Here is a 115343-nt window from a genome sequence, read left to right as displayed (position 1 = left end):
CTAAATGAAATCTTTGATACTCAAGCGCATCATAGCTTTCGTTTCCGGTCTCCAGCATATAACCATCGTTCATTTTGCGGATTTCCATACCGAAGTCCTTTTCCTTCAGCATTTTCTTCAAGAGGTATATCGTATTATACAGATTGGATGCCCCTCTCTCATCCTGCATATCCGGCCACAATAAATCCATTATCTTCCACTTACTGATATAACGACCAGCATTACATAGGAAATAGGCGAATAATTCCTCTGCTCTACGTGTTCGAAAATGAATAGGCTTCCCTTCTGAATCACATACTTCGAATCCACCGAAACAGCGGATCATTGGCTCCGTTTTCTTAGGCTCTTGTATCACCGCCGGTCTCATTCGTTTAACAAGTCGTTCAGTGACCCTATGGATTGCTTCGGGTGTGATCGGCTTAAGAATATAATCCAGTGCACTTACTTCGAACGCTTCCAGTGCATAATTTTTGTAGGCGGTAGTAAATACAATTTCCGGTTGATGCATCAGCTTCTGAATTCTGCTTGCCAGCTCAATCCCGTTCATCCTTGGCATTTCAACATCTATAAACACAACGTCCGGTTGTAAATCAGGTATACACTCCAGTGCCTCCAATGGATTAGAAAAGGCCCCGCTAATGGTATAATCTGAATTACGACCGATCAGTACCTTCATCAAATTCAAAATCGGCTTCTCATCTTCAACAATCACTACACGAATCATCGTGCTTCTCCCTCCATGCTCCCAAGGCTTGCTGGTAAATACATCGTAACTTTGGTTCCGAACCCAAGGTCGGAATGAATGGTAAGGGTGGCTCCGGGGATAGCGCCTATACGCTTTCGAATGTTATGGATACCGATGCTGCCATCTAGCTGCCCGTCTCCGGTTAATTGATATAGCAGATCATCTGGAATACCTATACCATCATCTTCGATGATAACTTTCATATAGTTACCGCCTGCTTGAACCGTGAGCGAAACTCTGCCCTGACCCTCTTTTTCAAACAACCCATGTCTGATCGCATTTTCGACAAACGGCTGAATACATAAGGAAGGAATCTCAACAGAACGTAGACCCTCATCCATTTTAAAAATAAAATCGAACCGCTCTCCAAACCGAGCTTTTTCGATCTCCACATAAGCTTGAATCAATTCTAACTCCCGGTGTAACGGAACAACTAAAGTGGACCGATCCATATCGAGAATATAACGAATGTATTGACTTAGCATGGATAACAAATAAGCGGCTTTCTCTCCATCTGTATAACAGAAAGAGATTACACTACTCAGTGCGTTATACAGAAAATGAGGCTTAATTTGTGCTTGATGAAAAGCATACTCATTTCGTATCGCTTCCTGTATCGATGTTTTCATAGCAATCAGCGTCTGAATTCTCGCCATCAGTGTCTCGCCATCAAATGGCTTAGTGATATAATCATTCGCCCCAGCCCTGAAGCCAAGCGCTATATCCGTTGGTGCGTCCTTAACTGTAGCAAACAGAATAGGTAAATCCAGAATGGAGTAACGTACCCGTAATGTTCTACATAGCTCAATTCCTGAAATACCCGGCATCATGACATCTAATATGACTAGATCCACATTCGGGTATTGCTCCATTTTGTCTATTGCTTCATTCGCTGAAAACGCAGTAATTACATTATAATGATGCCGTCTTAAAATGTTCAGCAGAATATGGATATTAGATGCTTCATCATCCACAATTAGGATTGTATATCCGCTTTGATCTACAATATCAAGCGAGGTCTGCTCAAAATGCGCGTGCTGTCCCGCCCCTGTAGCTGCTGCTTCGAGGTAGCCTGGAATCCGCTCTATTTTGGGCAATGTGAAGATCATTCGAGTGCCTTGGCCAATCTCAGACCAATCTACCCTAATCTCACCACCCATCCGTTCGATGAGCTTCCGGCTAATGTACAAACCAACGCCCATTCCTGTGTAGCCATCTTGCGGAAGAGGTTTATCGACCTGTTCAAAATATTCGAATATGGCCGTATGCATATCGGGGGATATCCCAGTTCCTGTATCTTCCACCGCGACAGTCACCGTATTTCCCTCTACATAAGCTTTTATCTGAATTAATCCTTCATCCGTATGCTTGATCGCATTGTGAACTAAATTGTACATTACCTGTCTTAGTCGGCTATCATCTGCAAGCACCCAAACATCGGGTTCCACCTGATTATCTAATCTCACCGATTTTCCCGCAAGTTCAAACTGCAACACATCAAATACAATTTGGGAAGCCACTCTTAGATCAACCACTGTCTGCTGTAATCGTAATTCTCCATGCTTCAAAAGACTAACATCAATCAAATCCTGAATAAGCATAGACAGCTTCGTAGAAGTGTCCTTAATCAACCAAAGATTCTGTTTCTGTATCGGATACAGATTATCTTCGCCATCTTCTAATAAAAAGGATGTCATATTCATAATGCCATGCAATGGGGTTTTGATCTCATGAGATGTGTTCATCAGAAATTCATCTTTAAGCTGATTCGAGACTAGCAGCTGACGGGACAGCGTTTCCGTCTTGTCGTAAGCGTTGGAGAATCGTACAGCTAACATAATATTGAAGAAAACAATAAAACCAATCACTCCGCACTTACCCAACAAATCGGTCTGCAGAGCATTTTCAGAATAGAGACTTACATCAATGAAAAAAATCAGGAGTGAAATCGCACCGCCAATGAACAAAAACAATTCTTTTCGATCCGTCGTTTGGCTCTGACTGCGAACATATAAATAGATCATTCTCACAATAATTGTGATCATAACGACTCCAAGATAAGTAACAAATACATATTTCATACGAATGTGCACATCATACGGCAGTACCAAAACCGAAAACAAGTAAAAGACAAATGGAGATAACACGATCCTCATCCTCTTACTTGACATCAACCTAGACTCCACCGAGCAGTAAAACATAATAATGATGATTGACCCAACAAACTGGCTTATTTCCAACATCTTATAGGTTGATTCAAAAGGGAAATGGGGTAATAACTGTTGAAATATCTTCTCTCCATATAGAGAATTATTCATAGAAAGAATAAGCAAATATAAACCGCTGAGCAAATAGGCTTTTTCTCTACGCCCGACAAAATAGAAGCTGAGATGGTAAGCACCAAACATCCCCAGAATCAGAATAATTCCAATGTCAGTGCCGATCTGAATACTGTTCACTTTTGTAATATCGGCTTGTGCGCCCAGTGGGATTGAATTCACGATCCCCCCAGTGATAAAGTTGAAATTAGAGACTTGAATTAATATTTCTATCTCTCGGTTATTAGATTGAAAAAATACCGTATACGGAGTATTCCCAGGCTTAAATGACTCACTTTGTGTTGAAGGAACCCCGTTCTCTCCCTCTTGCTTCCCATTGATAAATAACTTTTGAGACATGCGTATACTTCGTATTTTTAGACCAAGGATCTCATCCGAATCTTGGACTAACACTTTAAGTCGATAGGTGCCAGCACCCTTTCTGTCCATCCCATCTTCTAAGCCCTTACCTTTCCATGTGCCTGGGACAGAAAGATATGTAGATTTCTTATTACTGCTTTGCTGAATCTCAGAGGGACTCAGTAATTCATTCTCATAAAACTCCCATTCTCCGTCTAGATCAACTAGTCCTTGTTCCTCAAAATCCCACTTCGACAAATCCAATACGCCCTGCTTGGCCACCGGGGTTACTTGACCCTGAATTGTTGGGGAAATAATACTTACTAATAGGGAAATCGCGAGGATAAAAAACAGCCCCATCCCGACTATTCCCCGATATTTCATCGTCCTCAACCTTCAGGCTCCTCTCTATGCGAGTAATTCTACTATCCTACCCCACTGCTCTCACAAAAATCTCTCAAGTTCCTGATTGTTAGTCGCTTCCAATCACTCTCATAAATTGTTACCATTACTCAGTATAATCGGCACTCAGGTAAGCGTCTATCTAAGACTATTTGTACCGGATGGATAGAAGCTGACAAAATAGAAAATTGCAATCGCCATTCTTCGATTTGAGCGAGCATCCGTCCGGGCACAACGGCTTCCCAAACCTCTCCTTCCAGATCCTTAGTCAATTCCTTAATCGTTCCTTGATGTAGTAACTCCCCTCGTCCCATCATAAGCACCTACTTGGCGATATGATCAACGTCGGATATGATATGAGCAGATAAAATTACGATACGCTTATTTATATTAGAATCCATAATTTCCATATAAAAAAGCCACCCAGAACACGGTTCTGATTAGCCAAAAATAAGATACGATACAAATACGCCTTACCTATCCACCCCAAGCATCTCCAGCCCAAGCCGTACACGAATATCTTCGGTATTCTCTGTTAAATAAAGCGCGTAGGCCTTTGTGATCGGCATGTCTAACTCACATTGAAGTTGAAATAGCCTCTGTTGATCGAGATACGGCTGTGCAATAGATCGGGGTAGAAATCCAAAGCCTTCTCCTAGTAGCAGCATGTCCAGCATAATCATCGAGTGATCGGTCTGAAGTGCAGGCACATAGCCTGGTCCAACTATACTGGAAAACCATTCTGGAAATGGGCCTCCCCACTCTAAATGACAATACTCACGCTGAAAAAAATCCTCCTTGCGTATAGATGTCTCTCTTAATTGCGTGGAAACCAGAACAATCTCATCGTCAAACAAGAAGTGTTTGGTTACCTTGGGGTGTTCCGGCGGGTCATATTTAATCGCAATTTGTACAATTCCATCCAACAAAAGATCACGAATCATATAACTGGAATCAATATAACTTAGGAATTTGATAGCCACCTTCGGATGATCACGTCTAAATGAAAGAATATGCTCCAGGTAATAATAATGCCATACGGACCCAGGCCCACTTAAAATGATATAGTTCTCCAACTCTTCGGATAGAGTCACCTTGCTCTCTTCAAACAAACGAAGCATCCGCTCAGCATATGGAACAAAGGAAATCCCTGCTTGCGTTAAGCTAACATTCCGATTATCACGTGTAAGGAGCACTTTGCCCACGGCGTTTTCTAATGCTTTTATTCTTGCGGTAACGGCGGACTGGGAGATATGTAGATGTTCTGCGGCCTTGGTGAAATTTCGGATTCTGCATACTGCCAAAAAAGCTTCTAATTGAGATAAGTCCATGGATTGCACCCTCTATGATTCAAAATATTAATGATTGCGATCTATAAAATTCGTTATACAAATTATATGTATTCAGTTATGATTTCGCTATATTTTTAAACTTAAAAGTGCTGGAGGAAAAAACATGAATAATATTGTAAGCATTGAACAACTATTTTCGATTGAAGAATCTATAGATGAGCTTTCAGAGCTACTTATACAGGTCGTGGAGGATGGAGCCTCCATTGGTTTTTTACCACCCTTAGATGCGTCAGACTCTGTCTTATACTGGCACAATGTTTTGGCTCCCGATGTGATCCTTTTTGTCGCAACAATGAATGAGATTATCGTAGGAAGTGTACAACTACATTTAAGTACAAAAGCAAACGGAACACATCGAGGCGAAATCGCAAAGCTGATGACACACCCTAATTATCGCCGGAATGGTATTGCTCGTTCACTAATGCAAAAAGCTGAGGAAAGAGCTACGCAGGAAGACAGGTCTTTAATCGTGCTGGATACAAGAGAAGGTGACCCTTCCAACCTCCTTTATACTTCAATGGGCTACATACAAGCTGGACGTATACCATACTATGCAATATCAGCTAACGGTGAATTACATGCGACGATCTACTATTATAAAATCATTGGCTAGACACTTTGAACTTAGCAACATTCAATAAGGAAGCGTGGACTGTCACCAGATTTCAACCGTGAAAAACGGTATATAATCAAGAAATCTGGGGACAATAGCGGCCGGAAGTCCAAGCGTTCACCGCAGTCACACAATTACCTTAATAGAAAAATTTAAAGTTCAACTAATATAGACATTTATAAAACACCAAGTTATAGTATTGATAACACTTTTAATAACCTTTTTCAAAAGTCTAGAGGTGAATAAAATAAACCAAATCGCAAACAATTCTATTCGTGTTAAAAAGATAAATCAGGAGCTTATCAAGCAAGCCTTAAAGTCGATGAAAGAAGGAACCAAATCAACGATTGCTAGCGCCACCGGATTAAGTATTGCCACTTGCGGAAATATATTGAATGAACTTATGGAGACAGGTGAAGTCATTGAGACGGAGCTGGAGGCTTCCAATGGAGGTCGGCCGGCTCGAAGATTCATCTATAATGTTGATTTCTCCTACATCGCATGCATCTATGCCAAAATTGAAGATGGGCTACAATCCTTAACCTATACAGTAACGAATTCCGTTGGTCAACGTGTCGATGGCGGATATATCAAAGCTGAGAGTATTGATGCTACGACCATAGATCGTTTAGTAGGCACACTAATTCAAGCCTATAACAACATCAAAGCCGTTGGTATCGGAATCCCGGGACTGGTTCACCAAGGTGTCATTAATATTTGTGATATCAAGACTTTAATTCATGCTCCCTTAGAATCACTCCTCAGAGAGAAATACGAGGTTGAAGTCACGGTCGAAAATGACATGAATCTAACCGTTTACGGATTCTATAAGCAGCAGGATTACGAAGAGGACAAAACCATAGTCGTGCTGACCTTTATCAAAGGTGCCTTTCCGGGTGCAGGGATGATGATCGACGGGCATATCCACAAAGGAAATACTAGATTCGCGGGCGAAGTCTCATTTTTACCTTTTGGAATCTCGCGTGACGAGCAATTCATTCGTTTAGGGCAGACAGAAACATTTATCCCCTTAGCAGCTCACACCATTGCCTCATTGACGGCAGTTATTAACCCTGAGACGATAGCGCTCACAGGCGAACAAGTTAGACAAGAGGATATACCACATATCTATCAAAATTGTCTGGCATTCATTCCAGACGAGCATATGCCTCATCTAATTGTGCTGGATCACTCTGATGATTATTACATGAACGGATTAATTGCGATCACGCTGGAAAGCTTGACCTATTCGTTGCAACTGGTTGAAAAGCGCCGCTAAAACTAACAAGAACTTCAGGAGGAATTACGAATGGCAACAAACAAAGAGAATATGATTGCAGGAAAGCTTTACATGGCGGGCGGAGAAGAATTAGCTAAAGATAGCAAAAGATCCAGAATGCTCACCCGTCTATTTAACAATACGACGGAAGAACAAGGCGAATATAGAGTAGAGTTACTTAAGCAATTATTTGAGTCTACGGGCAAATCATTGCATATTGAGCCGCCTTTCCGCTGTGATTATGGCAGCAATATTACAGTTGGCAATAACTTTTATGCTAATTTCGACTGCATTATCCTGGACGTAGCAAAAGTAACGATTGGTGAAAATGTTCTCTTTGGACCCAGAGTAAGCGTGTATACCGCCGGCCATCCCATTGATGCGGACGTTCGTATTAGTATGCTCGAATTCGGTACACCGATTACCATTGGAAACAATGTGTGGGTTGGCGGAAATGCCGTAATCAATCCTGGAGTAAATATCGGCAACAATGTAATCATCGGCGCAGGTTCAGTCGTGACTAAAGATATCCCTGACAATGTAATTGCCGTGGGGAATCCTTGCAGAGTGCTAAGAGAAATTACGGAGGACGATAAACAACACTGGGAAAAACTTAAAGAAGAGTACTATAGAGACACCGAGCAATAAAGATACCCGATTCTGGAGGTTCTCACGTTGAAAAAGCGCTTTGGCGGATTTAATAAGGTTTATGCCATGCAATTGGCAACGATCTTTTTAGGGTTTATTGTGTTTGGGATATCCGAAAATATTAAAGGGCCAGCCATTCCAAGAATTCAGTTTGACTTTAATTTGGATGAAAAGCAGCTAGGTACCCTGCTATCCCTAAACGCACTAGGTTATTTGATCGCCTGTTCTTTTACAGCTGTATTGGTTCGCAAGTGGGGGATCAAGGCTGTCAGTATTATTGCTTTCGCATCCATGATATTCTCTGGCGTTCTAATTTACATCTCACATAGCTACCCCCTCTTCTCGGCTTCCTACTTCCTGATGTATATCGGAAACGGAATGCTTGAGATTGGACTTGCCATTCTGGGAGCACGTATCTTCGTTAAAAATACCGGGACCATGATGAACTTATCCCATTTCTTTTACGGGTTTAGTTCCACGTTAGCTCCACTTCTGGCTACAGGGCTAATGACGGTAAGTATATTCGGTCATACACTTGATTGGCGTGGAATGTATCTAATAATGCTTAGCTTGTCTTTACTCCCTATTCTATTTGCCTTACGGAGTACGTTTCCGGGTGACGATCTTTCGCATGAGGACCGAATTCCACTAAAATCACTGGTCCGTGATCCGGCTTTATGGCTAATGGTTCTAATCCTGTCCTTCGGTGTAGTATCGGAGCTTGCCGTAGGCGGATGGCTCGTAAATTTTCTTGAAAAAGCATACAAGTGGGATACGGTTACAGCTTCTGGAATGCTGTCCACCTTCTTTCTCTGCTTCTCGTTAGCAAGACTCCTATTGGGGCCGGTTACAGATAAGATTGGATTTAATCTATCGCTCATTATATTTTCAGCCTTCTCTGCCCTGTGTACCTTTGCCGCAATTTTGGGTGGAGAAAAATTCGCCTTTCTATTCGCCGCAGCAGGGATCGGTATTGCGATGATTTATCCTACCGTTATGGCTTTTATCGCGAAAAGGTACCCTCACGGCAGTGACACCGCCATCACATTTACAGTTACGTTAATGGGAGTGGGTAGCGTAATCGGCAACTATGCTATAGGTGCTGTGATCGAAGGTGTGAAGCGGCTGTACGGTGCGGAGACGCAAACAGGCTTGCTGCGCGGACTTCAAGCTGGCTATGGATTTATCGGATTATGTGCGGCGATATGCGCCATATCCGGCTGTGTGCTCTATCGTTATTTACATCGCCGCCAAGAACTTATATAACCTAATAGTTGTTGCACTTATTTCAGCTTATACATGCCAAAACCTGCCGATTTAATGGCAGGTTTTTTTATTGAACTATGTTCTCGCTACCCTTGCTAGGTCAGCTGATGGACTCCGAGCTATTGAGCTGTAGAGTTAATTGTCACGTAGATCGCAGCCCTTCCGCCAGCTTCATTATTTTTCTAACAATCTGCTCTTCTCCGTTACCCACCCGTTCCGTTGCTACTTCTCCCAAGGCTATATGTTCGGCAACACAAACCGAGTGTGCGGATTGTCTAAACATTTCTATGTCATTAGCATCGTTGCCAAAAGCAATAAATTGCTGCGGTTCTACGCCCAATCTTTGTAGTCCTGTCCATTTGTTTACGCCTTTAGGGCTTATATCAATAATGTCCTCTTGTCCATGTTTATAGATCACAACAGGCATTCTATGTAGCTGCTCTATTAACTGTTCCCCGTTCAGACTACTCAAAAAAACTACTTTCACAAGCTCATCCAGCTCAGACGGACTAACATTTTTGGCGCGTTGCTCTGGATCTACATTTCTACGAATGGGATGGTCATGGGAACCCGAATACGCATAGTCCCAGTGACTGTCAATCAAACAAGTCGCTTCAAATTCTTCAATTAACTTCAATATCCTATCCGAAGTCTGCGAGTCAAAATGTATGGTCGAAATCACCTCTCCATCCTTTGCAATAAACGCGCCATTCCCCCCTACCATAGGACAATGATGCATATGGGCAGCCCCATAGTTGCACTTTATACAATTAAAATATCTCTATCTGACGTCAACACCCATTTAGTTGCACATTGTACACTTATTTAATAGAAAATGAAGAAAATTGTGTGTGATCGGGATTTTTAGTTGTACGAATTACACTTATTAATCGAAAATAGTAGCCGTCCCCTCATATAGTTGTACTTTTTACAATTAAAATTGCCCTACTGTGCCAGTGAAACTTTAGGGTTCAGACAAAATGCTAGGCACATTGGGAAAATTGACATGATGGGAATAGGCCATCTGATCATCTCTCTTACTTATTTAGTGGATTTATAATCTCATTTAGAGCGGAGAAAGGCGAGTTTGGCTATTGAAGCTGAGCTTCTCTCATTTCGTAATTGCTCCACCGTCCCGGCGAAACTGCTTCGGGGTCAAGCCCGTGTATTTTTTAAATAACTGTGTATAGTAACTTTGGCTGCAAAATTTAAACATCAAAGCGATTTCGGAAATAGACTGATTCGTGTGAATAAGAATCGACTGCGACTCCTCAATTCTACGCCGGTTGATAAATTCCGTGAGCGGCATGCCCGTTTCACGCTTGAAGCGGTCGGACAAATAACTGGGATGCACACCGACATGCCGAGAGATCAGGCTAAGGTTCAAATCTTGAAACAAATGCTCGCGTATAAAATATACGGATAGATTGACAATATGTGAATAGTGAAGATTCTCCTTTTGCTGGCGCATCACTGTAATGAATTGCAGGACCATTTCATATTCGTATCGATGAAGTGCCTCAAGCTCCGTCGTAGCCTCCACCGCACGAATGAACGTATCACTCAGCTGAAAAGCTGTCTCAGGGTCAACACCACCCCGGATAATAGCACGTGTAAACAAGGTGCAGGATGCAATCATAGCGTTTTTCTTGGAGCGCAGCGGATATCGGGCTAGCGTAGCAGCTTCCATTGCGTTAATTCTATGCAGTGCTTCTAGTGCTCGGTTCTCGTCACCGAGTCGGATTGCTTCCAAAAGCTCATGTTCATAATCCAGCGGAGGATGGACAAATCCCTCTGAAAGATCCACAGAACGTGTGGACCAATATTCCGGCAGTTTATGTTGTCCTTTAAGTTGATCCATACGTGCTAACCTCACCTAAAAATTTTGATAATATCCTAAATAATTTAGTATAATTCTAGCCCTTTCAGACTTAAAATTCAATTCATAACCATCAAGGGAGGAAACATAAGCATGAGCTGGAGCATTGCCAATCAGGGATTGTCGGCAGATACCCTGCTGAATTTAGAAAGTATTTTTGCGCTGGGGAATGGATATTTGGGCGTGCGTGGCAATTTTGAAGAAGGGTATTCCGATAAAGAAATCCGCAGTATCCGCGGAACATATTTGAACGCCTTTCACGATGTGATTGACATTCCCTATGGGGAGAAGCTATTCGCCTTTCCAGGTACCCAGCAAAAACTGGTTAATATTATAGATTCCCAAGGGTTAAATATTTATATAGGCGAAGATATGGAGCCATTTGCACTTACAGCAGAGAGTGTCCTCGCCTATGAGCGTAACCTCCATCTGGACAAGGGATACTCGGAGCGTAAAATCCACTGGAAATCCCCCTCCGGTAAAGAACTCAAGCTGCATTTCCGTAGACTCGTTTCTTTCACTACCCGTGAACTTTTTGCCATTCATCTGACTGTTGAGCCTGTCAATTTCAATGGCCCAATCCAAGTTGTATCTCGTGTAAATGGCGATGTTAGCAACTATACGAACCCGAATGACCCGCGTGTAGCTGCAGGACATTCCAAACGACTGAGCGTAGTAGCGTGCGAAGCTCGGGGTGAATATGTATGCTTGGAGAATGAGACGATGGCTTCGGATCTGCGAACCTCCTGTGTCACCCGTCATGAATGGGTAGGTGACTGGCAAGTTGAAACTCAGGCAGGAGAAACCGATGCTACAGTGACTGCAACCTCCTCCTTGTCTGGGCCACTATCGCTGACCAAATGGAATGTCTATACCGATACACTACGACATGAACAAATGCTTGTGGATACCGGTATTCAGGTACAGGAATCATTGAAGCACCTCTCCTTTGAAGACATGCTGGAACAGCAGGCGCATTATTTGGCTGACTTCTGGAAGCGTTCCGATATAGTCATTGAGAACGACTTGTCGCTTCAGGAGGGTATACGTTTCAACCTTTATCAACTGCTGCAATCAGCCGGACGCGACGCGCATAGCAACATCTCTGCCAAAGGTTTATCCGGAGAAGGATACGAAGGCCATTATTTCTGGGATACGGAAATTTATATGTTCCCCGTGTTCCTAATGACTTCTCCTGATTTGGCCCGGCAGCTCCTATTATACCGGTACTCCAAGCTGGGGGAAGCACGGGAACGTGCTAAAGAAATGGGCCATGCCCAAGGGGCATTGTTCCCATGGCGGACGATCTCAGGTACGGAATGTTCCTCCTTCTTCCCTTCCGGCACAGCCCAATATCATATCAGTGCCGATGTAGCCTATAGCTATATCCAATATCATCTGGCGGAAGAAGATGACGCCTTTTTGCTCCAATACGGCGCAGAGGTGCTATTTGAGACCGCGCGGTTGTGGATGGAAATCGGTCATTTTTACGAAGGTAAATTCCACATTGACGAAGTAACCGGTCCAGATGAGTACACTTGTCTGGTGAACAATAACTATTACACCAATGTAATGGCCAAACATAATCTAAAATGGGCCGCACGCAGTTTCGCTCGGCTTCAGGAGTATGATAAGGTTGCCTTCCAAGCGCTGTGTATCCGACTGCATGTTACTGAACAGGAAGCGGATAGCTGGCTGAAAGCGGCGAATGCCATGTTCCTCCCTTACGATGAGAAGCTAGGCATTAACCCGCAGGATGATACTTTTTTACGCAAAGCAGTCTGGGATTTCGAGAATACACCACCGGAGAAACATCCGCTGCTGCTGCATTACCACCCGCTTACCCTGTACCGTTATCAGGTCTGCAAGCAAGCGGATACCGTACTGGCTCATTACTTGCTGGAAGACGAGCAGTCGCAAGAAACGATTCGCAAATCGTATGATTATTATGAGCAAATCACTACCCATGACTCTTCTCTGTCCTCTTGCATATTTAGCATCATGGCCTCGAAAATCGGGTACAAGGACAAGGCGTATAACTACTTTATCGAGACTGCACGACTGGATCTCGATAATACACACGGCAACACCAAAGACGGATTACATCTCGCTAATATGGGTGGAACGTGGATGGCCATTGTGTACGGTTTTGCCGGAACACGTCTTAAGGAAAACGGCCTATCGCTCGCTCCGTCCCTACCAACTGGCTGGCAGAAATACAACTTCCGGCTCACCTTCCGCGGGCGTCTCATTGCTGTAACCATTCGCGAGGAAGGCGTGGAGCTGGAATTGTTAGAGGGTGAAGCACTTGATCTAATTCTCTACGGCCAATCAGTGACTCTGGGCAACAATAAAACGTTAACTCAGGCACTACAAGCCTAATTCATAAGGAGCACAACACAATGAATGCAGCCTCTCAAATTCAAGCCGTAATCTTTGATCTAGACGGCGTTATTACGGATACCGCAGAATATCATTATCAGGCTTGGGGTATGATCGCGAAAGAACTGGGACTTCCGTTCACCCGAGAGTTCAATGAGAACCTAAAAGGTGTATCACGCATAGCTTCACTGGAATTGCTGCTTGGACAAGCAGCAATTCCGCACACTTACTCCCCCGAAGAGATGGAGAAAATGGCGACCCGCAAAAATGAGTTCTATCAGCAGCTCATTCAGCAGGTAACCCCGGCCGATGTGCTGCCTGGCATCTCTGAATTGCTCACCGAGCTGAAGGCCCACGGAGTGAAGACCGGCATTGCCTCCGCAAGCAAAAATGCCTTTACAGTTATCCGTCTTCTAGGTATGGAGAAAGACTTCGGAGTTATTGTAGATGCAGCCAAGCTTGCCCGCAACAAACCAGACCCGGAAGTATTCTTGACCGCCGCGGACGCGCTTGGGGTAGATCCGCAATTCTGCGTCGGGGTAGAAGATGCAGTCGCCGGGGTAGAAGCGATCAAAGCCGCCGGTATGTTCGCTGTATATATCTCCTTACAGGAGAACTTGTCCATCGCTGATATGAACTTGAACCATACTGCTGAACTTAATTACTCCGAGCTAAACCAGCAATTCGTTGCTACAAAGAATAGAGTAAGCTAAATAATTGGGCATCCCAGCCTCAATATATGTAAATCACGAACTAAGCCGGCAAGCTTCTAAGGGAAGCTTGCCGGCTTTTGTTTGAAATATGATTTTAGCTTGAATGTAGGCTGTTGTAATAGGATAGGAAAGCGCAACATCCCTCAGAACATCTGCTTCCGATCGTTTATTATAAACTTTTTCAGACCATCCCAGCGTTATCAGATCTATCTTTAAATAGTTTCTTTATCGTTAGTCCAAATAAAACACAGCAAGTCAGTGCCGCACAAAAATCAGCAATAGGTTCAGCAATAATCACTGCATCTGTTTTCGGGCTAATAAATGTCGGGAGCAAAAGTACTAATGGAATAAGCAAGATAATCTTACGCAAGATCGCGATAAAAATAGAAACTCGTGCTTGTCCCAAAGCAATAAATACTTGTTGAAAAGCTAATTGAATACCAAAAATACAGGTGCCAAGGAAGAATATTTTCATTAATCTAGCAGTCAGAGCCACAAGCTCAGTATTATTAGTAAAAATGATAATGGGCAACTGCGGGACAAAAATGGCTATGCTCCACATCGACAATCCAAAAGCAGCACAAAAAACACTGCAATATAAAATGGTGGATTTTACACGTGCAAAATCGCGAGCTCCATAATTATAGCTAATAATAGGTTGTGCCCCTTGCGCAAACCCAGATAACAACGTCCCAAAGATTTGCATTAGTGTTCCCATAATCCCCATGGCAGCAACGTACATATCGCCTCCAAATTTAGCTAAGGACGTGTTAAACACGATTTGAATTAAACTTTCGGTCGACGTCATAATAAATGGAGATAGTCCCAATGCAAGTACCTTAGCGGCTTCTTTAGGTTTAATACGCATGTTCGATAGACGCAAGCGCAGATGAGCTCGTTTAGAGACTAAGAACCCCAATACCCAAGTAGCTGAAATAAATTGTGCAATGACAGTAGCCAATGCTGCTCCCTTAATTCCCATATTCATCTCAAAAATAAAAATGGCGTCAAGGACGATATTCACAACTGCACCAATGCATACCGTGAGCATGGCTGTTTTGGCATATCCTTGTGCTGCAATAAATGGATTCAACCCTAAAGAAATAAGCACTGCCACAGTTCCAATAAGATATATGCTTAAAAAATCGTCGGCTAGCGGCAATGTATCGTGGCTCGCTCCGAACAACGTTAAGAATGGGGACTTAAAGATAAGAAACAAAGCTGTCAGGATTACGGATGCCATTAGTAGCATAGTACAACAACTTCCTAGTAATTCTTCAGCTTTTTTATGTTCACCTTCGCCCATCTTTATGGACGCTAGGGGAGCCCCTCCAGCTCCGATTAGAGCGGCAAATGCTGAAATCAACATAATAATCGGAAAAGAAATTCCTATAGCGGATAAGGCTAGCGTTCCCCCCTCCTCCATCCTTCCGAGGAACATCCGATCAACTACACTGTACATGGCATTGATTAGCTGAGCTATAACGGCAGGAATAGCCAATAAGAAAATAAGCTTGGGTATACTTTGGTTGGCAAAACGATCCTTCATTTGATTATTCATTAATTCATTTCCACTATAGCTTCTCGGAGGCTTTTAGGAAGCTTTTTGACAACCATATCGTAGGAATGGTCAATCATGTCAAAGACATCCGACGTCGGCAGGGATCCATCGATCATGATTGAATTCCAGTGCTTTTTGTTCATATGAAAGCCTGGTCGTACGCAATCATGCTGCTCTCTTAAGTTCTCCGCAATAATCGGGTCACATTTTAAGTTTAAGCGAACAACCTTCCCTGTTTCCTCAAAAATAAGTGCGAACATTTTATCAGCAACTTTGATGACCAATGGAGTGGGTCCAAACGGATGCTCCTGAGTCGCCCCTTTCTTTTTCAAACAGTATTCGATAATAGTATTCTTCAAATCAGTCTCTCTCCTTCGCTGATCAACAATCTGATCATTTTTGCCATTAACCACGTTTCTTAATTATATCATTTTGTTCACCCTCACAAAGAGAAGAAGATCATTTTAACAGAGAAAAGACCGTCTCCATCGAGAGCGGTCATAAAGTTCATTGATATATAAATAATAGTAATGCGACAACTTCCCTCAAAATACCCGCTTCTGATTCCGATCATCAATAATAATCTGTACCGCTTCCTTAAACCGAATCGCATGGATAATCTCCCGCTCCCTCAGGAACTTAAGGCTATCCTGCAGATCCACATCATCTGTCATGTCAATCAGCCACTGGTATGTAGCCCGGGCCTTTTCTTCCGCTGCAATGTCCTCATAAAGATCAGCCAGCGGGTCACCCTTAGCTTGAATGTAGGCTGCTGTAAAAGGTACGCCGGCAGAGTTCGAATAGAACAACGCGTGATCATGCTGCGCAAAATGTGGACCTAGCCCAGCTTCCTCTAGCTCACATACCGAAGCGTCCTTTGTCAGCTTATAAATCATAGTGGCTATCATTTCCAAATGGGCGAATTCCTCAGTAGAAATATCGTTCAAAACGCCAATCACTTTATCTGGGATCGTGTATCTTTGATTCATATAGCGCAGGGCTGCGGCGAGCTCGCCATCCGCTCCTCCATATTGCTCACTTAAATAACGCGCCATCCGGATATCACATTTACCGACCCGTACCGGATATTGCAGTTTTTTTTCGTAGATCCACATTCGGAAACTTCCCCTCCTCTAGAAATTTAGTTCCTTACAGTTGCACTCTTCTTACACCTGCCAAGGCCAAGGCGTCTGATTCCATTCCCACGGACATTTCGAATAGGCTCTGCCAAAATTCTGCAGCGGACCGTATAATTCCTGAAATTGATTCGCGAGCTTGGTACGTTCCTGAGTCAGCTGATTAAATTGTTCAATACTTCTCAAATCATCAGGATGAGTATTTAGATATAAGTTCAACTCCACTAAGGCAAAGTCAAGTGTCTGCAGTTGCTCAAGCAATTCATAATAACGTTGATCGCAAGGATTTGCCTCCATAATCTATTTCCCTCCTCCTTTGCACTTGGACTCATATGGGCTGTAAAATGCTGGCCATAACGTGCCAACCCTTAGCGCCTCCTGCAAACTAAACTGAGGTAAATCTGGCGGCTGAAAATTAACGAACTGATTGGGTGGAACTACATAAGTCTTGAACGGCACCGGCGGGCAAGGATCAAACGGGCCCCTAAAGGGGGTGTACCTCCGTACCTGTGATTCCATCTTTTCGTACCTCCTTTGTTCCTGTTCCTTCTTTGAAGAATCTGAACATTGCTTCCTTAGCTAACTTATGACAGCAGAACACAATATAAAACGTTATTTACAAAAAAAGCCCCTAGGCTTGAACTTTTCGTGTAATTTACACGAAAAATAAGCTGTCCCCGGAAATATACCGGAAACAGCTTTTCAATTGGACCTTTTTTTAGTATTACGCTTAGGGGTTAGCTCCTTTGAAAGAATCCTCGTGCTTAATCTCAAGGATATCCAACATAAATACAAAGATGGGAATGCCAAGAATAAGTCCCCAGACACCTATATAATGCTCAGAGAACAATAACACGCTGAAGGTGTAGAACATCGGCAAATTCATTTTTGTGGACATCAACTTGGGATTCAAGAAATAGCCTTCGATAAAATGCAACACCGCAATGATCGCCAGCACATAAGTGACTGTTGTCAGACCGCCGATGTTGTAGCCGATGATTAAGAGCGGAATGAGCGAAATCAAAAAACCAACCACCGGAATGAGACTGAGCAGAAAAATCAAGATCGATAGGGCAAATAAATATGGGAAGTTAAGCAACCATAAGCCAATAACAGTAAGGCAGGTATTGAACAAGGCAATAAGAATTTGCGCTTCAATTACTTTCCCAAAGGAAACGATGAATTGTCGGCTGAAATACTCCAGCTCTATATAAAACCAGGCAATCCGGCTCTCTCTCATCCTAGAAGTAAAACTGACGATCCGGTTCTTCTCAAGAATAAACACAAAGCTTAGAATGGTTGATACAACGAAAGTCGCGCCCCAGTTGCTAACCTTCAGTACATAATCGATGCCTCTTTTGATGTAGATCTGATAGTTTAGGTCCTTGAACATATCATACAAATACAATGTAATCTTGTTCTGCGGGAGGTCGTCTGATTTGAGATTGGTAAGGAAGATGGTTAATTGCTTAATCTGCTCCAATACTTTTGGAAGATATTTAGCAAGGGCCAGTACAATCACAGCGATTAAAGCGAGGTATAAAATGACAATAATCACCTTACTGTTAACCTTCACAAATTTACCAATTCCTTTACTAAGCAAGGTCTGAAAGCTGTTCATGACAAAAGCAATCAAAAACGTCAGCAACACCAGATTAAGCATCCCTCGAACACTGTACAGCAGCAGCCCGATAAGTGCGAGAATTAAAAAGCGTCTGGTGGTTATGTTCGCGTAGAATCGCTTGAATACATTCATTGATCTTGCTCCATTCGATTGCGATTAATGATGCTATCATCCAATGACTATAAAAAGGAAAACCTAGCCCCCACAAAAAAGCCGATGGAAACAAAAAGAAGTGACCAGGTTAGCGCTCCTGCAGTCGTTATGAGTATATATTTTTTGAAAGACATAGCACTGATACCAGAAATATAGCTTGATACATGCCTCAGACCGGGAATAAAATAGGCAATAAAAATGGTCCAGTTACCGAACCGCAAAAACCATCTTTTCATACTGGCAAAACGCTTGGGTGTAAGCCCCACCCACTTGCCGAATTTTTCTACCACAGGTTGCCCTAGTCTTAAACCAATAGTATAGCTGATAAGCATCCCTGTGATAGATCCCATGAAACAAACCAATACCGAAAGTGAAAAATCCAAAACCATAACGGAGGATAAATAACCTACAAACAGCATTAATACCTCATCGGGTACAGGAAGTCCGATAATCCCAAGTGCCATAAGAGCAAATATGGCTAAATATCCGTACTGCGAAATGATCTCAATAATCCAAGGCATGGGTGTTTCACTTCCTGTTGAAGGATTTTTTAAGGGACGGAAAAGGGATACGACTGACCATCATTACGGATAGTAATGCCATTAACACGATGACCAGACCCGGTTTCATACGTTCATCTAGTAAAGAAATCATCGACAGAATGACTCCGGCAGCAGTGATCGGCATTCCCACGAACCCCTTGGAAGGCGCCGACAGATTAAATCTGGCCAAACGAAGTGCACCACAGATCAAAAAGAAAACCGAAACTGCAGGTCCAATCCAGTGAGCATCTTCTAACTTATACAACAAGATAAGGAAGGTTGGCGCTAAACCAAAGGATATAATATCCGCCAATGAGTCCAATTGTTTACCGAATTCGCTGGTACAATGCAGTATTCTTGCCAGTAATCCATCCAATACATCACATATTGCCGCGAGTAATATCATCAATAAAGCCAGACTATATCGTTCTTGAATCGTGAAATACAAGGATAGGGATCCGAGTCCTAAGTTTGCAAGTGTGCACATTGAAGGCAACCAATTCAATTTCATACGATTTCACCCCTTTCAATATAGTATTTTTAGTGATTCGCTTAACCTTCAAAAGTCACAGTAAAGCTGACACCTTTCTCCGTATTTTTCACTGTATAAATACAAGCGTGCATATCTAGTATTCGCTTCGCAATAGAAAGCCCCAGACCCGTACCGCCCGTCATTCGACTGCGAGAGGGCTCAGACCGATAGAACCGTTCCCAGATCTGCTCCAGCTGATCTTCAGGGATTGATTCTCCTATATTTTGAATCGTGAATACAATAGTCTGGGCATGACTCTCAATATTAACGGTGATGGAGCTTCTCTCTTCCGCATGTCTGATAGCATTGGTCATAAAATTTAGTACCACTTGTTCGATCCAGTTCACATCAGCATAGACCGGTAATTCATTTGCAGGAATAATAATGACCTCCAAATGCTTTTCACTCAGCAAGTGAACCAGCTTGTCCGTCACCTTTTCCGTCAGTTCACTTAACATAAAGGAAGTTTTCCGAAGTTTAATCGTGCCCGACTCCAACCGCGCTAGATCTAGCATGTTTTTAACAAGAAACTCCATTTTATCTGCTTCCTCAATAATCACCTTAATATAGTGATCCTGTTTGCCTGCACTAACGCCGTCTTCCAATCCCTCGGCAAAACCTTTGATAATACTGAGCGGTGTCTTCAATTCATGCGAGGCGTTGGCAAAAAAGTCCTGCTGCATGATCTCCATTCTTTGTTTCTGCTCCATATCCTCAACTAGCTGCTGATTGGCCTCTCTTAACTCTCGTAAAGCAGAATCCAGACTTAGCGATAAGGTGAACATGCTGTTAGACAGGCTGCCTAACTCATCCTTTTGCCGAATCGATGTGTCCCCTGTAAAGTCCAGAGAAACCATCCGTTTGGCTATGTTGTTTAACTTAATAAGCGGACGTGTTACCATTTTTGAAAAGAAGAGAGAAAGAACCAGAATTAGAACAATGCCGCCTATTCCCAGATATAAAAAGAACCAACGCAACGCCTCGTTCGAATCCTTGACTTCCTGTAATGAGGTGACTGTGAATAGTAATTCGATTTCTCCGGTACTTTGCTTCAGGGGCAAAATAATCACAGAATTGCGACTACCACTCCAGGGAGCAATCCAGTCTTGCTTCTGCATTTTCAAATTTTTGAAGTCGTCTATCTGCGCCGGTGTCAAAGGAAACCATTCCTCTAGCGCCTCAAACAATATTCCCTGGCGTGGATTCCATATTTTCAGATCAGGCAGAACAATTTCTGCAACTGTACCAGATGCATGAATCACCCCACTCTCTTCCGCATCCCCTATTGTTCCGCCCCCTTTTTTCGTAATACTTATGGGGTAGAGAATAACGGGTGAAGAATTGTCTTCATCCAGTAGTTCGCCTTCAACACTCAACTGATCATCTACTTTAATGTTCGCTGCTCTAAGCGCATCTCCGTACTGATTCATGAACAGGGATAAAGAGACAAGCATACTCTTTCCGTCATCATCGATTAACTTTATATGAAATGGATCTTCCGAATTCATCTTTCCATCCAGCTTCAAAATAACCATTTGTGTTTTATTCCGCAGCATAAACCGAACGAGTTCCTGGGAGGTCCGAGTGCTTCCCCACGGCTCGCTTATATACCTTGCAGCAAAGCTCTTAAGGTGTTTCTCTACACGGTGCTCTTTTTGCTTCTGATAGAAATTGTCAAATAACAGCAATTGGCTTAGAATCACCATGCCATAGAAGCAAAGGAAAAAGATAACGGTCATCACAAACAGTTTAAAAGTAATCCCCCGTCTTCTCATACCTCTTCCTCGAACATGTACCCTGTGCCAATCACCGTACGAATAAAACGTGATTCATAACCCAATTTACTTCGCAGCTTTTTGATATGACTATCCACAACTCTGGAATCTCCTTCAAATTCAATTCCCCAGATCCGACTAAGGATCGTATCCCTTGAAATGACAATCCCTTTATTTCGTATTAAAAGCCATAAAAGATCGTATTCCTTAGGGGTAAGCTCCACTTCCGCATCTTCTACCTCTAAACGATGAGCCAAGGTATTAAACATCGCGGAACCAAATTTTATTATGCTAGATTCAGGCTGATGGGTGCCTTCAACTCGCTTCATAAGCGCATTTGCCCGGGCTACCAGCACCTTTGGACTAAATGGCTTTGTAACATAATCATCCGCTCCTAATTCAAATCCGTAAATTTTGTCGTCATCTGTGGATTTGGCGGTTAACAAAATGATAGGTACCGCTGATTTTCCACGAACTTCACGGCATACTTCGAAGCCATTCTTAGCAGGCATCATGATATCCAAAATCAGCAGATCCGGCAGCAGTGAGTCAAACCAAACCAATGCATCTCTTCCATTATCCGCTTCAAGTACTTCCCAATCATTCTGTATGAAATAATCAGACACCAGTTCACGAATACGAATTTCATCCTCAACGAGAAGAAGTTTCTTTTTCAATCTAGACCCCGCTTTCAAACCATATATAATCATTAGCATAGTCGAGCGTTATGTCCTTTATGTGTCCACAAAAAACTCCCCCTGTCATGAGCTATACAGCTCTAGCAGGAGGAGTTCATTTTATCCTTGATCACCCGGAACAATACGTTACAAATTTCAATAGGTTATTCTTTATCCTCATCTTGTTCTGAAGAGTTTTCTTCATCCTCGGCGCGCGGTTCATGATGAATATTAATTCTGGTAATCCGCAGTCTCGTCGATTCCTCAACTTCAAAAACAACATCCTCAACCTTCACTCGTTTTCCCTTGCTTGGATTCCCTTCCAGCTCCTTAAACAACCAGCCTCCGATAGAATCCACTTCATCATCCTCGATCACTACACCTGTAAGATCGTTGACATCTTCAATCAACATCCGGCCCTCAACAGAAATATACTCTCCGTTGCGTTCCACACTAGGACGCTCATCTTCGAATTCGTCATGCAGATCGCCTACGATTTCTTCCAGAATTTCTTCTGCTGTCAGTAGACCAGCTGTACCTCCGTATTCATCGACAACCAGCGTTAGCTGAGCTTTGTTCTTCTGCATAAATCGCAGAGTATGGCTAATCTCCATCGACTCCGGTACGTTAAGGATCGGTCGTACCAGCGTCGTAAGATCATTCTGCTGCTCAGGTGGAGCAAACAGCAGGTCGGTAATATGAATAAAACCAATAATACGGTCCTTATCTTCAAAAGCAACCGGATATCGTGAATGTCTCGTTTCGGTAATAATCTTCATATTTTCTTCGAGCGAAAGATTGCTGTACAGCACATCCATATCCGTACGAGGCAACATGACTTCACGAGCGAGTAGATCAGAGAACTCAAAGATGTTATCCATCAGCTTCATCTCATCTTTATCAATGACACCACTCTTAGCACTCTGATTCATCAGGATGCGAATTTCCTCTTCAGAGTGGGCGGCCTCACTCTCATTTGCAGGCTCAACACCCACTAAACGAAGCAATGCGTTCGCCGATGCATTCAGTACCCAGATAAATGGCATGAACAAATTATAGAAGAACATCAGAGGAGCCGAGAGCAATAAAGCGGACCCTTCTGTTCTTTGAATGGCAAGTGATTTCGGTGCAAGCTCACCAAGTACAATATGTAAAAATGTAATAATCGAAAATCCGATAACGACAGAGACGGTAGAAATCAGAGTACCATCGGTAATTCCCATCTTATACATTAACGGCTCGACGAGCAGCTCCGAAATGGCCGGCTCACCGACCCAACCTAACCCCAGCGACGCAAGTGTAATCCCAAACTGGGTGGCAGATAAGTACGAATCCAGCTTCTTATTTACCTTGAGCGCATATCCTGCCATTTTATTGCCTTCACTGACAAGTTGGGTCAGACGAGACTGCCTGACCTTAACTAATGAGAACTCCGCTGCTACAAAAATACCGTTCAATAATACGAGCACCAGAACAAGCAAAAGATTAAGCATTAATCTCCCTACTTCAAATTCCGTATGCACCACTTTAACAACGCCTCGTTTCTACAGATTAATCGCTTTTCTAGTTTTGAAATCAACTTCCGGATAATACATATCCGCTACTAACAGATTAGGTCCGCAACAACCTGCTGCATCGCAGTAACAGTTCACCTTCTGGTTCAGCGGATGCTTGGTCTGCCAATCGATAAATATATCATCCAGTTTTTGGTTGTCTATGTTGCCAAAGGCTGCGATATCAGCGAAATCTGTAACAAAAACATCTCCAGTAAACATATTTACGTTCACACGATTCCGGCCATCCGGATCATTACGAAGTGTAACATTCTTCTCTGCACGCATTCTTCTTAATAACTTCTGATCTTCCTCTACGAAGCTGCAAGCAAAAAACGGAAGCGTGCCGAATAGCATCCATACCTCTGGATCACGCTGGTCCAGTAACGAATGGATCGCTGTCCGCATTTCATTCAAAGATAACACTGGCAGAGCGGAAGCAAAGCTCGAATTGTACATCGGATGAACCTCATGCCGTTTTGCTCCCATGTCGAGAATCAGCTTATGAATTTCAGGCAACTTAGTGTGGGTACGGTAATTAATCATAGTTTCCGCAGAAATTAACATACCATCCTCACTTAGTTGGCGAGAGTTCTCAATCATTGTATTATATAGCCGGTAAGCGGCTTCCTTGGCAACCGCATGACCACTGTTCGCAAAACCGACTTCATGAAAATCGTCACCGTTCACATAATTAAATGAAATATGCATAACATCCAGATACGGAAGCAGCTTCTCATAACGGGAATACGGCATCGTCAGATTTGAATTAATTTGTGATCTGATTCCCCGCTCCTTGGCGTATTTTAACAATGGTACAATGACATTATCCACCGTTCCGGCGCGGAACATGGGCTCACCGCCCGTAATACTAATGGTCTCGAGATGCTCAACTTCCTCTAAACGGTCCAGCATATTCTTAAGCGGTAGCATATCTCCTTCTTTGGAGGTTAAACTATCACCTACAGCACAGTGCTCACAACGCATGTTGCATAAATTGGTTACAGTGAATTCCACACTCGTTAGCACATGGCGGCCATGCTTACGTAGAGAAGTGATTGGATCCCATGGATCGTAACTTGGCGACAGCTCCCTCGGTGAAGATGTTAATGGTCTAAAAACATTCATTTGTACTAGCTCCTTTAAATCTTATTCCTATTATTAACCCAAAATCATGAAGAAAGAACGATGACTTACCCTATATCATACCACGATAGTCAAAAAAACTGCACTTTTGATGTCTTTCTGGCTCTCTTTACTTACTTCACATTTCAAAAAAATAAAAGCAGCGAGACGAAAAATAGGCGTCCGACATATCTTCGGACAAGCCTAATCTTCTCTCCACGCTGCTATAAATTATCAATTTGGCGTTCCTAGAGAATCACCTTGTTCTGCGACGTCAACTATAACAACGGAGAGGGCTTTACTCAGATCTCGTTCAAACGGTACGACTTTCTCTCCTTCAGGACCCGTAATCACACGTACGGTGGGTCTATGAGGCGTACTTGGATCTATTTTGACCACAACCCCGCTCTCCCCCGTGCTGAGCTTCACCGTAAGACCCAGCGGATAGATAGCTACGCGATCTCTAAACAACTCTAAATGCTTCTGCTCATACAAAGTACCGGAACCAACATAAAGTGCCTCCACGGCTTGATGTGGCAGCATAGCCTTTTTGTAGACTCTATTGGAAGTCATGGCATCGTAGGAGTCCGCTACACCCAGCCACTTGGCATATTCATGGATTTGGGGTCCAGTTAATCCGCGAGGATATCCTGAACCGTCAATGCGTTCATGATGCTGCAAGGCACAATGTGCTGCGAGCAGAGGGATATTCGGCTCCTCCTTTAGAATCTGAAACCCGATCTCAGTATGAGCCTGCATATGGCGGAATTCTTCATCACTGAGCCTGCCGGGTTTCTGTACGATTTTTATCGGGATTTGTGTCTTTCCAATATCATGCAGCAGTGCACCTAGCCCAATTACTCGAAGTTCTTCTTTACTATACCCGTGAGCAATGCCTAGCACCAAAGTGTACAAGCAGACATTCAGGGAATGGACATATAAGTAGTTATCAGCAGTGTGCATATCCATCAGCATGATCATCGGATCTTCTTGTAAAGACATATCGTCTAAAATGTTGTCCATGATCCTAGAAAATTTTTTGTCCAAATGATATAGACCCTTAGTAATTCCTGAATTCCCGGACATTTGCTGAAATTGATTACGAATCACCTTTAGGGCTTGATTGCGCGTCTCATCCTGGAGTATACCAGTAATCACAATATCGTCCGTGACAGAATCCTCTATGTAGATATAGCCGATATCAATTCTAGCGAGACGCTTGATCAATGCATCCGTAAGCTCCACCCCGTCCGCGAGTAGAGTTAGACCTTCATCATTATATATTTTTTTACCTAATTTCATGCCTGCTTGAAGTTGATTCACGGATACTAAACGCACTAAACTCACTCCTGCCTTTAACGGTAAAATGCTATTCTGTATTGAAATCCTTGGGTCACACGCTTTGTCTATACCGTTTCTTTGGAAATTCAGACAGGTGTACCTTAAAGAAAATCAGATGTGTCCAGGTCTATGCCACGGGCATTAACGCATAATAAACAACCAGAATACAGCAGCAAGAATAAATCGATAAATCGCGAAATGCGTTAATCGAATCTTTTGAATCCATTTCATAAACAAAATGACTACTAAATATGCCACTACAAAGGAAATCAGAAATCCAATTACAAAATAACCAATCGTCTCACTTGTGAAGTTTTTATACGAATCGAGCAGTTCATACCCGGAAGCCGCACACATAATAGGAATCGCTATGAGGAAGGAAAAATCCGCAGAAGCCTTATAGCTGACTCCGCTTAACATCCCCCCAGAAATTGTAGACCCGGAACGGGAGAAGCCCGGCCAAAGTACCGAGATAATCTGATACAATCCAATCGCCAGCGCCTGTCCATAAGACAAATCATCCAGTTCGTGGGCAGTAATACGTATTTTGCGTCTGTTCACCCATTCTGCAACAATCATTAGAATCCCTCCGGCGACAAGCGCCCAGAGTACAGTCGAAGCTCCAAAGAGGCTTTTGATAAAGTCGCGGGCAAAAAATGCCACAGCAAGTGCTGGGGCAATTCCAAGAATCACATGAATTAAGTTCAGACGGGCTGCCGGCATAACGCCTCCCCTGCCTGAACTACTACGTCCAATCCCTAGCAAATTGAGCACTCGCTTGCGGTAAACAAGTGCAATCGCCAAAATCGCCCCTAGTTGAATTACAATTTCATAAGTCTTCATAATCGAATCTTGCTCAGCGAAACCTAATAGCTTCGTAGTCAAGATCATGTGTCCGGTCGAAGATACAGGAATAAATTCTGTGATCCCTTCGACAATTGCTAAAATAATAGCTGTAATCGTGTCCATAACGTCCTCCTATTTTTGGGAATCTAGCACTGTTAAATGGAGTCTATAAGTGTAGATTATGAGCTGTCGGCCTTATTCAGACTTAGCCTCCCAGCGAGTGAGCATGCATTCATCGAGACTGTTTGGACGCTGTAACTCCATCCTTAAGAGATCGCGCAAAAAATGAGGCAATAGAAACAACGCATCCTTCCCATTCGCGATCGTCTCATAGCCGGCTCTGAAAGTAAACATGTCTAGCGTACCAACATTATACTCTCTTTCATCCTCCAGCGGGTTTCCTTCGACAAAAACTGCAACACTCTTATCATACGGTATCATCCGTGGGTCGTACAAGATTTTTAATCCATCTACTGCCAAACTGCCCAGATGATTCCCTCGGAATCCGTACCCGTAAATGACCTTATTATAAAACTCCTCTGTAAGACTCTGTTCCAAAGCTGTGCGAATATCTATACCCTTCAGCTTAATGATGCAAGTATTGATGGGAGAAGGACATAGTGCGTGCAGCATCCCAGTCGTAACCTCGCCTTCCGGCAATGGTCCTAGTAACTGACCCGTGTTGACTAATGACAGACTAGTTCCTGTAAATCTACGTACAGCTTGTGCCAAAAGATTGCCAAAGGGAGACTCTCCCCGCAAGCTCAAAGGAAGCTCACGGTCAGTAATCGCAGCGGTCGTCTGAAGAGATTCTTGGCCATGCTTCAAATGAATAGCCACTGCAGGACCTATAACCTCCTCCTTCAGAAGGGGGTCAATAGGAATACATTCACCCAGCACTAATCTGAAATCAGACTGAGGATCTAGTCGCTCAAATTGAAGACGCCCGAGATACCGACCGAATTTCCCGGCACCGCATACAGCAGTCCCATTAATCATAATAGGCTCCTCTAACAGATGATGCGTATGTCCACCAAGAATGGCATGAATGCCCTCTAGCCGCTCTGCCAACATTTTATCCGTAGGAAGTCCAAGATGAGATAGAACGATTAATATATCCACCTGTGGTGCTAAAAGTAGGCATTGTTCCCGGAGCGCTGTCTCAGGATCTAAAGCATCCCAGCCCAAAAGGGAATAGAACGAAGTAAATGCCGCTGTTGCTCCGGTCACACCTATTCTAATTCCATCCTTCTCCAAGATCGCATGACGCTGCATCCAGCTTGGTGGCTCCCCAGTCGAAGACTCCACAAAATTACAGCATACTACCGGACACTGTAACCCGGAAAAAATGGATGACAACATCTCCTGAGAGAACGTAAGTCCCTCATTATTGCCAATGGTTACAGCATCATATCCTGTTAAGTTTAATACGTCGATGTTAGCCTGACCCATAGTGCCTTCTGTCTCGACAGCTGCACGATCCATATGATCACCAATATCCAGCAGCAGTACAGGCTCTTCTCCCGCTGCAGCCCTTTGTGCGGCGATTTCCGCTGCCACCGGACTTACCATCTCAAAATGGCTATGTATATCATTGGTATGAAGTATGGTCAGTCTTTGCGGCACATGCCCCATAAGCTACATTCCCCCTACCCTAGAGCTGCTCTTTAATGAAGCAGTCGGTGCGTGATCTTACAGAGCCTAGCATAACATTTTCAGACACATTATGGTATATTGAAGACATCAGAACATACATCAGAGGAGAATAAAAATGCATATTACTATCCGACTATTCGCGGGTCTGGCTGAGACCATCGGCTCTTCTTCTCTGTCCTTCCAAACGACTGAGATTCCCTTAACAGCCGGCAAGCTAAAGGAGCTTCTATCCGTCTCTTATCCGGCTGCAGCATCCCAAATTGAGGCTTCTTTAATTGCCATTGACCGGGAATATGCTCCTGATGATTCTATCATCACAGCGTCTTCCGAAGTCGCACTTATTCCTCCAGTTTCCGGGGGTGAGAACGGCACTATATATGAAACTACTACTGATGGTCTCTATATCATAACGGACCAGCCTTTAAATGCGGAGAAGCTTCTAGATGCCGTTCTTGACGTCAATCACGGTGCATCCTTATTATTTATCGGTACGACACGTGAAATGACCGGAGAACAACGGACAACTGCACTTCATTATGATGCCTATATCCCTATGGCCTTAAGTAAGCTGGAGGAGATTGGCATAGAGGTCAAGAACCGCTGGAACGCAAACTGCGCCATATCTCACCGCATTGGGCTTGTAGGTTTAAAGGAAGCAAGTGTTATCATTGCCGTCTCCACCCCCCATCGCGATACCTGCTACGAAGCCAGTCGCTTTGCCATTGAACGATTGAAACAGACGGTTCCCGTTTGGAAAAAAGACATTAATGAATCGGGCCAACATTGGGTGGACTCTGATCAAAAAGCTAACGATACAATCCACAAATAATCTTTTCTCCTTTTTGATTGAAAAATCTGAACTTTGTTGATATTCTGGATAAAATCGGATAAAAGGTGGCATAGGCATTGAGAGTACACGTCTCGGATCTAAAACCTGGTAATCACCTTAACGCGGACGCGTATAGTTCTAGGGGTTTACATGTATTACCAAAGGGATCACTGCTCCAAATAAATGATATCGCCAAGCTGATGCAGCTTGGAGTTGATTATGTTGATATCGAGACGTTAGAAGAAGAGGTATCCCCCCTCAGCAGACCTTCAATCATTCAGACGGTGACCACTAGTTTTGATACTATGATTGACGGCTTCGAGTCTCTTTATATGGAAGCGTTATTAAAAGGAAGCTTCAACCAATCCGTGGTAAACGACATTCTTCAGCCTTCGCTTCAAACTTTGGACAAGCATAAAGATGTAGTGTCCCTCCTGCTTTTGCTAGATCGTGAAGATAACTATACCTACAATCACTCCCTTCAGGTAGGCATGCTCTCTTATTATATTGCGATATGGCTTGGTTATTCCAAACAAGAATGTTATGAAATTGGTCGTGCAGGTTATTTGATTGATATTGGAAAATGCCGAATTTCACCCTCCCTGTTGAATAAACCAGGCAAGCTAACACCAGATGAGTTCGAGGAAATCAAACTACATACTAAGTACGGCTACGAAATCATACGTAATTCCATGGACGATTCTTACACAGCTTTGGCTGCTCTCCAGCATCATGAGCGTGAGGACGGCTCTGGCTACCCGAGCAGTCTAACCAAAACCGATATTCATCCTTATGCACAAATTGCAGCTGTAGCTGATATCTATAGTGCGATGACTTCTAAACGAGTCTATCAGTCGAAGCAAGAGCTGATTTCCGTCCTGCGTGAAATAAACAATCTAAGTTTCGGTAAACTGAACGCTAAAACCGTTCAAGCCTTTATCCAGCATCTAATGCCTAACTTCATCGGCAAGCGTGTGTTGCTGAACACAGGTGATATTGGCGTAATTATTATGAACAATCTGGTCGATATTTTCCGTCCACTGGTACAGGTTGACGGAATGTTCGTGGATTTATCCCGTGAGCGTAACGTTGCGATTGTAGAGATTTACATGGACTAGGGTGCTTCATTCTTCCTCAAAGCTATCTTTTAATCCATGATCCCCCATTTTTTCGGGGGATTTTTTCTGTTGTATTTTTTGCAATTAAAAATAAGAAATTCTTTAGAAACACATTTTTCTGATACTGTTGCACAAAGTGCAGCAGATATTATTTGGTGAGCGGGAGAAATGTTTTCTACTGTAGATACTGCAATGGATGATTGAATTACAATTTACTTGGCTAGACTAATATGTGGCTTAACTATTTCCAGGAGGTAAAAGAGTATGCTTCCAGTCCATGAACGTCTTGCCGAGCTCTTCACTCTAAGTCGTCTACGCCAGCTTACAGCCTCCGAAGAAACGGAACAACAGCAATGCCTTCAGGTGAATGCCACTTACTGTTGGGAGATGGCCCGACTACAGAATGAAATACTGTTAGCAGAACAAACAACGGATACACATTGGCATCAGGATATTTGTGCCCAAATGTTTGAGCTACGTGTAACGGGTAGGTTGCCCAATCGCCCGAAATAATTGAATCTACGATATATAAAACAGCCCATTCCTCATTTGCTTTCGCAAAGGGAATGGGCTGTTGTTCTGAGCTATAGGAAGCGGAATTGCGCTTCTATCAAGCCGTTATACACACCATCACGTGACGTCAGTTCTCGGTGGGTTCCTTCTTCTTTGATTTCACCGTGATCCAGAACGACGATTTTATCCGCATGGCGGATGGTAGATAGTCTATGGGCTACGATAAAGGAGGTCCGGCCCTGAAGTAAGATTTTGAGTGCCTCCTGAATCTTAAGCTCCGTCTCTGTATCGATACTGGCTGTAGCTTCATCAAGGATCAGAATCCTTGGATTCGCCAATAGTGCGCGGGCAAAGGAGAGCAGCTGACGCTGTCCCATGGACAAGGCGCTGCCGCGTTCTTCTACCTCAGTCTCATATCCTCCTGGAAGCTTCATAATAAAGTCATGGGCATCTACTGCTTTTGCAGCATTTTCCACTTCTTCATCGGTAGCATCCAGTCGACCAAACCGGATATTATCGCGAATCGTTCCTGAGAAAATAAAGGTATCCTGCAGCACGATTCCGATCTGCCTTCTCAGACTGTCCAGTGTGACTTCACGGATATCTTCACCGTCAATCGTAATTCGTCCGCTCTTAATATCATAGAACCGGCCAATCAGGTTAATAATCGTACTTTTCCCTGAGCCAGTATGACCCACAAGCGCGATCGATTGCCCCGCTTTTACATCCAGATCGATGCCTTTTAAAGCCGCACGACCTTTTTCATATTCAAAGACAACCTTATTAAAGTTAATATCTCCACGAATCGTGTTTAATGGCTTAGCCCCTGGATTATCTTGAACCGAAGGCTGCTCATCCAAGTATTCAAAGATCCGTTCCGAGGAAGCCATCGCTACAAGCAACTGATTATACATCTGCCCCAAACGGTTAATCGGGTCCCAGAAGTTGCTGACATAAGAGCTGAATGCGACCAGCATACCGACTGTTAGTTCACCGGATTGGATCAGATAAGCTCCTAACCAAAAGAGGATCATCGTTCCAAAACCACCAGTGATCTCGATCATCGGCCCGAAAGCTTGGTTCATCGCAGATGCTTTATTCCAGGACTTTTTGCTGTCTGTATTCATAAAATCGAAATAATTCATATTTTCACGTTCTTGCGTATAAGCCTGTGTGACTCTGATCCCCTGAATCGATTCATTCAAGTGAGAATTAATTCTGGAGTTCTTCATCCGCACATCCTGCCAAGCGATCCGAATCTTCTGACGCAGCTTAGTAGAAATAAAGAACATGATCGGAACCGTAACCATTACTGCAAGACCAAGTTTCCAGTTGATCAATAACAGAATTATGGTAATTCCAAGAAGCTGCACACAGTCAATCATTAGATTGACTACCCCGTTCGTGAACAAATCCTGCAGTGAGTTGATATCATTCGTCACACGGACTAATACCGAGCCAGCTGGACGTTTATCGAAGAAGTTAAAAGAGAGCTTCTGGATATGCTTGAACAAATCAGAACGCAAGTCATAAATGACTCTTTGTCCAATGATGTTCGTGTACTTAATTCGGTATACACCTGCAATCCATTGAATGAGATATAAGACAATCACACCTGCCGTAAGCGAATAAAGAAGTGTTAAGCTGGGATTCCCAACCTTAGGTGCTATGGCACGGTCGATAGCTAAACTTGTCAAGAAAGGAACGGTCAGCTTCGTAATGGTTCCCAGAATCATCATGATAGAAACCAGTGGAAGCATCTGTTTGGCGTAAGGCTTCATATAGCTGAATAGTCTGGTGAACTGCTTCCAGTCAAACGCTTTGTCGATAACATCATCATCTTTATACACGAAACGTTCATCAAGTGTCTGCTGCTCGGCTGCTTTACGCTTTGCTCCCGTAGCGGTGTTCTGTTTGGCTTCAAGTTTCATATGCCTCACTCCTCCCCTCTTCCGGTAGCTCTGGCCAGATAGTCAGCATATTGTATCCGGTATACATCTTGGTATGGACCCGGAACTTCAATTAGCTCTTGATGGGTACCACGCTGCTGAACACGACCTTCATTCATGACAATGATTTGGTCAGCATGTCGCAAGGAGGATATCCGATGGGCGATAATAAGTGTTGTACGCCCATTCATGACCTCTTGGAAACCAGCTTGAATCTCATGCTCTGTTTCCATATCGACGGCACTAGTTGCATCATCGAGAATAAGAATACGCGGATTCTTAAGCAATGCTCTTGCGATGGCAATCCGCTGCTTCTGTCCACCAGAGAGCCCCATTCCGCGTTCGCCCACTACAGTGTCATAACCGTCTTCCATCTCCATAATGAAATCATGCGCCTTAGCCAACTGCGCAGCACGGATAATCTCTTCCATGCTTACATTTTTCAAGCCATAAGAAATATTGTTGCGGATGGACGAGGAGAACAGGAACGTTTCCTGGAATACAGTGGCAATCTGTGACCGCAGGCTGCGCACATTGTATTCTCTAATATCAATGCCATCCAGCGTAATACTACCTTCATTAACATCATAAGCACGCATCATCAGTTGAGTAATTGTAGATTTACCTGAACCTGTGCCTCCAAGAAATCCAATAATTTCACCTGATTTAGCTTCAAAATGAATATCAGTAACCGCAGGCAATTTGTTCCCATATGCAAATGTCACGTGATTAAAGGCAACATCCCCCTTAACCTCTGAAGATACCAGTTCACGAGCATTCTCTTTATCCTTCACATCAATATTCTGGTTAAGTACTTCTAATACACGTTCTCCCGATGCCTTGGACTGTGTATAGTTATTAATATGGAATCCAAGACCCCACATCGGTCCAATGATATACCAAATCAAGCTGAAAAAGGCAACCAGTTCTCCTAGTGACATTTTCCCCTTGATAACTAACGTCCCGCCAACTCCAAGCAGAATAGCTGCACTGATTGAAGCTAAAAACTCCATCGCCGGGAAAAACTTACTCCAGAGCTCTGCCGCAAAAATCTGATTATTCTTATAACGTTCATTACGGTGTGAGAATTTCTCTACCTCGTGAGCCTCTCTGGCAAACGATTTAACCGTACGCACACCGGTAATATTCTCTTGTACAGCCGTTGTCAGAGAACTGAGCGCAAGACGCATCTCTTGAAAGGCTGGGTGAATCTTCGATTCAAATTTTAATGCTATAAACGCCAGAATTGGCATCGTAATCAGAGTTACTAAGGTTAGCTGCCAATTGAGCGAAAACATCATAATTGAACCAAAAAACACCATAAAAAACACATTGAGCAGCTGAGCAAAACCAAAACCGATAAAGTTCCGGATCGCTTCCAAATCCCCGGTCAGCCGGGACATCAGATCTCCTGTTTTCGCGGTATCATAATAACGGAAAGATAGAAATTGCAATTTCTCATAACAAGCGTTACGTAGCCGGTATGCTAGAAAATTACCTAACCGTCCTCCAAAAAAACCATGTGCAAATTGCAGACATGCTTTTACAATTACTACCGCTAACACACTAAGGGCTAACACGGGTACCTCATCAAACTTTAGGGGTACAATTACATCATCGATCAGTCTTCTTAACAAATTGGGGGTAATTAGCCCCACTGCAGTTGCGGCGGCCAAGCATACAATCGAAAGAATTAAATAGTGCAGCTTCTCTCGGTAATAGCCTCGCAGTTGCCTGAGAACATCCATATCTCTCCTCCTTAGAGCTTTACGTAGTAAAGCTGTTTTTTTAGCGCTTACAATTTTAGTGACTTTAAGCAGTGTATCATCCCTAATTTAAAGCGGCAAAGGGTAGATTTGATCGTTTATCCTGTTATTTCGGAAAAAAGCCCCATATATAGGTGATAAACGACCATCATTGTCTTAAAATACTCGAGTTTCCTCCTTAATGCTGTTGAATTAAGAAAGATCATGATCCTTGTCAAGATCAGGTCCCTCAAAGAAAGCCTTTATCAGGTTTTTTACATAAAATTCGGATTAAATCCTATCGATAGAAAAATTCCCTCCGATTCCCAAATGAACCAGTCTTGTTGGATTAAATACAAATGACCTACAAGAAGGACACTCTTTTTCAAAGTGTTTAACTTGTAGGTCACATTTGGGCGCCCCTGCAGTAACTATTCTATTGGAAAATAAAGATCCATGTATTCCGAACCGTTGATCTCCAGTTTCTCTTCCAGCCAGAAGCGTTCCTGATCACAAGAGGTTTTGTAGCCTCTGCTGTTTACCCATCCGGCAAGCTTTTTCCATCCTAGCGGAATACGCTCAAAAGGGTCAATCATCGGCTCGGTAATCCGCAGGATTGCATATTTACAGTCCTCAACATCTTTAAATTTAAGCCCCGATTCAAGGTGATAAGGCTTTTCTTCTACAACCACCCAATATTCGTAGCCCCGTAGCCCTTCCTCTTGATCCTCATCACTAACAGGAATATCAAAACCAAATTGTCTTGCATCTGTCTTAATTCCAGACTTCTTAGCCCATTCAGTGACAAAGTTAATGACCTCATCTTCAGGATTATCACTGACCCTTACCCCACTCACTACCTTCATTGCGCCCAAGCTGCCTATCGTAACGTCACTTAAATAGTCCACTTTAATTCCTCCGCGTAATTGGTTTATTTGTTCATTTAGCAGCGGTTTTGGTGGCAAGGCATATCTTACATTTCTGCAACTACTGGGTACTTGACCGAACTCCTGCTGAAAGGCTCTACTAAATGATCTCTCTGAGCTATAGCCGTAGTCCAGCGCAATGTCCAGAATTCTTCTGCCATTAATGACATCAACCATCGCATAACCCAACCGTCTCCTGCGAACATATTCCATTAGAGTGACATCAAGGTGGATACCAAAGATCCGATGAAAATGAAATTTGGAGAACCCTGACCGCTGCGCACATTCCTCAATGGAAATCGGACCTTTTAGATTTTCTTCGATGTAATCAATAGTTTCCTGCAAACATTCTAGATAACCCAGCTTCTTCACTTCCTCGTTGCAACGATTGATTTTATTATAATGTTAACCTCCGTCCAGGACAGGACATTTCTTGCTGCTTCCATAAGCTTACTGTTCATTGACTAAATTTTGACACAAAAAAAATACGTATCCGAGTGACTTGAGCATAAAAGACTCAAGACCACTGCGAATACGTATTTGATATTAACTATTAGAGTGAAGCCGATACCCCTTGATAAATAAGGTTAACCGATACTTCCTTCCATTTCGAATTTGATTAAGCGGTTCATTTCGACCGCATATTCCATCGGCAGTTCTTTCGTGAACGGCTCGATGAAGCCCATAACGATCATTTGAGTTGCTTCAGCTTCTGTGAGGCCGCGACTCATCAAGTAGAACAGCTGCTCCTCAGAAACTTTAGACACGGTCGCTTCGTGCTCAAGCACGATGTTATCGTTCATAATTTCATTGTAAGGAATAGTATCCGAAGTGGATTCGTTATCCAAAATGAGCGTATCACATTTGATGTTCGATTTCGCACCTTCTGCCTGACGGCCGAAGGAAGCAAGACCACGATAAGTTACTTTACCGCCGTGCTTACTGATCGATTTCGAGACAATAGTGGATGTTGTGTCTGGAGCCAGATGGATCATCTTGGCACCTGCATCCTGATGCTGGTTTTTACCCGCTACCGCAATGGACAGTACTGAACCTTTAGCGCCACGGCCTTTAAGAACCACCGCAGGGTATTTCATAGTCAGCTTGGAACCGATGTTGCCATCGACCCATTCCATCGTAGCATTCTCTTCTGCAACCGCACGTTTAGTAACGAGGTTGTAGATATTTGGAGCCCAGTTCTGGATTGTAGTATAACGAACGCGAGCGTTCTTCATACACAGGATTTCAACAACTGCACTATGCAGGGAGTTCGTGCTGTAGATTGGAGCTGTACATCCTTCTACATAATGCACAAAGCTGTCTTCGTCCGCTAAGATCAAAGTACGCTCAAATTGTCCCATGTTCTCGGAGTTAATACGGAAGTAAGCCTGCAAAGGAACCTCGCATTTCACACCCTTAGGAACATAGATGAAGCTTCCGCCTGACCAAACGGCACTGTTAAGTGCAGCAAACTTGTTGTCAGCAGGTGGAATGATCGTTCCGAAGAACTTCTTGAACAATTCCGGATGTTCACGAAGTGCAGTGTCGGTATCTGTAAAAATTACCCCTTGATCTTCAAGGCTCTTCTGCATGCTGTGGTATACAACCTCAGATTCATATTGTGCCGAGACACCAGCGAGGAATTTTTGTTCCGCTTCTGGGATACCCAGTTTATCAAAGGTTTCTTTAATTTCAGAAGGTACTTCTTCCCAAGTCTTTCCTTGCTTCTCGGAAGGTCTTACATAATACTGGATATCATCGAAATCGAGATCATCCAAGTTGCCGCCCCATTTTGGCATCGGCATTTTGTAAAATTGCTCTAGAGATTTTAAGCGGAAGTCAAGCATCCACTGTGGTTCATTTTTGATTGCTGAAATTTCTTTAACAATTTCGGCCGTCAAACCTTTACCAGACTGGAATATCGACTTATGCTCATCACGGAACCCGTACTGGTATTCTTCCATATCAGGCGCTTTCTTAGCCATGGTGTCAGCCTCCTTGTTCTACTGTTATTTATGATGCTCTTCTTCGTCAATTCCTTTACGAAGCGCGTTCCAAGCCAGTGTAGCGCATTTGATCCGCGCAGGGAATTTATTCACACCCGATAGGGCTTCAATATCTTCATAATCTCCAAAATCCACGTCTTCACCCTTCATCAGTAAGGAGAAGTTATCGGCTAGTTCAAGTGCACGTTCAACCGTCTGTCCTTTGATCGCTTCAGTCATCATCGAAGCCGACGACATACTGATCGAACAACCTTCACCGTTATAACGGGCATCTTTTACAATTCCATCTTCTACCTTAAGCTGAAGTGTAATACGGTCACCACAAGTTGGGTTATTCAGTTCAATTTTCAGAGCATCATCTTCAAATGAACCACGATTCCGAGGACTTTTATAATGATCCATAATTACGCGTCTGTACAAGTCATCCAAGTTCATAGCCGAAGTACTCCTTTGTCTTGATTAAAGCGTCCACCAGTCGATCTACATCCTGCTCTGTATTATACAGGTAAAAGCTCGCCCGTGCTGTAGAGCTAGCTTCCAGCCAGCGCATCAGCGGCTGACAGCAGTGATGGCCAGCACGGATGGCAATGCCCTCCGCATCTAACACTGTAGCGACATCATGCGGGTGAACGTCACCCAGATTAAAAGTGACAACGCCAACTTCACGACTCATGGGACCATAAATGGTCAAGCCATCAATTTCAGATAGACGCTGCTCTGCGTATGCTGCAAGCTTCTTCTCATGGCTGTGAATCTCATCCATACCGATTTCCTGTAAGAAATCTACGGCTGCACCTAATCCAACAGCACCAGCAATGATCGGTGTACCTCCCTCAAACTTCCAAGGGAGTTCTTTCCATGTCGATTCATAGAGACCTACATCATCAATCATTTCGCCACCAAACTCAACAGGCTCCATGGCTTCGAGTAGTGCTCTTTTGCCGTACAAAGCTCCAATTCCAGTCGGTGCTAGCATTTTATGTCCGGAAAGTGCATAGAAATCACAATCCAGATCTTGCATATCGACCTTCATATGAGGCGTGCTCTGTGCACCGTCTACGACAATGACCGCACCGTGACGATGAGCAATAGCCGCAAGCTCTTTAATCGGATGTGTAACTCCCATAACGTTAGATACATAAGCGATAGCAACGATCTTGGTTTTATCCGTAATCGTCTTCTCAGCATCTTCAAGTGTAATCGTTCCGTCGGGCTGCAACGGTATATATTTTAATGTAGCACCTGTCTTCTTAGCTAGCTGCTGCCAAGGAATCAAATTACTGTGATGTTCCATCAGAGTGATGACAATTTCGTCGCCTTCACCCACTGCAGATGGCCCGTAAGAAGAGGCTACAAGATTTAGAGCAGTGGTCGTACCGCGCGTAAAGATAATTTCTTTAGTGCTGCGGGCGTTAATAAACTTAGCTAGCTTCTCCCGGGCTCCCTCGTAGGCATCTGTTGCACGGCTGCCTAGAGTATGAACGCCACGGTGAACGTTGGCGTTATCCCACTCATAATACGACTTGACCGCCTCAATCACTTGGCGAGGCTTCTGTGAAGTAGCGGCACTGTCTAGATAGACTAGTGGATGCCCGTTCACATTTTGGTTCAGTATGGGAAATTGCTCCCGGATGGCGTTGCTAATCATTGACCTAACTTCCTTTCCACAAGAGATTGGAGCTGATTGCGCAGTCCCTCTAGTGGAATTTGCGACACAACAGGAGCCAAGAAGCCATAGATGATCAGAGTTTCTGCATCATGCCGTGTAATTCCGCGGGACATCAGGTAAAAGACTTGCTCGTGATTGACCTGTCCTACGGAAGCGGCATGGCCTGCTGTAACATCATCTTCATCAATCAGCAGGATCGGATTGGCGTCACCACGGGCTTTTGGACTCAGCATCAATACTTTCTCCGTTTGCTGACCGTCGGCTCTTGTAGCACCTTTCTCGATCTTGGTAATTCCGTTAATGATAGAAGTAGCATTATCACGCATAACCGCACGAGTGATCATGTCACTTGGGGTATTTTTGCCGAAATGCTGAGCTTGAGTAGTGTAATTCAGTTTCTGTGATCCCGTACCTACAGCAATTACTTTAGCATCCGAGCTAGAGCCATTGCCTTTGAGAACAGACTTGGTATCACTTGCTGTATCACCATAGTTCATCTCACCAACAATCCATTCGATGGTTCCGTCATTCTCAACAACAGCTCGGCGGTAAGTTACATCTGTTGTATCTACGCCCAACTGGTGTACTGTAGCATAACGAACTTTAGCACCTGCACCCACGAATACTTCTACAGCACCATTGTGCAATCCAGCTTCCTCTTTATCCGACACGTAGTTGTCTACGTATGTCAGGGAACTGTTAGTATCCGCTACAATCAGAATGTGAGGAACAAATGAAGCTTCCGCATCATCTGTTAAGAGCACCGCCTGAAGTGGAGTTTCAACCACTACATTCTTAGGAACATAGAGGAATACTCCACCGTTCCACAATGCTGCATGAAGCGCAGCGATAGAATGCTCGTCAGGCTGAATTGCCTTATGCAAGTAACGTTGTACCAAATCTCCGTGCTCTTTTACAGCCGTTTGCAAATCGGTAAAAATAACACCTTGTGCTGCAAGCTCAGGAGCCAGTCGTGTATATACTGCACCAGAGTTACGTTGAATAATCAGACTGCCTTCTTCCTGATCCTTAATCAAGGAAGAAATGGAAGCAGGTGCATCCTTCAGTGAAACAATAGGTTCGCTTGCTTTGTAGCTACCATAATTGTTCACGTTCCAACGATCAATCCGTGTCTTCTCTAATTTAGGCAGTGTCAGAGTAGCTGCCAGTTCAAGTGCTTTCAAGCGGCTTTCTTTCAGCCAACCCGGTTCGCCGCTACTATGCGATAATTCGCTCAAGCGCTCGGCATCCACCGGAAGAATGGTCTGTGTCGTCATAAGTGTTCTCCTCCTTCCTGGCGTTTCTTACGCTTCTTGCCCTACTGTTTCGTCTTCAATTCCAAGTTCTTCTTTAATCCACTCATAGCCTTCAGCTTCCAGACGTTGTGCAAGCTCAGGACCTCCGGATTTCACAATTCTGCCCTGCATCATAACATGTACAAAATCAGGTTTGATGTAGTTCAAGAGACGTTGATAGTGGGTAATAACCAGGAAGCCACGATCTTCACTCCGCATGGAGTTTACGCCTTCAGCTACAATTTTCAAAGCATCAATATCAAGACCAGAGTCAATTTCGTCCAGAATCACGATTTTTGGATCTAGCATCATCATTTGAAGAATTTCGTTACGTTTCTTCTCACCACCGGAGAAGCCTTCGTTCAGGTAACGGTGTAGAAACTCAGGATTCATGTCCAGTTCCTTCATCTTCGCTTCCATAAGACGGATAAAACGAATCAAAGAGATTTCGCTTCCCTCTTCACGACGGGCATTAATGGCAGAGCGCAAGAAATCGGAGTTCGTTACCCCGGAAATTTCACTCGGATACTGCATAGCAAGGAATAGACCTGCACGTGCGCGTTCATCAACCGCCATCTCCAGAAGGTCTTCACCTTCAAGTGTTGCCGTTCCTTCAGTTACTTCATATTTAGGGTGACCCATAAGAGCAGACGCCAAGGTACTTTTACCTGTACCGTTTGGTCCCATGATGGCGTGAATTTCGCCACCTTTCATTTGAAGGTTAATCCCCTTCAAAATCTCTTTTCCCTCAATCGTCGCTTTAAGTCCCTCAATGACAAAATCTGCTGCCATAATATTATTCCCTCCATTGATCGATTTGCGAAATCAAAAGTTGTATTGAAACAGGATGATCCTGATTCCCAGCACAATTAGATTCTATATCACATTATAATTATTATAAATTGAATCACAATGATTATCAATGATTCTCAACAATTTTATAACAAACCCTGTTTTTTTACAAATATCTCTTTTTATTTCCCCTATGATATACCGCATAATTCCGCTATTTTCAGCGCTAATCACCCATACAGATTTTTGAGCGGCCTAACGCAAAAAATAAGACCTCCCGCAGGAAGCCTTATTTCATCCGCTTTATCGTTTAGCTAAGGTAAGAACGCAGCATCCATTGATGTTTCTCAAGATCACCACGAATTTTTATAAACATGTCAGATGTTGGCTGATCCTTAATTTCCTCGGCAAGCTCAATACCTTCTGTCAATTCTTCGGAAATGGTTGCGAAGTCTTCAATCAGTGACTGGACCATTCCCCGTGTATCCTCTTTACCAGTAGCTTCTTGTATCGTTGCCAATTCTAGATATTCTTTCATCGTCGCAGCGGGACTTCCTTTGATGCTCAGCAAACGTTCTGCAACTTCATCCATTTGGAGGGTCACCTCATTATATAGATCCTCAAATTTCACGTGAAGTGAGAAGAATTGTTCTCCTTTTACGTACCAATGAAAATTGTGAATTTTAACGTACAATACATTTAAGTTAGCAACCTGACGGTTCAAAATTTGTTCCAGTGAAGTTGTGTTTATTTTATTAGATGCTTTAGCCATGATATGATCCCATCCTTATCCTTTATATTTACCGGTCCACTTCATCTTTCGTCCGGCAGTAACTTGTCTATTCTTAATTTACCCCTTAGCATGTATGACGAAACAAGGAGAAGCCTTCCATAAACCTTCGATTGAAATTATTAACACTAAAGACACTTCCGATTACGTTAAAATTCTAATCCTTACAAAAAAAACACAAGAGGCCCAAGGCCTCTTGTGTTTTGGATTTCGTAAGATTATTCAGTCAGACCATAAGAAGCAATGCATCCGCACCTGTCATGCCTGGTACGATACCTAAACGCTCCGCTTCTAAAGTTACAGACTCCAATGGGGCAGCTAGCAGCTGTGACAGTGTACGTACACCAACCGCCCGGGCTGCGATAATTTGCCGATCACTGAGCTTCTCATTGAGCAGGCCAACATCCAGCGCTCCACACATTATATAACCTCGGCTTGTGCTGATTGAGAGCAGCGTTGTTTTCGGAAGCTTAACCTCTACTCCGATCAGCGTATGTTCACCTACGGTAATAGGCTCCATGGTAACCAATAGCAGCACCTCCTTTATTAACGATCCACGTTGTATATGTATGCTCCACGCCCTGCTGATGTGCGGTTGGTAGTCCTAGGCTTTTCGTAAAAAAACACAGTACCTTGGTCCCATTTTCTCTAGTGTCAGGTATATGATTATTACTTGTTTAATGTTATAGTTTATTTACATTCATATAATTGTAAAGGAATGTTTAAACGAAAAGCTGGGGGATCTATGGACGAGAAACTACAACACACAGACGGCAACTATTTATTCAATGTCGACATCCTGATTAATGCCCGTACCAACCCGCTTGCATTGCAATATCTGCTTGAAATGTTGAACAATAATGACAAAATCACAGATTTCAACATTAACTCCGGTCTTGAATTGGGGAGAACCATTGACAGCTTGCTTCGTTCTGCCAAAATAGCCTTGAATCAAAGCTCTGCTCCTCCCACTTCATTAAAGCTGCCACCAAAGACCTCTAAGAAGCAGCTCGATAAACCGATAGATAAACAGGCAGATTTGCCTGCACAGCAGTCAGCTATTGAGACGCCAGCTGATGCATACGGGAAGATTCGACAGTACATTCAGAACAACCAATTAGTACGTTTACGAGCGAATCGGTACGGGAAACAAGTGTCCATGCCCTGTCGGATTTTAAATTTTGATGAAGCAGCCAACTCTATTAGTGTCTATCACGTGGATGAGAAACAGGTATACCGCTTTAATCTAAATGAGATTGACGAATTTCTGTAAGCGCATGCCTTTTATGTAAATAAGCACCCATTCTCTTAGAGAGAATGGGTGCTTATTTGCTGTTATCAAAGTGGCAATAGCCCTAAAACGGAGCTACTACCTCTTTGCACTTACTACGATCCCTTCATTTTCACGCAATACCCAAATCCTGCTAGTCATTCTTAACGTCTAGAGCGTAGTTTTACGGGAGAATGCCTCTAGGGCTAGGAATAACCAACCGATAATGAAGCATACACCACCAAGAGGTGTAATCGCTCCAAGCACTTTAATCCCCGAAATACTCAGAACATACAAGCTACCTGAGAACAAAATAGTACCTGCTATTAACAGCCGTCCTGCCCAGCGTAACCGGGTGCTTTCTCCCCATTGCCCTACAATCAGTGCAATTAGAATCACACCAAGTGCATGTATCATGTGGTATTGCACACCGGTCTCATATACCTTCATATAATCTTCAGTGATCCTTGACTTTAGTAAATGAGCTCCGAAAGCACCTATTCCTACTGCCAGCATAGCTAGCAAAGCCCCCCAGGCCATCAATTTCCGTTGCATACCAATACAACTCCTTACTATTAGACTTCTTCTATCATAAACGATTGCCGGTTGCTTTTTCCAGCAGCCATTTACGAATTAGCCACAATCGGGGGTTGCTTTTTTAGCATCAATATGAAAAAGTGGATATTAACAACATTTCATTCTTATCTCTCAAGGAGTGCAACCCATGGACCTTAATTCTCTCTCAAAATCTAATGTACCTACAGCAGAGGTAGGAAATCACCAACCTTATCAGAGTCAGCCAGAAGTGGATTCTCAGTCTTCGTATCAAAAAGTAGATCGTGACTTACAACACTCTGGACCGGGTATTGCTTCTTTCATCATCAGCCTAGTGACCATTTTAGGTTATGCAGCCCTCTTTCTCTTCATTATTATGAAGGCTTCTTCAATGGTTAACGAGAACTCGAATCTACTAGCCGAATCATCGCAGTCCATCATGCTTCTCGGAATGACTGTTATTATTCTTTCAGCTCTAAATGTAATTGGTGTTGTCATCGGCATTATAGGACTCTCTATCCGGAAACGGCGTAAGGTGTTTGGCGTTATAGGCACCCTCATCAACGGTATTATTATCCTACTCTTTATGCTTCTTATTACTATTTTCTTAGTCAATGCTGGGACGCTATAACGTTCATTGCAAAATCAAAGATAAAAAGGCTGTTCCTGAAATCAATCAGGAACAGCCTTTTTGTTATTCATAAATGAGTTCTTTTACTTTGCAAGTGACAGCTTTGAAAGCACACGTTGTTTAACTGTTGCATCGCCTTCGACTGCTTTTTCTACATATTCAAAAACTACGGAATCATCCGTATTCAGCTTCTCAAGTATGCTCTCCATTCCAGCTGTAATCTCAAAGGCCGTAGGACCTTCTTTGGTCTCAATCTCAACAGAATGACTATCTATTTGTCCGACGTAAATGCCTGTTCCTTTAAGCACTTTAGCTTCTGGATTTGCAGTTGGTTTTGGTGCTGGTGTGCTTGGATTCTCTGTTGGTGCAGTTGTACTCGTACTTTCTGTAGGTACAGGTGTGCTTGTGCTCTCCTCTGTTGGTACTGGAGAAGCTGTTGCAGTTGGTTCTGCAGATGGCTGTGCTGAATTATTAGTAGCACCGCAAGCGGTTAAGGCTAGTGTTAATGCTGCGATTGCAGCTATGGCGGGTAAGGTACGTTGTTTTTTCATGTTGACTGCCTCCTCTATGTTTAGCTGTTGTTTTCAAAGTCATTTTCCACAAGCCTACTCCTTTAAACGTTATCAACTCTGCTTAGGTTTCATAATACGTTAATTATTAATAACTTCCATTGTTTAATAGGCATCCGCCGGATGCAGGCTGAAGCGGGGTTAATACAATAGTGTTGAGCCTGATTTATCCCTAAGGAGTGGTCGCCTTGAGAATCGATATCGGCTGCGGATCCAGTAAAGAAACAGGTTATCTCGGGATCGATCGTATCGCGGGTCCCGATGTGGATATTGTCTGTGACATTAGCCAAGGCATCCCTTTGCCGGACAATACCGCCGAGTTTGTAATGGCTAGTCGTGTATTACCCTATATGGAGGATTTATACGCGGTTATGTCGGAAATTCACAGAATTAGCATCCACAAAGCCATTGTTTGTATTCTGGCTCCTTATGCCCACAGCTATGCCCATATGTCCAACCCTGCCTTCAAGCAGAAGTTTGATGAATATACTCCGCGTTATTTTACAGGGTCTTTTTTTCAGCCCTCATCCGGTCCAGTATGCCCAGCAATTCCAGACTATCCCATACCCGTGCCACCGTTCGATTACCGGTTGCTACGGATGGAGCTATTCTATCAATATCCATATGAAAGCCCTCTTTACGAAACAGAAGAACTAGAAATATTAAAGACGCTTCAAGCCAATGTTGTGCATGAAATCATGTACCATTTCACCGTAATCAAAGAAGATATTTCCATTCATGAGCTGGAATTGATGAGTAGAGGGCATTTCGCTGAACCCCGTGTTCTTATGAAACGCAGGCTAAAATCACACGATAGACAAACTTTCCTATAATTTATTGATGGGACATACAATTATACCCGATTTGCGTCATAGGCTAACATACAGGTATTAAATGTGCCGTCCTGAATATGGGGCGGTTCACTTTTTTTAAAGCAAATTAACCTCGAAGGAGGTGAGAATCATTCCACTAGTCGTACGGGCAACGATCAATGCGACCGGTGCTATCACATTTACAGGCAACACACTTGGACTTAGTCGCTCTGATACAGTCGGAGTGCCAGGGACACTGGACAGCATCGGCGGTTTTACCACTGTTAACACTTCATCCGTATTTGGCACCTATCCTAATGGAACTACTAGTCTTTATACAAGCAACAGTTCATCAGCCATACTGGTCCTACCCTCAGGTAGCACTGTACTATATGCAGAGCTGATTTGGGGCGGTACCTATATTAATGGAACCGTGAATCTCAGTGCGGCCATAAACAACCCAGTCTCCTTCATAACCCCTGCCGGGACTACCTTTAGCGTTACTCCTGACTCTGCAACAAGTAACGTAGTCGATTTGGGAGGTGGTGCTTCCGCATATGTACGTTCTGCCAATGTTACCAGTATTATTTCGCAAGGCGGCGCCGGAACCTACACCACTGGCGGTGTAGTTGGCACGATCGTTATTCCTAGTGATTCCACAGCTAACCATGCGGGCTGGACACTCGGTGTAATCTATCAAAATACATCATTGCCCTTCCGTAATATGTCCTTACGGGCAGGTGCAATACTTGTACAGGCAACATCTGCCCCGGTTTCAACTACGATCACTGGATTCGCAACACCAATAACTGGTGCGCTTGGAGGCAGAGCATTATTCAGCGCACAGGAGGGAGATGCAAACCGTTCAGGCGATCAGGCCCTATTTGGTCCAACTGCAGCTACACTCGTAGCGTTATCTGGACCCAATAACTTTGCTAACAATTTTTTCGCATCACAAATCAACAATGATTCAGGTAATCTCAATACAACCGGAACATTCGGAACGCGCAATCAGACGAATGGGAATCCAGGAACTAACATCATCGGTGGTCGACAAGGTTGGGATATTACCAATGTTGACGTGTCGGCCAGATTAGTAAATAACCAGTCTTCAGCGATCTTACAATTAACTACCTCTGGCGATGCTTATGTACTCAATGGAAATGCTATACAAGTCGATATCAATGCACCCAAAATAAACGTTACTAAAAGTGCCAATGTGTCCGGACCTATAGTTGGTGATACAGTAACTTATACAGTAACTGTCAGTAACACTGGTACAGCGAGTGCAGCTAGCGTCGTCTTATCAGATGCGCTGCCTACAGGATCAGCCTTTGTCACCGGAAGTGTTGTAGTGGCCGGCGTATCGAAGCCCACCTTTGATATTACAGCAGGGATCTCTTTGGGGTCATTAGCCTTGAGCACTTCAATAACGGTTACATATCAAGCCAAAGTCACTTCATTACCAAGTCCACAAAATATAGCTAATACCGCCAATGCTGCTTTTACGTTTCAAAGCGTAGCTGGCGGTCCTATCATGACGGGGGTCATTCCATCTAATACAGTAACTTTACCGGTATATTCCCCCGTTCTTAACATTGTAAAAACTGCCAATACTGCAAATGCGACGGTCGGCGATCAGATCACCTACACTCTTCAAATCACCAACACTGGAAATATCGGTGCTGTAACAACCCTTACCGACAATATTCCTTCAGGAAGCTCATATATTGCGGGTAGCTTTACCGTCAATGGAGCACCTGTCGCTGGAAATCCTGCTACAGGTATTGCTATTGGAACGATAGCTGCTGGAGGAAGCTCTACCGTCCAATTCCGCGTAGTGGTGAACAGTCTTCCTTCTCCACCGCAGCTGGTCGATCAAGCGAGCGCCGCTTATACCTTTCAAGTTCCAGATGGGCGAACCGTAGCTGGATCAGCCTCATCCAATTCACTATCTATTCCAGTTACAACACCCAATGTTACGGTTGTCAAAAGCGCTGGATTTGCTGACGTCGCTGTAGGAGATACATTACTCTACACCTCAGTAATCAGCAATAATGGAATTGCAGCAGTTTCCAACGTATCGCTTTCGGACAGTATCCCTGTTGGGACTTCACTAGTCTCGGGAAGTGTAACGGTTGGTGGAACGGCACAGCCTTCCGCTAATCCTGGGACCGGGATTTCTATTGGGTCCATCACTCCTGGAGGTTCGGTTACAGTCACCTTTCAGGTCAACGTGATTTCATTGCCAAGTCCTGCACAACTATTAAATAGATCTTCTGCGTCCTTCAGCTCGGGATCGTTTACTGGCATTTCACTTTCCAACACGACTACAACTCCCGTGTACCAACCTGTTATCCAGGTTGTCAAAAGTTCGAATGTTTCTAGTGCCACTGTAGGGGGCAATATTCTCTACACGTTGAATGTTCAGAATTCTGGAAATATCGGGGCATCTGTTCTCATCAGTGACAATATCCCTTCGGGAAGTACCTTTGTGTCGGGAAGTGTCACAGTTAACGGTGTTGCTAGGCCTTCTGACTCTCCACTTACAGGGATTAACTTAGGAACTATAGCTTCCGGGGCTAGTGTTCCTGTAACCTTTCTGGTCTCTGTACAATCTTTGCCTTCACCACCAGTTCTGAACAATCAAGGCAGCAGCAGCTACACCTACCAACTACCAAGCGGAAGATCATTATCCGGGGCCAGCCTCTCTAACATCTTAAGCATTCCAGTCTCCGCTCCAAATATTACGCTAACCAAATCCGCTAACCTTGCTTCTGTAGCTGTCGGTGAAAATCTGACTTACACAATCACAGTGTCCAACACAAGTAGCGTAGCTGTGAATAACGTTGTAGTCTCTGACCCTATACCTACTGGAGGCACTTTTGTAGCAGGTAGCGTTATTGTGGGCGGTTCATCTGTACCAACCGCTAATCCAGGTACAGGAATATCTATCGGTAGTATTACGGCAGGCAGCTCAACAACCGTCTCTTTTAAAGTGAATGCATCTTCTTTACCAAATCCTGCGCAGTTTTCAAATAGAGCTAGTGCCTCTTTCTCATCCGGTGCCTTCACCGGTTCTTCACTTTCGAATACGGTATTAACACCTGTGTATCAACCTATTATCAGTATGATCAAAAGCGCGAATACAGCTCAGGCATCCGTTGGGGGATCCTTATCTTATTCAATTCTCATCAGCAATACCGGGAATATTGCAGCCACATTACTATTAACTGATACACTTCCACCCCAAGCTGTATTCGAAACGAACAGTGTAATTATTGGTGGAACCCCTCTTCCCGGATATAATCCAGCAACGGGCATTCCAGTTGGACCACTGGCACCAGGTGACAGCGTATCGGTGAGCTTTTTGGTCACGATAACAGCATTACCTCCTTCACAGATGTTGTTGAACTCCGCTTCGGCAACTTATAGCTTCACCCTCCCAGACGGGCGGCAACTCGGAGGAAATGTAGCATCCAACACGCTCTCTGTTCCTGTTTCTGCGCCTAACGTCAAAGTTGTAAAAAGCGTGAACGCTTCTACTGCCGTTACAGGTGATGTTTTGACATTCACCTCTGTATTGACGAACAACAGTATTGCTTCAGTAAGTAACATCATTCTCAGTGATCCTTTACCTGAGAATGTAACCTTTATTTCCGGAACCGTAATTGTAGGCGGCATTGCTCAGCCGTTTGCAGTTCCGTCCGCCGGCATTCCAATCGGTAGTCTGAGCCCAGGCGCGACAGCTACCGTAACATTCGAGGTGAGGATAACAATGCCGATACCATCACAGATTAATAATCAGTCATCCGTCAGTTTTACATCCGGTGTATTCTCCGGTTCTTCTTCATCTAATATTACTAGCACTCCAGTCATTCAACCCCAAATCTCCTTAGTCAAAAGTGCCGTAGATGGAGACGGTGATTTCGATGCGCTAGTTGTAGGCGATACAGTCATCTACACAGTGGTAGTAAGTAATACAGGTAATCTTGCTGCAAATGTAACCTTAACTGATAACATTCCAGCTGGGACTGTTTTTAACCCTAACAGTGTAATTGTAGGGGGTATGCCGCAACCAGGTGCAGCACCCGATACCGGCATCGCTGTAGGAAGTGTCGCACCGGGAACCAGTGTCCCTGTTAGCTTCTCAGTTAACATTGTTTCCCTGCCTTCACCACAACAAATCAGTAATCAAGCTTCTGCGAGCTTTACCTTTACCCCTCCTGACGGTAGACCTTTAAGCGGAACTGCTGTATCTAATACAGTCACACTGCAAGTCTCAGCTCCTAATATCGTCGTTGTCAAAAGCTCAAGCTCAACTTCCGTAGCGATCGGAGATACGGTCACTTATAACGTAAATATTACAAATAACGGTTTAGAAGCTGTTAATAGCGTATTACTTAATGATCCAACACCAGCAGGTGCTGCTTTTGTAACGGGTAGCGTATCCGTGAACGGAGTGCCTTTTCCAAACCTGAGCCCTTCTTCCGGAATTTCTATTGGTACCTTGGGACCTGGAGCGTCAGCGCTGGTTGCATACAGTGTTACTGTAACTTCTATTCCTCCCACAGCTACACTCATCAATAAAGCATCCGTAACCTTTACATCAGGTGTTTTTTCCGGCTCCACTTTTTCCAATACCGTTACCATCCCTGTGTACCAGCCGAACATCTCTGTTGTCAAAACAGCTAGTACAAATAACGCTACAACAGGTGACGCTGTCAGTTACACCCTGACCGTTAGTAACACGGGAAATTACCCGGCAAGTTTGATTGTTACTGACAACATACCAGCTGGCACTACCTTCGTTACGAACAGTGTGCTTATTAATGGACTCCCCTTAGCACAAGCAGATCCATCTACGGGGATTCCTGCCGGAGTTATTCCTCCAGGTGGTACAACAGCAGTAGTGTTCACAGTAAATATCACCTCATTGCCAAACCCACAACAACTGGTCAATCAGGGTACGGTAGCGTATAGCTTCACGCTTCCGGATGGGCGTACACTTGGCGGTTCTGTCCTATCTAATACGATTACTATCCCCGTCTCTTCTCCTAATTTGGCAGTAGTGAAATCCACACCAACTACATCAACTACAGTGGGAGACACGATTACCTATACGGTTACGATTACCAATAACGGAATTGAAGCGGTGAATAATGCCGTTTTCACGGATGCCCTTCCTGCAGGTACTACATTTGTATCAGGAAGCGTGCTAGTAGATGGAGTGCCTCGTACGGGGGTTAGTCCTTCCACAGGGGTAACCTTAGGCAGTATAGCACCCGGTGTAACCGTAACTGTAGCCTTCACAGTGAACACAGTCTCATTGCCACCTTCAGGCTTACTAAATAACCAATCAACAGTTAGCTTCACCTCAGGGGTACTCTCTAATGTAGCTTTTTCAAATATTGTATCAACACCTATTTATTTACCTATTCTAGCCGCAGCAAAAAGCTCAAATTCAGTTCATGCGACCGTCGGTGATACCATTACCTACACAATTAACGTAACCAATACAGGTAATTACGGGGCTTTGGCTACGCTGAGTGATACTATTCCTTCTGGGACGACATTTGTGCCTAACAGCGTACTTATTCAAGGCGCCCCGGCTCCGGGAGCGGATCCTGCAGCTGGCATACCACTCGGCGTGATATCCGCAGGTGCAACACTTTCTGTCATGTTCTCAGTACTCATTACAACACTGCCGGCAAGCCAGCAGCTAATTAACCAAGCATCCGTTGCCTTTGCTTACACCTTACCTGATGGCCGGACATTTAACAGCTCGATCAATTCCAACACGTCGACTATTTCAGTATCCTCACCGAATGTTATTGTAACTAAGTCATCACCAGCTACAGATGCCGTTGTAGGCGATACTATTATCTACAACCTGACAGTTACCAATAGTGGAATAGCCAATATCAGCAATGTAAACATCAGTGATCCCATACCGGCGGGCTCTTCGTTTATCGCTGGCAGTGTGCTCGTTGATGGTATCCCACACCTTAATGCCAACCCTGCGAATGGTATCTCATTGGGCACAATTGCACCGGGCGTTACGGTCAATATCTCGTTTAGCACTATCGTCAATGTACTGCCTAATCCAGCAACGCTAACCGACCAAGCTTCCGTCAGCTTCACTTCTGGAGCCTTCTCGGGATCCTCCTTCTCTAATACACTTGTTATTCCGGTATATCAGCCTATCATCGTTGTTGTCAAAGGTGCGGATAGAACTGCAGCAACTGTCGGAGATACGATTACTTATTCTCTAAATGTAACGAACACTGGTAATCTTATAGCAAATGTAGTTATTACTGACACGATTCCTAACGGAGCTATCTTTGTTCCAAACAGCGTGCTCGTTAACGGAGTGCCACAACCAGGTGCCGACCCGTCTACCGGATTAAATATTGGAGCAGTTGCTCCGGGAAGTACGGTAACAGTGACCATAACCCTTCAGGTTACTATAGCCTCTCTCCCGTCACCGCAGCAATTAGTCAATCAAGCTTCATCAACTTTCTCATTCACGCCACCAGATGGTCGTCTGCTCACCGGAACTTCACTTTCAAACGTCCTTATTATCCCTGTCTCTTCTCCGGATGTGAGTGTCGTTAAGAGCACCACCTCTATCGATGCGGTTGTCGGCGATATCATCACCTATACGATTGTTGTCACCAACTTGGGGATTTCACCAGTTAATAACGTCATCATGGTTGACCCTATCCCAGCAGGCAGCCAGTTTGTAACCGGCAGTATCACTGTAGACGGAACCCCACGACCTAATGGCAGCCCGGCTTCCGGTATTGCCATCGGAACGATTGCTGCTGGTGCTTCTTCAACCATCACCTTCCAGGTTCAGGTAGTAGCGTTATGATTCCCGGCTCACAAACCCAGCCTGTCGTAACCAATCAATCCATGGTACTCTTCAACTCGGCAGCGGGTGTTGACGGCATTGTCTATTCCAATACCGTTAACACCCCGGTCGTGGGCCCGGTACTTTCATTGCTGAAGAGTACAGATAAACTCCATGCCTCATTAGGTGACACCCTCGTTTATACCATTACAGCTTCTAATAATGGAAATACAGAAGCTGTGCTAACGGTGTATGACATTCTTCCAGAAGGTGTTTCCTTTATTTCCAACAGTGTGCTAAGAGACGGTGTGCCTCTTCCAGGGGCTACACCGTCTTCAGGCATAACGCTAGGTTCTATTGCTCCGCAGAGTCAAGTGAGCATCGCCTTTCAAGTCGTCATCATTTCATTGCCCTCTTCGTTAATGCTGCAAAATAAAGCGCTAGGCCGTTTTTCTTTTACTACACCGGAGGGAAGAATCATTAATGGAGATTTATATTCTAATTCCGTACTAGTTTCTTTACGTTCGTACCAGCTCTCTACTTCGTTGTCTGCAAGCACTCCAACTTCTTTTATAGGAGATGTTGTTACCTATACATTGCGGCTAACGAACGAAGGCAACAGCCTATTAAACCAAATCACCGCTACGATTTCTATCCCAAACGGAGCCGTATTCATTCCAGGGAGTGTCATTGCAGGTGGAATCTATTATCCAGAATCAGATCCAACACAAGGAATAGTAATCGGTCAACTGGATAAAGACTTAAGCATTGACATTACCTTTCGCGTCCGAGTTACAGAGATCCCTCCATCCTTGGACCTGACAAATCGTGCATTGGTCACTTATTCTGTCGATGAGGATCCAAATACGACCGAGAGTAACTCTGTGGTTGTCTCCCTTGTTCTGGCAGGTGTCAGTATCAGCAAAAGAGTAGATCATGTTACAGCTGCTCCAGGTGACAACCTAAGATATGAGCTAACGGTAACCAACAGCGGAACCATGGCAGTAAATGCGATCCTGACGGATGCCATCCCTTCTGGTACTCTTTTCGTATGGGATAGCGTTCTTTTAAACGGAGTGATGCTAAAAGGGGCCCGTCCTGCAGATGGCATTCAGCTTGGTACATTAAGAGGCGGAACTTCTACGGTCGTGGTCTTTCAAGTGAGCATACCTGCAGCTATAAATATCCATGCCATTGCAGCTGTACAAAACCATGGCAGTGTTCAATATACCTTTGTGCTCCCGGACGGACGAACAGTAAGACAAACCTCCCGCTCCAATACTGTTACCACCTTAATAGTCACACCTGTCATTTCTCTCGAAACACATGCAAAGCCTACCCTTGTGGAAGCAGGAGAACACGTCCAGTGCTGGATCTCCCTAACGAATAGTGGAAATTGGCCAGCTGAAGTATCCCTTAATCGGCTGACGCCAGAGGAATGTCTTTTGGATCCTAGCAGCATTGTGATTGACGGAATTCCACATCCCCAATCATCATTTAATAGCACTTTGTCGCTAGGGACAGTCAAAGCTGCTGCTACTGTAAACATCCATTATTTTGTCAGGGTAAGTGAACATGTACTGGGTCGTTTCCTTAAAGGCTTAGTAACCGCTCAATATTTCTTCAATCTTGATGGACGTGAATACACTGGCGACAGTCAGTCGAACAGTTATACATTGACCGTGGAAGAGATCAGTGAATAAGAAATCACATATCCCCCATCCCCATGAATATACTTTAGTTACACCCCAAGAAGTTCAAACTTTGCATAGGTTCCTTCAATCAACATTTATATTCCATGGGAGGTGGTCATCCTGTCGCAATCATCTGGTCCCTTTTCCTTTGTCGTCTCAAAAGAAGACTGGTCCCTTCACCGCAAAGGCCATCAGGATCAGGAACGTCATCAGCAGAAGGTCAGAGAAGCTATCAAGGATAATTTGCCGGATCTCGTGACCGAAGAAAATATTATTTTGTCAGGCGGTAAGCAGATTGTAAAAGTTCCGATCCGCAGCCTGGATGAGTATCGAATCATCTATAACTTTCGTAAGCAAAAGCATGTAGGACAGGGCGACGGGGAAAGTCAGGTCGGTGATGTACTTGGGCGCGATTCACAATCTGCACAGCCCGGTAAAGGGGAAAAAGCAGGCGATCAACCCGGTCAAGATACTGTGGAAGCAGAGGTCAATCTGGAGGATCTGGAGGACATCTTGTTTCAGGATATGGAGCTGCCTCATCTGAAGCCAAAGAATAAGGAAGAGATCGAGGTTAAATCTATCATCTTCAACGATATCCGTAAAAAAGGTATGATGTCTAACATCGATAAGAAACGTACCCTTCTGGAGAATCTGCGGCGTAATGCAAGCAGAGGCAATCCCGGAATACACAGCATAAGTCCTGATGATCTGCGGTACAAAACATGGGATGACATTAGAACGCCTCACTCGAATGCGGTCATTATTGCGATGATGGATACGTCAGGTTCGATGGGTTCTTTTGAAAAATATTGCGCCCGTAGCTTCTTTTTCTGGATGACCCGCTTTCTACGCCGCCAGTATGAAAAGGTGGAGATTGTCTTCCTTGCCCACCACACGGAGGCTAAAGAGGTCAGCGAGCATGATTTCTTCACTCGTGGTGAGAGTGGGGGGACCATCTGTTCCTCCGCTTATCAAAAAGCGATTGAGATTATCGATAGCAGATATCCTCCAGCGCAGTACAACATTTATCCGTTTCATTTCTCTGATGGCGATAACCTTACTTCTGATAACGAACGTTGTGTGAAGCTAATTGGAGAACTGCTTAAACGGAGCAACATGTTCGGCTACGGCGAAGTAAATCAGTACAACCGCAGCAGCACATTAATGTCTGCTTATCGTCATCTGAAGCACGAACAGTTCATGCATTATGTCATCAAAGACAAAAAAGAAGTGTATCAGGCGCTAAAGACCTTCTTCAGTCAAAAGGGTGTTGTTAATTCATAACTCCTTCACTCAAAAACGCGGATGTCCCATCAGCCATTTTATGGTTTTTGGACACCCGTGTTTTTTGGCGTTTCTCTCCTTTGAAAAAAACATCAAAAATTAACCTCTTTCTATGCAATAGCACTGGAGTCCGAAACCACATAAAAGGCGATTAATCGCTAAAAAGCGTCTTCTGAATCCGAAAATATCAGGAGATGAGCTAGAAATTGCGTTTAGGCAACTGAAGAGTAAGCGATGTTTCGAACGCTTTGTGTTTCGCATTTCTGGATCACACCCTTCCATTGCTGGAGGATCACGATTCTTGTTTTTGATTAGGGAAACTTGCATCAGCATCGGAATATTGACCTATCCATATAAAAAACCTCCATTCCAGAGCTTGGGAAGGGAGGCTTTTTTCATAATGGAAATCTATTTAATTCTCCAAAACTGTTCCACAATACTATTATTACCACTCAGAAAATAGATGGCAGGAGAAGTCATATTCCAAGTGACTGAAAACTCTACTGCCTAATGTACCTTCTCTCTATCCTTACCTTTGTCAGATTCTCCGGCATTTTTATTCGCTGCTTCCCGGTCTTGCATCATCTCGTCCACTGTCTTTACCTTCAGGCGAGCAGCGCCTTCATTGTTGGCATTCGTTGGAATAATCTCCCCTGAAGCTAAGCGTTCCTTCGCTTTAGCAATAGCTTCGCTGTATTGAGGCAGCCACTGCTCTCCAGCTACGAGCATCTCATCGACCATCTGCCAAATTTCTTTTGGATTACATACGGCACCTACCAACGGATCCATCATAAACGCTTGACGCAGTAGCTTGTCATCACCGTGTACAGCAGCTTCGACGGCTAAACGTTGCACTGAGATACTAACGTTGCACACTGCGGCTGCTCCTAAAGGCAATTCACCCACAAGCGGCATCGATATACCGTTCCGATCCACATACCCCGGTGCTTCAATGATCGCATCATCTGGCAGATTTGAAATTACGCCATTATTCACAGTGTTAAAGTGACCTCTGTACACTCTGCCCGTTTCCAATCCTTCGATAATGAAAGAACCATGCTCTTCTCCGCGATTCTCCACCGTATATTCCAGTGCCGAGTCCTTCATCCAATTCGGAAAATCCGTTTCGAACCAATTCCGTCCTTCTGTGCAGACACGCAGATATCCACCGGTCTCACCGTTAATCCAGCTTCCGAGATCAATCCAATCCATGATTTCCTCACTGCGTTTACGGTACCATGGCACATATTCACTTAAGTGACCATTGGATTCTGTACTGTAATAACCAAAGCGGCGCAGCATATCAATTCGAACTTTTTCCGTGCGACTAAATTCCGGATGATTCTCAAAAGCTTCTAGAAGACCTTCGGTCAAATCCTTCCCCTTATGACTTGCTGAAATGTACCAGGTCTGATGATTGATACCTGCACAAATAATATCGACTTCCGATTTCTTCAAACCATACACATCTGCAATTTGTTGATGCCCATGCTGTACTCCATGACACAGACCAATAGTCCGCACACCACCGTATTTGTTGCAAGCCCAAGTCAGCATCGCCATAGGGTTCGAATAGTTAAGCAGGAGTACATCCGGGGCAGCCATCTCCCTAATATCACGGCAAATATTCAGCATTTCCGCAATCCCGCGCTGCCCGTACATGATGCCTCCCGCACAAAGAGTATCACCTACGCACTGATCAACTCCGTATTTCAATGGAATATCTACATCCGTTGCAAAAGCTTCAAGCCCACCCATACGAATAGTACAAAATACGTACTTTGCATCCTTCAGCGCTTCTCTGCGATCCGTCGTCGCCTGGATTTGAATATCTAATCCATTCTCTTTAATATCACGTTGGCACAGCTCGGTAACCATCTCCAAATTGTGACTATTAATATCCATAAATGAGACTTCAATATTTTTAAATTCCGGCACGGTTAGTAAGTCCCTCAACAATCCACGGGTAAATCCAATGCTGCCTGCCCCTATAAAAGACACTTTAAATGACATCCTGATCATCCTCCGGTAATGAATTGGTTGTTCCTGTCCATTGTAGCAATTGAACTGAGGGAAGCGTTACCAAAATCATGACCTCTTTTGAAGGAAGGTGTCAAATATCCTAACCTATCTTCTACTGAAGATCCTTCTCTTCATAGCTCCAGGAATGGCGCTCAATAGAATTGCGATATTCTACAGGTGTACAGTCGGCGTATTTTTTGAAGAGGAGATGAAAGTATTGTCTGCTGCTAATTCCTACATAATCGGCAATTTCAGCAATCGGAATATCACTCTGTCCCAGCAGCATTTTTGCTTTTTCCATTCGGAGCATATTCAAATAATCACTGAGTGTCCGGCCAGTATGTGACTTAAAAATACGATGCAGATATCCTGGATGCAGATTGACTGCGGCAGCGATATCCTTAACCTGGATACTTTGGTCATAGTTCTGATACAAAAATTCGATACTCCGCCTGACATAGAGCTGTGAAGGCTGTTGGTTGGCACGAAGTTGATCCTGTCGCAAGCTAGATAATCTAAGCATAAGCTCACAGAACAATAAGTCAACCATACTTCCACCTTTCCCGCCACTTTGATCGAGCTCCAGTACAAGTCCTTTTAGAACATGATAAAGTTCCTCTGGATCAGTCATGACTAGACTGGAAAAGGGAATCTTTAACCATTCAGCAAGCGCCTTTTCTTCTCGAGCGAGCTTGCCGATCGATGGAGCAACCCCTGTATATTCCATAAATCCAAACTCTACATTCAGCATTCGACAAGGCGATCCATCCTCGACAATCAGTCTGTGCGGTACATTTGCATCGAGTATGATCAATTCTCCCCGCTTTAACTTAAATCTCTCTTCTTCATCTGCTCTTGGACAGACATCCACGACACAACTTCCTGAGATCAAATACATGATTTCGGTTGAATTATGCTGATGGTAAGACATGCTGTAATTGTTCCACTGTTTATAATAGTAAGCAAAAAAACGAGGACTATAATCCCCTTCAATTAATGCCTGCTGAAAAAGACTCCCACTAAGACTTAGATGCAAATTCGTCATTCGATCACTCCTTTCTTCTATTAAAATGTTAATCCAAGTGTATCTCCCAAACCACTTCTAAGACAAGAAGAGCTCCTTGAAGTCATTAAGTTAGAAAAAACGAGCAAAACTCCATTACACAGGAGAATTACTCGTTTTATTGTTTTTATTATTAAGATGTAATTCTCATACTTGAAAAGAAACCATAGATTGCTTAAGGTCTGCTGCTAAGCTCTCTAGCTTTTGGGATAAGGATACTAGCTCCTCACTTACAGTAAATTGCTGTGAAGACATAGAAGCTACCTCCTGCGTCGAAGCCGTCGTCTGCTGCACAATGGAACTGACACTCGCCATGGATTCACCTAATTGACGCTGAAACTCTATCAGTTCATGAATAGAAGCAGAGGATTCACTAAGATGCCCCATAAAGTGTTCCATTTCCTCTTTGACACTTGCAAAGATCGTCGACGACTCACGTACGGAAGAAATCTGCTCACGAAACTTTGGAGCGGTCTCATTGATATCTTTAACCGTGTTCTCAATGTGTAGACCAATCTCTTCCGTAATCTTGGAGACCGATTGGATCGACTCATTCGATTGGTTAGCAAGCTGTCTGATTTCATCAGCAATCACTATAAAACCTCTACCAGCTGCACCAGCTCTTACCGCCTCTATAGTGGCATTTAGCGCCAAAATATTGGTCTGCTTATTTACGGCAATCATAGGACTAAGAATACTTCGAATTAAATGAGTACTCTCTCTTAGCTTATTGGAGTTCTCTTGTATTCGATTGAACATCTCCACCGTAGATTCACTCTGCTCTACTAGCAGCTTCATCAGCTCTGTCCCCTGATCACTAACCTCAATAACTCGCTCCGCCGAAGCGTCCATTACTGTATTTAGTTCAGTTACTTCACTCATCTTGCTGCCAATGATTTCGACATTAGAATGGCTTCTTTCTGCTTCGACAGCAAGGCTAGCTGCTCCAAGTGCAATCTCACCTGTAGCGGATGCAACCTCTCTGGCATGAAGTGAGGTTGTACCTGATGCTTTGACTAATTGTTCCGAAGTACCAAGCACTTCATCCGCTGACATCTCACTCTGGCTTGCAAGCAGAGAAATTTGCTCCATCATTTTGTTAAAGCTATGCCCGAGCCGGCCAATCTCATCCTTACCCTTAAAATTTGTTCGTACACGAAGGTTTCCTCGCTCACCTTCTTCCATTAAGGTCGCCAGTTTACCTAGTGGACGCCCAACCAAACGAACAAGAACATAACCAATTAACAGGGCTATCACGGCAGCTGCAAGCACCACAGAGAACGTAATATAAAGAAGCTTGTCCGCCGACTTCGTAAAATCACTAACTGGTGCATATCCCATGAGTGTCCACTTAGCGGTCGTTAAAGGCTGATAAACGACAAGCTGAGGACTTCCCTTCTCATCGGCTGCTGTAAATGAATGATTCTTTTCTATATCTTGCTCTTCTGATACTTTTATGTAAGAGGGTTGACCCAGTTTAGCATTATCCGTACCATAAACAATGTTACCATCTGTGTTCAAAATTCGAATCTCACCGGTCATTCCAATCTGAAGATTAGATAACATTTCAGTCATGGCCTTCCCTTTAACTTCGATCAGCATGTAGTACTCCGCTTCAGGATGCAATAGATTGCGAAGCAATCTCCCCATAGTTAAAGATGGTTCAGTATAAGCATCAAAGAAGCCCTTCTCACGAACCGGAAACCATACTGGCTCTCCTTTAGCATCTTCAATTTGTTTCAGTCTCTCAGCAATACCTTCATCACTACGGAGACCACTAATACCTGCAGATTTATAAGATTCTGTTTCTTCCAAGCTCTTAGATACCAGTCTGACGCCATACATCCGCTCATCTGAACCTTTAACTAAGTCTAGCTTTCTGCGAATCCGATCTTCTGCAGCAACTTTAGCTACCGTTGTAAGTTCACCACTATTTATTTTTTCCAAGTCACCTTTTAATGCGGAGTCGAGTGCAAATTGCCTCGAAAGCGCTTCATATTCGGTTAGAACAAAATCCAGCTTGTCCGCTGCTTGAACTACAGACTGTGAGGAGGCCGAGGCAACCTCATCTGTAATGATATCTTTGGCAGCAAAATATGAAGTCAATCCTAGAACAGTGGATAAGAGCACTATGGAGCTGAAAAGAATAACGAACAATTTTATCCCAACTGATCTAAACTGTAGAGTCCATAGCTTTTTCATTAAGTTCACTCCCTATGATGGAAAAAGGGTACAGCCTTCCATTTCTGTACAAAGGCTGTACCCAGTTCATTCTTTAGTATGAAGCGAAATTGTTACCCCTTACTAGCTCCTGCAGTCAATCCATCAACAAGCAGACGTTGCAAGAATACAAACAAAATCATAATCGGGATAGAGATCAGAACAGCACCGGCAGAGAATAAGGTAAAGTTAGTGTTTTGGTTCGTGTTAACCATATCCCACATTCCGACTGCGACGGTCCAGTTCTCCTTCGTCCGCAAAATAAGTCTGGCGAAAATGAAATCCACCCAAGGACCGACAAATTGAGTCAGTGCCATGTAAGTGATCATAGGGCGTGACAAGGGAAGAATAACTCGCATAAATATTCCGAAATTGCTCGCCCCGTCAATTCGAGCTGCCTCATCCAAAGAACGAGGAATCGTGTCGAGGAAGCCTTTGGCGATAAAGGTTCCCCCAAGCGGTGCCCCAGCTGCATAAACGATAATCAAGGCAATATGTGTATCCAGCAAATTAAACTCCTTAAGGAGCATATAAATAGCAATCATACTCATAAAACCAGGGAACATACCAAGAATTAGAACGGTGGATAACGCTGTTTTACGCGCTTTAAACCGGAATCTGGATACAGCATAACTAGTTAACAAGGTAAGTACTACACCGATAAGCATGGAGAACACGGCTATTTTCAATGTATTAGCATACCAAGTCCCAAACATATAACTCGGCGATGTGAACAATTCTCTGTAGTGATCGAAGGTGAATTGCTCAGGGATAAATGATTTACTGTACAGTGATTTACCAGGCCGGAAAGAAGCAAATAGAATCCAGAGGGCCGGATAGAGTGCCGCTATCGACAAAGCAATCAAGATGATGTAACTACCACTTAAGCGAATAAAGTTCGCGATCTTTCTGCTCATTGGATCATATCCTCCTCTTTGAATGATTTCGTCCGGCGGTAATTGTACAGGGAGAATGAAGCAACAATGATAAAGATAATAATCCCTATTGCCGAAGCCATGTTGTTTTTATTCTGATCAAGTGTTAATTTGTATAGCCAGGTTACTAGCAAGTCCGTGGAACCGGCATATTGATAATCACCATTTACAGGACTACCACCTGTTAATAGGAAGATCGCATTAAAGTTGTTAATGTTACCTGCGAACTGCGTAATTAGAGTAGGCGCTGTGGAGAACAATACCATCGGTAGCGTAACAATACGGAACTTCTGATAACCCGATGCTCCATCCACTTCAGCTGCTTCATACATATCCCGAGGAATTGTAGTCAGTACGCCCATAATAAGTAACATCGAGACTGGAATACCAACCCACATGTTTACAATAATTACGGTAACCTTAGCCCAGAATGGATCTGTCAGCCATGGCAATCCGCCCATTCCAAAATACCCGAGGTATTGGTTGATAGGGCCGAATTGACCGTTAAATAGATTGCGCATGAGCAGCAAAGAGATTAACTGCGGTACTGCGTAAGGCACAATCAGAATAACTCTCCACATTCCTTTGAAACGAATACCCTTTTGGCTCACCAGTAAGGCTACCAATAGTCCTCCGAAATATGTAGTAATCGTTGAAAGAACTGCCCATATAATCGTCCATGTTAATACGCCATAAAAAGTGTGACTCCAGGTTTTGAGAACCAATAAATTACGGAAGGTCTGAAATCCAACCCAGTCAACCAATTTAGCGGGTGGAAGATGATCAGGTGCGGAATAGTTCGTAAACGCTAGCAGGATCATGAAGATGATTGGCATGATCGTAAAGAATAGAACACCAATACCCGGCAAGACCAAGAACGTCTGAGCGAACTTATAATCCAGTATATAGCGAACACTTTGTTTAAAGGTGTTTGCCTGAAGACCGTTATCGCGTTTCTCTCCAGTCTTATAAGCATCTTTAATGTTCAAATACCAAGCGAGGATTATGATGATAAGCATTAGGATGGTGATCAAGCTTTGAATCAAAATATAAATCGAGTGATCCCCAGCTACCATCTTAGCGATGCCTTTTACTTTTACCAACCGGCTAGGGTTTTCTCCTAGTGTAACAAAACCCCATAATGCAGTAGCAAGATTCTGAATAAAATAATAAACAGCGGCGGCTTCTACAACTAAAAACATGATTCCTTTGATGAATTGGCGGTTATATATTTGTCCCAATCCCATGAAAATCGTCGACAGTACTGCGGCCCTCGTGCGATGTCGCTGCATTTCGCTTCCGTTCTCCTCTCCGAGTGAAAATAAGAAGCTGCCCTCCGCTAAACATGCGACGGGCAGCTTGATTCACTGTATGCTGTTAAGACTGTGATTTATGATCCTTATTGCGATGAACTGTTGTTCAAATCTTTGATTTGTTGAACGGCTTTGTCCATTGCTGCTTTTGGATCTACATTCTTATCCCAAATTTCTGGAAGCGCTGCATTTACAGGGCTCCAAACGTTACCCATTTCAGGGATAGAAGGCATTGGTTGGGAACTCTTAGCTTGTGCTGCAAAAGCGGATACGAATGGATCGTCAACGATTTGTGGATCAAGAAGCGCTTCATTGTTTGTAGGAACAGAACCGATCGTTTTGTTCAGTAACAATTGAGCGTCTTTGCTTGATGCAAAATGAGCGTACAATTTAGCAGCATTCGGATATTGAGTAAACGAGTTAACCGCGAAAATCTTGATACCAGAGAATGTAATAGCTGTTTTGCCATTTACTGTAGGGATCGGTGCGATACCAAGGTTATCTCCAAGAGCTGCTTTGTATCCTCCAAGCTCCCAAGGACCTGTGATATCCATCGCTACATCACCTGAGTTGAACAAGCTGCGTTTGATATCACTATTGATATCTCCGCTCTTAATTGGCAATGCTTCTTTCATTTTCACAAATTCTTTAAGGCCTGCAATCGCTCCATCGTTAGCAAGTCCGATATCTTCTTTATCAGTACCGTCCTTACCAAAAAGATATCCACCATCAGAAGCGATAAACATGTAGTTGAAGTACAGGTTTCCTACTTCCCACATAATTCCGTATCTGTTCTTGGATTTATCTGTGAATGTTTTGCTGAAAGCAAGAACATCGTCGAAAGACTTAGGTGCTTCTTTAACGAGTGATTTATTGTAGAACAATGCATAAGTTTCTGCTGCTCTTGGGTAGCCATACAATTCGCCATCGTACGAAGATCCGATAATTGAAGCTTCAGTATTGCTAGCTTTTGTTTCTTCACCGAAGACGTCATTAGGAAGAACCAAGCTCGCACTTGCCGCTTTACCTAAGTTGTCGTGAGGGATAAGAACAACGTCTGCTGCTAATCCTGAAGGACCATCTTGCGTAAGTTTAGTTACTTGATCTGGTGGTGCCAACTCTTCAATCTTGACTGGAACGTTATATTTTGCTGTGAACTGCTTAGCAATTTCATCTGCGAATGGTCTTTCTTCCTTACTTTCCCATACAACTAGTGTCGCTCCATCTTCAGGCACAATTTCTTCTGTTGCTGCTGCATCTGTGGTCTCTGGTGCTGCAGTCTCTGTAGTGTTGTTAGCAGCATTAGTAGCTTTTGCTGCGTTGTTACCCCCGGTATTCCCATTGTTGTTCGAACCACACGCTGTAACGGACAGTGCCATAGAAACAGCAGCGGTGATAACCATCACTTTTTTTAACTTCATTACTTTAACCCCTCCCAATTTTAAAAAAGCATAAGATGGTAAAATAGTAGAGCTAGAAATTTGCGCAAACGATTTCAGAAAAGCTAAAAAAAAAGTTGTTCTTTTAGCTCGCTCCTTCTAAAGCTGCATTTGGCAGTGCAAGAAAGCGCTTCATTCATGAATACATCATACAACAGTATCGTTTGTTTTTAAAAACGTTTGCACATACCATATTTGACCATTTTCCATTAATTTATAAACTATATAGGCATTTATCTCCATTTTTCACATGATACCTCTTAATTAATCGATTATTCATGTGTTTAAAAATGGAATTGCTATTTTATTTGCCCCTGATATGCCACAAATTCACTTTTCCAATAGATTTACAATTTTCAGGCAGTAGAAATGCACATATACTCAAGTGAAAATTTGTGCAATGGTTTGAACAAGAGTATTGAAAGCCCTTTTATTCCATGCTATAATCCAAATCGTTAAGAGGCTATCCAACACGAATCATTGCATCTATTGTCTGCCTCCTGTTCTATATAATTAAAAGGCAATGTTACTTATGAAAGGTACAACCTCGGACAAGCTACTTCGCGGCGGTTGTGCCTCTTTGTTATGTACAAGTTTGCTTCATCATTTGCGCATGTTGCATAAAAAACTGTGCAACCATAACAATAGCGACATTCTAAACCCCACGCGCTGTGGTGAATTGTTCGGGAAAGTATCGCTCACAAAACTTAAGCGTATGCTTTCGAGGTAATTTTGCCGAAGCTGGTCAGGGAAGTATCGCTTACAAAACTAAGTGTATGCTTTCGAAGTAGTTTTGCCGAAGCTGGTCAGGGAAGTATCGCTTACAAAACTAAGCGTATGCTTTCGAAGTGGTTTTGCCGAAGCTGTTCAGGGAAGTATCGCTTACAAAACTTTAGGAGGACTTATTCATGTTACTGGAAGCTGTGTACCATCGCCCGCGGTTAAATTGGTCTTACGCCTATAATGAGAGCACGATTCATTTGCGTCTCCGCGCTAAAAAAGGAGATTTAACAGAAGTATTTGCTTTTGCAGGAGATAAATACACTTGGGATACCACAAAAGAGCTAATTCCCATGACCCTCTTCACCTCTGATGCTATGTTCGATTATTGGGAATGTGCCTCTGTTCCCATCTATCGTAGATTGAAATACGGATTCTTACTGCAAAAGGATAATGAGAAAATTTGGATGACCGAAAATGATTTTCAAACGAACCGTCCAGAAAATCCAAACAAGCTGTTCGAGTTCCCATTTATTAACCCCGTTGATGTATTCACTCCACCTGCCTGGGTAAAGGATGCTGTTTTCTATCAGATCTTCCCTGAACGCTTTGCAAATGGCGACCCTAGCCTTGATCCAAAAGATGTTCAGCCATGGGGAGCAGAACCAACACCAACCAACTTTTTTGGCGGCGACCTGCAAGGGGTTATTGATCATCTGGATCATCTTAACGAGCTTGGCATCAACGCTATTTATTTCACACCACTCTTCACAGCAACTACTAATCATAAATACGATACAGAAGATTACATGAAGGTCGACCCGCATTTCGGGGATATTGCGACGTTAAAAAAACTCGTCGACCTCTGCCACAAACGTGGAATTCGTGTGCTGTTAGACGCTGTATTCAACCACTCTGGTGGAACCTTCGCTCCGTTTTTGGATGTTCAGGAAAAGGGAGAAGACTCCATTTACAAAGACTGGTTCCATATTCGTGAGTTTCCGCTTCAAGTTGTAAACGGGATTCCTACTTATGATACTTTTGCCTTTGAACCACATATGCCAAAGCTTAATACCGAACATCCTGAAGTTAAAGAGTACTTACTGAAGGTCGCTGAATTCTGGATTACAGAAGTTGGAATCGATGGTTGGCGCCTTGACGTAGCCAATGAAGTAGATCATGATTTCTGGCGTGAATTCCGCAAGGTGGTAAAGCGCGCTAATCCGGAGGCCTACATCCTTGGAGAAATCTGGCATGAGTCTGCTCCGTGGCTGGAGGGTGATAAATTCGATGCCGTCATGAACTATCCCTTCACTGATGCTGTCTTAGACTTTTTTGTTCATGGTAACCTTGATGCAGAGGGGTTTGCCAACTCTATTGGTAGACAGTTATCGCGCTACCCACTGCAAGCAAGTGAAGTTGCCTTCAATCTGTTAGATAGTCATGACACTCCACGCTTACTCACGCTGGCTGCTGGGGACAAAAATAAAATGCGATTAGCTGCACTATTCCAGTTCACCTTTATGGGTACTCCTTGTATCTATTATGGCGACGAGTTCGGAATGGACGGTGAAGGTGATCCAGGTTGTCGTAAATGCATGGAGTGGAACCCTGAGAAGCAGGATCGTGATCTGTTCGAATTCTACCGTCAGCTCATTCAAATCCGCAATGAGCAACCTGCACTTCGTACGGGGACATTTACTTTCTTAGAGGCAGGTCGACAAGGCAGTAAGATAGCCTACGAGCGCCGATTGGATCTTGAGACTATAGTTGTACTGATCAATAGCGAAGAGACCGCTCAAACGTTCCGTATTGACGTAGACGAGCGAAATTGGGAGAACTTGTTCACGGCCGATACAGTGCGTGCTGAGCGTGGCAAGCTGAACGTGAAGATGCCTGCTTATGGTTTCGCTATACTTAAAGCAATCAACTAGATTTAAATTCCTTTGGCAGTATAAAACATAACAAAACAGGGTATCTCACTAGCTATGATAGCTGTGGGATACCCTGTTTTCTATTAGAGATTACTAAGAATGACTTTCACATTACTAGCCAACTACTAATACTTCGGTGCACTAACAATCAGCACACCGAAGTCCAGTTTTACTTGCTCAGTAGCGTATAAATAATCTGTGCGCTTTCGGCGCGGGTCATCCATCCTTTTGGAGCAAATTGATTGTTCTCTCTGCCTTGGAGAAGCCCTAGACCTGCTGCTGTCTTCACGTAGCTATCTGCCCACTTGCTAATGCTAGATGCATCTGCAAATGTCGTGACACCCACTGCTGGTTCGATCTTCTTACCAGACTTCACTTCAAGCGCACGGATCACCATGATAGCCATTTCCTCACGGGTAATGGAAGCATTCGGCGCAAAAGTATCCTTGCTTCGACCACTAACAATGCCCAGCTTAGAAGCTGTTGCTACGTATGATGAATACCATGCATCTGACTTGATATCAGTAAATTGAACCGGCCCTTCCGCATTTAAACCAAGTGCACGAACTAGTAATGCGGTAAATTCCGCACGACTAACATTGCTCTTCGGATTAAATTCGGTTGTCGTAACCCCTGAAACAATTTGTTTTGCAGCAAGAGACTGAATCGCATGGAATGCCCAATAAGTAGTTGGAACATCCTTAAACGACTTCACAATCTCAAGTACGGCATATTTACTAAAGTGCGTGACTTGTGTAGATATCACGTCTCCATTCAGCTGTCCACCTACGTACTCAAGCTCGCCATTATCGCCTAAATAGTAAATCCCCAATAGATCTTTATTCGATTGACCTTTAATCTTAAACGATATCGTGATTGGCTCATCGAACTTCTTAACTACAATCCGGGTACCATCTTTCTTCAGAATGCTAAGTCTCAGTTCAAACACATCGGAAAGCGAAGTTACGGTCCCCACCTCTTTGTTTAAACCATCGACTAATGCTTTTGTAGCAGACTGGACCAATGGTTTCAGCTCCAACAGGATTTGAGCACCTTCCGCATCCACACCTGAAGCTAAACTTGGTATTGTGCTTAACAGTTTGTTAGGGATAGTAACTAATAGATCCCCCACTTTAAATACTAGATCATTAGATCCCAATGTTTTTGCTGCTTGCAACGGTAACAATACCGCTGTCTTACCTGCAGCAATATCGATTTGCACCTTTCCATCTTTACCATTCTTCAAACTGTCCTCACTGACAACTTGCATATCAGCAGGAGTTGTTGGGCTAACTACAGCACCACCTGAGGTTGGTGTTGGTGTCACTTTAGATACAGCAGCTAGAATAACCGTACCCCCATCATCTCTACTTGGTAGATCAATGATTACTTTTTGATCTTCGGATACCGTGTATGTTTTACCGCTGTACTCATCCTTTACAGATGAATTGGCAGGAAACGGTACTGGAATCGTTGCGGATTCCTCACTTGTCTTAGTGTTAATAACCGTCACGACGTTCTCATTATCGTAAGACTTATTGAAGGCTAAATAACCTAAATCATCTGAACCTGCCAGCTTCGTGCGCGTACCTTTGGAATACACTTTGGAGTATTTTGCACGGATATTCAACAGCTTCTGATAATGATCATGAAGTGGCTTTTCTGCAGTCAACTGATCCCAAGGCATATCTTTACGGTTCTCACTGAACTCACCTTTAGACATGTCTCCTGCATTTTTGCCCGATTTCCCCAGTTCTTCTCCGTAGTAAATGACTGGCTGTCCCTTGGCTGTGATTTGCAGAGCGGCTGCGATTTTCAGCTTGCCTTTATCTCCATCCACATAATTAGACAAGAAGCCATCCTCATCATGACTACTCAGGAATTGAGCCATCATCTTCGTGTTATCAATCTTTAACTCTCGTTCCTGCAAATAGGAATCAACACTGTTAACTTTACCATCAGTAAAGTCTTTCGCAGCATCATTAAATCCAAAATCAAGCAGTCCATCCATCTGGCCTGTTTCGAGCATTCCACCATTGCTATCAATGGTTCCGCCAAAGTATTCACCGGTCATTTTGAAGTTTGGATCAATTGAAGTCAGTGCATTTTTAAATGCTTTCCAAGTTGTATCTTCTACATGTTTGACTGTATCCACACGGAAATAGTCAATCGTATCTCCACGTTCCGTCCGAGCGTTATCTAGCCACCCTGTTTGCCAAGCGATAATTTTTTCACGAACGGCTGGATCTTCCGTTTTGAAATCCGGCAAGCCTGCAAGCTCACCTTTGATTGGATCTGTATCCGCGGATACACCATCCGTACGAAGCATTCCTTCAAAACGTGCTTTATCCTCAGCTGTAATCGTCGGCTCTTTATCCTCAGCCTTTAAACCGTAGCCCGTATGATTGAGTACAACGTCGACCATGATCTTGATGCCCTTGTCATGTGCCTTTTCGATCAATTCCTTGAAGGTTTCCATATCACCAAGATGCTCGTCGAGCTTTGTAAAGTCCTTGGCCCAATAGCCATGATATCCGTATTGTTTGAAGCCATCACCTTTATTAAAATCAATATTATCTACAATTGGCGTAATCCAAAGCGTGTTAATACCAAGTTCTTGCAAATAATCGAGATTGTCGATCATTCCTCGGAAATCACCACCGTGGTATGCTTCCAGTTGATCTTTATCTACATTCTCATTATTTGTTGGATCTCCGTCTTTGAAGCGGTCTGTAAGCGCGAAGTATATACGAGCCTCATCCCAATCAAAATCCAGCTTATCACCTGTGTAGGTTCTCGCTTTTACCTCGAGTTTAGCATTTTCTTTATGTGCATTTCCGTACTGGTCCACGAGCGTAATCGGAATATTTTTGATCCCCGCTGACACCGTGTCCTTCACAGCAACTGTCTGTTTCATCAGCCCCGTATCCAGCTTAACTTTGCTTGGTCCACCAAGATTGGTTAAATCCATGTATCCCTCTGAATATGTTACCTCTTCTGAAGTCACTACATTGATGGTTACAACCGCATTCTGATTAGATGTAACTGCTTCCGGATTCACGGATGTCGTAATCTTAACGTCAGGAATATGATACACAACAATAGATTCATCATTCACTGTATTCTTAGGATCTGTAAATTCAGTAGTGATTCCGTTTTTCGTGATCAAGAACGTATACTTATACGTACCTTCTACTAAATCAGTCAACGTGTAAGTGAACCACTCGTTAGCGGAATCATAAACCATTGGATATGTTTTTCCATTCACTTTTACTTTTGCAGCTGTGATCGCATCCATATTTCCATTACGGAACAAGGCATCATCGCGATATCTAAAAGTAATCGTTCCATCCTTAAGGATAGGACCGCTAATACTTGGTTTGATATCAAACTCCTTCACCCCGCTAGTAACGTTCACTTTAGTGAATAATTCACCCGGCGTCAGCGGAATGATTCGATCATCCCCGTAGGCATCCTTATACTTCCAAGGATCATCCCCTTCACCTTTACGAATGACGAACCCTACACTTGTCGCATTCTCAGCAACCTCAATCAAAACACTCGCTGTGCCATTCTTAAAGGTTGTAAAATCAATCTGATCATTTTTCACTCCTGTATTCCAGACCCAGATGTTCCAATCCTTATAATCCTTATCACTACGGGTATAATTGAACAGAACATATCTCTTATCCGTAACCTTAACTGTAACGGTTGTAGAAATACCGCCATAAGTGATGGTAATTACAGCTGTTCCATTACCAATTGCCTTCACTTGACCTTTATTGGTTACTGTAGCCACTTCAGGCTTATTGGAAGTGTAAGTAGCCAATTGCGTAACATTTCTTCTGCTGTTGTCGTCGTACTTCGCAAAAACAGCTGTTTGATGCGTTTTGCCTGCTGCCAGCGTATAGCTCGCACTATCGGTCTCTATAGAAGTAAGCGTAGCGGCTTCAGCTTCCATTTTGATAATCACTGCAGTCAAAGGATCAAGCTTGATTGAATTAGCATTTAAAATGAAACCACTCTGTTGACTAACCGCAGTAACACCAGCTTCATCATTGTCAACAAGCACCTGACCACTCGTCAAATCCTCCGATAAAGTCAGAGTTCTTTCTGTGCTATCGCCATTCATGAAGACATAATAGATACCTGTGCCATCAGTAGCTTTGTTTGAATAGCCAATGACAAGATCATCAGTCTTCATTTCTGGAGCAGGAATTAGGTTAACATTGGAATCAACCAGATCCTTGTCGCCCAATCGGAATGCATCCGTAGACTTTCTTAATTCCATCAGACCTGACGTATATTTTCTTGTCGTGTTCTGTACTGGGAATTGTGATTCATCCGTTGCTTTGGTCCAATCAAACATGTTGACCGCATCCGAAGAATCATACGAATCATGAATAAAATATCCGAATGATTTGCCTTCACTATCAAACATTTCAGTGTATTTATCCTGAGGAACCGTGGTTCCATTCCACTGTTTGGTACGCCCATATTCTTGACCCGCATGAATGAAGGCTGTACCTTGGGAGGTTAGAACAAGCATGTTTCCAAGTCTGATCCGTTTCTGGATTTCAAGCTCATTCTCCGCAATTGCAGGATCTTTCTTGATTGTTTGTGCAATGACATCATGCAGCGTCAGGTTATCATGAGCTTCGATGTACGGAACGATATCACCTGGATCATCGGCAGGTGTGTTTGATGGCTCCGCTTTAATATTGTTAAAGATTGTCGCTATTGGACGCGCTCCACCTGTGATAAATCTAGGTTGACCTTCGGAACCATAACCAGATTTCAATTCATTACGGAATTCATCAGAGAAAACACCGACGCTATCCGTTTTATCCATCCAGTCCTGATCTGCACCTTTTCCAGCAAGGGAAGGATCGGCTGCGGCGCCACCGAATGTTCTCCAGCCTTCACCGATAAAGAGAGCCTTCGGATTTATTGCTGCCGCGGCGTCATAAGCATGCTGCACAGCCTCTGCTGTCGCATCGCCCATCATGTCCCAGCGCATTCCATCTATCTTGTACTCTTCAAACCAATATTTCACGGAATCTACCATCAGTTTCTCAGCCATTTTATGGTTGGTGGCCAGATTGTTTCCGAAACCTCCGATAAAGTTACCGTTTGCATCTTGGAACGCGTAGTAATTAGGAACGATGTCGTTTAAAAATTCTTTTTTAGCCATATGTGTGTACACTACATCCAGAATGACACCCATTCCAGCTTCATGTACGGCGTCTATCAAACCTTTTAATTCTTCAATCCGCTCTTCAGGATCGGCAGGATTCTGAGAATAAGCACCGTCTGGAGAGAAGTAGTTGTGAGGATCATATCCCCAGTTGTATTCATTGTTTTTAGCGGAATATTCTGTTTCTCTAGTCCCCATCTTCGTCTCATCCCCGTAATACCAAGCCATTACAGGAAGTAATTGAATATGAGTTACACCGAGAGATTTAATATAATCGAGCTTCTTTTCAAAAGCGCTATAAGAGCCCCATCTTTCGCCACTCAGACTATCTTCGATCGATACATCGGATGTAAAGTCTCTGACGTGGACTTCATAAATGATTGCATCCTCACGTTTTTCGTAGCCTTTAATATCTGCATAACCAAAGTTATCCGGGTTCGTCTGGCTTAAATCAACGATAGCCGCTTTACCGACTGTATCCCCGCCAGCACCAGCAGCACCCGTGGTGTCCACTGTAAAAACCGCCATTGATTTAGCATAAGGATCAAGGACCTTATTGGTTACACCGTCATTCGTCACTTCATATTGATAAAAGAATCCTCTTACATCGGTTGCATTAGTTTTTGTTAGATCAGTCGGCTTCAAATTGACCGACCAGACCCCTTGCTCACCGCTCGTTAAGTCAACACTACCCACGAGCACGTTGGAGTCATTCTTATCGTACACATTGACGACAACCGAGCTAGCTTTAGGTGCCCACAATTTTAACGTGGCTGTTTTGTCAGCGTTATACGTAGCCCCTAGATCATCTCCTGTATAATTGTACATTTCATCAAGCATTCTCCAACCACTAACAGCTGAGACCGTTTTTCCTGAATAAGTAACGCTAAGCGGAACTTTATTCATATCAAAGTCTTTTGTATCGACTTCGATTGAAGTTTTGCTTGTTATGGTTACAGCAGACACAGGAATAGCAACACCGTCTTTATCTTTAACGGTAATCTCATTCTTTAATGCTGCTGCATCCAAGCCGTCGGTTAACGTGAAGCCTAGAAGGATTTTGCTCGTCGATAACACTTCTGCGGAAACTAAACCGATAGGTGTTTCACCAAACGGAGAAACATATACATTGTTGTCTCCTTCTTTAACCCATAGCTGATTATAACGATCTAACAGGCTGAAGGTTTTATTGTCCCCGTCTTTATCTCCGTTCGAAGGCTTCATTACAATAAAACCGATTTTCTTGGCACCCTCTATGAGTGGGACATCGACATAAGCACCGAAATTATCCTTTTGATCCACTTTGAAAGGAGTCGCAGGAGTCGGCCAAGAACCAAGTGTATCCGAAGGTGTGGACACGTCATCCCATAGCCATAATCCATACTGATCATGATTAGTATCAGATCTCATATAGTGGATCCGAACAGTATTCGCCGGAAGCTTAACCGGTTCATAAGGCGTAACTACATCAGAGCCTTCTGTGATCCATACTTCATTAGTTTGTGGAGTACTAATCGAGAAGTTCTTGTCTCCTCCGTCTTTCTCCCCACTTGCACGCTTAAGCGCGATGAATGAGATCTTCTGAGCTCCATCCTTAATCGGCACATCAACATATGCTCCATAGGAATCCATTTGTCCATCAGGAAAAGGGGTCGCACCCATAGCCCAATCAACAGAAGGGCTTACAACATCACCCCATAGCCACAATCCCTTATCAGAGTAATCACTAGCTTTGTAGTGAACACGGATGTTCCCTGCTGGAACAGGTGTAACCTCTACAGGTCCCGAAGGAATTTTATATTCTGCAGTTACACTATGATCTCCAGTGTTGTACTTGAAGGTTACCTGAAGATCTAGCGGAAGGTTCAAAGTAAGATCGCTTTCTGGATAAGACATATCCTCTGCTTCTGTGGCTCCCGGAACGGAAACCTTATATGTGTAATCTCCCTGCGGCAGACTAACAACTGTACTGTACACTCCATCAAAATCAGGGTCTGATAACGTGGACAATGCCTCTGCTGGCAGGCTTCCTGTCAATCTTGGCAGCTTATCCGCAGCAATTGGCGTGTAGTACGTAGAATCAGCTATTTTATGAGTGATGTCATTATAATAAAAGGTTACAGTCGTTTCTTCTTCTAACTTTATGTGGATATTCTCTCCATCATTTTTCCCTTGAGGGTTTGTATACTTTGCAAATCCATAGTTCTCATCCCAACTATCATTCAGAGTAACCTTGTAATTATATTCTCCCGCTGGCAGAGTCCCAGTAAAAGAATATAGACCATTATCTGAGTAGGTCATTTGGGTGACTACTGATTTCTCATCCCAATCCTTGCTGGGAGTTTCCGCCCCAGAGGGTGTTAACTCTGACTGCAAATCACCGACTAAAACTACCTTTGTCGTTTCTGCAGAAACACTAGCTGGGTGTAATCCAAGACTGGAGAACACGAGAGCAACGATCATGAAGATCGCGAACGTCCTCTTACCCCATAAAGTTATTTTCATTCTGTAAAACCTCCCATGATTATGAAATTACCTTTTTGCAAGCGGATACATAATTTCTCGAACCCCGCCATTTATTTTGAGGTTATGAAATCATGCGTCTTCCTTCTGTAGTTGGAGAAGGTCTATGTGTACGGCTCGTCAAACCGGATTAACGGCATCACCATCCTTATCAAAGTAAAAGATCATCAAAATTACACGAAATCAGTGCAAACGTTTGCAATAAGTCGTGCACAAACCTAAGTACATAAATCTCATTCTTTAGTACACCGCATTCTGACCCAAATTCAGCCAATGTAAACGCTTGCTATATTTTGATTTACATACTAATGCTGTATTTATGGTATTGTCAACCAGTATTTTTATGTATTGAACGAACTCAAATTATAATAAAAGTAAAAATAAAGAAAAATAAACCTGATAATCCCATTTAGGATTTATCCATTTTTTGAATGTCTCTCTAATTCCATTCCTCGAATCAAATTGCTCCAAAAAATTTAAGCCACACGTTTGCATTTACGAAATGCTCTTTTCGAAGGAATTGGATATCTTTTATACATATTAAGATCAATCTTGCTAAATCATTCATACTTTTTTGGTGAAAACAAACAATTTTACACATAAATTTCTAATACTCTTTCCAAAAGTAGCAATATTGCCCTTCCAAATGACTTTATCTATTTACAATTTAGAACTCTTAGATTAATATTACTGTGTAAAGCAAACGGTTCCATAAGGAGGTTTCTATGACAGTTACCATTAAGGATGTGGCCAAGAAAGCGGGAGTATCTCCCTCCACGGTATCCCGGGTATTGTCCAATCACCCCAGAATCAGCCTGGAAACTTCCCGCAAGGTCAAAGCTATTATGGAAGATATGGGCTATACACCTAACATGATGGCTAAGAGTCTAGTGTCGAAAACTACAAACAGCATATGCTTCAGTCTTCCTAAACCAGCTGAAGAGCTGTTCTCAAATCTATTTTTTATGGAATTAATCCGGGGGATCGTTACACAAGCTAGCCGTTCCGGCTACGATGTGCTAATTAGCTCAGGAGCAAACGAGAAGGAAGAATTGGAAGCCGTTTCAAGACTTCTAAAGGGTCGTCGGGTAGATGGTGTTATTCTCCTGTACTCTCGTACGGATGATGCTGTTATTGATTTTCTTGAGAGTAACGATTATCCATTCGTGCTGGTAGGCCGAAGTGATCGATATGAGAATATTTTATCTGTCGATAACGATAATGTGATGGCAGCATATGATGCTACAAACCACCTCATTTCGATGGGTCATGAACGTATTGGCTTCGTAAGTGGACCGCCGAATCTAATTGTTTCTCGCGATCGTCTCGCAGGATACCGTAAAGCATTGCTGAATAGCGGTCTTGAAATGCGTGATGAATGGATTGTAGAAGGTGAATTTCTACAGGATAGCGGATATAGAGCGATGTCTTTTTTCATGAATTTGCCTAATCGGCCTACTGCACTAGTTGCAGTGGATGATATGGTATCGTTCGGAATTTTACGCGGATTGAATGAACTGAAATACAAAGTGCCTGACGATCTCGCTATTGTGAGCTTTAACAATATTCCATTATCTGAATTATCCAGTCCTCCGATCAGTAGTATTGATATTGGAATTTACCATCTTGGATACACTGCATCTCAGGTACTTATCCAGAATATCAAGAGTCCGAATCACGATGCTGGTTATACAAACCGATTTGTTATTCCACATCGATTGATCGTGAGAGAGTCATCCATGTACTCTCATGCTAAGAACAAAACCGAATGAATAAGTGAAGCGATCAAACGCTTCATTTATTTTTTGAAAATCTGTACAAACGTTTGCGCTAAATTACTAAAACTTCTTGATCCAGTTCTTTTCAGGGTGAATATTCGAATCTGAGGTTAAGATAAACTTAACATCTTTAGCAAAGACTTATACGAATTGAAAGCAAATTCAGATACGATTACCCAATGGATCACGATACTGTCACAAATTTTAGGAGGTACTACAATGACGGAAATTAAAGCCTGCTTGTTCGATTTGGATGGTGTTATCGTTGATACTGCCAAATACCATTATATCGCATGGAAAGAGCTTGCAGATGGATTAGGATTTCTCTTCACAGAACAAGATAACGAACGCCTTAAAGGAGTCAGCAGAACTGCCTCGCTAAACATTTTGCTGGAAATCGGCGGACTAACTATCGATGAAGAAGAGAAAGCTAAGCTTGCAGAACAGAAGAATAATCGTTATGTCGAATATATTGCGAAGATGGATAGCTCAGAGATTTTGCCAGGTGCGCTTGATTTTTTGAAAGAGTGCCGTGAGAATGGCATCAAAGTTGCCCTCGGTTCTGCTAGTAAGAACGCAATGACGATATTAAACAATACCGGTTTGACCCCTTACTTTGATGCGATCATCGATGGCACACACACTAGTGCTGCTAAACCTGATCCGGAAGTTTTTCTTTTAGGAGCTAAAGCACTTGGCGCTGATCCAAAAAACTGTGTTGTCTTCGAAGATGCAGAAGCAGGAATTGAAGCTGCGTCACGTGCTGGAATGTTCAGTGTTGGTATTGGTTCACCAGAAACGCTCAATGCGGCGAACATCGTCGTTCCATCGCTCGCTCATATGAGTGTGTCAAAGCTCAAAGAATCTTTTGCTTAAAGTCTATCGAACATTAATCAACTGAAAGTGTTAATGTGATTCGCCCTGCTGCATTCCACTTATAAATGAAATATATGTTACATCTAGAGCATCGCTTGAAGTGGAGATGGCGAAAGAATTGTGTAGAAGCGTAGCGTTCGCCTTTGTCCCCAGATGCTCACCTTTAACTCTTCAAATTTAAGCATCTGGGGACAACAGCGATCGGAACAACCTTTCGCCAGCGGAGCGACTCACAAGCACCCAAGTAGAGATATAGTTCACTTTATATATCCCCACAACATATTTAAAGGAGCCGGTTATCGTGAAACAATATTTAACAATTGATGAATGGTCCATTATTGAAGAATCTTTTGATCCACAGACACAAGAAATCTCTGAAAGTGTATTTAGCCTTGGCAACGGATTTATGGGTGGTCGAGCTAATTTTGAAGAGCAATATAGTGGAAGTAGCCTACAAGGCAGCTACATGGCTGGCGTGTACTATCCTGACAAAACACGGGTCGGCTGGTGGAAGAACGGCTATCCTGAATATTTTGCTAAAGTACTGAACAGCACGAACTGGATCGGTATTAACATCGACATTGAAGGAACTTCTTTAGACCTGGCAAAATGTACGGTTTCCGATTTCCGTCGTGTTCTTAACATGAAGGAAGGTACGCTTTCCCGTTGTTTCACTGCCACACTCGAAGATGGTAAGGAAGTTAAAGTTGAGAGTATCCGATTCGTCAGCATGACTCGTCAAGAAATCGGTGCTATTCGTTACTCCATCATTCCTGTGAATTTCTCAGGCAAGATTACGATCACTCCTTATCTCGACGGTGACGTGAAGAACAAGGATTCCAACTACGACGAGAAATTCTGGAATGAAGTTGAGAAGCAAGCTGGCACTGAAGGTGGACACCTCACCCTTAAGACCAAAAAGCTCGATTTCCATGTAACCTCTGCTATGGCTTTTGATATTCTTGTCAACGGTGAGAAGGTCAATTCTGAAGCTGAAGCCATTGAACAAGAGAAATATGTAGCCAGCAAAATGAATGTATCCGTACAATCTGGCGATCAAATCGTCATTTATAAATATGTTGCCAATGTTACCTCGCGTAATCATGGTCTTGGACAACTGGTCGATGCCGCTCAAACTGCTCTGCAAGCTGCTAAGGAAGCTGGTTTTGTAACCCTTTTGACAGAACAAATAGAAGCTTGGAGAGAGAAGTGGAAAGAAAGCGACATCATTATTGAAGGTGACGTTTCTGCACAACAAGCGATTCGCTTCAATATTTTCCAGCTAAACCAAACCTACAATGGTGAAGATGACCGTCTGAACATCGGACCTAAAGGCTTTACAGGTGAAAAATACGGCGGCAGCACTTACTGGGACACAGAGGCGTATTGCGTTCCCTTCTATCTCAGTACTGCGGACTCCTCTATTGCTCGCAACCTGTTGATCTACCGTTACAAGCATTTGGAGAAGGCTAAGGAGAATGCTCGTAAGCTTGGTTTCGCAAAAGGCGCATTGTACCCGATGGTTACAATGAACGGTGAAGAGTGTCACAATGAGTGGGAAATTACTTTTGAAGAAATTCACCGTAACGGTGCCATTGCTTATGCGATTTATAACTATGTGAACTACACTGGAGACAAAGCTTATCTTGGTCAATATGGCCTTGAAGTTCTAGTGGAGATCTCCCGCTTCTGGGAAGAACGTGTTCACTATGCAAATCGTAAAGACAAATACGTGATGCTTGGCGTAACGGGACCTAATGAATACGAAAATAACGTAAATAATAACTGGTACACCAACCGGATGGCTTCATGGACAATGGAATATACCTTAGAAGCCTTGGATTATCTGAAAAAGAACGAGTCCACGCGTTATGCAGAACTAGTTGACAAACTAGGACTACAAGAGAACGAAACCGCAAAATGGAATGATATCATTGCCAAAATGTATTATCCTGCGGATGAAGAACTGGGTATCTTCTTGCAGCAAGATGGTTTCCTAGACAAAGAGATTATTCAAGTCAAGGATCTGGCAGCTGAGAACCTGCCACTAAACCAAAAATGGTCTTGGGATCGTATCCTTCGTTCTTGCTTCATTAAACAAGCGGACGTTCTGCAGGGATTATATTTCCTAGGGGACCGTTATGATCTTGATACCAAAAAGCGGAATTTCGACTTTTACGAGCCGATCACTGTTCATGAGTCCTCCCTATCCCCTTGTATCCACTCTATTCTAGCCAGCGAACTAGGATATAAGGATAAGGCTTATGAAATGTACTTGCGTACTTCAAGACTGGATCTCGATAACTATAACAATGATACCGAAGACGGCTTACACAGCACCAGTATGGCTGGTACTTGGATGTCAATCGTACATGGCTTCGGCGGATTACGCGTGCATGATGGCAGACTGACTCTAAGCCCATCGAACCCAGGACACTGGACAGCGTACTCTTTCAAAATCATGTTCCGCGGCTCCCGTCTAAAAGTAAGCGTTTCTGACGCACAGGTTACGGTTACGAATGAAACTGATATTCCAGCTTCTATTACTATCTATGACAAAGAATATACCGTGAACGGACTAAGCAGCATCACTGCTGATAGCAATTCCGTCACAGTATAAACCGACACCACAAGAGACCCTTGAAGCCAATAGCTTTTTAGGGTCTCTTTATTTTTTTCCTAAATGGATAACTTATATAAGGAGTGATTATTAATGAAAAGAACCTTTTGGAAGGAAGCTGTCGTTTATCAAATCTATCCACGCAGCTTTCAAGATAGTAATGGAGATGGTATTGGTGATCTGCAAGGCATCATTTCACGTCTGGATTATTTGCAGAAGCTCGGCGTCGATGTAGTTTGGTTGTCACCGGTATATAAATCGCCAAATGATGATAATGGTTATGACATCAGCAATTATGAAGATATTATGGATGAATTCGGCACGCTAAAAGACTGGGAGGAATTACTGGCAGGACTGCATGATCGTGGCATTAAGCTAATGATGGACCTAGTAATCAACCACTCATCAGATGAACATCAATGGTTCGTAGAGTCCCGTTCGTCAAAAAATAATCCGTACCGTGATTACTACATATGGCGTCCAGGTGGACCCAATGGCGAACGCCCAAACAATTGGAGTTCCATCTTCAGCGGTCCGGCTTGGGAACTAGATGAGACTACCGGTGAATACTACCTACATCTGTTCTCACGCAAGCAACCGGATCTCAACTGGGACAATCCAAAGCTGCGCGAGGAATTGTACAAGATGATTACCTTCTGGCTCGACAAGGGTGTGGATGGATTACGGATGGACGTAATTAATTTGATTTCTAAAGCGGAAGGGCTACCTTCCTTTCAAATCGAGGGCGAGGCGCCAGAGGAACTTGCTTGGGGTGGCGATTACTTTATGAATGGACCGCGGGTCCATGAGTTTTTACATGAAATGAACCAAAAGGTTCTTTCGGGCTATGACATTATGACCGTCGGGGAAACGCCAGGGGCTTCAGTAGAGGATGCCGTTCTTTACACAGACGAAGATCGTGAAGAGCTTCAAATGGTATTCCAATTCGAGCATATGGACGTAGATTCCGGCCCAGGAGGCAAATGGGATGTAGCCCCATGGACATTAACTAAACTGCGCGACATCCTTCATAAATGGCAGGTCGGTCTGGCTGACAAGGGTTGGAATAGTCTGTACTTAAACAATCATGACCAACCGCGTATGGTTTCACGATTTGGTGATGACGGGAAGTACCGCGTAATCTCTGCCAAAATGCTCGCTACCTTACTACATACACTTAAAGGCACTCCCTATATTTACCAAGGTGAAGAAATTGGGATGACGAATGTAAAATTCACAACGCTGGAAGATTATAAAGACATCGAAATTCTGAATATGTACCGTGAAAAAGTAACTGAGGGTGGCGCAGATCATGATACGATTCTGAACGCTATCCATGTCAAAGGCCGGGATAACGCCCGTACTCCAATGCAATGGGATGCATCATCTAATGCTGGATTTTCAGAGGGAGAACCATGGCTCAAAGTGAATCCGATTTACAAAGATATTAACGTAGAGCAAGCATTAGCGGATTCTGATTCAATCTTCTACTACTACCAAAAGCTAATTGCTTTGCGCAAAGAGAATCCGATTATGGTATATGGGGAGTATAAGCTACTCCTACCTGACCATGAAAATATCTATGCCTACACTAGAACTTTAGATGATGAGCAATGGCTAATCCTGCTGAACTTCAGCGAGGCTCCTCAAACCGTTGATCTCTCCGCTGAGCTGAGCAACGTTACTGATTTAATCATTGGAAATTACCCGGATGAATCATCAATAATAGAAATCCTACGTCCATACGAAGCAAGAGTGTATAAATTACAAAGCTGACTCTCTTCACCTTCCTGAGTTATACTATATAGGATGATTTTGTTAAGATCATTCTTCCACCAGCAACCTGTCATTAGAGAGCAAGGAATAACAGGATTTGCAAATGGTGGCATGATAGTATGAACTCAAAGGGAGATGGCAGACTTGGAATGGCTTATCCGCATGAAAGAAGCTTTAGATTATATGGAGAGCAAGATGGAGGAACCCTTTAATACAGAAGATATAGCAAAGGTAGCTTATTCCTCCCCCTTTCACTTCCAGCGCATGTTCTTCATGCTTACCGGAGTATCAGTCAAAGACTATATCCGTAAACGGAGATTAACTCTGGCGGCACAGGAACTCGCTATTTCTAAAGTTAGGGTGCTAGATGTAGCATTAAAATACGGATATGACTCTCCCGAATCGTTTGCCAAAGCATTCCGCAAGGCACATGGAATTACACCATCAGCTGCGCGGGAGTCAGGGGTAGAGCTCAAAGCTTTCCCAAGACTCTCCTTCCATCTATCACTGAAGGGAGATAAAGAAATGGACTACAGAATTGAGACAAGAGACGCCTTTAATGTTATCGGACTTGTTGAGGAAATGACAACAAAAAATGGGGAGAATCTGCGCCGCATCCCCCAGTTGTGGATAGAAGCAAACGCAAATGGTACGTCGGATAAACTGATTGAGATAGGTGATGATAAGGACATCCTTGGTATTTGTAAAGATTTTAATCACGAAAAAGAAACTTTCTCCTATTGGATTGCTGTCGAAGCCTCTCCAGAGACGGATGCTCAGGGATTTGCTTCTACGACGATACCAGCTGCGAGTTGGGCTGTGTTCACCTCAGTTGGGCCGATGCCGGATGCTATCCAGCAGGTATGGGCACGTATTTTCCAAGAGTGGTTCCCTTCCACAGGCTACGAGCATACAGGTGGACCTGAGTTTGAGTTATACCTTCCGGGAAGACCTGATGCAGAGGATTATCGCTGTGAGATCTGGATACCGGTTATGAAAAAAAATTAATGCTTACTTAGACTATCCGGAATTGCGGATAGTCTTTTTTTCTTTCAGAATTTCTACGATTTCATTTTGAGAATCGGCTCAATCTTGGTATAATAAATAGATTATGTGATTCAATAATGACGATTGTCGTCCGATTATCGGTGAAGGAGAAATTCATGTCTAATGTAAAAATATTTTCAGACAGCACTTCCGATTTACCTCAGAACTGGAAGGATACTTATAACATCGGCATCGTTCCGCTTTATGTAGTATTTGAAGAAGGAACCTACAAAGATGGTGAAGATATTACACCCGAGGAAGTGTATCGCCGTGTAGCCGCTAGTGGTGTATTGCCCAAAACGGCAGCACCTTCGCCTGCAGATTTCATTGCTGCATTTCAACCCGTAATTAGCAGTGGAAATGATATTGTATATATCAGCCTCTCCTCGTCACTATCCTCTACATATCAGAATGCACTTTTGGCTGCTGGGGAATTTCCTGAGGGGCGTGTACAGGTTATTGATTCACAGACTTTATGTGGAGGCATTGCTCTTCTCGTTATGAAAGCTGTCAGAGCCGCTGAAAAAGGTCTAAGTGCTGTTGAGATTTCAGCTATGCTGGAACGCAGCCGCAGCCTTGTAGAAACTGAATTCGTTGTGGATACGCTAGATTACTTATATATGGGTGGACGCTGTTCAGGTATGCAGAATTTCATCGGTAGCCTGCTCAAAATTCGTCCTGTTCTTAGACTTGTAGACGGCAGCATCGTACCTACTAGTAAAATACGTGGTAAAAAAGAAAAAGCCGTGGAACAAATGCTCCAGAACGCCATGGTTAACGTTGATCGAATGGATAAAGAGCTGCTCATCGTTGTCCATACCTTGGCGGAAGAGGATGCTCGCTATCTGGAGACAGCACTACGAGAAAAAACTCAAGTGAACGAAATTGCTACGCTCCATGCTGGCTGTGTAATTGGCAGCCATTGCGGCCCGCATACTGTAGGACTTATGTATATGCTTCAAGATTAATAATCACACACAAATCTCCGGCCATTACTTCGTAAGTCAATGGACCGGAGATTTGTGTTTACCCCTCTTGATTTGAAGTTAGTTTTAACTCAGCCTCTTCTTTTATGAAGGGTAGCATAAACCGGAACGTTGAACCTATATTCTCTTCGCTTTCTACAAAGATTGTCCCCCCCATCAACTCAACAAGCTGCTTACAAATAGCGAGTCCTAATCCTGTACCGCCATATTTACGGTTGATGGTTGGGTGCAGCTGAGAGAAGGATTGAAACAATAAGTTGAGTTTATTATCGGCAATCCCTACTCCTGTATCGCGTACCGAGAATTCCAGTAAATATTCTTTTGAATCCGAAAGTGGAATGTTCTTAACCGATAGCGTGACGCTTCCATATTCTGTGAATTTCAGAGCATTGCCTACCAGATTGACAATAATCTGCCGCAAACGGATCGGATCGGCTAGTAATGTTGTGGGAACACTCGTATCCGCCCACCACCGTAATGCCAGTTTCTTCTCTTCCGCTTTAGGCGTAAATAAATCAATGATGCCCGCCATCATCTCTCGGAGCTCAAACGATTCGGTTTGCAGTGGCATTTTACCCGCTTCCATCTTGCTGAAATCAAGAATGTCATTCAAGATCTGTAATAGCGTGTAACTACTGCTTCGTAAAATCTCGACATACCCTCGCTGTTCTTCTCCTAGATCCGTTTCAAGTAAAAGATCTGACATGCCAATCATCCCATTCATCGGTGTCCGGATTTCATGACTCATCATCGCTAAGAAATCAGATTTGGCTTGCGCCGCCTGCTCTGCAGATTCCTTAGCGCGAATGATTTCTTTCGCATTCGTGATATCGCTAAAAGCAATAACCGCACCTGCAATCATCCCCCCATCCATAAGAGGAGACACCCGATAATTCACAAAAAAGCTGGTTCCATCCTTACGCCAGAAGATCTCATCATCTTTTCTGCGGATAATACCATCTGCAATTGTAAGACTGATCTGACAGTCAGGAGTTGAATAACGTGAGCCATCACCTTGGATTTGATGAATATATTCCATCAGCTTCATACCAATCAATTCTATAGGCTGGTAGCCCAGCATATCTGCTCCCTCACGGTTAATAAAGAGCGTTCGCCCCATATTATCTAGTACGAATATCCCAGCTGAGACGGAATTCAGAATAAGGTTCGCTCGCTTCTCCTCGACTACAGCGGTAAAAGTTGGTTTGAAGGTTGTCTCCAGTTCACCCTTACCAAATAATTTAGCTTTAAAAGAATCCGCCAATCCATTTAGCCAGTCATGTAACCCTTCCGAATAATGATGATAGTTGCCGTTATCCACTTGAATAATCGCAAATACCCCGACAATTCCCTCATCTATCGTTATAGGAATAAAGTTCCCCCTCACGGCATCCGCTTTGGGGTCATTCACATCTTGTAACTCAAAGCTAGAGGAACTTCCTTGGAGTGCAGCCTCAAAATCAGCTATATCAACAAGGTATATTCTCTTAAGTGCTGTCAGACCTATATCTTGGACCGATGCATCTGCACTGGATTCCAGATAGAACGTACGATTCGTTCCTACGCAGCGACCTTGCCGATCCAAAACAAATATCACATTAGGATGATGGTTGTATAACGATGTATAAGCGCTCTCTTCGGAAAGCAATCGTTTTAGAATGGACGTCCAGTCTTTATCCACAATTCATTTCACCTCAGGCTCTCTCATCCATTATCATTACCCTAAAATGAACGGAAATTATCTCAAATTTTAAATTATTCTATTATGACCATTATAGCAAATTTACTTTATTCAGTCGCAGATAAACACCAAATCCCCCTATAGAATCCAGCCACGATGACTTACACATCGTACTGAGATTCTTAAGAGGGATTTTTGTAACTGTCTTAGGCTATATCTTTATGGTCAATATTACGAATCGCCATATAGGCAATACCTGCTCCTAACAAGCCAAGCGAGATCGACACCGCCGCTAAATTACCTAAGCGAGCTTGATCAAATCCACCAGAAATTAAGGAAGTAACCAACACAGCAGACACGATGGTAGCAGGGACTGATTTTTTCTTCATCCCAAAGTACAATGGAATTAGAGCGATACCCGCTGCATAAAATGCGTTTGCGCCTAACTTGATCAACTCTGAACTGATCATTGAAAGGTCTAACTCACCCGGAATAAGCCCTACAAAAGAATTGAATCCTATTAGGATGGCGCCAACCACAATGTCAGACACGATGATGGCAACAAATGTGAAGGCGAACACTATCAATATTTTCGCGGTCATTAGCTTTTTGCGTGAGATAGGATACATGAAGAGAAGAGTGATGGTGTTGTTCTTGTACTCATCAATCACCAGCTTGCTAATAATAACCGAAGCGAAAATAATATAAGCAGCCTTCACAAAAACGAACACACCCTCAAACATATCTGCATACGAAGCGAACGACGGTTCACTCTCATTTCGATCAACGAATAACACCATAATCATAAAAGCAAGAATAGCAAGATTGACGATTGATGCACCTGTAAGAAGCGTTTTTAGCTTATTCTTCCGAATCTCCAAGGATATTAATTTAAGCAACGCCCTCACCCCCGATCAGTTGTAAAAAATAATCTTCCAGTGTATGTTGTTTCTTGCTGATGCTCTCAATTTCCACATCTGCCAGCACTAGCGCCTTATTCAGATCACGTTGTGAAATTCCACCGTCATATATTCTTACTGTAATATGATCCAGCACTTTGAAATTATTGAGGCCAAGCTTATGCTCCAACACGTACACTGCTTTGTTAATCTCATTCGTAACCACTTCGATATATTCTGTATTTTGACCGCGAATGGAATCCATCGCCACTTCTTCTACCAGTGCACCTTCCCGGATCACACCGATAGTATCAGCAATCTGTTCGATTTCTCCCAAAATGTGGCTAGATACGAGTAACGTCATCCCATATTCACGACTAAGCATCCGGAACACTTCACGCATCTCTTTGATTCCCACGGGGTCTAATCCATTAATCGGCTCATCCAGAATGAGTAGCTCAGGTTTCGTCATGAAGGCTCTGGCAATACCAAGCCGCTGCTTCATCCCAAGCGAAAATTGCTTCACCGGCTTTTTATCGATACCCGTAAGCTTTACCAGCTCCAGTGCTTCACCAATCGCTTGCGGATCATAATAGCCCATGTATTCTCCATGCAGGATCAGATTTTCTTTGGCTGTCAGCTTATCATAGAACACTGGATATTCAATGATGCAGCCCATCCGTTTGAGCATTTCATAAGAATGATTTGTCATTTTTTCATTAAAAAATTCAATCTCGCCACTCGTAGGTTTAACGAGGTTCGTGATCATTTTCATGACCGTTGTTTTGCCGGCACCGTTCGGTCCAAGAAAGCCATAGATTTCACCTTGTTTAATATTCATGTTTACATTGCTAACGGCTTCTTTGCCTTGATAGTTTTTTGTTAAATTTCTTGTTCGAAGTATCGTAGTCATTTCCGCGCTCCCCTTTGTTTTCGTCTCGTCTTCCTTAGTTCTTATTGTACACAGCAGAATTTTCTTTTTTATTACTCGATTCTTACAAAAATCTTAAGCTGTACACAATTTCATTCTTTAGAAGCTTAATCTACGAAAAGAAAGGGTAAATACCGTTCTCACAAACGGTTGACTAACCAGTGTAATGGTTCCATTCATCTGCTCCGTTAATCTTTTGGTGATGGTCAGACCCAGACCGCTGCCTTGATACGATCGATTTCTCGAATCCTCCAGTGTATATAGCCGTTCGAATACTTTATCCTGGTGTGCTTCGCTAATGCCTTTTCCCCGGTCCCAAACATCTATGTATACTTTGTTCTTATCACTATAGAGTTTCAAGCCTAATACACCTCCGGCATCGCCATAAGCAATCGCATTCGATAACAAATTGGACAAGATCCGGTCAAGCGCCTCTTCGTTCCCCATGAAATAAAGTAACTCATCAGGGATCTCTATTTCCACCTCACTGCCCTTGGCGCTAAGGATATCATAGAAGGAAAGAATATTTCGTCTGCATACTTCGCCTGCTTCAACACGTGTAAGATTGATTTCTCGATCCCCCGATTCCAGCTTGGCCAAATCAAAGAACTTATTCATCAGACGGATCACTTCATTCGCTTTTTGGTGAATCGTATCCATCATGCGTTCCCGTTCCTCGGCTGGCATATGCTCATCCTGCTGAATCGTTTCAATATAACCGAGTACTACCGTTAGCGGAGTCTTAAGATCGTGGGAAATATTCGACAGCATATTACGCATGGACTTCTCCAGCTTCACGCGCTCAATGCTTCCTTTATGGTTAACATCGAGCAGCCGGTTTAGATCGATCAGCACACTTTGCAGCTCCACATTACTGCTGAATAACAGCAGTCTTTCATGTGAACCTTCAGCCATGATGCTGCTTAGCTTGTCATGAATATATTTCAGATCACTTGAAGCTTTGCGCGAATTCTGATATTGCCATCCAATGACGACGAGCAGGAGTACAATGACCACACTAAGCGCCATGCTCATTATAGCTGCTCTCCCAGCTTATACCCGATCCCCCATAACGTCTTGATGAACTCTGGATGGGAGGGATCATCTTCTATTTTTTCGCGTAATCTTCTCATATGTACATTAATAACGTTCTCATCCCCGAAATAATCATCTGCCCACACGCTTGCATAAATCTGCGCTTTGGTGAAGACTCTACCCGGATGCGTGACAAACAACTTAAGTATATGAAATTCCTTAGATGTTAACTTCACTTCTTCCCCGTTCTTTAGTGCAGAGAAATTATCCAAGTCCACGGTCAGGTCACCAATGGAAATCTTTTGCTTCAACGGAATCAAAACTTCCGCTTGGATGGTGGGTGTAGCATAACCCGCTCTTCGTATCGCAGCCTTCACTCTTGCAGCTAATTCGATCATCGAAAATGGCTTGGTTATATAATCATCCGCTCCAAAGCCAAGTCCAAGTGCTTTATCCACATCGCTGTCCTTGGCTGACATGATCAACACCGGAACTAGACTTGTCGCACGGATCGTCTGGAGAATATCAGTACCGCTGCGCTTGGGCAGCATGAGATCTAATAATACAAGATCAAAAGGATTACTAGTACGGAATGTCATTTCCGCTACTTCACCATCAAACGCCGTTTCCACTTCATAGCCCTCTTTTACTAAATAGGACTTAACCATTTCACTAATTGCTTCGTCATCTTCAATTAACAATATTCGGTGCATAAATGCTGCCTCCAATGATCTGAGAATAAAAATTAGTTAAAAACTTAAGGTATTTCTTTAAGGTAAACGTGACTGCGGTGAATGTTTGGACTTCCGGTCGCTGTTGTCCCCAGATTTCTTGATTATATACCGTGTTTCACGGTTGAAATCCGGTGACGGCCCATGCTTCCGAAGCGAGCTTTCCTACGGAAAGCTTTCAGGCGAACGCTATCGCTCCTGCAGTTCCAAACTTCCCCTCCGCCACTCCGTTCCCTTTTTCAAAGTTTCAAAATTCAATTTATATAGTGTAATTATTCGTAATGCCCCTTAACTTCAGGCAGTTGTTTGTAAATGCTTCCGGCCTGTACGATCTTAATGATCGCTTGAGCCAATTCAGTCATTTGACCATCATCCTCAGTATTCTGGCATTCTGTCCACTGATAATGACGCTCTCCACTATTAATCTGAACCGTTAAATCGTAACTTACAGCAGGTTTTCGATTACACTCTGTAGATACTTCTTTTTCATCTAAATAATTCGCCAGAACCATTTCTTTATAGATTTGTCCACGTTCCTGTTCAGTAAGCACAAAATCGTTAACACTGGCAACTTCCCCATTCTGGAGATCTTTCACTAGCTTCATATCAATGGTGTTGATCTCATTCTTTAAGTTCACGCCATACTTTAAAACAAACTCAAACTTATCTTGTTTCGTTACGTCAAAAGAAATCTGGAGCAGTTCGATCTTTGCTTGTTCGCCCTCGCAGCCCGTTAAGGTATACGACAGAAGTTTATCCGTTTCGTTTCTAACAAGGTTCTGACAAGTGTATGTGGTTACTTGGGGACTACCAAACGTATCTTCAGAATTATCATGCCGCATTTCAATCCCTTGGTCAGTATATTTCAAGTCATTAAAGATCGGATCACCTTCAATTGTGTAATGAACCACACGCTGTGTACCCGTTTTATTTTGGATAAAGTCATCCAGCTTCTCAAGATTCTTAACAATCATTCCATGGCTGTTTATCACATCTTCTTGTTCATTAATGGTTGTAGTAAACTTGTCTTCTCCATTAGATAGCTGATTAAAGCAACCGGTTATTACAAGTGCTATAAAAAGAAGAAGAATTCCGCTCGATCTCATCGACCATAACCTCCTTAAACACTCCATAAGTAGATTCATTTGTTAAAGTATACCAATAATTACGGGGGCTGGGTATCCCTTAAGGGGGTATCAGAAGATTGAGTGATTGATAGAAATTCAAACTAGATAGCAAAAAAGCCGATTGGAAAACCAATCAGCTGTGCTCCAGTGTAAGACTCAAATTAACTTCTGCAGATCGTCTCCAAAATGGGTTATCGAATGAGCTGTAACAGCTCAGCTGGATCAGACACATACTGAGGATTAAAGTCATTCGATTTCATGTAAGTGATGATACTGGAAAGAAACTGTCTTCCTTCTGGCACCTCACAAACCTTCTCAGCATCTATCGCACTTATAAGTAGCTTCCCCTTGCCAACACGACATTCGAAGAGTAAACCTAATTTATGATTTCGTTCAAAATTATCGATCGATTGAACGATTGGACTCCAGTCTTTACTCACACCATCCATAATAATCGACTTAGCATTCGATACGATGTTCCACCAAGGATACGTGGAGAATTCATCGGATGGGAAATTTGCGAACACCGGATGATCCTTAGCAATCACTAATCCCATTGTTCCAACTGGCACCGGGCGGTTCATGCTTTCAGATATGGAGCGAAACATGGGGTAACACCAAAAATCAGTACAATAATAACCTTCAATTGCATTAGATAAATGCTCCAGTTTCGGCATCAATAATACATTCTCACCCGCCTCCAGTAAGGACAGCGCTTGACTCGTAAGCGAATCAAAATGATGAATATCTGAAAAATCCACATCTACTTGCTTCGGATAAATCCAAAGTGGATAGGTTTTACGAACATCCGTCCCTACGATGCTGAGATTCAAATTCACCTTACACATCTTATTAACGCGCGGCAAACTGATGTTCAGATCACATAAATCCAAATAATTTGACTTGCTTGAAACAGTCACAGTTACTGACCCGTCTGACCATACTTCACTCTCATAAGCCAGCTCCCACTTTAAATCGAACTGCTTAGGAGGATCATTGCGGAACCAGGACAGCTCAACATGCGCATGAAATTGTTCTTCAGCTACACAATTATAGCTTGAGAACCTAGCCATAAGGACAGCATCGTTACAGAAGGTACGCCATTCGTCAGGTTCGATTAATCCTTTTGAATCCATAAATGCATCTAACATGCCTACCAACGCTGTTCCTTGTCCACTGAAATCTTGAAGATCTAAAAGTTGGAATCCAGCGAGTTTCTTCGAACGAAATGCTGCTTCGAGCTCCTCTTTATAGCAAGCAACCGCCAGCTGGCCAGAGCATTCAAAGAATTTAGCTGCCAAATGTCCCATACCTTTCTCTTCTAACCGCTCACGAAAAATCTCGAAGTTTTTTGCCTTCAACGATCCTGTATATTTCTGAATTTCATCAAAATTAGGGAAGGTCGCATATTGTCCAATCTCATGAGAGATAACAGGTATCTCAGGAATCCATTCTTCCTTTATATCATCAACCTTCACATCTTTTGCTTCTGTTCCATACTGAATTTGAATGGTATCGCCAGCCTCATTGGATTCGATGTTGCTAACCTCCAGATTCGCAGGGCTAATCATTTCATCATAATCCCAAAGTGTATTTGGTACTAAGGTCTGAACATTCCCCAGCGGTGCATCGCACATGGCATAGGAACCCCGAATCAGCCTCTCCTTTGAGAACCGAACTCCGCAGAAGAAATCATCATGCTCCAATATTTCCGGAATAAATTGATGATTATTCGAACCTTGCGTGTACAATCTTCTATTATCGAATGACTTATAAGCCTTCAATATAGCATCTATCGTAGACCTGCTTCCCCATAGCTCATTGCCTAGCGACATCATGACAAAAGATGGATGATTCCCAAACGCTTTTAGAATAGCATATCCTTCTTGGATTAAATATTCCTGTTCTGCAGGATTATGCCCTTCATCTGACGCCTCTGTGATCGTCCCCCAGAACGGCAGCTCTGGCTCCATGTATATGCCAAGCATATCTGCTGCTGTAAAAGCTGCTTCTGGAGGACAGCAAGTATGAAAACGATAATGATTAATACCATATGATTTAGCAATGCTAAGAACGCTGATCCAGTCCTCCAAATCGGTTGGAGCAAAACCTGTAAGCGGAAAGATAAGTCCATCGTGCTTGCCACGGAGAAAGGTTTTCTCCCCATTAATAGTGAATTTATCCCCTTCCGCTTTAAATTCCCGGAGTCCGAAAGTGATCTCTTGTCGGTCAAGAACCTCACCTGATTCTCCCTGTAATACAACCATTAATTGATAAAGATTCGGTTCCGCCTCACTCCACAGCATTGCGGCTGGACCCATATCATACGTAATAGAAACCTTTGAATCGAGCATGTCATATACTTGTTCAGCTGCATCATGTTTATTGGCAGAGTTCAGGCTTGAGGCGGAAACGAATAATTTCCCTTTGACCTCACCCATCATATCGGCAATAACTTCTATGGATCGTGCCGAGATATTCGGGTAAATTTGAATACCACTGAGATAAGATTCGCTAAAGAACTGCAACTCCATTCTCCCTGTAATTCCGTTCCAATTGGTCTGTGTATCCGGAGAGGTCATATGCCCACCTTTCGTCGGATAATCGGTATTATTCACACAGATCGTAAGGGTCTGCGGTCCACAAGATAGATGTCCTGTCAGATCATAAAGATGTGGAGCATTCAGACTATGACTTGATCCAATTTGCACATCATTTATCCACACTCTCGTCATTCTTGTCCGCTCTAAATAAAGAAAACAGTTTTTCTCTACTAGCTTCATAGGAATATCAATCTCTCTTGAAAACCAAGCGTATCCTTCAAATAAATATTCATCGGTCAATGATTCTACGAGAGCGCTTACGTTTTTAGGACCTTTTCTAGCATATGAGGTCGTACCAGGTAAATCCATAGAATCAATAAACGGTAAAGTTAACCCTTCTTTTCTACCATCCAATTGCAACTTCCATTCACCAGCAAGATTTATATTTGTTAGCAAAAAAATCACTCCTTGTAATAATAATCTCTAAACCGTATATGAAATAATCTAAGTATTCTATCATTTGGGCACCCCCAAAGTAAAGAATTAATAGGGTCATAGCATAGCTTAATTTTAGATTTACTAAATCGTTAATCAATAATAACAATTATCCCCTAACAAAATAACCAGTCACCGAAAATTGATCGGTAACTGGTTATTTTATAGTCTCATTTAACAACGATTCCAGAGAATGATCGGATGCTCATAATGCATGACCATGAGGCGAAGAGCCTCGATTATTACGTCATTGTAATTCAGCAGAATCCAGGAAGTAGGTGATATCGTAGTTGCCTTTCCCGAGCCAATAGGACCCTGGTCCGAACGTGATGATGAAGGTTGTTTGGTGAACTGGTAATTGAATGCGGTCTTTGAAGTTGTCTATCTTGGCTTGTGCTTCTGGAACAAAATAATCTGCAATCTTGGCATCCGAAAAATAACCCAATGCACGGTTCTCTGTAATATTCTCTTTAAAGTACGTACGAAGCTCTTCGCTTGTCTTCATAAAGCTATCGGTGCCGATAAAAACCGTCTTATGCCCTTTTTGTTCCAATACATCTATCAGCCTGGCTAGAACATGCTGATATTGGGCATCGTGCGTACCGTCAATAGCAACGTGAATAACACTAGTGGTATTCAGCGCTGCTTGTTGAAGTAGAGGGGACAATATTGCCTCAAAACCTAGCTGTACTCCGTCTTTTGCATAAGGCTTAACTGTATCTGGTTTCATTTGTTGAATGAACCGAATGGGGTTTATAGGTCTATTTTCGAACATAGTTGTCACTCCTCTACAGTTGTATGCGTTCTAACCCGCTCATGGTAACTATACCTTAGGGCAATATGCCTGATTCTAATGCCTTCCACACAAGCTGTGCGAACTGGCTGTTCGACCAAGCGAACCATTCACGAGTAAAGCTAGTTGGATCATTAACATCAAAGCCTTCATGCATAAACCCAGTACCCGCATCAGTCGATTCACAGATTTCAATCATCTCAAGAATCTCTTGCGGATCAACTGCCGTTAAACCCTGCATCGTGTAAGCAAGATGCCATACGAATCCTGCGCTTGTATGCGGACTGCCAATGCCGCTCAGCTTCTCCCCTTTGAAAAAATAGGGATTATCCTCACTCAAAGCAAATTTGCGGGTATTCAAATATACCGGATCGTCTGGCGCACAGTAACCTAGATAAGGCGCTGACATCAAACTAGGAGTACCTGCATCGTCCATCAGTAAATGGTTACCGAACCCATCCGTTTCGAACGCGTACATTTTGCCGTATTTGGAATGGTCAATAATTCCATAAAGCTCAATGGCATACCGGATTTCTTCTTCCATGGCCGACATTCGGGCTACGAGATTTGAATCTCTATATACATATTGAGCAATTTCCTGCAATTGTCGAAGCGTTACAGCAGCGAACATATTCGATGGAATATTGAAGTGAAAGTCACACGCATCGTCGCTTGGGCGGAAGCCTGACCAGATCAGTCCAACATTATTTACCGGCATCCCCAAACCGTTCTTACGTAAAGTATCTATCATGATGCCGTTGTGACGTTGAAAGCGGTAGGTTGACTGCTCCTTGTGCTCCTGTTCAATCTGCCATACATTCAACATCTTCAGTAGTGATGTTCGAAATACTTCATCAAAAATCCCGGTACGCCCGGTTTCCTTCCAATAGAGATATGCCAAGCGGAAGGAGAAGCACATGGAATCCAGCTCAAATTTACGCTCCCATACCCAAGGCGAACTGTCTGTCACATCCGTTGCATTCCAGTGCCAATCATTTGCAGACTCGTTAAAGGCATTCGCATAGGGATCGATCTGAATATAGAACATATGACGGCGTATTAAGCCTTCTAGAATCCGCCTAAGCTCAGCATCTTCCTTAGCAAAAGGAACATAGTGAATTACCTGCTCAACGGAATCACGCAGCCACATCGCCGGAATATCTCCAGTTAACACAAATGTTGTTCCGTCATCCAGCAGCTTAGTAGTTGTTTCTAATGTATTCGGAAAACAATTTTGGAACAATTGACGAAGCTTCGGACGATCAGCCAGACGTTCACTAGTGTCCTTCATTACTTGTTGAACAGCCTGAGGCAGAGGAAACTTCTTAATTTCAATAGTAGGCAAACGATGCTCTTTCATGATTGACAACCCTCCAGTGATAACTAACTCAAGCTACGAGGAACAACCTCCAAGCTTGTTGAAATGGTGGCGCTTACATTTGATCCTATCATGATCTCAAATTTGCCGGGCTCAACCATCCATTGCAAATCAGGGCCGACAAACTGCAGTTCCTGCGGAGTAATATGAAATTGAACCCTGCGCTTCTCACCAGGCTCAATATAAATCTTCTGAAATCCTTTTAGCTCTCGCTCCGGGCGTGTAATCATGCTGGTGCAATCTTTTATATATAGTTGAACCACCTCATGACCGGCTACATCGCCAATATTCGTTACCTCCACGGATACAGTGCAACAATCATCCAACTCTATTTGCGGTTGATCCAAGCGAATATGATCGTATTGATAACTTGTATAGCTAAGGCCATAACCGAATACATATTGTGGATGAAAGTCCACCTCAAGATAGCGGTAACCTCGGGAGCGCTTCTTATTATAGTAAACTGGCAATTGCCCTAGATGCTTCGGAATGGACAACGTAAGCCGACCGGATGGGTTATAATCTCCGAATAAAATATCAGCAATTGCATGCCCTCCCATCTGTCCCGGATACCAAGCCTCCAAAATAGCATCCGCATGCTCATCTACCCAAGGCTCGACAATGGGCCGACCGTTGATATAAACAACAATCAGTTTTTTGTTCAAGCTGTGCAGCTCCTGCAGCAGCTCAAGCTGTACACCGCATAAGTTCAGCTCTGCACGATCGAAACCTTCTCCACATTCCATATCACTAAGACTAAATTGATCCGTAATGACGGCAGCCCCTGTCTTCAAATCAATCGTGCCTTCACCGAAATCACGTGCACTTGATCCCCCGACAACTGCAATAATGGTATCCGCTGCTGACGCCACCTCCATTGCCAACTTAAAGCCTGCTTTCGATGGATCTTTCACGCGGCAGCCCGGGGCATACAGCACTTCGCTATGTCCTGCACATTTAGCACGTACCCCGTCCAACACGGTAACGATATGATGACGCTCCTGTGGTGAGGTATAGTCACCCAATTGATTGTATATATTGTTGGCGTTCGGTCCAATAACGGCAATTTTACCAAGTGACGGAGAAAGCGGTAGAGCCTGTGCATGATTCTTCAAAAGAATGATACCTTCACGCGCAGCTTGTCGCGCCATATCTAAATGCGATTGTTGTCCAACGACCCGCTGTGCTGTAGCCGGATCAACAAATGGACGTTCAAACAATCCTAATTCGAACTTCACATGCAGAATCCGTTCAACTGCGAGATCAATATCGGTGATGTTAATCAGCTGTTGCCGCAATGCGCTTATCAGACATCTGCCAAAGGTTTCACCTGACATCTCCATATCCACACCAGCTTTAAGTGCAAGACTCGCCGCCTCTTCTTCGGTCTCACAAATCTGGTGACCGTGTTTAAGCTGGCTGATCGCACCACAATCCGTAATGACGAAGCCATCAAAGCCCCATTGCTCACGAAGCACCTCTGTTAATAACTCTTTACTCGAAGTACACGGAGCGCCGTCAATCTCATTGTAAGCGGTCATAACAGATTTAGCCCCAGCTTCAATTGCCTTCTGGAATGGCAGCAAATCCTTCTCCATTAACTCGCGTTTTCCCATCCGTACGGTGTCAGCATTACGACCACCATCCGAGCTGCCATACGCGACGAAATGCTTTAATGTTGCCAGGATCGTATGGTCTGTATTTAATGAATCACCTTGTAAGCCCCTCACTGCAGCAACTGCCATTTCACTATTTAAAAATGGATCTTCTCCAAAGCATTCTTCTGTTCGGCCCCAACGCGGATCACGTACAATATCTAACACTGGGGAGTAGGTTGCTGCCCCTCCTTGAGCGCGAGTCTCCGCAGCCACTGCTTGGCAGATCTGCCGGAATAATTCCCTATTCCATGTACTTCCGATAGCCAGCGGTACGGGAAAGACGGTGTTGCCAATCGCCATGTGACCATGAGAGCATTCCTCGCCCAGCAGAATCGGAATACCCAGACGTGTATGCTCAATCGCATATTGCTGGATCAGATTCGTTACTTCTGCGCCTTCCAAAGGTGACAACCCAGTTTCCAATGTTACCTCTGTCCAAGGATCTGCACGCAGCACACCATACAAAGAACCCACGCCACCGTTAGCAATTGCTTCCTTAAATACTTCTGTCAATTGAATCTTGCCTTCTGATTTCTCATACGCCTTCCAGCCAAAGGGCTGGAGGAGCTGCCCGATCTTCTCCTCCAGCGTCATTTGAGCCAATAAATCTATAGCACGCTCATGAATCGGCAAGGATGAATCTTTATATCTCATAGCTTACAATTCCTCCCGTTCACATGAACTAGAATTGTCTCCACGCCAGGATTCCGGCATTCATCCCCCGACACATGTCGAACGATACTTCAGGGTTGTTAAACTTCTCCCCCCATGTAATGTAATAGCGGAATTCATAGAAGCCGCCAAGCGTAGCTGCAAAGTTGGTTTCCCAATAGTTATTCATCACCCAGGCGTACAAGTGCGCAGGGTCCTGTTCCAGTCTTGCATCGCCATTAAGTAGACGATATTTATGCTCTAAAGCACCCACTTGAATCAACGGAGTGTCTGGCATCGCAATCACAATACCTTGCTCCTTTGAAATGTATGCAGCACCTTCGCCAACAGCCGTATAATCGGCCAAGCTGCCTGGTAATTGATCCTTGCGCAGACGAGTTAGTGCATCCATCTTATCTACCCACAGCTCCTGCGTAGAGGTTGTCAATGCGCCGCCAAACGGAAGTGAAATATACAAATTCTCAGGCTTCCATACACTTTCCTTATGCATCCGTACCGACACGTCGACACGAGGACGATCCGCATACACGGTTAAGAATAAGGAATAATGCTCACAACCGGAGACTTCATAGGTCAATTGAATCATGCTATAAAGCTCTCCCTGTCCAACAATTTCTGCACTTGTCAACACACCTGTAGATACAATCGCATTCGGACCTTTCCGATTACGGCCCATAAGACGACGAACCTCCGTCATTTCGACCACCTTTGTGGCTGGCGTAACATCATATACCGGTGTGAATGCATGATGGTTCCGGTCTGCACGTAGCAGCTCCTGTCCAGTCTCCTTATCCTTCCAAGAGGTGATTCCTTCACCCTTCTTCCATTCAATACGTACAAATGGTGTTTCAGCATATGTGGATGTCACATGGAAGTCCTTTACTTCATGGGTAACATCCAAATCCAATACACGATCCGATGCCACATAATCGTTCATATATGCGGTTTTGATTGTTGGCTTAACCGCTACGATATGAAGCACTTTTTCTTCCTGAGGCTCCAGCATGACCGGAATGGTTACAATAACCCCGCGATGCGCAAGACGCAGTTGAGATGAGAGCACCTCACCTGTATTGAAATCACGCACCTCAAACCCTTCTTTAATCTGCTCGTAATACCAACCCTCAAGAATAAGATGAGCATGATCCTCCTGAACATAGCTGTAAGGATTGCAAATTTTGAACTTCATCGGCCGACCCGGTGCAAGCAGTGCATCTCCCTTGGCTTCAAGGATTTCGTACAATGCGCGATGTGCAGCGGTGCTCGCATTTGCAGCAAATGCCTCCTTACGCAAGCCCAGCTCCTGAACAAACGGGTTCCAAGGCTCCGAAATGGAAGAATGATAGCCCCATGTGTGCTCAGCGAACATCGTTAATTGATATTCCATTTCCTTAATAGCTTCCGGGGAAATGATGTCATAATTAGGATCTAGTCTTCTTACCTTCTGGTACACCCGCTGCGCCTCACGGAATACTTGTACATGCTTTGGTGTCGAGCCAACCCCATCCGTCCACCAATCTGGCCAATCTCCGCGATAGACAGGAATATCTTCCGGGCGCTGTGCTGCATGGGCACGGACTTCTGCAAAGAAGTCATCTAGCGTTGCCATTTGAATTAAAATCCGGTCCCCATGCTTGGTGTTCCATTGTTGGATAAACTCTATTGCCGCCGCATTTGGCGGGTTATTATCCGTAGGCAAGCCTGAGAACATCGCTGGAAAGAAATCAAATGCATAGCCATCCTCTGTCAGACGATCGATATAACGCCCGATCCGTTGTTCAGCTATTTCAAAATCCGCGCCCTTGCTCATATCGAATTCATCTTTAATTGTATATTTTCCACCCATGCCAGGTACCAGCCCCAGATCATTTCCGAACACATAATGCTCTCCGCTCCACGTCAACAGGCGATCCCCTGAAGGCATCTCCCACCAGAACGGCTGCTGCTTCTTCCAGCAAGGAAACATTCCATGATGCGTATGAATACAGGTGGACAGGTTCTGAATCCCAGCATCCAGCAATACCTGACCATATCCCCAGCTAAAACCGTTAATATCTGCTGTCATTGCCGATGTTACAGGAATTTGAATGGACTGTCCGTAATCACACACCCGCGCAATCATCGATTGGAACAGCTCTTTACCAATTAATTCTGTCATATTTAGATAAGTCCCCGACAACCCGATTGCTCCCTGTCTCACGCCTTCAGCGAACTCTATCTTCTCTTGCTCTGTCGCCTGCTTCAGGAAAGTTTCAATCGGCCAAAATGTCTCACAGACCCACTTAAAGCCTTGCCATTCCGGATGACGTCCCGATTTGCTTTCCCGTAAAATATGCAGGACCTGGCGAATGAAATTGACATGATATTGCTGAATTTTCTCTTGACGCTCTGTATACCCGATATCTGTATGAGAATGATGAATTGCGTATATCTTCCAAGGTCTTTTGGCGGACATTGCGATCTCTCCCTATGGTTATTTATACTTGCCACGACGCTTCGCCTTCTCTACTAATTCTGGAGCGGATACTTATCCATATAGTCGAACAACTCATCCACAGTTGTGAAGGCTACGCCTGTTACGGTATCAGCACAGCCATAGTAAATTGCAATTCGGCCTGTATCGCCATCCGAAAGTGCTGCGCAAGGGAAGGTGACATTCGGCACATCTCCTACACACTCATACAATGTCTCAGGTCCGAGAATATAATTTCGTGAACGTGCTAACACCTTCCATGGCTCATACAAATCTAATAAAGCAACACCCATCCGATATACGAACCCGTTACACGTATTTATTACACCATGATAGATCAACAACCATCCACGATCTGTTTCAATTGGGATCGGCCCTGGACCAATTTTCTTCGATTGCCATGCAGAAGCGTCCGAATTGATCGTACCCATCACGTAACGATGCTTTCCCCAGTACGTCAGGTCAGGGCTCTCACTAAAAAAGATATCTCCAAATGGTGTATGCCCCGTATCACTTGGGCGGCTTAACATGGCATATTTGCCATTTATTTTGCGCGGAAATAATACACCATTCCGGTTGTATGGCAGGAAAGCATTTTCTAATTGGTGAAAGGTTTTGAAATCATACGTATATGCGAGACCAATTGTAGGACCATGGTATCCATTACACCAAGAAACATAATATTTATCCTCGATTTTGCAGACGCGTGGATCGTAACGATACTCCCGCTTTGTTACATATTCGTCGCCTTCGAAGTGGATCGGATTCTCATTAATCTCCCATTGAAGCCCGTCCTGACTGAAGCCAGCGAATATGTCCATACTTACAGATCTGGAGTCACAACGGAATACCCCTGCATATCCCTCTTCAAAAGGAATCACCGCGGAATTAAAAATACTGTTCGAGTTTAACTGTGCATCTCGCTGAATAATCGGATTATGGGTATACCGCCACACTGGAGCGTTATAGCCACTCGGCTTATCCTGCCAAGGAATATTTGATAGTGCTTCACCAATTATTTTGCTCATTTCATAAACTCCTTCCATGTATACAATTGTGATCTGCAACAACTTTTTCAGGATATCTAACCCTACTTTCACCCCTACTTTAATTCATAATAAAGCGCATTAAAAGGGAATTTATCCTGAATCTAACGTTTGTTGACTGAAGTATCATGTTTCTTAACTAATTGAACAGGTAGCTCACTTCACGCTCTCATATAAGCCTGCATACAGTGCATCAAGCAACGTGTGTGTCTTATCACAGCTATATTCCCAGAACATGGCACCCGCAAGTTTTTCACGTTTGACATACTCACATTTATGTGTGATCGAATCCACGTCATCGTAGGAAATAAACGTGTCTCCATTAAATAAAAACGGTGCTCTGGCCTCATCGTCCCAATGTCGTGTGTAGCCATTCTGATTGATGTAATTAGCAAACAGCTCTGTATATTCTGGGCCATAGCCACCCGTTGTGCCCGCCATTTGTAGAAATCCATGATTCTTATCCGGCACCTGCTTCCACATTCGGGAATAGAACGCCACGCCAATGACGATTTTCTCTCGGGGAACGCCTGCCTGAATGAACATATTCACCGATGCCTCTGTACTGATACGATACAAATCTCCTGTCGTATGAAATAAATTCGTATGATGTCCCGTTAGAATCTGGAAACCGCCACGCATATCGTAGGTCATCAGCTGTATAAAATCCAAATATTGCTGTACTTGATCCATCTCGGTGCCATCAATATAATACTGATCAGCACCTGCCGCAATTGTAAGCAAGTAATGCCTGCTATCCGCTGTACCTTTCACATCCAGTGCATCTCGAATCGCCTTTAATAGCAGTGTGAAATTGTATTTATCATCCGGCGACGATTTAATATCCGCTTCACTGTAACAAGGATATTCCCAATCCAAATCGATTCCATCGAACGGGAAATCTGTTACCACTTGCACAGCCGACGCTGCAAATTTCTGACGTCCTTCTTCGGTAGAGGCAGCCTCAGAGAAGCCCCCATTCCCCCATCCGCCTACGGAGAGCATCAGCGTCAGATTCGGATACATCGCTTTCATCTCTTGTAGCTGGTTTGTGCATTTCAAATGTGCTGTTGTAATCTGATCATCTTTCACATAACCAAATGCAACGTTGAGATGCGTTAACTTCATCAAGTGGTCACCCGATAACTCAGATAGTTTGGAATCACTCATGTAGCCTGCTACAATCATCTGTTGATCCATCCTTTCACACCCTTGTTAAGATTTGAATCACTTCCTTGCTCGCTGCAATCTTATATCCTGATGACATGTAACGAATCTGATCTTCACGGTCCACAATGATAAGATGCGGGAAGCCCGCTTCACTCGCTTGGGACGATGCAAATAATTCGGGCAATAGATTATACGTTGAATCACGTACAAACACTGCATTTGCAGGAAGATCTGGATAGTCCTCGGGATGAAACGAAGCTGCCCATTGCTTATCACCAATAATAAGAATGATGGGAGCACCTAGCGCATTGAACTCCTGCTTCAACTCAGAGAGTTCACGAAGTAAATGCTTTGAAGGCTCTCGTTCCGGCTCCAGCCAAGCGACATAGGCGCCCTTTCCACCAATAAGATCTGCGAAAGTCTGTTCTACTCCTGCCCATGAGGTCAGCTGCTTGAGTCGTTCCACCTTGCCGTACACTGGAATTTCCAATGTAGATTGACGATATTTCATGACCAGCTTCGTCTCTTCCCCTTCTGCAATATGAAAATAAGTGAACTTGATAAGCACAGTACCATCTTTTAATCGTACGCCTGTCGTCAGACGGTATACTCCCTGCTCAACCTCAAGTGGTGTATCATATAGGTCATTTGCGCCATGCGGGTAACATAAGGTTTTATAAAAACCGTTCTCCAGCCGAGCTAATGTGAAATTCTCATAGTATGAAGCCGTTGGTTGGACTGTCCCTGCACCCTGATCACGCTGAAGTATGAGAGTGCCATTCGCTAATTCTATCCCCCCTCCAACAACGCCTTTGGTAAATTGAGCATCCACGAAAATATGATCCACCATAAATTGCGGCTTGGATTCAATGGGATGAATTCGCGCTGGGATTCCTAAACTACGACAAATGGATACGAACATGATATCCAGGGAACTGCGATCGCCTACGCGCAATTGAAAGGTACCCACTGCCGTTCCCTTCCCTTTTAGATTCGGAAGGTCTGTCCATATATCCCACGTTTCATCTATGAATTGAACCAGCTTCGTTGGGTCCTTACGGAACAATGCCACTTCATCCGAAGTGAAAGCTTGTTGGAAAAATGTACGATACGGTGTAATCATCTCGTAGTGAACACGAGGACGCAGAATGTAGGGAACGAACACTTCCTCTGTGAGCTCACCACGTACAGCAAGCGCACCAGCCACATGATCTGTAAGAGTAGGAATAAATGTGTCAATTAAATCCTTGTCATTACTACATTCCAATAACCGTAAAGCCCATTCTCCATACACGGATGTGGCTGCCTCCAGAAATGCAGCTATCTCTACACTGTTACCACGTGCCTTCTGAAGCACTGCCCATACACGATCTTCCGGGAGACCCAGTGTTTCCCCGAGCTTCCTCGCTGCTTCTTCTGTCACAAAAGTCGCTTCATATTTCGCACGGATTGAGATCCCTTCCTCCAAACGTTCATTATGTCGCTGGATACGAATTTCAGACAGTTCCTCTATTACCTCACCTTCACACGCTGGAGGTGGAACCATATCATAATCGGCCATCGTTCCTGCAGCGGGCTGATTTTCTTGATTCAGTACAAGCTCAACGCATTCACTGTCCGCCACTGAAATTTTCAGTTCCCCCCAAGTACCACCCTTTGCCGCACGAATCATGAGGTCACCGAGACCTGTTTTGAAAGTTGCTTCTCCTTGAGCATTGGTAGGAAGGATGGCAATCGGGAAAAATTCCGCCATGTTATACACTTGGAACTGTACTTCTGCATCCTGCACAGACTGTCCGAATTCATCTTTCACATGAATCGTAATTGCCCGCGTGGATGCGTAATTTTCCAATACATTAATTTCAGTGAACCACTCATCTGCAAGCGTAATATCTTCTGGACCTTGATAATTAGCAAGAATACGCGTGTTAATTAACATTGCTCTACGCGCTGGAGGTCCAAACCATCCTTGATTAGGACGGGCTTCCGGCTCACAAGCCCCAATAAAATACCATTCACCGTCTGCCCATGCCTCCACCCATGCGTGGTTATCATCACAATGTGCCCAACGTGGCGTATACACTTGACGTGCAGGTATACCTATACTGCGAAGGGCTACCACAGCTAGTGTGGATTCTTCACCGCAACGACCGCGTGCATTTCGAATCATCGATAATGGTGAAATCGTCCGCAAATCGCTCCCAATATACGTTGCTACCTCATGACACCAGTAATTTGTCTCCAGAATGGCTTCCGTCATGGACAACTTACTAGTTCGTTCTGCTAATTGTTCATGAAGAATTTGGCGGTGTTCTTCAATGTTTTCGGTATTAACACGGTAGGGCAGTACGAAATGTAAAAATATATGATCCGGGACTTGCCATGGCATATCTCGGCGAATCTTTAGTGTCGTTCTCACATGATTCAAGAAAAGCACACCATTGTAATCCGCCAAATCATTCACTGGCATGTACGCATAGAGATACTTAAGTGCAATTATTTCTTCTTCTGTCAAGTCCTGTTCAAAGATTTGAAATAACTGCGTTGCACGTGCCTGGGCCAAACTCTTCTTCTCCTGAAACTTACGTTCAATCTGTTCCATATCTGATTACTCCTTCCAGATAAACCCATCCTCGCGAATGTAAAGACGGGAAGTCTCATCTGATGTTGGTGCAGATATAATAAAAGTTTTAGTCGTCGTTTCAATGTTCGGTTCTATGGTCCATGTATCTTCTTTACACAAAGCATTAAAATGGGCTGTGAACATGCCATGTGTTTCGTAATAGTTCCGCTCACGATAATAGAGCTTCCGTAATTCCCATTTGATATGTTCATCCCGAGGGATGTCGAAGTGATATGGACCCGCTTCATTCACGAATACAACATAGCCCCACCGTTCTGGATAATGCATATTAATGATTCCTTGTGGTGACCACACCCAATTATCCTCAGGATAAGGTTTCCCTGTGTCGGGGTTGAGAAGCTTACGATACTTGCCATCGACAACCTCGGTCCGCCATTCAACACGTGAAAAATTAACACGCCAAAACTCCCCAGCGTAAGGTGATCGTCGATCCGTAGCACATTCTTTTAAACTATTCCATGGTATAGCAACTTCAACCGTCCATTTCCGATTGTCAGCGTACGGGTTATTTAACTCACCTTCGATATGAACAGCCGTCTTCAAGCCTTGGATATCCCAACCGTTAATTGGAGGACCTCCGTCACGATAAGGTTTCACAAGAAGTAAGTCCCATACCGTGTTCAAGGCGTTAATCTCAAACTCGTAATATTGATGGGAATCTCCTGTTGGATCTATAAAAATTTCAAAATCATTATCGTAAAAAATAACGGAATCACGTTCTGTCAGCGTTCCCCAGATCTGATCTTCCATCAGCTCTGCACCAAAGTAAAAATACTCATCATCCCATAGCATCTTTACCCTCGTATCCTTTCCTGGCATCGGACGAAAATCCCCTTCAATATCAACAAACTTTTCTGTCCATGCTGCATGCTGCCAAAAGGGCTTATCTAGCTTCCCATCCAAGACAAGCGACTCCGTCGCTCGTCTGCACAGATAATGTTTCGGGGCGTATGAAACAATGTATGGCTCTGGTACTCCACTTCGATTTACCATAAGAATGCTCCTTTATCGGTTAATGTACTTTAGTTGTGCGTTACAACTGCACCTGAACCGCCGTACATCTCAATTTCTTCATCGAATTCCAATTTAAGTACCGTCACTTGTTCATGCATATCTTCAGGTGTTATCTGAATCCAAGTTGTACCTGGTATGTGAAACCATGGCACACCACCGTGAATTTCATGGGTGAGCTCCTTGCCTGAGTGAAGCACCGTAATCTTTCTAATGGGATTACACAGCCCTTTGAGGCAAATGTTCTCCTTCGGCGTATCGTAAACGAAGAGGTACAAGTTCTTCTTATCTGGAGACAATGTACTGCCACCCAGATAGTAGCGTGTCATAATACCCTCTTGTGTTCCAAAGATGGCTTCTTCATGTGTACGTATCCAATCACCTAATCCCAGTAAGATCGCTTCCTGCCTAGGATCAATCGTTCCATCCTCCATGGGCCCAATATCTAACAGCATATTCCCGCCCATGCTGATACAGTCACAGAACATTCGGATCATTTGATTCAATGATTTATAATTGTGGTCTGTATGCACATAACCCCAGGATGTATTTATCGTCGTGCAGAATTCCCACGGCCCTTCCGGGCGCGTAATGGGAAGACCTTGCTCGGGAGTCTTATAATCCCCATACCCTTGCAAGCGTGAGTTTATAATAAGGTCAGGATTAAATGATTTTAAATAATCTTTGAATGCTGGCAATCCCCACTGCTCTGCGCTTCGTTCCCAATCTCCATCGAACCATAACAGATCAACCTGACCATAATCTGTTAACACTTCTCCTAGTTGATTACGGTTAAATGCCAAAAATTTCTCCCATCGCTCTGGATCTTGGACACCATCCATCGGACTTGAATAACGATTTACATGTCTCAAATCATCTGGTACGACACCATTCTCATAGACTGAAGGATAATCAGGATGAGACCAGTCAATGAGGGAGTAATACATCCCTACGCGAAGACCCTGATCTCGAATCGCCTCAGACCACTCCTTAATAATATCTCTCTTGGCAGGTGTTGCCTTCATAACGCTCAAATCACTGAACTTCGTATCAAATAATGCTACCCCGTCATGATGCTTCGTCGTTAGAACAGAATACTTGGCTCCTGACTTCGCAATCAGATCTGCCCAATACTTCGCATCAAAATTAGAGGCTGTAAAACCATTTAATTGCTTCATATAGTCCTCATAAGACATTCTCCCGTTATAGAAAGACCATGATTCTGCAACGCCTTGTACCGCATAAATCCCATAGTGAATGAAAATTCCTAGCTTTGCGTCCGTAAACCATTGTTGCATCGGCTCTTCCTCCCATAGTTCAACTCGTTATTTTATGCGAAACACATGTGCAATTGGGGCAATTCCCGTAAGCTCGCTCTCTGGTAAATGAACGATCAATCCCGTTGTTGTTCGTTCGAATGTTAGATTTTCTTGTCCGCCAACAAGATCTATTTGCGTCACAGCCTGCTCGAGTGGAATACAAATCTCACTGATCACGAGTTCCTGCTCTTTTGAGTACAGATGGATAGCATAGATGACATCGTCTTTTTTTGTGAAATGTGTATTTCCAACGGAGTATGGCGCACATATGCGTGTTCCATAAATCGCCTCACCATGGACTTTGAGCCAACTGCCCATTCCTTTCATCCGATCCATCGCTGCTCTTGACAAGCGGCCATCTGGTTGTGGTGCGACATTAAGTGCCAGGTTACCACCTTTGGCTACAACTTCAACGAGCAAATGAATTAATTGACGTGTCGTCTTGTAATGATCCTCATACCGATAAGAGAACGCAGTCCCCATCGTAATACAGCTTTCCCATGGGATATGCAGGGGACGCGCGGGCAACGTTTGCTCTGGTGTAACGACATTCTCATAAGGTCCGCCAACGGTACGATCTGCACTTAGTAGCCATGGCTGATGCTGACGTGCCTTCTCCACCACTTCACCCAACCGAATATCCTGTGGATTATTCTTATTCTGTGGACACACCCACCCCGCATCCAACCAGAGCATTTCAATCCGGCCATATTTCGTCATCAATTCCATGATCTGATCATGTGTGTACTGTACGAATTGCTCCCATAGCCAAGGATAATCTTGTGTTGGATACGAAGGACCTCGATTCATGAACGTCCCCGTCTCCATACCTGGAGCCCAGTATGTTGGTGTGTGCCAATCCGCTTTGGAGAAGTAGGCAGAGATCCCAAGTCCCTTGGCCCGAAAAGCATCAAATACGTTCTTACAAATATCCGCGTACTTATGTGCATGGAAAGGACAATCCTTACCCGTGATGCGATAATCTGTTGTCTGCGTATCCCACATACAGAAGCCATCGTGATGCTTCGTTGTGAAATTTAAATATTTGAAGCCACCTTCTGCAGCAACCTCTGCCCACTTCTCAGGCTCAAAACGGAGCGGATTAAAGGTTTTATTCAGCCCGAAATATTGCCGCTTCAGTTCCGTCGAATCAACCCCCCAATCAATATCGTCCCGTGACCAATCTCCATCTTTATCACTAAGCGCCCACGATTCAACAAGTCCAAGCTGCGAATAAGGTCCCCAGTGCATCATCAAGCCCAGCTTCTGATCCTTGAACCACTCCAGCTGATCTAATAGCTGCGAATCCTCCGGCTTAACGTACTCCTCCTCTGTGCTGTAATTGTGAACTCCTTCAACAACAATTTGCTCCTCGACAACATTAGCATCACTCATTTGCACGACCTCCTTGCAGCTCTTCTGAGGCTGCGATTCTATTGATTTAGTATGATATATTTTCAAAAAAACATTTGACATAAAAATAACTATCCGCTATAAACATCCTATTATGGAATATAAATAAGGATTCAAGCACCGATCTATACCTGCTGTATTCATAGCTTGATAGGAACATCTCCATGTATACGCCATAAAAAGGGGGAAAACACTTTGAACTATAACTATTTCAAATCGAAATTGTTTCTGAAATTCACTGGTTCGTATCTACTTATCCTTCTTATTCCGCTTATATTTGTAATCGTTTTCATTTACCGAAATGCTACCGATAATTTACAAAAAGAGATTGAAAATGCTCACTTTAATCAGCTCACCCAAATTAAAACGGTGGTGGATGGACGCATGAATGATTTAAGAGATATGGCGTCACGGATGTCATACGACGCTCGTCTCGCTCATTATCGCATACTGGATCCTTATGAAAGTCGTGACGCGATAGCGGCACTAGATAGCTACAAATCTTCCAATTCCATTGTGGAGGATATATTTCTGTACTACCATCATGACCCTAATATTTATTCCAACCATGGCATGTATAGCCTGGATGTATTTCGTAGCTCCTATCAGTTTGGAAGCTGGATGAATGATGAACTTGTGACTGCTTTAAACACGTCCAAATTTCCATCCATTCGACTTACGAACATGCTGAATCAAAATTCACCACTCGAGAAATCTGTATTAACCTATATCCTCCCGATCATTCCGAACACCTCAGATCCATATGCTTCTGTCATGTACCTTATTAAAGAGAAAGAGTTGGCATATCTGATCGATTCCGTTCTCGGTAACTATCGAGGATTAACGTATATTTTTGATAATCATGGACGTGTTTTGTCCTATAGTGGCCATGGAGATACAGCTCGCCAGCAGGATATCCAACGGTTATCAGAGCTTCCACCCGGCATACATAATCTATCGATAAACAATGAAGATCATTCGGTTATTTCCGTCACATCGGATGTCAATGGCTGGTCATATGTGACTTTAATGGCGAGTAATCAATTTTTCAGTAGCGTACTTAATGTTCGGAGCTTCATCATTATTTTATTCATTGTGATCGCCATTGTAGGAACGGCCATCGCTCTATTATTCGCTCGGATGCAATATCTTCCGATTGCTGAGCTCGTTCGCTTCACGAACAAAAAAACAGATACACCGGCCTCCGGAAATGAGCTCGAGTATATACGAACAACATTACAGCAGTATAGCTCCAAGGTTGATCTCCAAGAGCCCTATGCACGCAACCATGTTCTCTCCATGCTATTAAAGCATGGTCATGCACAAATGATGACGCATGGAATATTCGATACCTTTCATCTGCACTTCGACCAAAGTCATCATTTTGTCATGATGATGGGCTGGGATGACTTAGAACAGCAGCATCTTCAGGCGCGACAAGAAGTACATCGCAAGCTTGCGTATATTGAATTTCCAGCGCTTGCTGCACAAATATACGGTGTAGAGCTCCCGCAATTGGATCAGCTCGCACTCATTGTGAGCTTACAGCTCGAAGATGATGAGGCACTCGCTGTACAAATCGTTCAGATCGTGGATGCGATCCGTGAATATACGTTAGGCATAATGGATATCCACCCGATGATCGGTGTAGGCAAATGTTATGAGAGCCCTCAGCAGCTTAATCAATCCTTTGTTGAGGCTTGCTCCGCCTTCGAATTGCGTAAATCGACCGAGCATGGAACCACCGTGTATTTTGAAAAGCTATCCAGTGCCCATGATCAAACGGTGTTACTCCCTAGTAACGAGCTATTAAAGCTTGCACAAAGCTTGAAGCAGGGCAACTACGAAGTCGCCAAACAAATTATTCACACAGCCATCCATGGGCTTGATAATAAACAACGATCTACCCTGCTGATGCGATGCGTACTGTTCGACCTGTTGAATACCATGCTCAAAACTGCAGCTGAGCTAAAAATGGATAACATGATGCAGTCTGCTTCTCCCCATTTCATGAATGGTCCCGTCCATCTTATAGAGCAGAATTTCTACCGTTTAGCCACTCAGATTTGTACACAGGTAGAGCAGACGCATAAAAAAGAAGAACATTCACTCATGGATCATATCGTTGCTTTTATCGACCAGCACTATGAAGATCATTCACTTAGCCTTGAATCTGTTTCTGCTGCGTTTACGATTTCACCTTCCCATCTCAGTCGTTCATTCAAGGATAAGGTCGGCATCAACTTCGTCCAATATATTTGGCAAAAACGATTAGATAAGGTCAAGGAACAGCTCGTAATAACAAGTGATCCGTTAAAAGATATTATCCAGCGCGTCGGCTACCTCGACACACCAAACTTTATTCGAAAATTCAAAAAGGAAACCGGTTATACCCCGGGCCAGTATCGACAGATGAATAATAATCATCCCAATACTGAGCCTAACGATACCGTATAATCCTTCCTCGCTTAGGGATTATCATAACTTCCCGGTCATGCCTAGCATGACCGGGAAGTTTTTCAAAATATGAGAATGTATAAGCTTCACAAATTATTTGCTAGCAGCCCATGTATCGTATGCTTGTTGATACGTTGATTCGAGCTTCTCATACCCCATTTTTTTCATTTGAGCGATATATTTGTCCCAATTGGATAATGGCTCTGCACCTGTAACGAATTTCGCTTCCATTTCCTTCACGTATTTATCCAAATCGGAACGGAGTGTTTTGATTTCCGTCTGTTGGTCTACCGTCAGGAATACCGATGGGAAGGGAGCCTTTGCAATAGGCGTAAGCTTTGTAGCTGTTTCTTTGTCAATCCAGTCATCAAAGCTAGTACGAAGACCTAAAACATAGCTGTTCTCATAGGAACCTGGTGTATTAATCCCGTAGTTTGGCGTGATTGTACCGCGGTATTCTTCACGATCCGTACCATCTGGAACTGGCAGCCATTCTTTCTCGCCTGTTGCTTTATCTTTGTATTTAAATAACGTACCTTCAGGTCCATACGCCCAGAACGAATACCCTTCTTCGCTAAATTGGTAATCAATCCAGCGCATACTTGCTTCCGGGTTCGGGTTAGTGTTTGAAATCGCGAAACCGCCAATGGTGTTAATACCAGGATGCTTGCCGTATACAGGTGTTCCAGCAATATCACTAGATACAGGCTGCATCATCGGGTTATCTTCACTCGGTTCACCACCAAGCGTGAAGTATGGGAAATAATCGGAGAATAAAGCCACTTGATTGTTTTTTCCTTTTGCTTTCTTCTGCTCATCTGTTTGAGAGAATGTTTCATGATCCAGCAAATTCTCGTTCCATAAGCGATTCAAGAAGGTTAAATATTCTTTGTAGGCTGGTTCAGCTTGTGGAAAGTGTACTTTATTCTCCTTATCTACGTAGATATCCTCGTTATACATCCCCCAGAATCCGAGGAAGAACATCCGTAAATCATCTAATTTCACAGAGGATAGAGGAACCTCATCGTCTTTACCGTTTCCGTTCGCATCTTCCTCTTTAACCTTCTTCAAATAGTTGTATAGCTCTTCTGTTGTCTGCGGTAATTTGTTTTCCATGCCGAACTTCTTCAGGAACTTCCCGTTATACCACATCGGTCCACGATACCATACCGCAGATGGCTGAATATTGCGTAGTGCATAGATATGTCCATCTGGTGTTGTCATTGATTTGCGAATATCCGGATTTGCATCGAGAATTTTTTTTAAATTAGGTGCGTAGCCCTCATCAATGTATTTTTCTAAAGGCAGCAACAATCCTTGACTTCCGTAGGTAACTTGATCCGATCCTTTTAGATCCGCCGCATAGAAAATATCGGGAAGTGTACCGCTTGCAAATACCAAGTTCTTTTTCGTCTCAAAGCTGTCTTGTGGGGCGTTTTGAATCTTTAACTTAATATTCGTCATCTTCTCGTATTCCTGAATAACAGGCATCTTGTTCCAATCCTGACGCCCTACATCCGGTGCCATAATAGAAAGCTCAATCGGATTATCCACGATAGGAAAGCCCGTCTTATGAACCTCTGCGGCTGTGTCTGAGCTTTCTGTGCTTGCCGTCCCCTTATCGCTACTCGATCCACATGCAGTAAAAATAGAAATTGACATGGAAAGACATAACAACATGAGTCCAGTTTTACGATAATTCGTCATACAAAAACCTCCCCTTTTTTACTTGTATCTTAAGATCAACCCTTAACAGAGCCAATCATGACACCTTGCACGAAATAACGTTGCAAGAATGGATAGACAGCAATAATCGGAAGTGTAGATACGATAATGACCCCATACTTCACAAGTGAAGCAATTTCCGCCTTGTTGTTCTGGGCTGCTGCAGCTGTCGCATCGATAATGCCACCTACTTGAGATTGCATTTCCTGAAGAACGAGAATCTGACGAAGCACAAGCTGCAATGGATATTTCGCATCATCATTGAGGTAGATCATGGCGCCGAAATAGCTGTTCCAATGCCCTACCCCGTAGAATAAGGCCATCACTGCGATAATTGGCATCGATAACGGGAGAACAATCCGCAGGAATAATCGAATATTCGTCGCGCCATCGATTTGAGCCGCATCTTGAAGCTCAGCTGGAATGGAGTTCGCGAAGAAGGTACGAGAGACGATAATATTCCAGATTGACGCTGCGCCAGGAATTACCAGTGCCCACATCGTGTTGACCATGCCTAGCCCTTTTACCAACATGTATGTAGGGACGAGACCGCCTCCAATGAACATCGTTACCATGAACATCCCCATGAAAAACCCACGGCCTACAAAGTCCTTACGACTGAGTGCATATGCCGCTGGCATCGTAACGACCAAGTTAATCGTTGTGCCTATCAATGTATACAAAATCGTATTTCCATACCCCGTCCAAATCTTCGAGTTCTGAAATACAATCTCATACCCCTTAAAGGTAATTCCTTTTGGAAAGAGCCACATTTCACCGGAAGCAACCATCTTCGGATCACTGATGGATGCGCTAATAATATATAAGATGGGATATGCGACTAACAGCAATGCAATTGCCACATACGTATAGATGCAAATTAGGAATATTCGGTCTCGTTTAGATAGCTTTATACCTGATACCATAAATTCCAACCTCCTTCTACCATAGACTGTTCTCGCTCGTACGGCGGACAATCTGATTCACCGTAATGAGCAGGATGCAATTGACAATGGAGTTAAATAAACCAACAGCTGTTGAGAAGCTATATTGCGCATCGACAAGACCAGATCGATAGACAAAGGTTGAAATCACATCAGAGCTTGACATATTTAACGAATTTTGCAGAAGTAATATTTTCTCAAAACCTACACTTAACAAGCCACCCATATTCAGAATTAATAGAATGGTCATGGTCGGTATAAGCGCTGGTATATTGATGTGGCGAACACGTTGAAAGCGAGTGGCCCCGTCAATGATTGCCGCTTCATGCAAGCCTGGGTCTACACCCGAGAGAGCCGCCAAATAAATAATCGTCCCCCAACCCGCACTCTGCCACACGCCTGAGAATACATACATCGTCTTAAACCAACCAGGACTTGTCAGAAACTGCGGTGCACTAAAGCCTAAACCTTCAATGGCATGAATAATCATACCGTTCGATGGAGACAAGAAGGTAATAATCATCCCCGCCATAACAACGACAGAAATGAAATGAGGTGCATACGTAACGGTCTGAACAAGTCGCTTGAAGAAGCCATCCTTCACTTCGTTAAACGCAAGCGCCAGAATAATTGGGATTGGGAATCCAATGGCTAATTCATACAAGCTAATACTGAGCGTGTTCCACAGCAAATCCCAGAAATAGTACGAGTTAAAAAATCGAATGAAATGATCAAGGCCTACCCATTCACTGCCAAAATAGCCCTTTGACGGAATGTAGTTCTTAAAAGCAATCTGAATCCCATACATCGGTCCATAGCTGAAAATGAGGAAGTAAAAGAATGCGGGTGCGATAAAAATGTAAAGCTCCCAATTCTGACAAATCTTCTTCCATGTCTCGTTTCTGCCCTTACGCTTTTCTTTCGGTGCTGAATTCACAGTTCGCATATGTACGCTTCCTGTTTCATGC

83 protein-coding genes (1 of these 83 running past the window's edge) are annotated in these 115343 nt (G+C 43.5%); 23 read left to right on the top strand and 60 right to left on the bottom strand.

Translation table 11 applies throughout. From position 1 onward, the window contains the following. The 4 genes from ACN6MV_RS09395 to ACN6MV_RS09380 all read right to left on the bottom strand — a co-directional run. On the bottom strand, window positions 1-724 hold the 5' portion of the coding sequence (locus ACN6MV_RS09395; protein ID WP_042125914.1) for a response regulator. 389 nt of this gene lie to the left of the window's left edge; the window shows 724 of its 1113 coding nt (coding positions 1-724); the start codon lies at window positions 722-724; its stop codon lies off the left edge, out of view. Next, the gene (locus ACN6MV_RS09390) at window positions 721-3807 is read right to left on the bottom strand and encodes an ATP-binding protein (RefSeq protein ID WP_042125912.1); all 3087 of its coding nucleotides are present in this window, start codon (window positions 3805-3807) and stop codon (window positions 721-723) included. Before ACN6MV_RS09390 ends, ACN6MV_RS09395 begins: the two co-directional genes overlap by 4 nt. A 128-nt stretch (window positions 3808-3935) precedes the next feature. Continuing rightward, window positions 3936-4142 (bottom strand): hypothetical protein, encoded by a 207-nt coding sequence (locus ACN6MV_RS09385; RefSeq protein WP_419886217.1) that lies wholly within the window; start codon window positions 4140-4142, stop codon window positions 3936-3938. Between the two features lie 156 nt (window positions 4143-4298). Next, on the bottom strand, window positions 4299-5156 hold the full coding sequence (locus tag ACN6MV_RS09380) for a LysR family transcriptional regulator (protein WP_419886216.1): 858 nt from the start codon (window positions 5154-5156) through the stop codon (window positions 4299-4301). 124 nt (window positions 5157-5280) lie between these two features. Here ACN6MV_RS09380 and ACN6MV_RS09375 point away from each other — a divergent pair, with 124 nt between their 5' ends. The 4 genes from ACN6MV_RS09375 (at window position 5281) to ACN6MV_RS09360 (ending at window position 8983) form a co-directional block, all read left to right on the top strand. Then, complete coding sequence (locus tag ACN6MV_RS09375) at window positions 5281-5790, top strand: GNAT family N-acetyltransferase (protein WP_419886215.1); 510 nt, start codon at window positions 5281-5283, stop codon at window positions 5788-5790. Window positions 5791-6028: 238 nt separating this feature from the next. Then, window positions 6029-7069 (top strand): ROK family protein, encoded by a 1041-nt coding sequence (locus ACN6MV_RS09370; RefSeq protein WP_419886214.1) that lies wholly within the window; start codon window positions 6029-6031, stop codon window positions 7067-7069. A 30-nt stretch (window positions 7070-7099) separates the two neighbouring features. Beyond that, window positions 7100-7717 (top strand): sugar O-acetyltransferase, encoded by a 618-nt coding sequence (locus ACN6MV_RS09365; protein ID WP_042125906.1) that lies wholly within the window; start codon window positions 7100-7102, stop codon window positions 7715-7717. Window positions 7718-7783: 66 nt separating this feature from the next. Next, the gene (locus ACN6MV_RS09360; protein WP_419886731.1) at window positions 7784-8983 is read left to right on the top strand and encodes an MFS transporter; all 1200 of its coding nucleotides are present in this window, start codon (window positions 7784-7786) and stop codon (window positions 8981-8983) included. A gap of 142 nt (window positions 8984-9125) precedes the next feature. On the opposite strand, the gene ACN6MV_RS09355 is transcribed toward ACN6MV_RS09360, so the two are convergent. Together ACN6MV_RS09355 and ACN6MV_RS09350 are read right to left on the bottom strand one after the other, a co-directional pair. After that, the gene (locus ACN6MV_RS09355) at window positions 9126-9722 is read right to left on the bottom strand and encodes an HAD family hydrolase (protein WP_052414532.1); all 597 of its coding nucleotides are present in this window, start codon (window positions 9720-9722) and stop codon (window positions 9126-9128) included. Window positions 9723-10094: 372 nt separating this feature from the next. After that, window positions 10095-10844: an AraC family transcriptional regulator gene (locus ACN6MV_RS09350; protein WP_042125904.1), complete on the bottom strand. Its 750-nt coding sequence runs from the start codon at window positions 10842-10844 to the stop codon at window positions 10095-10097. Window positions 10845-10955: 111 nt separating this feature from the next. On the opposite strand from ACN6MV_RS09350, the gene ACN6MV_RS09345 reads away from it, so the two are divergent. Next, a complete protein-coding gene (locus ACN6MV_RS09345; RefSeq protein WP_419886213.1) occupies window positions 10956-13244 on the top strand; it encodes a glycoside hydrolase family 65 protein in 2289 nt (762 codons plus the stop codon). A 20-nt stretch (window positions 13245-13264) separates the two neighbouring features. Next, on the top strand, window positions 13265-13957 hold the full coding sequence (gene pgmB / locus ACN6MV_RS09340) for a beta-phosphoglucomutase (RefSeq protein ID WP_375102422.1): 693 nt from the start codon (window positions 13265-13267) through the stop codon (window positions 13955-13957). 181 nt (window positions 13958-14138) lie between these two features. On the opposite strand, the gene ACN6MV_RS09335 is transcribed toward pgmB (ACN6MV_RS09340), so the two are convergent. The 15 genes from ACN6MV_RS09335 to ACN6MV_RS09265 form a co-directional block, all read right to left on the bottom strand. Next, window positions 14139-15518 (bottom strand): MATE family efflux transporter, encoded by a 1380-nt coding sequence (locus ACN6MV_RS09335; protein ID WP_375102421.1) that lies wholly within the window; start codon window positions 15516-15518, stop codon window positions 14139-14141. Continuing rightward, complete coding sequence (locus ACN6MV_RS09330) at window positions 15518-15877, bottom strand: MmcQ/YjbR family DNA-binding protein (RefSeq protein ID WP_341111630.1); 360 nt, start codon at window positions 15875-15877, stop codon at window positions 15518-15520. Before ACN6MV_RS09330 ends, ACN6MV_RS09335 begins: the two co-directional genes overlap by 1 nt. Window positions 15878-16063: 186 nt before the next feature. Continuing rightward, complete coding sequence (locus tag ACN6MV_RS09325) at window positions 16064-16633, bottom strand: manganese catalase family protein (protein ID WP_042125896.1); 570 nt, start codon at window positions 16631-16633, stop codon at window positions 16064-16066. Window positions 16634-16684: 51 nt separating this feature from the next. Beyond that, window positions 16685-16951 (bottom strand): spore coat protein CotJB, encoded by a 267-nt coding sequence (locus ACN6MV_RS09320; RefSeq protein ID WP_094870385.1) that lies wholly within the window; start codon window positions 16949-16951, stop codon window positions 16685-16687. A 3-nt stretch (window positions 16952-16954) separates the two neighbouring features. Then, on the bottom strand, window positions 16955-17173 hold the full coding sequence (locus tag ACN6MV_RS09315) for a spore coat associated protein CotJA (RefSeq protein WP_042125890.1): 219 nt from the start codon (window positions 17171-17173) through the stop codon (window positions 16955-16957). Window positions 17174-17384: 211 nt separating this feature from the next. After that, the gene (locus tag ACN6MV_RS09310; RefSeq protein ID WP_042125888.1) at window positions 17385-18410 is read right to left on the bottom strand and encodes an AI-2E family transporter; all 1026 of its coding nucleotides are present in this window, start codon (window positions 18408-18410) and stop codon (window positions 17385-17387) included. A gap of 47 nt (window positions 18411-18457) precedes the next feature. After that, complete coding sequence (locus ACN6MV_RS09305; protein ID WP_042125886.1) at window positions 18458-18952, bottom strand: DedA family protein; 495 nt, start codon at window positions 18950-18952, stop codon at window positions 18458-18460. Window positions 18953-18959: 7 nt separating this feature from the next. After that, window positions 18960-19484 (bottom strand): CDP-diacylglycerol--serine O-phosphatidyltransferase, encoded by a 525-nt coding sequence (gene pssA, locus ACN6MV_RS09300; RefSeq protein ID WP_341111625.1) that lies wholly within the window; start codon window positions 19482-19484, stop codon window positions 18960-18962. Between the two features lie 41 nt (window positions 19485-19525). Beyond that, window positions 19526-21280 carry an ATP-binding protein gene (locus ACN6MV_RS09295; protein WP_419886212.1) on the bottom strand — a complete coding sequence of 585 codons (1755 nt, stop codon included), beginning with the start codon at window positions 21278-21280 and terminating at the stop codon, window positions 19526-19528. Then, window positions 21277-21957, bottom strand: coding sequence for a response regulator transcription factor (locus ACN6MV_RS09290; RefSeq protein ID WP_419886211.1), 681 nt, complete (start codon window positions 21955-21957; stop codon window positions 21277-21279). The genes ACN6MV_RS09295 and ACN6MV_RS09290 overlap by 4 nt, the downstream gene beginning before the upstream one ends. A gap of 164 nt (window positions 21958-22121) precedes the next feature. After that, window positions 22122-23450, bottom strand: a complete 1329-nt coding sequence (locus ACN6MV_RS09285) for a hemolysin family protein (protein WP_341115857.1) — start codon at window positions 23448-23450, stop codon at window positions 22122-22124. A gap of 51 nt (window positions 23451-23501) precedes the next feature. Next, on the bottom strand, window positions 23502-24638 hold the full coding sequence (gene yfkAB / locus ACN6MV_RS09280) for a radical SAM/CxCxxxxC motif protein YfkAB (protein ID WP_419886210.1): 1137 nt from the start codon (window positions 24636-24638) through the stop codon (window positions 23502-23504). 231 nt (window positions 24639-24869) lie between these two features. Beyond that, window positions 24870-25973: an HD-GYP domain-containing protein gene (locus ACN6MV_RS09275; RefSeq protein WP_341111621.1), complete on the bottom strand. Its 1104-nt coding sequence runs from the start codon at window positions 25971-25973 to the stop codon at window positions 24870-24872. Between the two features lie 144 nt (window positions 25974-26117). Beyond that, on the bottom strand, window positions 26118-26945 hold the full coding sequence (locus ACN6MV_RS09270) for an undecaprenyl-diphosphate phosphatase (protein ID WP_042125875.1): 828 nt from the start codon (window positions 26943-26945) through the stop codon (window positions 26118-26120). Between the two features lie 72 nt (window positions 26946-27017). Further along, window positions 27018-28457 (bottom strand): bifunctional metallophosphatase/5'-nucleotidase, encoded by a 1440-nt coding sequence (locus ACN6MV_RS09265; RefSeq protein ID WP_375102416.1) that lies wholly within the window; start codon window positions 28455-28457, stop codon window positions 27018-27020. A gap of 136 nt (window positions 28458-28593) precedes the next feature. Between ACN6MV_RS09265 and ACN6MV_RS09260 the strand changes: the two genes are divergently transcribed. The 3 genes from ACN6MV_RS09260 (at window position 28594) to ACN6MV_RS09250 (ending at window position 30938) form a co-directional block, all read left to right on the top strand. Continuing rightward, window positions 28594-29307, top strand: coding sequence for a molybdenum cofactor biosynthesis protein (locus tag ACN6MV_RS09260; RefSeq protein ID WP_419886209.1), 714 nt, complete (start codon window positions 28594-28596; stop codon window positions 29305-29307). 77 nt (window positions 29308-29384) lie between these two features. Next, window positions 29385-30425 carry an HD-GYP domain-containing protein gene (locus tag ACN6MV_RS09255; protein ID WP_419886208.1) on the top strand — a complete coding sequence of 347 codons (1041 nt, stop codon included), beginning with the start codon at window positions 29385-29387 and terminating at the stop codon, window positions 30423-30425. Between the two features lie 264 nt (window positions 30426-30689). Continuing rightward, window positions 30690-30938: a DUF7667 family protein gene (locus ACN6MV_RS09250; protein WP_419886207.1), complete on the top strand. Its 249-nt coding sequence runs from the start codon at window positions 30690-30692 to the stop codon at window positions 30936-30938. Between the two features lie 71 nt (window positions 30939-31009). On the opposite strand, the gene ACN6MV_RS09245 is transcribed toward ACN6MV_RS09250, so the two are convergent. The 10 genes from ACN6MV_RS09245 to ACN6MV_RS09200 all read right to left on the bottom strand — a co-directional run bounded on the left by ACN6MV_RS09245 (window position 31010) and on the right by ACN6MV_RS09200 (window position 42639). Then, window positions 31010-32869: an ABC transporter ATP-binding protein gene (locus ACN6MV_RS09245; protein ID WP_375102414.1), complete on the bottom strand. Its 1860-nt coding sequence runs from the start codon at window positions 32867-32869 to the stop codon at window positions 31010-31012. Between the two features lie 5 nt (window positions 32870-32874). Continuing rightward, on the bottom strand, window positions 32875-34635 hold the full coding sequence (locus tag ACN6MV_RS09240; RefSeq protein ID WP_042125863.1) for an ABC transporter ATP-binding protein: 1761 nt from the start codon (window positions 34633-34635) through the stop codon (window positions 32875-32877). A gap of 428 nt (window positions 34636-35063) precedes the next feature. After that, window positions 35064-35930: a helix-turn-helix domain-containing protein gene (locus ACN6MV_RS09235; protein ID WP_231574103.1), complete on the bottom strand. Its 867-nt coding sequence runs from the start codon at window positions 35928-35930 to the stop codon at window positions 35064-35066. Window positions 35931-36145: 215 nt separating this feature from the next. After that, window positions 36146-37543: a Fe-S cluster assembly protein SufB gene (sufB, locus tag ACN6MV_RS09230; protein ID WP_042125862.1), complete on the bottom strand. Its 1398-nt coding sequence runs from the start codon at window positions 37541-37543 to the stop codon at window positions 36146-36148. Window positions 37544-37567: 24 nt separating this feature from the next. Continuing rightward, window positions 37568-37999 (bottom strand): Fe-S cluster assembly sulfur transfer protein SufU, encoded by a 432-nt coding sequence (gene sufU / locus ACN6MV_RS09225; RefSeq protein WP_419886206.1) that lies wholly within the window; start codon window positions 37997-37999, stop codon window positions 37568-37570. Then, entirely contained in the window at window positions 37986-39212 is a 1227-nt protein-coding gene (locus ACN6MV_RS09220; RefSeq protein WP_042125858.1) for a cysteine desulfurase, read from the bottom strand. The genes sufU and ACN6MV_RS09220 overlap by 14 nt, the downstream gene beginning before the upstream one ends. Next, complete coding sequence (gene sufD / locus ACN6MV_RS09215) at window positions 39209-40510, bottom strand: Fe-S cluster assembly protein SufD (protein WP_419886205.1); 1302 nt, start codon at window positions 40508-40510, stop codon at window positions 39209-39211. The genes ACN6MV_RS09220 and sufD overlap by 4 nt, the downstream gene beginning before the upstream one ends. A gap of 27 nt (window positions 40511-40537) precedes the next feature. After that, on the bottom strand, window positions 40538-41320 hold the full coding sequence (sufC, locus tag ACN6MV_RS09210; protein WP_042125854.1) for a Fe-S cluster assembly ATPase SufC: 783 nt from the start codon (window positions 41318-41320) through the stop codon (window positions 40538-40540). A 310-nt stretch (window positions 41321-41630) separates the two neighbouring features. After that, window positions 41631-42092, bottom strand: a complete 462-nt coding sequence (locus ACN6MV_RS09205; RefSeq protein ID WP_419886204.1) for a Dps family protein — start codon at window positions 42090-42092, stop codon at window positions 41631-41633. A gap of 244 nt (window positions 42093-42336) precedes the next feature. After that, window positions 42337-42639, bottom strand: a complete 303-nt coding sequence (locus ACN6MV_RS09200) for a YunC family protein (protein ID WP_341111609.1) — start codon at window positions 42637-42639, stop codon at window positions 42337-42339. A 216-nt stretch (window positions 42640-42855) separates the two neighbouring features. Between ACN6MV_RS09200 and ACN6MV_RS09195 the strand changes: the two genes are divergently transcribed. Beyond that, the gene (locus tag ACN6MV_RS09195) at window positions 42856-43383 is read left to right on the top strand and encodes a hypothetical protein (protein ID WP_042125848.1); all 528 of its coding nucleotides are present in this window, start codon (window positions 42856-42858) and stop codon (window positions 43381-43383) included. A gap of 168 nt (window positions 43384-43551) precedes the next feature. Here ACN6MV_RS09195 and ACN6MV_RS09190 read toward each other — a convergent pair whose 3' ends face one another. After that, complete coding sequence (locus ACN6MV_RS09190; RefSeq protein WP_419886203.1) at window positions 43552-43935, bottom strand: DUF423 domain-containing protein; 384 nt, start codon at window positions 43933-43935, stop codon at window positions 43552-43554. A 169-nt stretch (window positions 43936-44104) separates the two neighbouring features. Here ACN6MV_RS09190 and ACN6MV_RS09185 point away from each other — a divergent pair, with 169 nt between their 5' ends. After that, window positions 44105-44566: a hypothetical protein gene (locus tag ACN6MV_RS09185; protein WP_419886202.1), complete on the top strand. Its 462-nt coding sequence runs from the start codon at window positions 44105-44107 to the stop codon at window positions 44564-44566. An 83-nt stretch (window positions 44567-44649) separates the two neighbouring features. Here the strand turns inward: ACN6MV_RS09185 and ACN6MV_RS09180 are convergent, their stop codons facing one another. Further along, window positions 44650-45117, bottom strand: a complete 468-nt coding sequence (locus ACN6MV_RS09180; protein WP_419886201.1) for a hypothetical protein — start codon at window positions 45115-45117, stop codon at window positions 44650-44652. Window positions 45118-45323: 206 nt separating this feature from the next. Here ACN6MV_RS09180 and ACN6MV_RS09175 point away from each other — a divergent pair, with 206 nt between their 5' ends. From ACN6MV_RS09175 to yhbH, 4 genes are all read left to right on the top strand, one after another. Continuing rightward, window positions 45324-45968 carry a methyltransferase domain-containing protein gene (locus ACN6MV_RS09175; RefSeq protein WP_419886200.1) on the top strand — a complete coding sequence of 215 codons (645 nt, stop codon included), beginning with the start codon at window positions 45324-45326 and terminating at the stop codon, window positions 45966-45968. Window positions 45969-46089: 121 nt separating this feature from the next. After that, window positions 46090-52824 carry a DUF7507 domain-containing protein gene (locus ACN6MV_RS09170; protein ID WP_419886199.1) on the top strand — a complete coding sequence of 2245 codons (6735 nt, stop codon included), beginning with the start codon at window positions 46090-46092 and terminating at the stop codon, window positions 52822-52824. After that, window positions 52821-54506 carry a hypothetical protein gene (locus ACN6MV_RS09165; RefSeq protein ID WP_419886198.1) on the top strand — a complete coding sequence of 562 codons (1686 nt, stop codon included), beginning with the start codon at window positions 52821-52823 and terminating at the stop codon, window positions 54504-54506. Before ACN6MV_RS09170 ends, ACN6MV_RS09165 begins: the two co-directional genes overlap by 4 nt. 111 nt (window positions 54507-54617) lie before the next feature. Further along, window positions 54618-55781, top strand: coding sequence for a sporulation protein YhbH (gene yhbH, locus ACN6MV_RS09160; RefSeq protein WP_076121114.1), 1164 nt, complete (start codon window positions 54618-54620; stop codon window positions 55779-55781). Window positions 55782-56288: 507 nt separating this feature from the next. On the opposite strand, the gene ACN6MV_RS09155 is transcribed toward yhbH, so the two are convergent. The 6 genes from ACN6MV_RS09155 to ACN6MV_RS09130 form a co-directional block, all read right to left on the bottom strand. Continuing rightward, window positions 56289-57794 (bottom strand): alpha-glucosidase/alpha-galactosidase, encoded by a 1506-nt coding sequence (locus ACN6MV_RS09155; protein ID WP_375102408.1) that lies wholly within the window; start codon window positions 57792-57794, stop codon window positions 56289-56291. Window positions 57795-57915: 121 nt separating this feature from the next. Continuing rightward, window positions 57916-58848 (bottom strand): AraC family transcriptional regulator, encoded by a 933-nt coding sequence (locus tag ACN6MV_RS09150; RefSeq protein WP_419886197.1) that lies wholly within the window; start codon window positions 58846-58848, stop codon window positions 57916-57918. 165 nt (window positions 58849-59013) lie between these two features. After that, window positions 59014-61068, bottom strand: a complete 2055-nt coding sequence (locus tag ACN6MV_RS09145) for a methyl-accepting chemotaxis protein (RefSeq protein WP_419886196.1) — start codon at window positions 61066-61068, stop codon at window positions 59014-59016. A gap of 92 nt (window positions 61069-61160) precedes the next feature. After that, window positions 61161-62003 (bottom strand): sugar ABC transporter permease, encoded by an 843-nt coding sequence (locus ACN6MV_RS09140; RefSeq protein ID WP_042125831.1) that lies wholly within the window; start codon window positions 62001-62003, stop codon window positions 61161-61163. Continuing rightward, the gene (locus ACN6MV_RS09135) at window positions 62000-63313 is read right to left on the bottom strand and encodes a sugar ABC transporter permease (RefSeq protein ID WP_042125830.1); all 1314 of its coding nucleotides are present in this window, start codon (window positions 63311-63313) and stop codon (window positions 62000-62002) included. Before ACN6MV_RS09135 ends, ACN6MV_RS09140 begins: the two co-directional genes overlap by 4 nt. 107 nt (window positions 63314-63420) lie before the next feature. Beyond that, the gene (locus tag ACN6MV_RS09130; RefSeq protein WP_042125829.1) at window positions 63421-64755 is read right to left on the bottom strand and encodes a maltose ABC transporter substrate-binding protein; all 1335 of its coding nucleotides are present in this window, start codon (window positions 64753-64755) and stop codon (window positions 63421-63423) included. 926 nt (window positions 64756-65681) lie between these two features. Here ACN6MV_RS09130 and ACN6MV_RS09125 point away from each other — a divergent pair. Further along, window positions 65682-67427, top strand: a complete 1746-nt coding sequence (locus ACN6MV_RS09125; protein ID WP_419886195.1) for an alpha-glycosidase — start codon at window positions 65682-65684, stop codon at window positions 67425-67427. 169 nt (window positions 67428-67596) lie between these two features. Here ACN6MV_RS09125 and ACN6MV_RS09120 read toward each other — a convergent pair whose 3' ends face one another. Further along, complete coding sequence (locus ACN6MV_RS09120; RefSeq protein ID WP_419886194.1) at window positions 67597-75129, bottom strand: pullulanase; 7533 nt, start codon at window positions 75127-75129, stop codon at window positions 67597-67599. A 743-nt stretch (window positions 75130-75872) separates the two neighbouring features. Between ACN6MV_RS09120 and ACN6MV_RS09115 the strand changes: the two genes are divergently transcribed. The 6 genes from ACN6MV_RS09115 to ACN6MV_RS09090 all read left to right on the top strand — a co-directional run bounded on the left by ACN6MV_RS09115 (window position 75873) and on the right by ACN6MV_RS09090 (window position 84212). Continuing rightward, window positions 75873-76919: a LacI family DNA-binding transcriptional regulator gene (locus ACN6MV_RS09115; protein ID WP_042186323.1), complete on the top strand. Its 1047-nt coding sequence runs from the start codon at window positions 75873-75875 to the stop codon at window positions 76917-76919. A gap of 225 nt (window positions 76920-77144) precedes the next feature. Further along, window positions 77145-77801, top strand: coding sequence for a beta-phosphoglucomutase (pgmB, locus tag ACN6MV_RS09110; RefSeq protein WP_419886193.1), 657 nt, complete (start codon window positions 77145-77147; stop codon window positions 77799-77801). A gap of 301 nt (window positions 77802-78102) precedes the next feature. After that, window positions 78103-80421, top strand: coding sequence for a glycoside hydrolase family 65 protein (locus tag ACN6MV_RS09105; protein ID WP_419886192.1), 2319 nt, complete (start codon window positions 78103-78105; stop codon window positions 80419-80421). A gap of 93 nt (window positions 80422-80514) precedes the next feature. Continuing rightward, window positions 80515-82197, top strand: coding sequence for a glycoside hydrolase family 13 protein (locus ACN6MV_RS09100; RefSeq protein ID WP_419886191.1), 1683 nt, complete (start codon window positions 80515-80517; stop codon window positions 82195-82197). A gap of 144 nt (window positions 82198-82341) precedes the next feature. Then, window positions 82342-83205: an AraC family transcriptional regulator gene (locus tag ACN6MV_RS09095; RefSeq protein ID WP_419886190.1), complete on the top strand. Its 864-nt coding sequence runs from the start codon at window positions 82342-82344 to the stop codon at window positions 83203-83205. 155 nt (window positions 83206-83360) lie between these two features. Next, a complete protein-coding gene (locus ACN6MV_RS09090; protein WP_375102402.1) occupies window positions 83361-84212 on the top strand; it encodes a DegV family protein in 852 nt (283 codons plus the stop codon). A gap of 58 nt (window positions 84213-84270) precedes the next feature. On the opposite strand, the gene ACN6MV_RS09085 is transcribed toward ACN6MV_RS09090, so the two are convergent. From ACN6MV_RS09085 to ACN6MV_RS09005, 17 genes are all read right to left on the bottom strand, one after another. Next, window positions 84271-85911: a PAS domain-containing sensor histidine kinase gene (locus ACN6MV_RS09085; protein ID WP_375102401.1), complete on the bottom strand. Its 1641-nt coding sequence runs from the start codon at window positions 85909-85911 to the stop codon at window positions 84271-84273. Between the two features lie 206 nt (window positions 85912-86117). Further along, the gene (locus ACN6MV_RS09080) at window positions 86118-86819 is read right to left on the bottom strand and encodes an ABC transporter permease (protein ID WP_231574101.1); all 702 of its coding nucleotides are present in this window, start codon (window positions 86817-86819) and stop codon (window positions 86118-86120) included. After that, window positions 86803-87723, bottom strand: coding sequence for an ABC transporter ATP-binding protein (locus ACN6MV_RS09075; protein WP_076117507.1), 921 nt, complete (start codon window positions 87721-87723; stop codon window positions 86803-86805). The genes ACN6MV_RS09080 and ACN6MV_RS09075 overlap by 17 nt, the downstream gene beginning before the upstream one ends. 117 nt (window positions 87724-87840) lie before the next feature. Next, window positions 87841-88776 carry a sensor histidine kinase gene (locus ACN6MV_RS09070; RefSeq protein ID WP_339290017.1) on the bottom strand — a complete coding sequence of 312 codons (936 nt, stop codon included), beginning with the start codon at window positions 88774-88776 and terminating at the stop codon, window positions 87841-87843. Continuing rightward, entirely contained in the window at window positions 88776-89489 is a 714-nt protein-coding gene (locus tag ACN6MV_RS09065; protein WP_419886189.1) for a response regulator transcription factor, read from the bottom strand. Before ACN6MV_RS09065 ends, ACN6MV_RS09070 begins: the two co-directional genes overlap by 1 nt. Before the next feature lie 290 nt (window positions 89490-89779). Continuing rightward, window positions 89780-90613: a DUF4362 domain-containing protein gene (locus ACN6MV_RS09060; protein ID WP_042125803.1), complete on the bottom strand. Its 834-nt coding sequence runs from the start codon at window positions 90611-90613 to the stop codon at window positions 89780-89782. Window positions 90614-90825: 212 nt separating this feature from the next. After that, window positions 90826-93642 (bottom strand): glycoside hydrolase family 2 TIM barrel-domain containing protein, encoded by a 2817-nt coding sequence (locus ACN6MV_RS09055; RefSeq protein ID WP_419886188.1) that lies wholly within the window; start codon window positions 93640-93642, stop codon window positions 90826-90828. A gap of 277 nt (window positions 93643-93919) precedes the next feature. Then, window positions 93920-94447, bottom strand: a complete 528-nt coding sequence (locus ACN6MV_RS09050) for a hypothetical protein (RefSeq protein WP_419886187.1) — start codon at window positions 94445-94447, stop codon at window positions 93920-93922. 55 nt (window positions 94448-94502) lie between these two features. Next, window positions 94503-95825: a glycoside hydrolase family 125 protein gene (locus tag ACN6MV_RS09045; RefSeq protein WP_419886186.1), complete on the bottom strand. Its 1323-nt coding sequence runs from the start codon at window positions 95823-95825 to the stop codon at window positions 94503-94505. Between the two features lie 23 nt (window positions 95826-95848). Next, window positions 95849-98155 (bottom strand): glycoside hydrolase family 3 N-terminal domain-containing protein, encoded by a 2307-nt coding sequence (locus tag ACN6MV_RS09040; protein WP_419886185.1) that lies wholly within the window; start codon window positions 98153-98155, stop codon window positions 95849-95851. A gap of 28 nt (window positions 98156-98183) precedes the next feature. Further along, window positions 98184-100628 carry a glycoside hydrolase gene (locus tag ACN6MV_RS09035; RefSeq protein ID WP_419886184.1) on the bottom strand — a complete coding sequence of 815 codons (2445 nt, stop codon included), beginning with the start codon at window positions 100626-100628 and terminating at the stop codon, window positions 98184-98186. A 53-nt stretch (window positions 100629-100681) separates the two neighbouring features. Further along, window positions 100682-101674: a glycoside hydrolase family 130 protein gene (locus ACN6MV_RS09030; RefSeq protein WP_042125790.1), complete on the bottom strand. Its 993-nt coding sequence runs from the start codon at window positions 101672-101674 to the stop codon at window positions 100682-100684. Window positions 101675-101848: 174 nt separating this feature from the next. Further along, complete coding sequence (locus ACN6MV_RS09025; RefSeq protein WP_419886183.1) at window positions 101849-102892, bottom strand: glycoside hydrolase family 18 protein; 1044 nt, start codon at window positions 102890-102892, stop codon at window positions 101849-101851. A 4-nt stretch (window positions 102893-102896) separates the two neighbouring features. Beyond that, window positions 102897-105464: a transglutaminase domain-containing protein gene (locus tag ACN6MV_RS09020; protein ID WP_419886182.1), complete on the bottom strand. Its 2568-nt coding sequence runs from the start codon at window positions 105462-105464 to the stop codon at window positions 102897-102899. A gap of 6 nt (window positions 105465-105470) precedes the next feature. Further along, a complete protein-coding gene (locus tag ACN6MV_RS09015; protein WP_419886181.1) occupies window positions 105471-106499 on the bottom strand; it encodes a carbohydrate-binding family 9-like protein in 1029 nt (342 codons plus the stop codon). Window positions 106500-106528: 29 nt separating this feature from the next. Further along, window positions 106529-107815: an alpha-L-fucosidase gene (locus tag ACN6MV_RS09010; RefSeq protein WP_419886180.1), complete on the bottom strand. Its 1287-nt coding sequence runs from the start codon at window positions 107813-107815 to the stop codon at window positions 106529-106531. 27 nt (window positions 107816-107842) lie between these two features. After that, on the bottom strand, window positions 107843-109231 hold the full coding sequence (locus ACN6MV_RS09005) for an alpha-L-fucosidase (protein WP_419886179.1): 1389 nt from the start codon (window positions 109229-109231) through the stop codon (window positions 107843-107845). 213 nt (window positions 109232-109444) lie between these two features. Between ACN6MV_RS09005 and ACN6MV_RS09000 the strand changes: the two genes are divergently transcribed. Continuing rightward, a complete protein-coding gene (locus ACN6MV_RS09000; protein ID WP_419886178.1) occupies window positions 109445-111706 on the top strand; it encodes a helix-turn-helix domain-containing protein in 2262 nt (753 codons plus the stop codon). Between the two features lie 93 nt (window positions 111707-111799). Here ACN6MV_RS09000 and ACN6MV_RS08995 read toward each other — a convergent pair whose 3' ends face one another. The 3 genes from ACN6MV_RS08995 to ACN6MV_RS08985 are packed head-to-tail and all read right to left on the bottom strand — an operon-like array spanning window position 111800 to window position 115321. Further along, a complete protein-coding gene (locus tag ACN6MV_RS08995; RefSeq protein ID WP_419886177.1) occupies window positions 111800-113413 on the bottom strand; it encodes an extracellular solute-binding protein in 1614 nt (537 codons plus the stop codon). Between the two features lie 35 nt (window positions 113414-113448). Next, entirely contained in the window at window positions 113449-114357 is a 909-nt protein-coding gene (locus ACN6MV_RS08990; protein ID WP_042125774.1) for a carbohydrate ABC transporter permease, read from the bottom strand. Between the two features lie 16 nt (window positions 114358-114373). Then, window positions 114374-115321 carry an ABC transporter permease gene (locus tag ACN6MV_RS08985; RefSeq protein WP_419886730.1) on the bottom strand — a complete coding sequence of 316 codons (948 nt, stop codon included), beginning with the start codon at window positions 115319-115321 and terminating at the stop codon, window positions 114374-114376. Window positions 115322-115343: the final 22 nt, after the last annotated feature.

It is taken from the genome of Paenibacillus sp. B-A-8 (assembly GCF_048572915.1).
Lineage (GTDB): Bacteria > Bacillota > Bacilli > Paenibacillales > Paenibacillaceae > Paenibacillus_AQ.
Note: the sequence above shows the minus strand (reverse complement) of the source record. Positions and strands in the feature narration are given on the sequence as shown.

What these genes read in the sequence shown, in the direction of transcription:
- ACN6MV_RS09285 (WP_341115857.1), bottom strand. Translation starts at nt 23,450, where the DNA reads ATGCTTAATCTTTTGCTTGTTCTGGTGCTCGTATTATTGAACGGTATT.
- ACN6MV_RS09260 (WP_419886209.1), top strand. Translation starts at nt 28,594, where the DNA reads ATGCATATTACTATCCGACTATTCGCGGGTCTGGCTGAGACCATCGGC.
- ACN6MV_RS09035 (WP_419886184.1), bottom strand. Translation starts at nt 100,628, where the DNA reads ATGTCCGCCAAAAGACCTTGGAAGATATACGCAATTCATCATTCTCAT.
- ACN6MV_RS09220 (WP_042125858.1), bottom strand. Translation starts at nt 39,212, where the DNA reads ATGATTAGCAACGCCATCCGGGAGCAATTTCCCATACTGAACCAAAAT.
- ACN6MV_RS09335 (WP_375102421.1), bottom strand. Translation starts at nt 15,518, where the DNA reads ATGAATAATCAAATGAAGGATCGTTTTGCCAACCAAAGTATACCCAAG.
- ACN6MV_RS09180 (WP_419886201.1), bottom strand. Translation starts at nt 45,117, where the DNA reads ATGAAAAAACAACGTACCTTACCCGCCATAGCTGCAATCGCAGCATTA.
- ACN6MV_RS09360 (WP_419886731.1), top strand. Translation starts at nt 7,784, where the DNA reads ATGCAATTGGCAACGATCTTTTTAGGGTTTATTGTGTTTGGGATATCC.
- ACN6MV_RS09125 (WP_419886195.1), top strand. Translation starts at nt 65,682, where the DNA reads ATGTTACTGGAAGCTGTGTACCATCGCCCGCGGTTAAATTGGTCTTAC.
- ACN6MV_RS09025 (WP_419886183.1), bottom strand. Translation starts at nt 102,892, where the DNA reads ATGGATCAACAGATGATTGTAGCAGGCTACATGAGTGATTCCAAACTA.
- ACN6MV_RS09165 (WP_419886198.1), top strand. Translation starts at nt 52,821, where the DNA reads ATGATTCCCGGCTCACAAACCCAGCCTGTCGTAACCAATCAATCCATG.
- ACN6MV_RS09115 (WP_042186323.1), top strand. Translation starts at nt 75,873, where the DNA reads ATGACAGTTACCATTAAGGATGTGGCCAAGAAAGCGGGAGTATCTCCC.
- ACN6MV_RS09145 (WP_419886196.1), bottom strand. Translation starts at nt 61,068, where the DNA reads ATGAAAAAGCTATGGACTCTACAGTTTAGATCAGTTGGGATAAAATTG.
- ACN6MV_RS09040 (WP_419886185.1), bottom strand. Translation starts at nt 98,155, where the DNA reads ATGAGATATAAAGATTCATCCTTGCCGATTCATGAGCGTGCTATAGAT.
- ACN6MV_RS09325 (WP_042125896.1), bottom strand. Translation starts at nt 16,633, where the DNA reads ATGTGGATCTACGAAAAAAAACTGCAATATCCGGTACGGGTCGGTAAA.
- ACN6MV_RS09390 (WP_042125912.1), bottom strand. Translation starts at nt 3,807, where the DNA reads ATGAAATATCGGGGAATAGTCGGGATGGGGCTGTTTTTTATCCTCGCG.
- ACN6MV_RS09355 (WP_052414532.1), bottom strand. Translation starts at nt 9,722, where the DNA reads ATGCATCATTGTCCTATGGTAGGGGGGAATGGCGCGTTTATTGCAAAG.
- ACN6MV_RS09240 (WP_042125863.1), bottom strand. Translation starts at nt 34,635, where the DNA reads ATGGATGTTCTCAGGCAACTGCGAGGCTATTACCGAGAGAAGCTGCAC.
- ACN6MV_RS09345 (WP_419886213.1), top strand. Translation starts at nt 10,956, where the DNA reads ATGAGCTGGAGCATTGCCAATCAGGGATTGTCGGCAGATACCCTGCTG.
- ACN6MV_RS09320 (WP_094870385.1), bottom strand. Translation starts at nt 16,951, where the DNA reads ATGGAGGCAAATCCTTGCGATCAACGTTATTATGAATTGCTTGAGCAA.
- ACN6MV_RS09350 (WP_042125904.1), bottom strand. Translation starts at nt 10,844, where the DNA reads ATGGATCAACTTAAAGGACAACATAAACTGCCGGAATATTGGTCCACA.
- ACN6MV_RS08995 (WP_419886177.1), bottom strand. Translation starts at nt 113,413, where the DNA reads ATGACGAATTATCGTAAAACTGGACTCATGTTGTTATGTCTTTCCATG.
- ACN6MV_RS09315 (WP_042125890.1), bottom strand. Translation starts at nt 17,173, where the DNA reads ATGGAATCACAGGTACGGAGGTACACCCCCTTTAGGGGCCCGTTTGAT.
- pgmB (WP_375102422.1), top strand. Translation starts at nt 13,265, where the DNA reads ATGAATGCAGCCTCTCAAATTCAAGCCGTAATCTTTGATCTAGACGGC.
- ACN6MV_RS09075 (WP_076117507.1), bottom strand. Translation starts at nt 87,723, where the DNA reads ATGACTACGATACTTCGAACAAGAAATTTAACAAAAAACTATCAAGGC.
- ACN6MV_RS09140 (WP_042125831.1), bottom strand. Translation starts at nt 62,003, where the DNA reads ATGAGCAGAAAGATCGCGAACTTTATTCGCTTAAGTGGTAGTTACATC.
- ACN6MV_RS09045 (WP_419886186.1), bottom strand. Translation starts at nt 95,825, where the DNA reads ATGAAAGAGCATCGTTTGCCTACTATTGAAATTAAGAAGTTTCCTCTG.
- ACN6MV_RS09100 (WP_419886191.1), top strand. Translation starts at nt 80,515, where the DNA reads ATGAAAAGAACCTTTTGGAAGGAAGCTGTCGTTTATCAAATCTATCCA.
- ACN6MV_RS09155 (WP_375102408.1), bottom strand. Translation starts at nt 57,794, where the DNA reads ATGTCATTTAAAGTGTCTTTTATAGGGGCAGGCAGCATTGGATTTACC.
- ACN6MV_RS09310 (WP_042125888.1), bottom strand. Translation starts at nt 18,410, where the DNA reads ATGAATGTATTCAAGCGATTCTACGCGAACATAACCACCAGACGCTTT.
- ACN6MV_RS08990 (WP_042125774.1), bottom strand. Translation starts at nt 114,357, where the DNA reads ATGGTATCAGGTATAAAGCTATCTAAACGAGACCGAATATTCCTAATT.
- ACN6MV_RS08985 (WP_419886730.1), bottom strand. Translation starts at nt 115,321, where the DNA reads ATGCGAACTGTGAATTCAGCACCGAAAGAAAAGCGTAAGGGCAGAAAC.
- ACN6MV_RS09305 (WP_042125886.1), bottom strand. Translation starts at nt 18,952, where the DNA reads ATGCCTTGGATTATTGAGATCATTTCGCAGTACGGATATTTAGCCATA.
- ACN6MV_RS09135 (WP_042125830.1), bottom strand. Translation starts at nt 63,313, where the DNA reads ATGCAGCGACATCGCACGAGGGCCGCAGTACTGTCGACGATTTTCATG.
- ACN6MV_RS09270 (WP_042125875.1), bottom strand. Translation starts at nt 26,945, where the DNA reads ATGGACACGATTACAGCTATTATTTTAGCAATTGTCGAAGGGATCACA.
- ACN6MV_RS09050 (WP_419886187.1), bottom strand. Translation starts at nt 94,447, where the DNA reads ATGTTCGAAAATAGACCTATAAACCCCATTCGGTTCATTCAACAAATG.
- ACN6MV_RS09205 (WP_419886204.1), bottom strand. Translation starts at nt 42,092, where the DNA reads ATGGCTAAAGCATCTAATAAAATAAACACAACTTCACTGGAACAAATT.
- ACN6MV_RS09380 (WP_419886216.1), bottom strand. Translation starts at nt 5,156, where the DNA reads ATGGACTTATCTCAATTAGAAGCTTTTTTGGCAGTATGCAGAATCCGA.
- ACN6MV_RS09190 (WP_419886203.1), bottom strand. Translation starts at nt 43,935, where the DNA reads ATGCAACGGAAATTGATGGCCTGGGGGGCTTTGCTAGCTATGCTGGCA.
- ACN6MV_RS09245 (WP_375102414.1), bottom strand. Translation starts at nt 32,869, where the DNA reads ATGAAACTTGAAGCCAAACAGAACACCGCTACGGGAGCAAAGCGTAAA.
- sufC (WP_042125854.1), bottom strand. Translation starts at nt 41,320, where the DNA reads ATGGCAGCAGATTTTGTCATTGAGGGACTTAAAGCGACGATTGAGGGA.
- ACN6MV_RS09375 (WP_419886215.1), top strand. Translation starts at nt 5,281, where the DNA reads ATGAATAATATTGTAAGCATTGAACAACTATTTTCGATTGAAGAATCT.
- ACN6MV_RS09365 (WP_042125906.1), top strand. Translation starts at nt 7,100, where the DNA reads ATGGCAACAAACAAAGAGAATATGATTGCAGGAAAGCTTTACATGGCG.
- ACN6MV_RS09065 (WP_419886189.1), bottom strand. Translation starts at nt 89,489, where the DNA reads ATGCACCGAATATTGTTAATTGAAGATGACGAAGCAATTAGTGAAATG.
- ACN6MV_RS09150 (WP_419886197.1), bottom strand. Translation starts at nt 58,848, where the DNA reads ATGACGAATTTGCATCTAAGTCTTAGTGGGAGTCTTTTTCAGCAGGCA.
- ACN6MV_RS09020 (WP_419886182.1), bottom strand. Translation starts at nt 105,464, where the DNA reads ATGGAACAGATTGAACGTAAGTTTCAGGAGAAGAAGAGTTTGGCCCAG.
- sufU (WP_419886206.1), bottom strand. Translation starts at nt 37,999, where the DNA reads ATGAACTTGGATGACTTGTACAGACGCGTAATTATGGATCATTATAAA.
- ACN6MV_RS09070 (WP_339290017.1), bottom strand. Translation starts at nt 88,776, where the DNA reads ATGAGCATGGCGCTTAGTGTGGTCATTGTACTCCTGCTCGTCGTCATT.
- ACN6MV_RS09195 (WP_042125848.1), top strand. Translation starts at nt 42,856, where the DNA reads ATGGACGAGAAACTACAACACACAGACGGCAACTATTTATTCAATGTC.
- ACN6MV_RS09005 (WP_419886179.1), bottom strand. Translation starts at nt 109,231, where the DNA reads ATGAGTGATGCTAATGTTGTCGAGGAGCAAATTGTTGTTGAAGGAGTT.
- ACN6MV_RS09090 (WP_375102402.1), top strand. Translation starts at nt 83,361, where the DNA reads ATGTCTAATGTAAAAATATTTTCAGACAGCACTTCCGATTTACCTCAG.
- ACN6MV_RS09185 (WP_419886202.1), top strand. Translation starts at nt 44,105, where the DNA reads ATGGACCTTAATTCTCTCTCAAAATCTAATGTACCTACAGCAGAGGTA.
- ACN6MV_RS09010 (WP_419886180.1), bottom strand. Translation starts at nt 107,815, where the DNA reads ATGCAACAATGGTTTACGGACGCAAAGCTAGGAATTTTCATTCACTAT.
- ACN6MV_RS09060 (WP_042125803.1), bottom strand. Translation starts at nt 90,613, where the DNA reads ATGAGATCGAGCGGAATTCTTCTTCTTTTTATAGCACTTGTAATAACC.
- ACN6MV_RS09030 (WP_042125790.1), bottom strand. Translation starts at nt 101,674, where the DNA reads ATGAGCAAAATAATTGGTGAAGCACTATCAAATATTCCTTGGCAGGAT.
- ACN6MV_RS09015 (WP_419886181.1), bottom strand. Translation starts at nt 106,499, where the DNA reads ATGGTAAATCGAAGTGGAGTACCAGAGCCATACATTGTTTCATACGCC.
- ACN6MV_RS09120 (WP_419886194.1), bottom strand. Translation starts at nt 75,129, where the DNA reads ATGAAAATAACTTTATGGGGTAAGAGGACGTTCGCGATCTTCATGATC.
- sufD (WP_419886205.1), bottom strand. Translation starts at nt 40,510, where the DNA reads ATGACGACACAGACCATTCTTCCGGTGGATGCCGAGCGCTTGAGCGAA.
- ACN6MV_RS09385 (WP_419886217.1), bottom strand. Translation starts at nt 4,142, where the DNA reads ATGATGGGACGAGGGGAGTTACTACATCAAGGAACGATTAAGGAATTG.
- yfkAB (WP_419886210.1), bottom strand. Translation starts at nt 24,638, where the DNA reads ATGAATGTTTTTAGACCATTAACATCTTCACCGAGGGAGCTGTCGCCA.
- ACN6MV_RS09250 (WP_419886207.1), top strand. Translation starts at nt 30,690, where the DNA reads ATGCTTCCAGTCCATGAACGTCTTGCCGAGCTCTTCACTCTAAGTCGT.
- pgmB (WP_419886193.1), top strand. Translation starts at nt 77,145, where the DNA reads ATGACGGAAATTAAAGCCTGCTTGTTCGATTTGGATGGTGTTATCGTT.
- sufB (WP_042125862.1), bottom strand. Translation starts at nt 37,543, where the DNA reads ATGGCTAAGAAAGCGCCTGATATGGAAGAATACCAGTACGGGTTCCGT.
- ACN6MV_RS09295 (WP_419886212.1), bottom strand. Translation starts at nt 21,280, where the DNA reads ATGAGAAGACGGGGGATTACTTTTAAACTGTTTGTGATGACCGTTATC.
- pssA (WP_341111625.1), bottom strand. Translation starts at nt 19,484, where the DNA reads ATGAAATTGAATTGGTTGCCTTCAATGTGCACACTTGCAAACTTAGGA.
- ACN6MV_RS09265 (WP_375102416.1), bottom strand. Translation starts at nt 28,457, where the DNA reads ATGGGGCATGTGCCGCAAAGACTGACCATACTTCATACCAATGATATA.
- ACN6MV_RS09130 (WP_042125829.1), bottom strand. Translation starts at nt 64,755, where the DNA reads ATGAAGTTAAAAAAAGTGATGGTTATCACCGCTGCTGTTTCTATGGCA.